Raw genomic sequence first — 92146 nt, 5'->3', positions numbered from 1 at the left:
CCGGCCTGGCGCAGGGCTTGGCAGGAAGTGATCCCGTTCTTTGCTTTTGATCCCGCCATCCGAAAGATCATCTACACCACCAACGCAATTGAAAGCTTGAACCGTGTAATCCGCAAATCGATTAAGACGCGGGGATCGTTCCCGACCGAAGACGCAGCCACGAAGCTGATCTACTTGGCGATCCGCAAGTTTGAGAAAGGCGGCCGAAATGTTCGAGAATGGTTTGCGGCCCGCAATCATTTCGCCATAATGTTTGAGGATCGCTTCAATGCGTGACTGTATCTAAAACCCGAATGGGCCAGACCAGATACACAAAGTTCATGACACTCCCCCCCGAAGGGACGCTTTAAATTCAACACATCAACCTACTAAGTTAGTTGGTGCCGTTTGTACCGTTCGTGCCGTTTGCATCATCATCGTTGCTTGCAATAACTGCAACTGCAACAATAACTGCTGCAACACCAGCGATAGCGGCAGGGCTCATACTTTCAAAGCCAACACCACCAGCGGCGCTCGGGTCAATGCAACGACGGGCAAGGATACCGTCGATTTCTGTCGGTGCTTGGCAAGCGTATGTAACGCCATTTGCACCAACAACCGTTGCTGGGTACTCGGCAACACCGGAGCTACCACCAACGGCGGCTTGGGTTGTTACCTGTGCGGAAGCCGCGCTTGCAGTCATCAAAATCGCAGCGGCGAATGCTGTAAAGCGTGTCATTATGTCTTCTCCAGTTTGCGAAGTTCACTAATCTTGGGCTTGGTATCGCATATTTCGGCTGCAATAGCAAACTCGATATCTCTCGAAACATTGGTTCGTTCCGGCGTTAATCAGGCTCTAGAACCCTTTTAAAGCAGAAACAACTATAGCGCATATAGCGCGCTAAACTTTTCGGTCAAATAGGAAAGCAGCGGGATCTCGCTTGGTTTTGCCCCCGTCGCTTGGGTGATCACTTCGCGCGGACTGTAAAGCCCACCATGGCGCTGCACCTTCTCGCGCAGCCAGCCAGTGGCAGCAACGGTATCCCCCTTGGCCAGTTGAACGTCCAAATTCGGCACATCACGGCGCAGCGCTGTGTTCAAACAGCCAGCATAGACGTTGCCCAGAGAATACGTCGGGAAATATCCGAACAGGCCCACCGACCAATGCACATCTTGCAATACACCGTTTGATGGCCGGTCAACGGCATACCCGAAGTCCGCCTTGAACCTGTCGTTCCATGCCGCTTCCAGATCGCCAACCAACAGATCGCCCGCCATCAACGCCCGTTCCAGATCGAACCGCAGCAGCACATGTAGGTTGTACTGCAACTCATCAGCCTCGGTCCGGATATACCCATCTGATACGCGATTTACGATCCGGTAGAATGTATTTTCATCCGGCACGCCAAAGTCACCAAAGGCATCGCGCATTTGCCTATAGAGCCAACCCGAAAATGCACGGCTCCTGCCAAGTTGGTTCTCGTAGATCCGGCTCTGGCTTTCGTGCACGCCCATAGAGACGCCCCCACCAAGAGGCGTCAAAAGATACTCTTTATCGATCCCTTGCTCATAACAGGCATGACCGACTTCGTGAATTGTTGAATAAAAACAATTGAAGGGATCGACCTCATTCGTGCGCGTCGTGATCCGCACATCCAGCCCTGACCCGCTTGAAAATGGGTGCACGGCTTTATCCACGTGGCCCATCGTCATATCGTAGCCAAACGTCGTGGCCAATGTTCGTGTCAGCTTCATCTGGGCATCGGTGTCAAATCGACCCTCCAACACAGGTGGTGCCTCGGCCTCGCGAACGGCTTCGCGCAAACGGGTCAGCTCGGGGCGCAAGGCGCCGAACATGGCCTCTAGCTCGGCAGCGGTCGCACCGGGTTCATAGTCATCCAGCATCGCGTCATAGACATCGCCTCCGCCAGCAAGCGCCTGGCCTTCTTCGCGCTTCAGCGCGATCACCTCGGCGAGGGTTGGGGCAAATGCCGCAACATCGTCGGCAGCACGCGCCTCGGCCCAAATGCCCTGCGCCTCCGAGGTGACCCGTGCAATCCGCGCGGCAAGCACTGCGGGTACCTTAGAAGCGCGCGCATGCCCGCGCTTGATGTGGCGTACCTGCGCCTGCCCCACCTCATCTAGCCCATCCGCATCGATCCGGTCCAACCATTCGGGAATACGCGGATCGACACGGCGGGCGTGCAAAACGCCCTCCATCGCGGCCATTTCCTCGCCCCGCTGCGGGGCAGCACCGCGTGGCATGACGGTTTCCTGATCCCAGCCCAACCGGCCTGCGACCTGCGCCAGCGCCTCGGTTTCACGCTGAAACGCCATCAACTCGTCAAAAACAGTCATCAAGATTTTCCTCGTACAGATGTCGGAATCGGGTAGGCGCTTAGGAACCGTGCGCGCAGGATCAAAACCCAAAGTATCACGGCCAACACTTGGTGGAAGATCGCGATGTGTACCGGTGCCGCGTTCAATACTGTTACGATCCCCAAAACAACCTGCCCTACCATCGCGACAATCATCAGGTTGAATGCCTTGCGCGTATTGGGATGCGCTGACTTACGGCCCCGCAGCCAAACGACGGCAGCGAAGGCGACCAACAGATAGCCCGCCATCCGGTGCATGAACTGCACCAGCCCGGGATTTTCAAAGAAGTTGCGCCAGACCGGCATAATGGTGAAAGCCTCGGGCGGAAAGAACTGGCCCTGCATTAACGGCCAATCGACAAAGAACCGGCCCGCATCAATTCCCGCAACCAAGGCCCCAAGCAGAATTTGCAGGAACGCAAAGTGCAGCAATCCGGTAGACATTCCAAAGAGCTTGGCCTCCTTCGCCCGCCGCGCCTGCATCAGATCACGCTCGGGCCGACCAAGCAGCAGCGCGTACCATGTGATGACCCCAAGAATAACGAAAGCCAGCCCCAAATGCGTGGCCAGACGGTAGCTGGCAACGTCTAGAACGGCTTCTCCGCTGGTGACGCCCGATGCAACCATCCACCAGCCGATCGCACCTTGCAAACCGCCAAGCCCGCCCAAAAACAAAAGACGCCCCGACCAGCCCACAGGGATCTGACGGCGCAGAAGAAACCACAAGAACCCGACAGCCCAAACCAGGCCGATCACTCGGCCCAACTGACGATGGCCCCATTCCCACCAATATATCGATTTAAAATCAGACAGTTCCATCCAGGAGTTCTGAACCTGAAACTCGTCAATCTCTTGATATTTGGCAAATTCAGACTGCCAGTCCGCCTCGTTCATCGGCGGCATGGCTCCGGTAAAGGGGCGCCACTCAGTGATGCTCAATCCACTGTCGGTCAGTCGGGTCAAACCGCCAACGGCGATCATCACAAAGACCAATGCGAATAGGATAAACAGCCAGATACGGATGCCGCGCCGTGCACCACCGCGCCCACGGTCAATGCCGCCTACCTGTGCCACAGGCCGCGCGGCTTGCGCTTCGCCTACGTCCTCGAACAGCTTTCGTTTCTCGGCCATTTGTGCCTCTTGTCTGCTACGTTTCACGCAGAAGTAGGACACAAGCGCACAAAGGTCTAGCCGCGCTCTTTCCAGCGTACCATCTGTCGCAGGGTGCCGTGCAAGGTCTGCACATCGGCACGGGTCAGCGGCAGGCGCGACCACATGTTGCGCAGATTGACCTTCATGCTGGCAGCCTTGTGGTCGGGATAAAAGAACCCTGCAGTGTCCAGACGTTCCTCGAAATGCCGCGCGAGATGTTCGATCTCGCTGTGATCTGCCCAGTTGGTCCCTGCCATCTCGACCTGTTCAGACACCACATCGCCCTGCGCCCGCATCCATTCGTATCCCATCAACAACACACATTGCGCCAGATTAAGGGATGCAAACGCAGGGTTCACCGGCACTGATACAATCGCATTCGCGCGTGAAATATCGTCGTTCTCAAGCCCTGCGCGTTCAGGCCCGAACAACACAGCCACGCGCCGGCCCTCGCTGATCATCTGGGCAGCTTTTGCCATTGCCGCCTCTGGGCTGTAAACCGGCTTGGTCAGATCACGATCACGCGCTGTGGTGGCAAAGACAAATGCTGCGTCGCCCACTGCACTGGCAAGATCGTCATACACCACGGCGTCGTCCAGCAATCGTCCTGCCCCAGACGCCATTGCTACCGCCGATGGGTTCGGCCAGCCATCGCGCGGCGCGACAATGCGCATGCGATCAAGGCCAAAGTTCCACATGGCACGGGCGGCGGCTCCAATGTTTTCGCCCATTTGCGGGCGCACCAGCACAAAGGCCGGGATCTGCGGGTGTTCTATTGTATCATTCATGGGCCTCTCATACGCTTGCCGCCATCGCCTCGCAAGAACGACGCGGCCCGTCTTTGACCTTCCAAATGGGAAAAAATCCTCGCCGAAGGCATAAAAGTTTTTCTTTCCCCGCGTGATCCGCTAATTGACGCGCAATAACGCAAAGGACAGCAAGCCATGGATACGCCCGAACAGCCGCAGCTTTACCTGATGACCCCGCCCGAGCTTGAGCTCTCCAGCTTTCCTGATGTGCTGGCCCGTGTGCTCGACGCGCATGATGTGGCCTGCGTGCGTCTGGCGCTTAGCACCCGCGACGAAGACCGCGTGATGCGCGCTGCCGATGCGCTGCGCGAAGTGACCGATGCGCGCGATATCGCATTGGTGATCGCGGATCACACCTTGCTTGCAGAACGGTTGGGGCTTGATGGTGTACACTTGACGGATGCGGCACGTTCCGTGCGGCACGCACGCAAGACCCTGGGCGATGACGCTATCGTCGGCAGCTTTTGCAACGGTTCGCGCCATGACGGGATGGCAGCGGGCGAAGCGGGGGCGGACTATGTCAGCTTTGGTCCGGTGAACGCATCCTTGCTGGACGATGGCACCCACGCCGAACAAGATCTGTTCAAGTGGTGGTCCGAAGTGATCGAAGTGCCGGTCGTCGCCGAAGGCGGGCTGACCACCGATCTGATCCGTGCGCTCACCCCCGTCACCGACTTTTTCGGCATCGGGGATGAAATCTGGACCAGCGAAACGCCCGAACAGGCGCTCGCTGATCTGATTGCCGCGATGAAGTAACCGCGCAGGGCGGGTGTTACAGGAACACCCGCTCAACGAACCAATAGGCCCCGATGACCGCAATCGCGACCGACGCCGGTATCGCAACGAAGCGGCGGTAAGGTGCCACAACCTGACGGAACTGCACCGACAGAAAGCACCCCGTAAAGATCAGCGCCAGCGGGATCATGAACACCGCAACTGGTGCCTCAAGCAGCCTTGCCACCGCAGGCATCGGAATGATGCACAGCGCCAGCGCAATCACAGCCAGCGCTACATACAATCCTTTGGCCGCACGCGGATCGCCCTGCCCGCGCATCACGCGCAGCGCTTGCCAGACACATAGGAACATAACGGCGATTACCGTCAGTTGACCGACCTCGACCCCGACGTTGAACCCGATCAAGGCGGGGATAAACTGGTCGTCCGGCAGGCCGAATTCACCCAGAACGGATGCAAATCCTAGGCCGTGCAGCAAACCAAAGCCAAAGATCACCAAGGGTCGCCAAGGGCTGAGCCCGGCCAGAAAGATATTTTCGACCGCGACATAGACAATCGACGCGGCGATCAACGGCTCTACGATACTGCCGGGCACGGACACCCAGCCAAGCGCGCCAAGCGCCAGCGTCACCGTATGCGCCGCTGTGAACGCGGTGACCTGCCAGATCAGCGGGCGCAGCTGTGTCGACAAAAAGAACAGGCCCAATACAAACAGGATATGGTCCAACCCTTTGGGCAAGATGTGGTCAAAACCTACCGGAATATAGGTGGCAAAGGCCTCCCATGCCGATTGCTGCCCGCCGCCCTCAAGCAGGATCTCGGGGCTTTCTACGCCGCCCTCAAGGTAGCCGGTATAGGGGGTCTCGACCCCTTGCTGGCGCAGCACGAAGGCACCCGCGCCATCAGGCCACGCAACAACCAATCCGCGCGTGTCTTGGGGCAGCGTCGCTTGCAACGACCATTCGGCAATACGGGGCAGCTCTTCGTTCACACCCTCGGGGATTGTCAGCGCCACAGTCTCGAGTGCCACCGGTTCACCATCGCCGCGTAGGATGGGCAAAGCGTTCCACTGCGCGAGAAGCTCGGGCGCGCGGGCAATAATCTTCTGCGGAGGTAAAGCGCGCAAGCTGTCGTAATTGCTGGCATTTTCGGCGTCATTCGTATCGGCCACCTCGTCCAGATCAATGCCGGACAACAGGGCCTCGAGGTTGATGCGCATATCCAAGGTTACTTGCCCGTCGGCGCTATTTAGATCGCCAATCGTCGGCAAGACTTCATGCGCCTGTGCAAAGCCTGTCAGCCCACTTGACAAAACCAGCGCATAGGCCAGCTTGAGTATTAGTTTAGATAAGGTTGTTTTCATGTTTCTGTCCCGTTTCGCACTCGTACTAACGTCATTATTACCAACTTCAGGTGCGTTTGCGCATGAATTCTGGTTAGATGCGCCCGCGTATCAAGTACAGCCCGGTGATGAAATAACAACCGACATCCGCAACGGGCAGTTGTTCGAGGGCACGCGGCTCGCGTATTTCCCGAATAATACCGAACGGTTCGATTTTACTTTTAACGGTACCACGAAAGCGATTAAGGCGCGGATGGGCGATATTCCCGCGCTCAAGATGGCGGCACCCGACATGGATGGGCTGGCAATTATCGCCCATGAGGCCAAAGCGACACTGCTTACCTATAGTGATTGGCAGACCTTCGTTGGCTTTACCGTCCACAAAGATTTCATGCAGGCCGTGGCTGACCATCGCGACAACGGCTACCCGCAAGACAAGGTGCGTGAACGCTACAGCCGGTATTCCAAGGCGCTGATTGCCGTGGGCGACGGGCATGGCGATGACAAAGCCTTGGGGCTGGAGACTGAGCTGGTCGCAGTAAACAACCCCTACACCTTGGGTGCGGATCAGCAGATGGAAGTCGCGTTGACCTACCAGCAAGAACCGCGCCGTGACGTTCAGGTCGAAGTGTATGAACGCACCGCGAGCAAAGACGTTACCGTGACCAAATACCGGACAGACGACGCAGGGCACGTGCAGTTTCCGGTCACCGCGGGCATGACCTATCTGGTCGACGCTGTGGTGCTGCGCCCTGCCCCGGACGTGGAAACCACCCCCACCAGCCCCCACTGGGAGAGCCTTTGGGCATCGCTGACATTTGCCGTGCCGGAATAGGTCTTTTCACGTCGCCGCGACTTGCGCCCGCCATATTGGTTGGGCCATACCGGCGGCATGACACATACACCTGACATTCTTTGCATCGGATCGGTGCTGTGGGACATCATCGGACGTGGCGATACGGTCATGCGGCAAGGGTCGGACATGCCGGGCCGCATCACGCGCCTGCCCGGTGGCGTTGCACTGAACATCGCGATGGCGCTGGCCCGCTTTGGGCTGTCCCCCGCCCTCATCAGCGCCGTCGGCCGCGACCCCGAAGGGGACGAGCTGATCGCCGCGTGCAAGCTGCGCGGGCTGCATACGGATCACGTGTACCGCTCGGATGATCTGCCCACGGACCGCTATATGGCGGTCGAGGGGACGAACGGTCTGATCGCCGCCATCGCCGATGCCCATTCGCTTGAGGCGGCAGGCGACAAGATTCTGCGCCCGTTCGAAGACGGATCACTGCCAACGCCCTATCGTGGTGCCGTAGCGCTGGATGGCAATCTTACACTCGACCTGTTGTCACAGATGGCGCGTAGCCCGCTATTGGAACACGCCGATCTGCGCGTCGCCCCGGCATCGCCCGGCAAGGCGCTGCGGCTGGCCCCTTTTTTGCAGGCCGAACGCGGCACGCTTTACGTCAACCTCGAAGAAGCGGGGCTGCTGTGCCAAGCGACGTTCGACAGCTCGCGCGATGCCGCGGCGGCGCTACTGGCGCGTGGTGCGGTACGCGCTGTGGTGACGGACGGCGGAAACCCTGCGACCGTGGGGGCTCCAAGCGGTCTGATCACCCAAGACCCGCCCCCCGTTTCCGTCACGCGCGTCACTGGTGCCGGTGACACATTTATGGCTGCGCATATCGCGGCCGAAATCAAAGGGGCAGCACCAGACGCAGCCCTGACCCAAGCGCTTAGTGCCGCTGCTCAATATGTTTCTGGAGAGACCAAAATATGATTCCCCTGCACCGCTCTGCCGAAGTCGCCAAAGCCCATTCGAATGGCACCCCCGTTGTTGCGCTTGAAAGCACGATCATCACCCACGGGATGCCTTATCCGCAAAACCTCGAGGTCGCGCGTCAGGTCGAAGCAGACGTACGCGAGGCTGGTGCTATTCCCGCGACAATAGCGGTGATTCACGGGCGGTTGCACATCGGTCTGGAAGACAGCGAGCTGACGGCATTGGCGCAAGCCAAGAATGTCGCGAAACTGTCGCGTGCCGATATGGCGGCTTGTATTGCCACGGGCGGTACTGGCGCCACCACCGTCGCCGCCACCATGATCGCCGCCCATCTGGCCGAGATCGCGGTTTTCGCAACTGGCGGGATCGGCGGCGTGCATAAGGGTGCGGAAGACAGCTTTGACATCTCTGCCGACCTGATGGAGCTGGCCCAAACGCCGGTGACTGTGGTGGCTGCGGGGGCCAAGGCCATTCTTGATGTGGCAAAAACGCTCGAAGTGCTGGAAACGCAGGGCGTGCCGGTGATCACCGTCGGCCAAGATAGCTTTCCCGCTTTCTGGAGCAGTACGTCCCCCTTGAAATCGCCTTTGCGTATGGACAATGCAGCTGACATCGCATCTGCCCATAAAATGCGCGGCAACATGGGTCTGCCCGGTGGGCAGCTGGTCGCCAACCCGATCCCAAAAGAGGATGAAATCGCCGCCGCTGATCTGGCACCGATCATCAAGGCCGCCCAAGCCGATGCCAATACCCACGGCATCAGCGGCAAGGCCGTTACCCCCTATCTGTTGCAGCGCATCTTTGAACTGACCGAAGGCCGGTCGCTGACCGCGAACATCGCATTGGTGCGCAACAACGCCCGTTTTGCGTCCAAAATTGCGGCTGCGCTTATGTCAAAAGACGCATAAAGCTTAATTATTATGCGTCCTCCATTGTAGCAACGCGTGAAACGCCCTAGCTCTAACGCATTGCTGCAGTGGGATAACCTTCATTCATGAACACACCGTTTACGCCGCCCCTTCCTCCCGCACCGCGCCGGACTTTGTTCGCGCGGATCAGGGCTTCGTTCCTGACGGGGCTGGTGGTGATTGCGCCGGTCGGCCTCACGATCTGGCTGATCTGGACCGTCATCGGCTGGATCGACGGCATCGTGTTGCCGATGGTGCCTCTGGCTTACCATCCTGACCGGCTGATTCAGACCTATTTCGGGCTCGACCCGTCTGCCCAGATCAACGTGCGCGGCATCGGTGTGATCATCTTTTTGCTGTTCACTGTGATAGTAGGCTGGCTGGCCAAGGGCATCATCGGACGGTCGTTCATACGCTTTGCCGAAAGCCTGGTGGAGCGCACACCCGTTGTCCGCACGATCTATTCCGGCATCAAGCAAATCTCCGAGACGATTTTTGCCCAGACAGAGCGTAGCTTTGAAACCGCCTGCATGATCGAATACCCACGTAAGGGCGTTTGGGCGCTTGGTTTTATTTCGATCCCCGCAAAGGGCGAAGTCGCCGCCGCGGGTGGTGAAGGGTCAAACCTCGTGGGGGTTTTCGTGCCGACAACGCCCAACCCCACCTCTGGATTTCTGCTTTTTGTACCGCAAGAGGATGTGACTGAGTTGGACATGTCGGTGGAGGATGCAGCCAAGCTGGTGATCTCTGCAGGGCTGGTCTATCCGCCGCAAAAGCCCGTTCCTGTGGACCAAGCCTTTGGTCCACGTGCGGATCGTATTTCACCAAGCTGACGTCCAAACGCAGATCACACGAACTGCGCTTGGACATCTTCCACTACCGCCCTCTTCGGTCGATCTGCGCCGTTACTGTTTTACAGCGCAGTCCAGCCACCATCGACGCTGATCGTCGTACCGGTGATCTGGTCGCCCGCCTCGGAGCACAGGAACGTCGCGGTGCCGCCCAGCTGTTCCACGGTTGCAAACGCCTTGGAGGGTTGGCGCTTGAGCATGACGTTCTTAATCACCTCTTCGCGCGTCATGCCGTATTCTTTCATCGTGTCGGGGATCTGCTTTTCAACGATATCGGTCAGCACGTAGCCGGGACAAATAGCATTGCAGGTGATGGGATCTTCGGCCGTTTCCAGCGCGGTCGTCTTGGACAGGCCAACGATTCCGTGCTTTGCAGCGATATAGGCTGATTTATAGGGTGACGCGGTCAGCCCGTGCGCGGAGGCCACGTTGATCACACGGCCCCAGCCCGCTTGGCGCATCATCGGCAAGGCAACGGCCGTGGTATGAAAGGCAGAGCTGAGGTTAATGGCGATGATGGCGTCCCATTTTTCGGTGGGAAAGCTCGGGATCGGTGCGACGTGCTGAATACCGGCATTGTTTACCAAGATATCGCAACGGCCCGCGTCAGTGATCAATTGGCGACATTCATTCGATTTCGACATATCCGCCTGTATATAGCGTGCCGTCACACCGGTTTCGGTGGCGATGTCTTTGGCGATGGCATGGTCTTCTTCGCGGTCGGTAAAGGAGTTCAGCACAACATCCGCCCCTGCCCGCGCCAAAGCCCAGGCGATGCCAAGGCCAATACCTGAATTGGATCCGGTGATGACGGCTGTTTTTCCTGAAAGGTCGATGCTGTAGGCCATGAAGTTCTCCTCGCGTTTCTGCAGTTGCATCATGGCGAGCGCGTAAACGAATGGAAACGGCTAATTGAAAGCGCCAGCAGAATGCCCCTGATGCGACCACTGCAGCCCAATCACGGGCAAAAAAAAAACGTCCGCACGAAGCGGACGTTAAGTTATTGAGGCAGGTTTCATACAGGCAAGAAACCTATCGAGCAGTGAGTTGGTTATACGCAATTCGCCGCCGTAATCCAAGCTTAAAGTTTGAACTGTAGTCCCCGTATCGCTAAGGAATACGCTAATAAAACAAGGGCAGAGCGGGATTGTTGCTAAAATGGCGTTTAATTTTTTCCAAAGCTGTCGGGCAGTTGCAGCCGTTTCTTCACTGATTCTTCTCAGTGGATTCGCCCGCGCCGAGCCCGCGCATGGTATATCTATGTATGGGGACCCCTCGCTCCCACCTGATTTTGTGTCTCTGCCTTATGCAAACCCAAATGCGCCCCAAGGCGGCTCAATTGTCTTGGGCAACACCGGCGGCTTTGACAGCCTCAATCCTTTCGTGCGCAAAGGCACATCGCCTTGGCAGTTGCCGTTCTTTACCCATGAAAGCCTGATGGGCCGTTCATGGGATGAACCCTTCGCCCTTTACGGTCTTTTGGCCGAATCGATCGAGGTGCCAGATGACCGTTCGTGGGTCGAATTCACCCTGCGCCCCGAAGCGCAGTTTGCCGATGGCACGCCGGTCACCCCCGAGGATGTGATTTTCAGTTACGAGCTTTTGGGCACCGAAGGGCACCCGCGCTATCACGGACTTTACGCCCAGATCGACAGCATCACCCAAACAGGCCCGCACAGTGTGAAGATGGTGTTCAATACCGACAATCGCGAGCTCGCCCTGCTCGCCGGCATGCGCCCGATCCTGAGCAAAGCCCAATGGGGCACCCGCGATTTCGCCAATGCCCCGCTGGCAGATATCCCGCTGGGCTCGGGCCCCTATGTGGTCAGCGATTATAAGGCGGGCAAACAGGTTACCCTGACGCGCAACCCAGACTACTGGGGCAAGGATGTACCGTTTCGCAAAGGCACCCATAACATCGACGAGATAAAGCTCGACTTTTATGGCGATGCGAATGTGCTGCTCGAAGCGTTCAAGGCCGGAGAGATTTCCGCCCTGCGCGAATTCAACGCCGAAAGCTGGGCGACGCAATATGATTTCCCCGCCGTGCAGCGCGGCGACGTGGTCAAATCGACTTTTGCCCATAGCAAGCCTTCGGGCATGACAGGGCTGGTGATGAACACCCGCCGTGCGCCCTTTGACGATATTCGTGTCCGCGAGGCGCTGATTGCGGCGTTCAACTTTGAATATATAAACGAGACGCTGACCGGCGGGGCGCAGCCGCGCATCACCTCGTATTTCTCGAACTCTCCGCTGGCGATGCAAGACGGCCCCGTCACGGGTCGCGTGGCCGAGTTATTGACCCCTTTCGCTGATGACCTTCCCGCCGGAGCGCTTGACGGCTATGCGCTCCCTGCGTCCGACGGATCGGCCCGCAACCGCGCGGGCATCCGCCGCGCCATGCGCGCTTTGGCCGACGCGGGGTTTAGCGCAGACGGCGGCACCATGCGTGGCCCCGACGGGCAGCCGTTGTCGTTCAGCATCCTGCTGTCCAAAGGCAGCAGCGAAAATATCGCCATTGCCGAGCTGTATATTCAAGCGCTGGCCCGCTTGGGGATCACTGCCCGTGTGGATGCCGTGGATGATGCGCAGTTCGTTGCCCGCAACGCGGCGTTCGACTTCGACATGGCTATCTTTCGCCGCGCCCTATCGTTGAGCCCGGGCAACGAGCAACGCTATTACTGGGGCTCCGAGGCGGCAGATCAGGAAGGCAGCCGCAACCTCATGGGCGTGAAATCACCCGCCATCGACGCAATGATCGATACGATGGTCGGGGCCAGCAGTGCAGAGGAGTTCACCGCCGCCACCCGTGCGCTGGACCGCGTGCTGACCGCCGGGCGTTATGTCATCCCGTTCTGGCAGTTCACCGAAGACCGCATCGCGCATGTCGCAGCGATGAAATACCCTGACCATGTGCCGCTGTATGGAGATGGGCCGAACTATATGCCGGAAGTCTGGTGGATTGATCCAACGCAGTAGGGCGCGCGTGTGAGGCCGCTAAGGGTTCGGCGCGGCGCAGACCGGCCCTTCGGGGAGAGTTTATTGGGCAAAATGAAGCGCGCTGGTGCGGTCGATCGGGTAAGGCCGGTACAGACGAGGCTCAATCATACGAGAGAGGTGACCCAAAGGATCGTGGCGTCTTCATCGCTGGTCGATACAACGTTGTGGCCCATCGTCGCGTCGTAATAGGCGCTGTCGCCTCGGCGCATTTCGACGGGTTCGTAGAACTCAGTGTATAGGGTAATAACGCCGGTCAGCACATAAAGAAACTCTTCCCCGTCGTGGCGCACCCAGCCGTCGAATTCATCCATTTTGCGCGCGCGAATACGGGCTCGGTAAGGCAGCATCTGCTTTTTGCGCAACGTGTCGGCCAGCATCATGTGTTCGTAGGTGGTGGTCGCTTTGGCGGCACCCTCGTCCGATTTGGTAATTGCCATCCGCCCGTTAATTTGCCCCACCGATGGCGGCGTAAAGAGCTGCGGCACCGAGATTTCCAGCCCGACGGCCAACTTTTTTAATGCCTCATAGGTGGGCGACATCTGACCGTTCTCGATCTTGCTGAGGGTCGATCGTGCCAGTCCTGCCTGATTGGCGGCCTGCTCCAGCGTCCAGTTACGCGCCTTGCGCAGCTCGCGCACGCGGGCCCCCAGATCAACCGGCGGCGTGGTTTCTGTCTCGCCGCTTTCGCGGGCGATCTGGATCATCGTTTTGGGGACATCCTGCGTCATGAACTGGCTATAGCGTCGGGTCGGCATGCTTGCAACGCCGCTGCGTGCGGGGTAGCGATTGGACATGAAATCACTCTCTGCTTCAACGGGGTTTACGCCCTGCCACGCTCCGTTCAATCTTGCTGCCCATGTGTTGGCGCGCGCGGCCGATTTGGGTGCCAAACCGGCGCTGTCGATACTTGGGCCTGACACTGACGAGACATGGAGCTTTGCCCATCTGGAATCTGCCGTGCGCGGCACAGCGACCGGATTGTTGCGGCGCGGTTTGGCACCGGGCGACATCGTCCTGATGCGCCTTGGGAATACGGTGGATTTTCCGTTGGCGTATCTGGGCGCCTTGGCCGCAGGGCTGGTGCCCGTGCCCACAGCCGCTGCGCTGACAGAGCCAGAAGTCGCTGCGATTATCGCAACCTTAGGGCCAAAAGCCATTTTGCGCGACCCCGCCGTGCCCTGCCCGCCTGCGGATACCATCATCGTTCTGGACGAGTTGCGGGACATGCGCGACCTGCCCCCTGCCGAGTGGCACATGGGCGACCCCGACCGGCTGGGCTATATCATTTATACCTCTGGCACATCCGGCAAACCAAGCGCTGTGATGCATGCACATCGTGCCATCTGGGCGCGTCAGATGATGGTGCGCGGCTGGTACGACTTGCGACCCGACGACCGCGTAATGCATGCAGGGGCGTTCAATTGGACCTATACGCTCGGAACCGGCTTGATGGACCCTTGGACCACGGGTGCAACCGCGCTGATCCCCGCGGCAGGCGTAGCGCCGGCTGATCTGCCGGAGCTTATGACTTGCCATGAGGCAAGTATCTTTGCAGCAGCACCGGGCGTTTACCGCCAGATCCTGAAACATCACGAGCGTATTGACGCCCCAAGCCTCCGCCATGGCCTGAGCGCGGGGGAAAAGCTGCCTGCCGCGGTTGCACGCGCATGGAAGGCCGCAAGTGGAACCGCGATTTTCGAGGCTTACGGCATGTCGGAGTGCTCGACCTTCCTCTCCGCCTCACCCGACCGGCCTGCGCGCATCGGCACGCTCGGCCAGCCGCAAGACGGACGACGTATCGCATTGATAGGGGCCGATGGTCCTGTCGCGGTCGGACAGGAAGGTACCATCGCGATCCACAAAAGTGACCCGGGGCTGATGCTGGGATACCTCGGCGCGGCCGAGCAAACGGCGCAGAAATATCAGGGCGACTGGTTCCTGACTGGCGATCAGGGGGTGATGGCCGAGGATGGGCAGATCACCTATCTGGGGCGCAATGACGATATGTTGAACGCAGGCGGGTTCCGTGTGTCGCCGATTGAGGTAGAACAAAGCCTTGCCAAGTTTCCCGGCATCCATGCCGTCGGCGTAGCGGAGGTCGAAGTGCGCCCCGACGTGACCGTGATCGCCGCCTTTTATACCGCAGACAGCCCGCTGGACGAAGCCGCGCTGGCGCTTTATGCACAAGACAACATGGCGCGCTACAAGCAGCCGCGCCTTTTCATCCACCTGCCAGAACTGCCCATGGGCGCGAATGGCAAACTGCTGCGCCGGTCCTTGCGCGCGGCCTATGAGGCGCAACGATGACCCAAACGATCAAGCTTGATATCATGTCCGATCCGATTTGCCCTTGGTGCTATATCGGCAAAGCGCATCTGGACCGTGCCTTGGAAAGCGAACCCGACCACCCGTTTGCGATTGAATGGCACCCCTTTCAGCTGAACCCCAATATGCCCGCCGACGGCATGGACCGACGCGCCTATCTGGAAGGGAAGTTCGGCGGCAAGGACGGCGCGGTTCGGGCTTATGCCCCCGTGGTGGAACATGCCGAGAAAGCCGGGCTGAAGATCAATTTTGAAGCGATGCAGCGCACACCCAATACGCTGAACGCCCACCGGTTGATCCATTGGGCGGGGATCGAGGGTCGCCAGACAGCTGCGGTATCGGCGTTGTTCAAAGCGTATTTTGTCGAGGCGCGTGATATTGGCGATGCAGAGGTGCTGGCCGACATCGCCGATGGAATCGAGATGGATGCCTCTGTTGTGACGCGTCTTTTGGCGACGGATGAGGATATGGACGACATCCGAAAACGCGACGCACACAGCCGCGAGATGGGGATTTCGTCGGTCCCGACCTTTATCGTCGGCGGACGTCATGCCGTGCCAGGTGCGCAACCACCCGAGCTTTGGAAAAAGGTTCTGACAGAGCTGCGCAACGAGGGCTGAGGCACCGTCGAACGAGATATACATTAAAACAGAAAGCCTTTGCCATCGTGACGAAACCCGCCTAGAATCAGTTGTATAAAGGGGCAAAGACCCCTCTTGGATACGAGCGGGCAGCATGAATTACGATATACCCTTTCCCTTTTTGGGACGCGGGCGGGCGGCGGTGGCGACACCAACTACGCCCCCTTCTTTAAGTGCGTTAAAGCGCCCTGTGGCGCGGACAATCCTGACCTATGGCGGGTTCGACGGGTTTCATACTGGCCATGGCGATTGGCTTCGTCAACTGTCCCAACTGGGCAGCGATTTGGTTGTCGGATGTCATAGCGACGCGTTTTGCACTCGGCTAGGCCAGCCTGCCCAGAAAGGCTTTGCGGCCCGTCGTGCGGTGCTGGAACGTTGCCGCTTTGTTTCGCGGGTCATTCCGCTTGAGACATGGGACCAGACCCGCAGCGATATTGTGAATTACAATGTCTCGGTGCTGGCGCTTCCGGAACATATTCGCCTGCCGATGTCAGGGCTAGACGAGATTGTCCAAGTGCTGCGTCTGCCGATGCGCCGCCGCCAGACAGCATCGCGTTTCAGCGCCTGAGACGGCCGGAGACACACCGCCGATTGCACTATCTGTAAGGCAGCCTTATGAACGGTCATGGCTGCGCGACGTGGCCCCGCCGACACGATGGAGCCCGTGGATGACCAACGACCGACCCGACATTAAGATGAGCCGCCCCGAGTTTGTGGCGCTGATTGCGATGATGTTTGCAATTATCGCGTTTTCAACCGACGCGATGCTGCCTGCCCTACCACAAATTGGGAACGACCTGTCCCCTATGGATGGGACCAAAGTGCCGCTGATCGTCACCGCTTTCATCCTGGGCATGGGAATGGGCACCTTTGTGACCGGCCCGCTATCGGATGCTTTCGGACGCAAGAATATCATTTATCTGGGGTCGGCGATCTATATCGCAGGGGCGGTCGTGGCGTGGATCAGTCAATCCCTAGAGCTGATGCTGGTGGCCCGTGTCGTTCAAGGGATCGGAGCAGCTGGCCCTCGTGTTGTCGCGCTTGCAATTATCCGCGACCTTTATTCGGGTCGGCAGATGGCCAAGATCATGTCGTTTGTGATGATGATCTTTGTGATTGTGCCTGCCTTTGCCCCAGCCATGGGGGCCGTGATTATCGCGCTGTCCGACTGGCGCGGCGTGTTCTTGTCTTTTATTGTCTTTTCAATGACCTGTGCCGTCTGGGCCATGCTCCGCCTGCCCGAAACCCTTCCCAAGCCCAAGCGCCGCCCGATGCAGATCGGTCTTTTGTGGCGCGCGGTGAAAGAGATTTTCAGCAATCCGATGGTGTGCCTGTCGATCACAGTACAAACCCTCGTGATGGGGTTCTTGTTCTCAACATTGATGCTGGTCCAGCCGATCTATGATCAGGTCTATGACCGCGCCGAGAGCTTTCCGTTTTGGTTCGGCGTTGCGGCGCTGATCTCTGGCACCTCGAGCTTGCTGAATGCGTTGCTGGTTGTGCGATTGGGGATGCAGCGGATCGTGACGCTGGCGCTGGGGCTGCAGATTGTGCTGTCAGGACTGATGCTGGGTCTTGGTCTGGGGGAACTGCCCGAGCCCTATGGTTTTGTGTTTTTCCTGATGTGGCAGGCGTCGCTGTTCTTTCAGGTGGGGCTGGTGATGGGCAACCTCAACGCTCTGGCGATGGAGCCACTGGGCCATATTGCGGGGATGGCCGCGTCGGTCATCGGGGCGGTGTCGACGGTCATGGCGGCGGTTCTTGCCTCGGCCATCGGGATGACGTTCAACGGGACGATCACACCGCTGATTGGCGCTGTGTTGGTGCTGGCAACGATTGCTTTTGCGCTGATGCTGCTTATCGGGCGGGTGGTCGACCGACAGCCGGTGACGGAACCTGCGGAATAGGCTAAGCGACTGCGCTGGCCTAAAGCGGGTAGGTTTCGCCCTGCGGGCGAGGATTTAAATCCATTTGGAAGTGCAGTGGCGGCTAAGGCATATGGCCCAAAGCAAAAGGGGCACCGCGGATAGCGGTGCCCCTTTTATCATTTCGTAACAGTTGGGCGACGTTAGGCTGCTTTTTGAGTGCTGGGTTTGCGACGGCGCCGAGCTGCGCCGGCGGGCTTGCCCGCGCCGCCACCATTGCCACCACCGCCATTACCACCGCCGCCGCCGCCACCCGGACGACCACCACGACCACGGCCGCCGCGGCCTTTCGGTTTGGCGGGTTCATCAATCGCTTCCCACGGACGACCAGAGGCCACTGGGATCGAGATCTTCATGGTCTTCTGGATGTCTTTCAACTCGCCCATCTCGTCGGGAGCGCAGAACGCGATGGCTGCGCCATCTTTGCCCGCCCGCGCCGTCCGGCCGATACGGTGGACATAGTTATCCGGCACGTTGGGCAGCTCGTAGTTATAGACGTGTTTGACGTCCGGGATATCCAAACCACGTGCGGCAACATCTGTTGCCACAAGCACAGTCACTTCGCCCTTTTTGAAGGCCTCGATCGCGCGGTCCCGTTGACCCTGGCTTTTGTTGCCGTGGATCGACGCGGCTTTGAAGCCCGATTTGACCAGATCTTTCATCAGCTTTTCACAGCCATGCTTGGTACGTCCGAAAACCAGCGCACGTTCTTCAGTGTGTTTGCCAAGCAGTTCGATCAACAAAGACTTTTTCTCGGCTTTGGCGATAAAGTGCACCTCTTGGGTGACCTTGTCCGCCGCCTTGCCCGGAGGCGATACTTCGATCCGGATCGGGCTGTTGAGGTAGCTGTTGGCGATCTCGTTCATCAGCTTGGGCATGGTGGCCGAGAACAGCATCGTCTGGCGTTCTTTGGGCAACACCGCCGCGATCTTGCGCAGATCGTGGATAAAGCCCATGTCGAGCATCTGGTCCGCTTCGTCCAGCACAAGGAAAGTGGTCTTGTGCAGCAGAACCGCACGGCGATCCATCAGGTCAAGCAGACGACCCGGCGTGGCCACCAAAAGGTCCACGCCGCGCTCCATCCGTTTGATTTGCGGGTTGATCGACTGGCCCCCTACGATCATCATTGTCTTCAGCTGGGTACCTTCGCAGAACCCCTTGAGGTTCTCCATGATCTGGTTGGCCAGTTCACGTGTCGGGGCCAGCACCAGCCCGCGCACAGTGCGCGGTTCGGGGCGGGCTTCGCGTTCCAGCATCTGGGCCACCAGCGGGATACCGAAAGCGGCGGTCTTGCCAGTGCCGGTCTGTGCCAGACCCATCACGTCGCGCCCGTTCATCCCGTGGGGGATCGCCTGTTTCTGGATCGGGGTCGGGTCGGTCATGCCCATGTTGGTCAATGCTTTGACCAGACGGCGCGGCAGGCCCATCATTTCAAAATCGCTCATAGTATTGTCGTCTTTCCGCGGGCAACAGGCATTGCGCCTTCCCGCCATAGCAGTCACGCGGGCCCTAACTCTCGAGAGAGGCCGCGAGGGACGCAAAGCAGATCACAGGGGGCGGCCTAGTGCCAACACCCTGTCTGTTGCGCTTGGCCCCACGCGTGATTTTGGGAACATCGGCGGCCTTTTGTTCAACACTCATAAGAACCGGCGACGAAAGATCGACGGGTCAAGGCTGGTCTGCTCACGCGGCAGAAGGCATCGCTTGCGCCCCAGATGGGCTGTTTGGCCGGCAAAGTCAACGGGGCTGTGAAAAATTGCCTAGCGCGGTGCGCTGCGTGCCAGCATCAACGGCAAAACGGCGCTTAGGATGAACAGGCGCATCATATGGCAGGCCGCAACAAACCCCGGGCTGATCCCCAGCACACTGCCCATGGCGATCATTGTCTCGAATCCGCCGGGGGCAAAGGCGACAAGGATATGCGCCAGCGGCATACCTAGCGCCAGCGCCACGGGGATCGCGCCGACCAACGCCAGCCCCACCGCAAGACAGGTCACCGAAAGCCCGGCGGCAAGCCCTTTCGTCAGATCATCAAGGCGCACACCCGAAAATCGCGTGCCGATCAGGGCACCAAGCACGATATAGGCCGGCATCACCAGCCACATCGGCAACACACCCGGTGCCACATCCGTTACATGCGCAAGGGACGACACCAGCATCGGTCCGATCAGCATCGGCGCAGGCACCCGTATGCGCCCCAGAAGCAGCCCTGCCCCGAGCGACAAGCCGGCCATCACCGCGAGCGTGGTGGCCCCCATTGCCGCACCATCGGGTGCAATGGTCCCGCCAAGGTCCACGCCCATAGCAAGCGCGACAAACGGCACAACCAGCGTCAGGGACAACAGCCGCACCGACTGCGTTGTGGAGATACGGGCAACGTTGTCGCCGCCTTCGGCCGCCATCGCTAAGACGAAACTGAGATGCCCCGGGGCCGATGCAAGCAGTGCTGCGCGTCGGTCAAAGCCGAAAAATCGCGACAACAGCCACCGGCTGAGCACAAGCATCGCCCAAACGAGCACCGCCATCACCACAAACGCCAAAGGCCATCGCAGCATAGCGTCGACCGCGTTGTGATCGAACCCGGCCCCGACCGACAGGCCAATAATCACAAAGCAGCCGTTGCGCAGCGATAGCGCAATTCCCATCCGCGCACCTGCCAGACCGGCAAGAGACACCAGCACGGCTGGCCCCAGCAACATGTAAATAGGGGCATTCAAAAGCCAACCCAACCCTGCGCCGCTGGCTCCGATAACGAGGGTCAGAATGGTGGTCAGTATATTGGACGGAGGGCGCGGCCATTTCATACGCTTGTTCTATCATTTGACCTGGCCCCCCGCCAGTCCCGACAACGTAAATCGACCGGGGCTTGCACATCTCCTGACAAAGGGACATGCATCCACCGAGTATATTTAGAACGATTGTATGAAGGGGTAGAATATGGACAATCTGCGCGGCGCTTTGATCATGGTGCTGTCGATGTTGGGCTTTGCCATTGAGGACATGTTCATCAAGCTGATCGGGACAGATATCCCGATTGGGCAGATTATCTTTTTGTTGGGGACCGGCGGGGCCATTTGTTATGGCGCGATGGTGTTGATCAAGGGGCAATCTTTGGCAGATCGTGCCATGATGACCCGCCCTATCCTGCTGCGGGCCTTGGGCGAGATTATCGGGACCTTGGGCTTCGTATCGGCTATCGTGCTAACGCCGATCTCTTCGGCCTCTGCTATCTTGCAAGCTACCCCGTTGGTGGTCACCCTCGGGGCGGCGTTGTTTCTGGGCGACCCTGTCGGTTGGCGCCGGTGGAGCGCTATTCTCGTGGGCATGTTCGGCGTCTTGCTGGTGATCCGCCCCGGCATGGAGAGCTTTCAAGCGCTGTCACTGCTTGCGGTTTTAGGCGTTCTGGGATTGTCCCTGCGGGATCTGGCGACGCGGCGCGTGCCCAGATCGACGTCGTCATTTCAATTGTCTTTCTTGGCGTTTCTGGCGCTGGTCCCTTCCAGCCTGCTGTACATGTTGGGCACTGGCACATCATTCGTATCCATGTCTGGGACACAATGGATCTTTATGGCAGCTGCGCTAATAACAGGGCTGGTGGCCTATTACGGCATCGTGGCGGCGATGCGCATTGGCGAAATCAGCTTTGTCACACCATTTCGCTATGCGCGGCTGCTGTTTGCTATGGTGGTCGGGATCACGATCTTTGGGGAACGCCCTGATCTGCTGACCTATGTTGGCGCAACCATCATTGTTGGCTCGGGCATCTATACGGTATGGCGTGAGCGAAAGGTCAAAGAACAGGCCTGAATACTTTCCATCCTCCCCACGGCGCGGTAAACCGCTGCGCAATTGTCATCTGCAAAAGGATAGCCCCTTATGAGCACGATCATCGACATCCACGCCCGCGAAATCATTGACAGCCGGGGCAACCCCACGGTCGAGGTCGACGTGACCCTTGAAGACGGCACCATGGGCCGCGCCGCAGTCCCGTCGGGGGCATCAACCGGTGCCTATGAAGCCGTCGAACGCCGCGATGGCGACAAATCCCGTTATATGGGTAAGGGCGTGCTGGAAGCCTGTGCATCGGTCAACGGCGAGATCGCGGACGCGCTGGTCGGCATTGACGCGACAGAGCAGGTCGAAATCGACGGCACCATGATCGAGCTTGACGGCACGGACAACAAGTCGCGTCTGGGTGCTAATGCCATTCTAGGCGTATCGTTGGCCGCTGCAAAAGCCGCCGCAGATTACTGCTCTCAACCGCTGTATCGATATGTCGGCGGCACCTCTGCGCGGATGCTGCCCGTGCCGATGATGAACATCATCAATGGCGGCGAACACGCTGATAATCCTATCGATATCCAAGAATTCATGATCATGCCCGTTGCGGCTGAAAACATCCGCGATGCGGTGCGCATGGGCTCCGAAGTCTTCCACACGCTGAAAAAAGAGCTTTCGGCGGCAGGTCTGTCCACCGGTATCGGTGACGAAGGCGGCTTCGCACCTAACATTAGCTCCACCCGTGATGCGCTTGATTTCATTTTGAAATCCATCGAAAAGGCAGGTTACAAACCGGGCGAGGAAATCTACCTCGCACTGGATTGCGCCGCGACAGAATACTTCAAGGACGGCAGCTATGTTCTTTCTGGCGAAGGGAAAACTCTGAGCAGCGCCGAGAATGTAGATTATCTGGCCGCGCTTTGCGCCGACTATCCGATCATCTCTATCGAAGATGGCATGTCCGAAGACGACTGGGATGGATGGAAACTGCTGACCGACCGTCTTGGCGACAAGATCCAGCTGGTGGGCGACGATCTGTTCGTGACCAATCCCGAACGTCTGGCCCAAGGCATCAAGCGCGGCTCTGCCAATTCAATGTTGGTTAAGGTCAACCAAATCGGCACGTTGTCCGAGACGCTGCAAGCGGTCGACATGGCACACCGTGCAGGTTTCACCAACGTGATGTCCCACCGGTCTGGTGAAACAGAGGACGCGACGATCGCGGATCTTGCAGTGGCGACCAACTGCGGTCAGATTAAAACCGGCTCGCTCGCGCGGTCCGACCGGTTGGCAAAGTACAACCAGCTGATCCGTATCGAAGAATCGTTGGGCGTAACGGCGGAATACGCTGGCCGTTCCATCCTCAAGGGCTGATCTCTGGCAACAGCTGTTGTCCTGTTAGCAAACGAAAGCGCGCCCTTACAAGGCGCGCTTTTTAATGGCTGGTCGGATAATCAGCTTTGAATCTGCCGCAGCAACCCTGACTTCGTGAACCCGAGCCGAATACTATCGGTGGCGCTCTTTGGGACCGGCATATTGATCTGAATGGTCCGCGGTCCCGCGCCAAATGCAACATTCATGCGGATGGTCGCCACGAATTTGCCCTGCGTCGCGGGGCGCACATCTTCGATCATGCCAACGACCTGCCGGTCTGATGTCATTACCGTTGCACCCAACGCGGCTTGGATTGGCACCGTTGATGCGGAAAGACCTGCGGAACCGCCCCCGGCGCTTTGCGATCCGGCAGAGGCCGTGGTGGAGCCCCCATTTGTACCTCCGGTCGCGCCGCCCGTCGTACCGCCGTTGCCTGCTGTCGCGCCGTCACCGGTAGAGCCGCCGCCAGTGGAGCCGCCGCCGCTTGAGCCGCCCGTATTACCGACACTTACACCCGCACCGACACCGGCGACGGAATCGCCACCGACAGAGGCACCTGCCCCTGCACCAACGCTGCCTACGCTAGCACCGACACCCGCGTCCGCCACTGAACCGTGGCCGACGCTGGCCCCCGCGCCGACACCGACGCCGCCTACACTCGCCCCGACGCCCACATCTAAGGCAAAGGCGGATGTCACGATGAATACCGTCGCAACCGAAGCTGCGGTGCTTTTCAAAAATATACTCGTCATGGTCACTCTCCTTTTTAATGAGGAGCGGCGCGAGCAAAGCCCTCACTTAATGCGCGACCGCTCTGGGATAGTACCCGTCAAGGTAGCACCACTCGAACCTCTGGTAAGGAAACAGACTGTTGTCCGAATCCGATTGTGCTTTTGCGCAACAGAGCGGCGCGCACAGATATGCCCGTCGGAGGCAGCTAACCTATTCGGGAAAAAAGGGGGATAATTGCTACCATAGCACGCAACACAGCATCGTGATTCGGCACTGCTTTGTAATCGTCAAGCAAAAAGTATGTGTCGTAAGGCCACACCAAGTACGGCGCCGCATCGCAGAATAAACGTTATTCCAAAGGGTATTTTGCCTCGTTTGGCATGCTCACCATACCGCCCCCGACCGCAGCCCGCACCCCCGTGGTGCCGGGGCAAGAGGTTGGCAGCCCTCGCGCCACCCGTACGGCGAGATAGCCGAACGCCTGCGCCTCGAGCATGTCCCCATCCAGCCCGATTTCCTCTATCGGAACGACAGGACAATCCAGACTGACGCTGAGCATCTGCATCAACACAGGGTTGTGCCGCCCGCCGCCGGTGACCAACACGCGGTCCGGCAAGCGCGGGCAATGCTGCATGGCCTCGGCGACACCGGCGGCGCACATCGCTGTCAGGGTTGCAGCTGCATCCGCATCAGACAGCTCGGTCACAAGCGCCACCATCTCATCGAAATCATTCCGATCCAGCGACTTTGGTGGCATGCGCGCAAAATAAGGTTCTGCCAGAAACAGTTCCAGCGCGCCCGTCTCTACCTGACCCCGCACAGCTATCCTGCCGCCCTCGTCAAAGGGTAGCCCAAGGCGCGTCTGCATCAGGTCATTGATGGGCGCGTTGGCGGGACCGGTGTCAAACGCCAGCAGGGCCCCATCGGTTTCGGGCAAAGGCAGCGCCGGATCTACCCACGTCAGGTTTCCCACCCCGCCAAGGTTCAGAAAGGCGACCGGTCCGGTCAGCCCCGCATAGCGGGCGCAGGCGTGATGAAAGAACGGCGCGAGCGGTGCGCCCTCTCCGCCCAATTGCACGTCGGCACTTCGAAAATCCCAAACTACGGGCAGTCCCAGATGATCGGCCAGCGCAGAACCATCGCCGACCTGCAACGTGCCCTGCATACGCGGCGCATGGGCCAGCGTCTGACCGTGAAAACCGATCAGATCAACGTCGGTGTAATGAGCCAATGCCTCGAGGTGCGCGGCTTCGACCACTTGCGTAGCGGCAGACACCTCCGGCCCCGACCATTTGCCGAAACCGGCCGCGATGGTGCGGCGCTCTGCCTCGGAATAGCTGCGATAGCTTGAGGAGCCGAACCCGATGATATCGCGCCCATCCGTCTCGATCACCGCGACATCCACCCCGTCCAGCGACGTGCCGCTCATCGCCCCTGCGGCGCGCAGCGGGCCTGTTTTTGCGATCCGTCTCGGGGTTCTTGCCCCTTGGGCCTTATTCATGGCCTTTTCCTTTGTCTGCTCAGCACCTATAGAGTGCACCACCACCCAAGCTGAGGGCAAGCACCATGACATACCACCCCAAATCCGATTTCATCCGCATCATGATGGAGCGCGGCTTTCTCGCCGATTGTACGGACTATCAGGGCCTTGATGACGCGCTGATGAAAGGGGCTGTGCCTGCCTATATCGGCTATGACGCGACAGCGAAATCCCTTCATGTGGGGCATCTGATGAATATCATGGTGCTGCGCTGGTTGCAGAAGTGCGGCGGCAAACCGATCACGCTGATGGGCGGCGGCACCACCAAAGTGGGCGACCCGTCCTTCCGGTCGGATGAACGCCCCCTGCTCGACAATGCCGCCATCGACGCCAACATTTCTGGCATGCAGCAGGTGTTCGAGAAATACCTGAGTTACGGTGACGGCGACAACGATGCAATCATGCTGAACAACGCCGAATGGCTTGATAATCTGAACTACCTCGAATTCCTGCGCGACATCGGGCGGCATTTCAGCGTGAACCGGATGCTGTCGTTCGAAAGTGTTAAATCCCGCCTAGATCGGGAACAGTCGCTGTCCTTCCTCGAGTTCAACTACATGATCCTGCAAGCCTATGATTTTCTTGAGCTGAACCGCCGCTATGGCTGCTTGCTGCAGATGGGCGGATCGGATCAATGGGGTAACATCGTCAACGGCATCGACCTGACCCGCCGTGTGCTGGACCAAGAGATCTACGGCCTGACCACGCCCCTGCTCTCCACCAGCGATGGCCGAAAAATGGGCAAATCCCAGGGCGGCGCAATCTGGCTGAACGGTGACATGCTGTCGCCGTATGAGTTCTGGCAGTTCTGGCGCAACACGACCGATGCGGACACGGGTAAGTTCCTCAAGATCTTTACCGAGCTACCGGTCGAGGAATGTAACCGTCTGGGCGCTTTGGAAGGGTCCGACATCAACGCGGCCAAGATCATCCTCGCCAACGAGGTTACAACCCTGCTGCATGGTGCCGAAGCGGCCAAAACCGCCGAAGCCACGGCGCGCGAAGTGTTCGAAAAAGGCGGTGTAGGCGACGACCTACCCACCCTGACGCTCAGTGCTGCGGACATTGGCGACGGTATCTCTATCGTGCAGCTGATCGTGAAATCAGGTCTGGCTGGTTCGGGTAAAGAGGCAAAGCGTCTGATCACCGAAAACGGTGCGCGCTATAATGACGAACCGCTGACGGATGCCGGCCTGATGGTCGACGCCGCCACGCTGGCCACACCGATCAAGCTCAGCGCGGGCAAGAAACGCCACGCGCTGGTGCAATTGGGGTAAACGCTTAGAAGTATGCGAGGGGGCCGGTCGCCCTGCCCCCTTAGCTTTCGGCTTTCTCTTCCAGCATCAGCCACTCGGCCTCTGCATCTTGCAGCTTTTCATTCCGTTCGACCAACGCATCGGTCGCTTTTTGGAACTTCACCGGATGCTCGGAATACAGCGTCGGGTCGCTCATCAATTCTTCGAGCTTTGCGATCTCGGCCTCGAGACGTTTCATCTCTGCCGGCAACGCCTCAAGCCGGTGCTTTTCTGTAAAGCTCAGCCCCGATTGCGCTGCGGCCTTGGGCTTGTCACCTTTGGCCGATGGCTTTGATTTGGCAACAACGCTTTGGTCAAAATCATCCTGCTGGCGCTGCGCCAGATAATCCGTCCAACCGCCCGCATAGACAGTCGCCTTGCCGTCACCTTCCATCGCGATGGTGGTCGCGGCAACGCGGTCAAGGAAGTCACGGTCGTGGCTGACCAGCAGCACGGTGCCATCATAGGTCGACAGCAGCTCCTGCATCAGATCAAGGGTTTCGACGTCCAGATCGTTGGTCGGTTCATCAAGAACCAAGAGGTTGCTAGACCGCGCCATGATCTTGGCCAGCAGCAACCGCGCCTTTTCACCCCCCGACAAGGACCGCACGGGCGCACGGGCCTGGCCTTCGTCGAACAGGAATTCCTTCAGGTAACCAACCACGTGTTTCGGCTGCCCGCGCACCAGAATCTGGTCCGCCTTACCCGATACACGCATTTCCGGATCGCCGGTCAGACTGTCCCACAGCGACATATCGCCATCAAGCTGCGCGCGCGCCTGGTCGAACAGCGCGATCTCAAGATTGGTACCCTGTTTGATCTCGCCCCCGTCAGGCTGTTCTTTTCCGATCAGCATGTTCAGCAACGTCGTCTTGCCCACACCATTGGGCCCGACCAAGGCGATGCGATCACCCCGCTGGATCGTGATGTCAAAGGGGCGCAGAATCGTCTTGTCGCCAAAGGCCTTGGTGATGCCCATAGCCTCGACCACCTTGCGGCCGGACTTCGGACCCGCTTCCAGCGCCATGGCGGCGGTGCCCTGACGTTTGATCTGGCTGGCGCGTTCGGCCCGCAGGTCTTGCAGGGCGCGCACGCGGCCCTGGTTACGCTTGCGCCGGGCTGAAATACCCTCGACAGCCCACCGCGCTTCCGCCTTGATCTTGCGGTTCAGCTTGTGGCGCTGCATGTCCTCTTCTTCCCACATCTGGTCGCGCCAGGCTTCGAACCCACCAAAACCGATGTCCTGACGACGGACAACGCCGCGATCGACCCAAAGCGTCGCACGGGTCAATTCGCGCAGGAACGCCCTATCGTGAGAGATGATGACAAATGCCGCACGGGTCGCCTTCAGCTCGTCTTCAAGCCAGCGGATCGCCTCGATATCCAGGTGGTTCGTCGGCTCGTCCAGCAACATCAACTCCGGCTCGGATGCCATCAGACGTGCAAGTGCCGCACGACGACGCTCCCCGCCAGAGGCGGTGCTCACGGGGCGTGCGGGGTCGAACTTCAACCCTTCGCCCGCGCGTTCGACTTTGTACATCTCGGATGCATCCAGTCCGTGCGCTGCGAAATCGCCCAAGGTCTCGAACCCGGTAAGATCCGGGTCCTGCTCCATATAGCCGACCGAAACGCCTGGTCCGACGATCACATCACCGCTATCGGCTTCGATCAATCCGGCCATGACCTTCATGAGGGTGGATTTACCAGATCCGTTCCGGCCCACCAGCGCCAAACGGTCGCCGGATTGAACCACAAGGGACATGTCTTCGAATACGGGATCGCCGCCGAAAGTCAGCGAGATCTCGTTTACTTGTAAAAGGGGTGCGCGTGCCATGACAGCCAGCTAGCGTCGTGCCGCGTCAGCGTCAATGACCCCTGTTCCAAATGGGCTAAAATCCTCGCCGAAGGCATGAAATCTCTTAGGCGGTACCGCGCAGCAAACGTTTGCGCCCTTCGGTGATCGCCGCGATCTCGAGCCCGGTGAACACATGCAGCGTTTTCATCGGTCGGTCGATCACCGCATGGTCGCTGACCCAGCCGCCCATCATCAGGTAACTGCGCAGCAAGGCCGGAAGCATCTGAAGTGCAGCCTTCTCGGCAGGTTTGTCCAGCTGCCCCTTTGCAAAAGCCACCGTCTCGGGGGCTTTGACCTGAGGCCGCCATTGCAACGGCGCAAGGTGGCGGTCCTGCAGCAAGCGCATCACATCACGATAAGGAGCGGGATCAGTGCCGCGGAAAGACGTGCACCCAAACAGCAGCGTTACCGCATGGGCGTCGACAACCTGCGCCAGCGCGGCCCAAGCCATACGCACCACGTCAGGATTCTGCACCTCCGGTGCCAGACAGAACCGACCCAGTTCCATCATCGGGCCATCAAAACCTGCAAGTTTGGTCAGATCATAAAACTGCGCCGCATAGCTTTGGTCCAGCGACGCACCATCCATCACCCCGATACGGTAGCAACACAGCAGTTCGCCGCTACCTTGATCACGTACGAGGATATGATGCTTTTTCGCGTCGAACCTGTCACTATCGTGTGTTTGATCCAGACCAAAGGCCCGTGCACGCAACGCCTGTGCGGCATCCATATCTTGTGGCGAGGTCGCACGGTAGGCACGGTACGGACCACGCAGCAGCGGCTTCAGTACAGCGCCGCGCAGCACCGTCAAATCCGCGCCCTAGCCGGCCAGCGCCGCGGGATTAAACCGCCCGATGTTGCCCAAAAGCTGACGGATGAAGGATTTGTCAGAAATCGGCGAACTGGTGACTCGGCGGTCAAGGGTGATGACATTGCCGCGCTCAAGCCCGAACCGTTCGACATTCTGCACCACACCGTTCCCGTCAAAGCTCACAGCCACAACTTCGCGCTCTGTTTCACGCGGCGCCATGAACCACATTGCCTGACGGCGCGACCGGACATAGTAATAGCCCGAATTGGTCAACAGGCCCGCCGATGCAGGCACACCTACGGTTTCGGCCACAGTGTCGCGCGTATCCTGACCGACGGTGATCTTCGATAGGTCTTCTTGCGGCGGGATATAGCCGTGGTTGCTATACTGAGGGGAGCAGGCCCCAAGCGTCAGACCAGCAGCGAGAACTGTGGCGGTCAGCAGTGTCTTTTTGACATGGCGGTCGATACGCATTCTTGGTGCCCTCTTGCCCTTGGGGATCATGGCTTTTATCTCGCATACACTAAGCACGCCCCATGGTTCAAGAAACGAAAGTACCCCTAACATGTCTCGCACGCCCCCAAGCCCCACAGCATTGCGCGTCGCAGAGCTGTCGCAGAATGCGCAAACCCCTTTCTCCCTGCGCCCTGACGCCGACAGCTTGCGCAAGATCGCAGAAGAACTTGATCTCTCAGCGCTTCGTAAACTCTCGTTCGAAGGGCGGCTCAAGGCGCTCGGGCGCAGCGACTGGCAGCTCGAAGCGCGTCTGGGGGCCACTGTGGTGCAGCCCTGCGTCGTGACGCTGGAGCCGGTGCAGACGCGGATCGACGTCGATGTCACGCGGCTTTTCGTACAGGACTACGAAGAGCCCGAGGAAACCGAGGTCGAGATGGCAGAGGATGACTGTACCGAACCTCTGGGTGCCTGGATCGATCCTGCCGTTGTCATGATAGAAGCGCTGGCGCTAGAAATCCCCGAATACCCCCGCGCCGACGGGGCGGAACTGGGGCAAGCCGTCTACACCAAGCCCGGCGAGGCCCCGATGACCGATGAAGACGCCCGCCCGTTCGCCGGTCTGGCTAATCTAAAGGACCAGCTAAAGGATAGTAACGGCGAATAACCCTGTCGGTTTGGGTGAATAAGGGTTGCTTCGGCAGGTTTTCGCAGTATTTTGCGCCCTTCACCCCAATTAAGGTTGGACATCGGATAGGCTTCGGCCTAAACGCACGTCACGCCCAAACCGGGAGTTGATCTGAAACACGGTCGTCTTTGGCAGGAAGCCGATGAACGACCCCGAAGGCAAAGGCACCAGACATGGCTGTCCAACAGAATAAAGTTTCCAAATCGCGTCGCAACAACCGCCGCGCGCACGATTCGCTGACTGCAGCGAACCCTAACGAATGCACCAACTGTGGTGAGCTCAAGCGCCCACACCACATCTGCGCTGCATGCGGTCACTATGACGACAACGAAGTTGTTTCTCTGAACGAAGAGATCGACCTCGACGAAGACGCAGCGTAAGTTCGTCACGTCAATCGCAGTTCATAAGAGGCATCGCACCAGATGACGGCCACGTCCGATCAGCCTAGCGCGAGTACTCAGCGCACCCTTATCTCAGTTGATGCGATGGGGGGCGATCAGGGCCCGGCAATCGTTGTTGCCGGGTGTTCTGCGTCCGCGCTCAAAAATCCCGATATCAGCTTTATCCTGCACGGCCCTGCCGACACGCTGGAACCGCTGGTGGCCAAACGTCCCGAACTTAAAGGGCGCTGCACTATTCGGGATGCTCAAGGGGTTGTCACGATGGATGACAAACCCAGCAACGTTGTACGCAATGGCAAGGACACCTCGATGTGGTCTGCCATAGAATCCGTGCGCGACAACGAGGCCTCTGTCGCCGTCAGCTGTGGCAATACCGGCGCGCTGATGGCGCTGTCGATGATCCGCCTGAAAAAGCTACCCGGCGTCAACCGCCCCGCAATCGCTGTGCTTTACCCGTCGACCAACCCGCAAGGGTTCAATGTGTTGCTGGACGTGGGTGCGGATGTGCGTGCGGATGCCGATGACCTATTGCGCTATGCGCTGATGGGCAAATCCTATGCCCGCAACGGCATGGACATCGAACGCCCGCGCATCGGCCTGCTGAATGTCGGGACCGAAGAACACAAAGGCCGGACGGAGCTGAAAGAAGCCCACGAATTGATTCGCGACGCCGCGGATGAAGCGGGCTTTGAATTCGTCGGCTTCGTCGAAGGCGGCGATATCGCGGGTAATGCCGCAGATGTGATCGTCACGGACGGATTTACTGGTAATATCGCGATCAAGACCGGCGAAGGTACCGCCACGTTGATCGGGTCAGGTCTACGTCAGGCGTTCAAAAATTCGATCTGGTCCCGCGCAGCTGCGTTTTTCGCCTACACTTCGCTGCGCCGCGTCAGCAAACGCTTTGACCCGAGCAACGTAAACGGCGGCGTGTTTCTGGGCTTGAACGGAACCGTCGTGAAATCCCACGGGGCAGCGGATGCCAGAGGGGTTTCATCGGCGATCAAGCTGGCCGCGCGATTAGCGGAAAGTGAATTCACACATCGGCTGGCCGCACGTGTGGCCTCAGCAAAGCCGACGAAAGAGACCGAAGAATGACAAAAAGAGCCGTCGTAATTGGTGCCGGACACTACCTCCCGGAGCGCATTGTCGAAAACGCAGAGTTTGAAGGCAAGATTGACACCACTGACGAATGGATCAGGTCACGCTCCGGCATTGAACGCCGCCACTTTGTTGGCGAAGGCGAAACCACATCGACGATGGCTACCGCCGCTGCCAAGGCCGCACTGGCTGATGCAGGCAAGACAGCTGCCGATGTCGATGCTGTCATCGTCGCCACCTCTACGCCCGATCTCACGTTCCCATCTGCCGCCACGATGGTGCAGGCACAGCTCGAGATGGAACGCGGCTTTGCCTTTGATGTGCAGGCCGTATGTGCGGGCTTTGTCTATGCCTTGGCCAACGCCAACGCACTGATCATATCGGGTCAGGCTGACCGCGTGCTTGTGATCGGGTCCGAGACCTTCTCGAAAATCATGGACTGGACTGACCGCAGCACCAGCGTCCTGTTTGGCGATGGGGCCGGCGCGATTCTGCTCGAGGCCCAGACCGGCGAAGGTACGTCGGATGACCGCGGTATCCTGTCGACCGACCTGAATTCTGACGGCCGGTACAAAGATCTGCTGTATGTCGACGGCGGCATCAGCACAGGCACCACCGGCTATCTGCGGATGCAGGGGAATCAGGTCTTCCGCCACGCGGTTGAAAAGCTCGCCGCTTCGGCAAATACCGCGATGGAGCGCGCAGGCGTGTCGCCGGATGAAGTTGACTGGATTGTCCCTCATCAGGCGAATATCCGTATTATTCAAGGCACTGCCAAGAAACTGAACCTGTCGATGGATAACGTCGTCGTAACGGTTCAAGACCACGGCAACACCTCAGCTGCATCGATTCCGCTGGCTCTTTCAGTCGGGCAAGAGCGCGGCCAGATCAAGAAAGGCGACCTGCTGGTCACCGAAGCGATCGGCGGCGGGCTTGCATGGGGCGCAGTTGTTCTGCGCTGGTAAGCGGCTTTTCTTCGCGCGAACAGCACGTTACGCCCCATAGTTGTTGACTTGCGGAAAAATGACAGCCTATGCTGCTTAAAACACATGGGGGAAGTTATGGCCGACAAGACGTTGACCCGAATGGATTTAAGCGAAGCCGTTTTTCGTGAAGTAGGTCTTTCCCGCAATGAAAGCGCACAGCTGGTCGAATCTGTGCTGGATCATATGTCCGACGCGCTGGTCGATGGCGAGCAGGTCAAAATTTCCTCTTTTGGTACTTTCTCTGTGCGGGATAAATCGGCCCGCGTGGGTCGGAACCCTAAAACCGGCGAAGAGGTCCCGATCAACCCGCGCCGCGTTCTGACATTCCGCCCGTCCCATCTGATGAAGGACCGGGTCGCAGACGGGAACAAGCGATAACCTGATGCCCAAGTCCCCGGATGCATTCCGAACCATCTCAGAAGTTGCAGAGTGGCTTGAAATTCAGGCCCATGTTCTGCGTTTCTGGGAGAGCAAGTTCACACAAGTCAAACCGATCAAACGTGCAGGCGGGCGGCGATATTATCGCCCCAATGATATGCTGCTGCTTGGCGGGATCAAACGTTTGTTACACGAAGACGGGCTGACGATCAAAGGCGTTCAGAAAGTCCTGCGCGAGGAAGGCATGGGCCATGTCGCCGCGCTTTCCGCCCCTCTTGAAGGCGTCACCCCAGAGGATCTGACCACGGCTGGCGACACCATCGACATGGCACCAATGCACGAAGATGCAGAGCAGACCCATGAAGGCGTTGTGCTTGCGTTCGAATCGCGCGCGGGCAAGGCTGCAAAAGGTTCAGACCGGCAACAACCCCCAGCTCCCGACGCGCCAGAGCCACCGACGGCGCAAACTGACACCCCATCTTCTACTCCGCCGGTTGAGGGCGAAGCCCCCACCGAAGCAGAGCCTACCCCATCCGCGCTGGATAAAGGTATCGACGAAGACCTGCCAAGTTTCTTGCGCCATCCGATGACCTCTGCACCCGTGCCGCCAAGCGACAACACGCCTGACGAAGCGCCTGCTGCACCGCAAGGCGCGACACCAGTCGAAGACGAAGTGACCAAGACACCTGCCGCATCTGCGCTACCGCCAGAGGCAGATATCGATCATACCGTCGACAACATCTTTGAGGATGACGAGGACCAAGAAGAACCACTTGAGGCTGGCCCAAAGCCACGCGTGATCGACCTGCCCCCGCTGCTGGCAGAAGACGCGTTCCCGGCAAAACCCTCTGTGCTGTCCGCGGCGCTGATGTGCCGCGATCTGTCACAGGAATCGGCTCAGGATATTGCGCCATTGCTTAACCGCTTGGCCGAATTACGTGATTCCATGCGCGCTGATGTGCTGCGTCGTACAAAAGTCTAAGCTGCCCGTGCGATTTGCAACAATTCCCCCTTGCGCGCCCGGTTTTATCAGGTATGAAACGCCTCATGTCGGGCTATGGCGCAGCCTGGTAGCGCGTCCGTCTGGGGGACGGAAGGTCGCAGGTTCGAGTCCTGCTAGCCCGACCAACCGACATACAACAAACGCCCGTACCCTGATGGGTGCGGGTGTTTGCATTTGAAAGGCCCGGATATGATCGGCGTAGTTCCCAACCAGCATATCACCGACATGATCGCATCGGGTCAGATCATCGGCACACCGCCCGTTGATGACGCTCAAATTCAACCGGCCAGCCTTGATCTGCGTTTGGGTACAGTGGCTTACCGCGTACGTGCGTCGTTCCTTGCAGGACATGGTGCCAAGGTGGCAGACCGTCTGACTGAGTTCGAGATGCACCGCGTGGATCTGACCGAGGGTGCTGTGCTGGAAAAGGGCTGTGTCTACGTCGTTCCGCTGATGGAGACCCTCGCCCTGCCCCAAGACACCTCTGCGGCGGCCAATGCCAAAAGCTCTACCGGGCGGTTGGATCTGCTCACACGGACAATCACTGACGGTGGCACGGAATTCGATCGCATCGCGCCAGGCTACACCGGCCCTCTATACGCCGAGATTTGCCCGCGCTCGTTTTCGGTGCTGGTACGCCCCGGTATGCGGCTGAACCAGATACGGTTCTCGACCGGGGATGCGACGTTAGATGATGACGCCCTGCGTGCCTTGCATGCGGATACACCGCTGGTCGATGGCGAGGCCGTGATCGACGATGGTTTGGGCTTTTCCGTCGATCTGCGGCTGCCTGATACGACGCTTGTTGGCTATCGCGCCAAGCCGCATACCGGTGTGATTGATCTGGACAAGCTCGGCTATTACGCGCGCGCCCAATACTGGGAAGAGGTCCACAGCGACAATGGCCAGATTATCCTCGATCCCGGCGCGTTCTATATTCTGGTAAGCCGCGAGGCCGTGACGATCCCCCCCGAATATGCCGCCGAAATGGCCCCCTACCTCGCGATGGTAGGTGAATTTCGGGTGCATTATGCAGGGTTCTTCGACCCCGGGTTCGGCCATGCTTCCGCAGGCGGAGCAGGGTCACGCGGCGTGCTCGAAGTACGCTGTCACGAAGCCCCCTTTGTGCTTGAGCACGGTCAAGTTGTCGGACGGCTCGTCTACGAGAAAATGACCCAAGTACCAACCCAGCTCTACGGCGCAGGCATCGCGTCGAACTATCAGGGGCAAGGGCTCAAGCTAAGCAAGCATTTCAGCCCACCGCGTTAAGGTCAGCGTCAGGGCGCGCTGCCGGTTGCTAGAACCGCGTCAGCTTGCGCATGTTTCGCACCATTTTGCGCGCCTGTTTTCCCTGTTGGTTACCGGCTTTATTCCGCCGTGCGTTTTCAGCAGGGCTTGGTGGCACGGCATCGCTATCGCGACCTTGCGCAGCTTTCCGGCCCTTCCCAAGTTTAGAGGCTTGGTCAAAGCCGATATTGATACCCTTATTGATCAATCGCCCCATAAAGCGACGCATGATCATGTTCACAATCTGGTTCATTTCGTGATTTCACTCCCGCATAGGTCTATATCCGGGCTTAATATAGCATCCTTTGCGGCGATTTTCAGGCCCGTGGGGGATTAATCCTCGAACAGCTCGCTCTGGCCCTCGGTGGCCTCTGGTTCTTCGTCGCTATCGACACCCGGAATTGCACTGAATGCGGGACGCCCCTCGAGCAGCCCGGCAGAGCGGAGCTCCTGTAGACCTGGCAGATCGCGCGGGCTTTCTAGCCCGAAATGTGCCAGAAACTCTTGGGTCACGACAAAGGTCACGGGCCGGCCGGGCGTCATCTTGCGGCGGCCAAAGCGGATCCAGTCAAGTTCAATAAGCTGGTCCAAAGTCCCGCGCGATACCGACACGCCGCGGATCTCTTCGATTTCGGCACGGGTGGTAGGCTGGTGATAGGCAATGATCGCCAGCGTCTCGATCGCGGCGCGGGACAGTTTACGGATCTCGACTGTCTCATGCTGCATCAAATACCCCAGATCGGCGGCCGTGCGCATGGCATAGGCATCCCCGATCCGGCATAGCTGCACCCCCCGCCCGGCATAGCGTTTACGCAGATGCACCAGCGCTTCGGCAGGATCACAGCCGTGGGGCAGACGGGCTGCAATCTCGCGCAGGGACATGGGATCTGCGGTGGCAAATAGGATCGCCTCGATCATGCGTTCTTGTTCGGCCAGAGGTGGCGCGTCAAACAGGCTTTCTTCAGTTTGTTGGGCGGGGTCGGCCACGTCAGTAATCCTTCTTGCGCAACTGGATCGGGGCAAACATCCCCTCTTGGCGGATTTCCAGGTGCCCTTCCTTTACCAATTCAAGCGACGCTGCAAACGTTGATGCCGTCGCCGAGCGGCGCATTGCCGGTTCTTCGCCCCAGCCTTCAGGCAGATAGCGGGTCAGGTCGGACCAATCGCCCTCGAACCCGATGAGACCCCGCATCCGTTCAAGCGCCTGCTCCATCGTAAAAACCTTTTCACGATCCATCACAAAGGGACGAAACTCGTCGCGCGTCCGTATGCGGGCATAACCTTGCATCAGGTCCAGCAAGGTCGCGGTATACGTCACGCGGCGGGTCTGCTGCATTTCCTGGGTCTGGCCGCGGGCAAAAAAATCACGTCCCAACTGATCACGTGCCATAAGCTGCGAGGCGACGTCTCGTATCGCTTGTAGACGTTCCAGCTGAAACGCCAGATGCGCGGCCAACTCTTCGCCCGAGGGGCCTTCGTCTTTGGGGTCAGGCGGCAGCAGCAAACGCGATTTCAAAAACGCCAGCCACGCCGCCATGACGAGATAGTCCGCCGCCAGTTCCAGCCGCAGGGCCTTGGCCTTATCGACGAACATCAGATATTGCCGCGCCAATTGCAGCACCGAAACCTTGCGCAGATCAACCTTCTGGGTCCGGCTAAGCGTCAGCAACAGGTCAAGAGGCCCCTCGAACCCGTCGACATCCACGATCAGCGCCTCGGCGGCGCGCCGTTCAGCAACTTTTGTCTGCCCGTCGTCCATGACCGTATCAGCCATTTACCGCCCCGCCCAAGAGCGTGTCGATCTTGGCGCTTAGGGCAGGAATGTCCACATCATCAGGCTCACGGCGCATCGCCAGCGCCCGTTCTGCACGAGTTTGCGCAGCGTCGGTCATTTCGCCTGCTGCCTCGGCCACACGGGCGCGGTCTGCCAATGTGGCGTTGCAATAAAGAACGACGTCACAGCCTGCCGACAACGCATCAGCCGCAATCTGGTTTACTTCACCCGCCAATGCTTTCATCGAGATGTCATCGGTCATAATCAGATTGTCAAAGCCGATGTCCTCGCGGATCAGGTTCATCATCACCGGTGACAGCGTGGCAGGACGTGGATCAATCGCGTCATAAACAAGATGCGCTGTCATTCCCATCGGCAGGTCGCACAATGCCTTGAAGGGCGCAAAATCATGGGTGTCCAACGCCTCGCGCGGAGCATCCACCAAGGGCAAGGCAAAATGACTGTCCATCGTGGCGCGCCCGTGTCCGGGCATATGTTTGACCACGGGCAAAACGCCCCCCGCCAACATGCCGTCTGCTGCCGCACGGCCCAAAGCCGCGACCACGTCCGGCGTCGTGCCATAGCATCGGTTGCGCAGAAACTCATGCGTTTGCGTGCCAGCGACATCGACCATCGGCGCGCAATTGCTGTCGATGCCGACGCGGTGCAGCTCATGCGCGATCAGACGAAAGCGCAGATACATTGCCTCTGCCGCATGGCTGCCCGCAGCCTGCACAAAATCAAGCGGAGCCGACCAATCGCGCCACTGCGGCGCACGCAGACGCTGCACCCGTCCGCCTTCCTGATCGACGGTAATCACTGCATCATGTCCCGCCGCGTCGCGCATTTCAGCGCAAAGGGCACGTACCTGATCAGGCGTGTCGATATTGCGTGCAAACAAAATGAACCCAAAGGGTTTTACGGCGCGAAACAACGCCTTTTCTTGCGCCGTCAGCCGCAGCCCCGACGCATCCAGTATTGTCGCCCCGCACCGCATCAACGTGTAACGACGGGAATGCAGTCAGTGTTTTCAGCAACCAGCGCCGAACAAAAACGCCGCGCGTCGGCAATATCCGAAAACCCATGCGCGCGCAGACGGTAGAACGTCCGACCGCCGCTGCTGGCCTCTTGGATGATGCGGTCTTTGCCTTCCATATAGGCGCCGAAACGTGCGTTTAAACGGACCCATTGCGCCCGTGCGATCTGCGGTGAATCGAATGCGCCCAGTTGCACCAGACGTGTGCCTGTGGGCAGGCTGTCGGGCGAAAGCTCTTTGACTTCTGCCGCAGCCACGGGTACGGGTTCAAAGGATGCTTTGGTCGCAACCATGCGGCCACCGGGCCGATTTTGTGGCCGCAAGGATGCACGTACGCCGGGCTCTTCACCCATGGCCACGGCCACCGCGTTCGACACCGCCATTTCGAGCGGATCCACATCCATCGTGGCACTCGCGTTCATCGGCTCTGGCAGCGCAGTCCCATCTTCCTGGTCTTCCAGTGGCTCCATCCCATCCGTAAGAGAGGCAACCAGACCGTCCACATCCCCGTTTTGCAACGCCGCTACAACGTCTACCGCTGGCGCAGCGGCGACAGGGGCCTGTTGCACAGGTGCAACCATCGCGACGGGGATGGGCTGGTCTTCTTCTTCCAGATCCAATGGTTTGGGGGCCAGTATCAACTGTTCAGCGAACTGGTTCGCCGTCCCTTCAGAGGCAACGGCGTTGACCGACAGCCCTTGGTTATCGGCCAGTTGCCCGCCCGGATTTTCAGGACGCACACGCATATCGCCTTGGGCCGCACGGACCACCGGAATACCCGTCACATCGCGCACCAGCAGCTTGTAGCCCCACACCCCGATCCCGATGATCAAGGTGATAGAAAGCGCAGCACCTGCGAAGTTTGCAAACTTTGTCAAAGGCTTAGCCGGTGTTTGCGGGCCTAGTCCGGTGTCATGCTCAAAGGAATACCCCCCACCCTGGGAGGAGGACGTGTAATCTGCCATTTCTGCCTCACTGACCGCGTCCGGCATCGCCTGCGCGGGTCTGTTTTTTGAACCTGCCTGACCAGCGTGTGTGCGTTAACGCATCTCTTCCGCTGGCTTAACCCCAAGAATACCAAGACCTGACGCAATTACAATCGTTGCGGCCTGCGCAAGGGCGATTTTCGACTGCGAGACCGCCGCATCATCTTGCAAGAAACGCAGCTCTGGTACGTCATTGCCACGGTTCCAAAGCCCGTGGAAATCACCCGCCAGTTCGTAAAGGTAGAACGCGATCCGGTGTGGTTCGTTGCTACGCGCCGCCGTCTCGACCATCCGCGGCCACTCTGCCAGCTTCTGCGCCAGTTTCAGCTCTGCCTCATGGTCCAGCTTGCTTAGATCGGCGCGTTGAAGCGTTTCAATATCTGTCGCGACGCCGGCCTCTGCCGCCTTGCGCAACACGGAATGCACGCGAGCGTTGGCGTATTGCACATAAAAAACGGGGTTTTCGCGCGATTGCTCAAGCACTTTGGCAAAGTCGAAGTCCAGCATCGCGTCATTTTTACGAGTCAACATAACGAAACGCGTCACATCCGCGCCCACTTGATCAACAACATCACGCAGGGTCACAAATGTCCCTGCCCGCTTGGACATTTTGAATTCCTTGCCGTCCTTGAACAGCTTGACCAGCTGCGTCAGCTTGATGTCGAGCGGCACAGCCCCTTCCGACAGTGCCGACACCGCGGCCTTCATCCGTTTGACATAGCCCCCATGATCCGCGCCGAACACGTCAATCAACATGTCAAAGCCGCGCTGCACCTTGTCGTAGTGGTACGCAATATCGGGCGCGAAATAGGTCCAGCCGCCGTCCGATTTCATCACCGGGCGGTCCACATCATCGCCATGCGCGGTGGATTTGAACAGCGTCTGCTCGCGCGGTTCCCAGTCTTCGGGCTTCTTGCCTTTTGGCGGCTCAAGCACGCCCTCATAGATCAGCCCTTTGGCTTTCAAGTCATCAATCGCGGATTCAATCCGGCCCGTGCCATAAAGCGACTTTTCGGAATAAAACACATCCATCTCCACCCCGAGCGAGGCGAGATCTTCGCGGATCAGCTTCATCATCTCGTCGGTGGCAAAATTGCGTACATCTTCAAGCCAGACGGATTCATCCTTATCGATATAAGCGTCGTCCACCTTGTCTTTCAGCGCCACGCCCACGTCGACCAGATAGTCGCCGGGGTATGTGCCTTCGGGGAAAGCAACCTCTTGGCCGTGTGCCTCAAGATACCGCAGATAGACAGAGCGCGCCAAAACATCGACCTGAGCCCCGCCATCATTGATGTAATATTCGCGCGTGACATCAAAGCCCGCAAAATCAAGCAACGACGCCAGCGCATCCCCAAAGACCGCCCCGCGGGTGTGGCCAACATGCAGCGGGCCGGTCGGGTTGGCGGAGACATATTCAACGTTCACGCGTCTGCCCTGCCCCAGATCGCCGCGGCCAAAATCAGTCCCTTGCCCCAGAACCGCGCCAACAACGCCCTGCCAGACCGCAGCGCTTAGCCGCAGGTTCAAAAAACCGGGCCCCGCCACATCAGCCGCAGTAATCCGCGCATCCTCACCCAGCTTTGCAGCCAGCTTGTCGGCGATATCACGCGGCTTCATACGGGCAGGCTTGGCCAGCACCATCGCGGCATTGGTTGCCATATCCCCATGAGACGCATCGCGCGGCGGCTCAACAGTGATGGCGTCAAAGCCCAGGCCGTCGGGCAGAAACCCGTCGGCAACCAGCGTATCAAGGGTGGACAGCACAAGGCTGCGGATATCGGCAAATAGGTTCATAACGGAGTTCCTTCGACTTGGCCCCGTGTATCACCTGAATATGCGCCCATAATCAAGGGCGGTTCAGCCTTTAGCGATCAACCGCTCGTGCTCTTGCAGGGCAAAGCGATCTGTCATCCCCGAGATATAGTCGCTCACGATCCGCGCGAGCGCCGTATCGCCGTCGGCGTCCTCGACGTCCTTGCGCCACTGTTTGGGCAATTGATCCGTATGCGCGCAAAAATAAGGAAACAAATCCTCGACCACCTGCGTCACCTGCTTGCGCATAAGAACCACCGACGGCGCGCGGTACATGCGGTCAAACAGAAATGCGCGGATCACCTTGAGGTCTTGGAACACCGGATCGGAAAACTGGATCAGCGTGCGCCCCGCCATGCGAATATCAGTGGCGGTTTCGGGCTTCATTTCAGCCAAACGGGTCCGCGCGACTGTAATGACATCCTCGACCAGCACACCAAAGAACCGGCGCAACGCCTCGTGGCGACGCCGGTAGTAGTTCAAACCGGGATAAAGCCGGTCCACCTCGGCAAAGTTGTCCTTGAGGATCGGAAGCTCGGCCAGTTCATCCGTCGAAAACAGCTCCGCGCGCAGCCCGTCATGCAGATCGTGGTGGTTGTAGGCCACGTCGTCGGCAATCGCCGCCACCTGTGCTTCGGCACTGGCAAATGTATCCAGCTCAAGATCATGCTGCCGCCCATAAGCCGCTAGAGCCCACGGCAGGACTCCTGTCACCGGCCCGTTGTGTTTCGCCAGCCCCTCCAGTGTTTCCCACGTCAGGTTCAACCCGTCGAATTCCGCATAGTGCCGTTCAAGATGGGTGACGATTCGAATGGCCTGTGCGTTGTGATCAAACCCGCCAAAGGGGGCCATCAACGTCTCCAGCGCATCTTCGCCGGTGTGACCAAAAGGCGGATGCCCCAGATCATGCGCCAGCGCGACAGCCTCCGTCAGCTCTGCGTTCAGACCCAAGGCACCGGCAATCGTGCGCGCCACCTGCGCCACCTCGATCGAATGGGTCAGCCGTGTGCGGTAATAATCGCCTTCATGTTCGATGAACACTTGGGTCTTATGCTTGAGCCGCCGAAAGGCGCTGGCGTGAATAATCCGGTCGCGGTCCCGCTGAAAGCAGGAACGAAAGGTGCTTTCCTCTTCCGGTATTAACCGTCCCCGGGTCAGTGCCGGATCAGAAGCAAAAGAAGCGCGCATAGTCGGTGGTCCTTGTGGCCTGTCCTGAGGGTTTCTATATTGTATGACAAGACAGATGGAAACCGATCACCCCGGAGCCCGAAAAATGAACCTGCCCCCCCAAGTCACCCCGCGCGCCTTTGACCGCCTTGCCGAAATCGGTGCCGCAGCCGAGGGCAAAGCCCTGCGCGTCGCCGTAGAAGGCGGCGGTTGCTCCGGCTTTCAGTACGACATCGCGCTCGATGCCCCCAAGGACGACGACCTGATCCTGGAAGGTGCCGGCCAAAAAGTCGTGGTCGACAGCATTTCGCTGCCCTTCCTTGCCAATGCTGTCATCGACTTCTCCGAAGAACTGATCGGCGCGCGTTTCGTGATTGAAAACCCTAACGCGACCAGCGCTTGCGGCTGCGGCACGTCCTTCTCAATTTAACACTCAGCCCGTTTCATTTTGCCCAATAAACTCCCGCCGGAGGCTGGCCTCATGCCAGCATGCGGCCGCTTTAAAGCTGCACGCGTGCCGAACCTTCCCCCATTTTGACAGGTGCCCGGGCGAAGCGGGCGAAGAACGCGTCGAACTGCGGGCAGGACGCCTCTGCCTGTGCCAAGATATTTTGTGCCGAGGGGGCAAGCGACGCCATTATCCTCCCACGCATACGCGCCCAATCTGATTGCCGCGTGTCTCCCATTTTGAAAAGAGCTTCGGATAGCCCCAATAGCGCACCCTCTGGTGGCGCGTAGCGGATGGAGACCGGACCCTGTGGCACCGCTTGGCTGAACGCCGGTGCCCCTGCCATCTGCGACAGCCAGCCGGCCATCAAATAAATATGATACCCGTCGCCCGCCCCCTCCCCGTGGTGCGGCACGATCTGGCAGGCGTTTGCGGCAGTACGGACAGCGTCTTCCCATAATACGGGTGCAGGCGAGCCGGCCAATCTTAAAGCAGCACAGAGCTCTGCCAACAAATCCATATCCTGATCCAGATAGGCCAAAATGCTGGCGAAGGTCAGGCTTTCAATTGCCGCCAGAGGCAGCGCCGGATCGCGTTGCCCATAATCGGACAGGTAGAAAACAATATGCGCGAGATCGTAAGATGCCTTTTTATTCGGCAACACAAAGTTTTCTGATCTCAGAAAAAAGCCGCGCAATCGCGCGTGCAGGGTTTCGTCTCGGGTGACGGGCATCCGCCGTGCGATCAACCGCTCTGCCTCGGCGCGTTGCAGATCGGATAGTTCCCCATCGACCAAGCGCATACGCGAGACCCAGTGCGACAATCGCAGCCCTGTCTCTCCGGGCATGCCAAGATCCTCGAGATCGAGGGCCAGCGACAGGAAAAAACGGTAATACTGCGGGAAAAAGCGGATCGTTTCCTCCAGTTGATCGTAAAAGGATGCGTAGGGCATCAAGGCACCCGACGACGCTGGCATATTCGAGCTTGCCAACACCCCAAGCCATTCGGCGTTTTCCTTTAGCCAGAACACATCGCCAGCACGACGGCGCTGCTGTGCAAACATGCGGCTGATCGCTGCTATATCGGCGTGTTTCGCAGCAATACCGCGGGCGCGAACGGACGAAAGTGTCACAACGTTAGACATAGAACTCCCTTTTCGTTGGTTACCCCTGCGCCGTTTCTGGCGCAGGGTGACACGGGAGTATCAGCCAGCGGTAAACAGACCGCTAATCCCCCTGGTCGCCATGGGGTCTGCCTGTAGCTCTGACTGCAATCCGGTGGTGAACAATCCGGTCCCGTGACCACAATGCGGGTCGCGTCCGGTACGAATTAAGCCGGTGGTATAGAGGCCGGTGCCTCCCCCCAGCTGCATCGATGCATCAGCAGCACGACTGGAGGGAAGGGTGTTTTCGGCGTAGGCAATTGCGGTCATATTTTCTTCCTTTTAGGTGGTTTTTGAAATCGGTAGCTAAACCTGAGGCTGCACGTCCCTCATCAATCACCACAGCGCAGCGTGAACCTAGCCGTCAAAAAGATCGAATTTTAATGATGTAATTCATTCACATGCGGCACGTTGTTGATCCCATTGAAATTGCGAACCGACGTGGGCTTCTCCACATTAGAGACAACTTTAAAGACCTATCCTGCACGCCCCTGCCACGACGCTACCCCCTTTGGATAAACGCGTGCTCTACACCCGAATCGCGTGCGGAAACCGGCCAAGCCGGCGCAGCCCCCTTGCCCCATATCGCGGTATGCGCGATAGCTGCGCGAACCAATAAAGGGGGGCTGTCATGAAAATCGCCACGTTCAACATCAACGGAATCAAAGCGCGGATCGATGCCCTGCCCCAATGGCTGGACGAAGCGCAGCCTGATGTCGCCATCCTGCAAGAAATAAAATCCGTCGATGAAGGTTTCCCGCGCGAACTTTTTGAGGACCGCGGCTATAACGTCGAAACCCACGGTCAGAAATCGTTTAACGGCGTCGCAATCCTGTCAAAGCTGGCGCTTGAGGATGTGACCCGTGGCCTTCCCGGTGACGACAGCGACGACCAGGCCCGCTATATCGAGGCGACCGTTGTGGGGGATCATTCATCTGTCCGGCTGTGCGGGCTGTATCTGCCCAATGGCAACCCTGCGCCGGGCCCGAAATATGATTATAAACTGGCCTGGATGCAGCGCCTAGAAGACCGTGCCCGTGCGCTGCTGGCCGAAGAAACCCCGTTTTTGCTGACCGGCGATTTCAACATTATTCCGCAGGCCGAAGATGCGGCCACGCCGGACGCATGGCGCGAAGATGCGTTGTTTCGCCCGGAATCCCGTGCCGCATGGCGACGCTTGCTGGCGCTTGGCCTGACAGAGGCCTTTCGTGCGCGGACCCAAGGGCCGGGGCACTACAGCTTTTGGGATTATCAAGCAGGTGCGTGGAACCGCAACAACGGCATCCGCATTGATCATTTCTTGCTGAGCCCCGCCATCGCCGACAGTCTGCGCGATTGCCAGATCGACAAGGATGTGCGCGGACGTGAGAAACCGTCAGATCACGTGCCGGTGTGGGTCGACCTCGATCTTTGAGGCCTGTCAGGTTGAACCCGTCCATCTTGGTTGTCGGCCGATGTATAGGTGTTCATCGCGGCGACAGCCCCCTCTGCCCATATCAATGAAAGCCAATCGGAAAACGCAGCGCTAAAGTCCTCGGCCTGCGCCAGATCACCGTAGGGACGCGCTTGCTCCAGCCACGCCGCAGGGCGCGTACGCGCAGCTTCGGCAACAGGGCGCAATGCGTCCCAAATCGGATCGTTTGGCACGATCTCGCTGCCGTCTTCCCGCGTGCCTGCGCACATTCGGGCCCAGAATGCTTCGACCAAGGCCAGACCGGCAACCGACCGACCTGCGGCCAATTGATCGCGTAGGATCGGAAGAACGAAACCTGCGTGCCGCGCCGATCCGTCGAAAGCGACGCGGCGGGTGGTGTCGACAATGCGCGGATTAGAGAAGCGCTGCTCAATCAACTCCAGATATGTCAGCGGCATCATGCCGGGCACAGGGGCAACTGTCTGTGTGATCTCGTCAGCCTGCACACGGTGGAACATCGCGCGGATCGCTGGATGTGTCATACAGCCAGAGATCGTCTCGATCCCCAGTACTTCACCAACATTCGCCAAAATCTGATGGCCCGCGTTGAGAATGCGGATCTTCATTTTCTCATAAGCATGGACGTCGTCCGAAAAGGTTGCGCCCACCTTGTCCCAATCGGGGCGGCCTGCGCAAAAATCGTCTTCGATCACCCATTGGCGGAAAGCTTCATGCGTCACCGGAGCCGCGTCGTTCACGCCGAACTCCCGCGCCTGCGCAATCTCGGCAGGGCCGGTGGCCGGGGCGATGCAATCGACCATGGAGTTGGGGAAACTGGCGTTCGCGTCAATCCAATCAGCCAGCGACGGGTCCGACATCCGTGCAAGGGACACGACGGTTTGTCGTAGGATATCGCCGTTGCCTTGCAGGTTGTCGCAACTCAGCCCCGTGAACGGCCCCTGCCCCGCACCGCGCCGCAGACAGAGTGCGGCGACAATGGCCCCAAAGGCCGTGCGCGGGGTTTCAGGGTTCGCAGCGTCATGGACGATATCGGTATGGGACGCGTCGAACCCCTTGCTCACCGGATCAATGTAATAGCCGCTTTCGGTCACCGTCAGTCCGACGATGCGAATAGCCGGATCGGCCATAGCCCGGATAAGCGCACCGTTGCCGTCCTCGATCGGGAGGTAATCGATCATCGATCCTACAACCTCTGCCGAGGTTTGCGCAGGGTCGAGTTCAATCAGCGTTGTCAGGCAATCCTGCGCCAGAAGCTTTTCACGCATGGCCGCATCATAGGGACGCACGCCCGCACCAAGGATCGCCCAATCATGCGCCTGACCGATCTGCATCAACCTGTGTAGATACCACGCCTGATGGGCACGGTGGAAGTTGCCGACGCCGATATGGACAATGCCAGGCGTCAGCGCGCTGCGATCATAGGTGGGCCGGACGATATCAAGATCGCCGAGCGTCGCATTTGAGAGGTCTACCAACTTATCCATGATCCACATCCTTGTCGGATCGCGCGCCAGAAACACGGCGCGGGGTCCAACCTGTCATTCCTGCTGATTGCATCACTCGACCCTTAGGCCCTGCGCATCGAAACGGTGCAGCTTGTCAGCCTGTGGTGTCAGGTAAATCCGGTCCCCGTGTTTCACCGGCAACTCGCCGTCGACGCGCACAGTCATCGGTTCCGAGCCCGCGGCCCCGTGGACGTGCAAGAAGGTGTCAGAGCCCAAATGCTCGGCCACTCCGATGGTGCCTTCCCAAGCGCCTGCGGTGGTGGATACGTCAAGATGTTCGGGCCGGATGCCGATGGTGGGCGCGCCGCGCGCTTCGGCTTCGGCACCTTTGATGAGGTTCATTTTAGGCGATCCGATGAAGCCCGCGACGAATTCATTGCGCGGCTTATAGTACAGCTCAAGCGGGCTGCCGACCTGTTCGATATAGCCTGCGCGCAGCACGACGATCTTGTCGGCCATTGTCATCGCTTCGACCTGATCGTGGGTGACGTAGATCATCGTCGTGGCCAGCCGCTTGTGCAGCTCGCTGATTTCCAGACGCATCCCCACCCGCAGCGCGGCGTCGAGGTTCGACAGCGGCTCGTCAAATAGGAAGGCCGAAGGTTCGCGCACGATGGCACGCCCAATGGCGACACGCTGGCGCTGCCCGCCCGAAAGCTGCCCCGGCCGACGGTCCAGATAGTCGGTCAGATTAAGCGCATTGGCAGCGGCTTCGATCCGGCGCTTCTGCTCATCCGCAGGCAGACCGGCCATCTTCATCGGAAAGGCGATGTTCTTGCGCACCGACATATGCGGATAAAGTGCGTAGGATTGGAACACCATCGCCAGTCCGCGCTTGGCGGGCGGCACATGGGTCGCATCCATGCCGTCGATATCGATATGGCCGGATGTGATATCCTCTAGCCCTGCAATGAGCCGCAGCAACGTCGATTTCCCGCAGCCCGAAGGGCCGACAAAGACGGTAAATTCGCCGTCTTCGATGGTTAGATCCAGAGGCGGAATAACCCGCACGTCGCCGAAACTTTTGGAAACCTGATTAAGTCTGATTTGTCCCATGTGACTGTCCCTTACTTACTTGACCGCGCCGAATGTCAGGCCGCTGACAAGCTGCTTTTGGCTGAACCAGCCGAGGATGAGGATTGGCGCAATTGCCATCGTGGAGGCCGCGCTGAGTTTGGCATAGAAAAGGCCTTCGGGGCTGGAGTAGCTCGCGATGAAGGCGGTGAGCGGAGCGGCCTTGGCCGCGGTGAGGTTAAGCGTCCAGAAGGCTTCGTTCCACGCGAGGATAAAGTTCAACAGCAAGGTGGAGGCAATGCCCGGGATCGCCATCGGCGTGAGCACATAAAGCACCTCTTCGCGCAAGCTCGCCCCATCCATCCGTGCGGCTTCTAGGATCTCGCCGGGGATTTCGCGGAAGTAAGTGTAAAGCATCCAGACGATAATCGGCAGGTTGATAAGCATCAGAATGATGACCAGTGCGATCTTGCTGTCGAGCACGCCGAACTCGATGCAAAGCAGATAGATCGGATAAAGCACACCTACCGCAGGCAGCATCTTGGTCGACAGCATCCAAAGCAGAATGTCTTTGGTGCGCTTGCCAGGCACAAAGGCCATCGACCATGCGGCAGGTACAGCGATCAAGATACCAAGGACGGTAGAGCCGCCCGCAATGATGATAGAGTTCCACAAGAAGCGCCCGTAGTTGGACCGCTCCAGAACCGCTTGGTAGTTGGCCAGTGTCCAATCAAAGCCGAGAAAGATCGGCGGATCGGCAATCGCCTGCGCCTCGGTCTTGAAGCTGGTGAGGATGGTCCAAAGGATGGGAAAGAAGATCAGGAAACCGATGCCCCAAGCGAGGGCGGTGTTGAAGATCTTGCGGTTCTGGGTGATTGCGCGTGCCATGATATCTCCTCCTCAGGCGTCCAGGTTCTTGCCGACGATGCGCATCAAGAAGATGGCAACGATATTGGCAAGAATGATTGCATAGACACCGCCCGCAGATCCGAGGCCGATGTTTTGGCTTTCCAGCACCCGCTGGTAGATGAGATAGGTCAGCGTTTTGGTCCCAAAGGCACCGCCCGTGGTCACAAAGATTTCCGCAAAGATCGACAGTAAAAAGATCGTCTGGATCAGGATCACCACGGTGGTCGCGCGGCCCAGATGCGGGAGTGTAATATAAGCGAAACGCTTGGTCGCGGGGGCGCCGTCCATCTCGGCGGCGTCCAACTGCTCGCGGTCGAGCGATTGAATTGCCGTCAGCAGAATCAGCGTCGCAAAAGGCAGCCATTGCCAAGACACGATGATGACAATCGAGGTCAGCGAGGCTTGGCTCATCCATTGCACCGGTGTCGCACCGAAGAATTCCCAAAGGTAGGCAAAGAGCCCGTAGTTCGGGTCCATGAACATGTTCTTCCACACCAGAGCCGAGACGGTCGGCATGACGAAAAAGGGTGCGATCACAAGGATGCGGACAAAACCCTGCCCCCACATCGGCTGGTTCAGAAGGATGGCGAGCAAAATACCCAAGCCCACAGTAATCGCCAAAACACTGCAGACAATAATGAGCGTGGTCACCACCGAGGGCCAGAAGGCGCTGGATGTGATGAAGCGCACATAGTTGTCGAACCCTACCCAGCCCAGATCACCGCCGCGCATGGGCAGGTATTTCTTGAACGAAAAGTAAAGCGTCATGGTCAGCGGAATAAGCATCCATCCAAGGAGCAAGACCACCGCAGGGGCCATCATCAGACGTGCCGCTGATCGGGAATGTTGGGTCGCCATCTGGCACATCTCCTCTGCTGGCGGCGGATGCCGCGTTTAGGTGAAGGGTATCATATGAGGTGGTGGGGTGGAAAAGGGCGGCGGGGTCCGCCGCCCTTAATACCGGTGAAGCGGCGGCTTAGCGGTAGCCGGCGGCTTCCATTGCGTCGTTGGTCAGCGCTTGCGCCTTCTCGAGCGCCTCTTCGACGGTCTGCTGACCGGCATAGGCGGCAGAGAACTCTTGACTTACGTCGGTCGCGATGCCTGCAAATTCGGGGATCGCGGCGAACTGAACACCGACGTAAGGCGTCGGATCAACCGTGGAGTTCTGCGGATCAGCCGACAGGATCGAGTCGAGCGTCATCTGAGCAAAAGGCACTTTTTGATACTCTGGGTTCTCATAAAGCGACTTGCGTGCGCCGGGAGGAACGTTTGCCCAGCCTTCGTTCTCGGCAACCAGATCGATGTAGTCTTTGGAGGTGGCCCATTCGATGAACTCTTTCGCGGCATCTTCTTTTTGAGTGCCCGCCGGGATCGCCAGCGCCCATGCCCAGAGCCAGTTGGAGCGTTTGCCAAGGCCCGTGTCCGGTGCCAGCGCAAAACCAACCTTGTCGGCCACGGTGGAATCTTCACCGTTGGTCACGAAGGACGCCGCCACTGTGGCGTCGATCCACATGCCGCATTTGCCTTGCTGGAACATCGAAAGGTTTTCGTTAAAGCCGTTGGAGGCATAGCCCGCAGGGCCGCTCTCATCCATCAGGTCTTTGTAGAAGTTGATCGTGTTGGCCCATGCCTCGGTATCGAACTGGGCGTTCCAGTCCTCGTCGAACCAGCGCGCACCAAAGGAATTCGACATCGCTGTGATAAACGCGCCGCCCTCGCCCCAACCGGCTTTGCCGCGCAGGCAGATGCCGTTGATGTCGTTTTCGCGGTCGGTCATCGCAGCCGCGGCTTCGCGGATGAATTCCCAAGTGGGGTCTTTCGGCATTTCCATGCCGGCTTTCTCCATCAGGTCCGTGCGGTACATGATCATGGAGCTTTCGCCATAGAAAGGTGCAGCGTAAAGCGTGCCCTCGTGGCTCAGGCCACCTGCCATAGCAGGAAGGATATCGTCTGCGTCATAGTCTTCGCTGAGGTCATCCAGCGGTACAAGCCAGCCGTTCGCACCCCAGATCGGCGTTTCATACATGCCGATGGTCATGATGTCGAAAGAGCCGCCCTTGGTCGAGATGTCAGTGGTGACGCGCTGGCGCAGCACGTTCTCTTCCAAGGTGACCCATTCCACTTCGTGGCCGGTCTCTTCGGTGAATTTGTCGGTGTAGCCTTGCATACGGATCATGTCGCCATTGTTCACGGTGGCGATGGTGATCGTTTCAGCAAACGCACCCCCGCCCATGATCAGGGACAAGGCCGTAGCAGCATACAGTGAGTTCTTGCAGACCATCAATAGTTCCTCCCTCTATAGATGATGAAGCGAGAGTAGCCAGTGATACAACGCGCAGTCAACTTAAATTTTACGCGCGTTAATTATTTTTCAGGCAACCTGAGAACACAACGACTTACGCCGACGCCCGCATGACCAGCGTTCCCTCAAACAACGTCTCTTCGCGTTCGGTCAGCCGGGTTTCGTTTTCGATGATACCGAACAAGGTGCTGGCTGCACGATTCGCGATGGCGCCATAATCCTGTGCGATGGTGGTGAGCGGCGGGCATGTGTATCGCGAAAACGGGTGGTCATCCTGCCCTGCGATCCGCAGGACACAGCCCTTGCCGTGACCAACCTGCATCCCCAGTTCGTAGGCTGCCGACAGCATCCCTATGGCCAGTCGGTCGTTCGAGCATAGCACCGTATCCGTCTCGAACGCCCCCGCGGCCATCAGTTTACCGCCTTCGGTGGCGCCAATTTCCTCAAACTTCCATCCCTCGCCAGGCACCTGATGGATATGTGGCGCAAACCCGTGACGCGCCATTGCCTCCAGATAGGCCTGACGACGTTTGTTGGCGTTGGGATTGCTTGGGGTCTTCATCTCGAAAAAACACGGTGGCTCGCCGCTGCGACACAGGTATTCAACCATCAGATCGACACATTGAAAATTGTCGGTTCCGACGAACGCCTCGCAGACCCCTTCGATATTTGCATCAAAGGTCACAACGGGGACGTCTTTGCTAAAGCGTTCAATATCGGCCCTGTCAGAGGCTTTGCCAAACGGTGCCAGCAAAACGCCCGCCGGTTTAAGGGCCCTCAGGGATTCAAGATTAACCCGCTCCTGTGCGGGGTTGCCGTGCGAGCTGAGCAATATGGGGCTATAGCCCGCTGCCATACAGGCAAGTTCCACCTCGCGCCCGATCTCGGAAAAGAAAGGGTCAGCGAGGTTGGGCACGACAATGCCGATGTTGCGCGTCTTGCGGCGATTTTGGTTTACCGCATAGACATTCGGCCGGTAGTCATACTGGCTAAGCGCCGCTTCGATCCGTTCGCGGGTGGTGCGCCTTACACTGTCAGGGTCGTTGAAATACTTTGACAGCGTGGGCCGGGAAATCCCACTGACGGCGGCAAATTCCTCCATGTTACGGATTCTTTTCTCACCCATCTTGACCCTCGCTTAACAAAACGCTGCGCGCGTAAACTCTAGTCAATATAGGGAAAGGTTCGCCCGGACCGCAAGAGCGCTGAGCCTTGGCGCAGAAACGCCGCGATAGTGGGATTGCCGACACCGCCCCTACGGCGATGCGCGGTTAAACTGTTTAATCGCGACGCCTGATACCTGAGCGGGCGCGAGAGGTCATTGCGGCCCCTGTCTCATCTCTTCGATCCACGGCGGATTGGCACCGGCACGCGAAACAGTCACCGCGGCGACCTGCGCGCCATAGGCCAATGCCTCTGCCAGCACCTCGGGCGTGATGCGTCTGAGGGCGTCTTTGTGCAGCTGCCCAAGCTCTGACATTTTCGCCAGAACGCCTGCGTTGAACGTATCCCCGGCCCCGACCGTATCGACAACTTCTGTTTTCAAAGCGGGCACTTGCACTTCTGCGCCATCCGCCAAATAGCCTGTGGCCCCCTCGCTTCCGCGTGTAAGAATGACGACCGACGGTCCGTTATTCAGAAGATCTGCCACCTTATCTCGGAGCGCGAGCGGCGCGGGGTTGATCCAGTTAAGATCCTCGTCCGAGACTTTCACAATGTCCGCCAGCGCCAGCATATGATCGAGCCGCGCGCGGTAACGCGCTATATCCTTGATGAAACCGGGGCGGATATTGGGGTCGATCATCACCCCACGCCCGTCGGCATTGCGCGCCAGCAGCGCGGCGTAGGTATCTGCCCCCGGCTCGCACGCCAAGCTGATCCCGCCGAAATAGAGCGCCGAAACCTCATCCGAAAGCGCGGGAAGGTCGTCCGCCGTGATCATGCGCCCGGCAGAGTTTTCATCATAGAAATCATAGGTCGCGTGGCCGCCGATCAGCCGTACAAACGCAAGCGTCGTCGGGCGGTCAGAGACAATAAGATGCGACACATCTACATGGCTCTCCTTAAGGCCATTGACCAATTGCTGCCCGAACCTATCGGAAGATAGACCCGAGAGCATCCCCACCTGCGCCCCGAGCCGCCCCAAAGCGATGGCTGTATTAAAGACCGCCCCGCCCGCATGCGGCACGAAACCGTCAGGACCAGCATTGGTTGGTGTCGGGATCATATCGATCAGAGCTTCTCCGCAGCAAAGGATCATCTGTTAACCTTTCAAAAATGCGTCGCGGTCGACGAGGAAACGGTCCGAGAGCGGTAGGCTCGCCGCACCAAGCGCACGCGCGTCAGCACCGATGGTACCTTCGCGCACTTCGGGGATATTCACACCGGGCAACGGCTGGAGCTCGAGCGCGCGCCGGGTCCGCATAACCAGGTCGGCGCGGGTATCTTCGGGCAGCGAGCCATCGATCATCACGGTGTCGAAATCGATCAGACAGGTCGCGGCACGGATCGCCTGTGCCAATGCCTTGGCGGCCGCATCCAGCCAACTATCCCGAATGTCTCGTGGGAACTGCCACGCCGCCGGATCGTTCCAGCCATGGCTGTGGCTCTGGCCAGCATCATGCAGCATCGCCTCCAGCGTGGAAAGAGACGCGACATCAACGAGCTGCTGTCCGGATGTACCCGAACCCGCGAGCGGCATGGAGCCAAGCGCCCCTGCGTCACCGCTTTTGCCGATATAAAGCTTGTTGTCGAGCACCAGTCCACCGCCGACAAAATAACCGATATAAAAGTAAAGGAACTCGCGCGGTTTATCGTGAGCACCGAATACCAGCTCCGCCCCGCAGGCCGCCGAAGCGTCGTTGCATAGGTAGATTGGGCCCTCAACAAACTTTGCCAACGCCGCCACGATATCGAAGTCGCGCCACGCATCGAGGCTTTGGTTCGCGACGTCCCATGCCCACATGTTGAACGGCAGCGCGACGCCCAATCCCGCCGTCCGCATGCGCTGCGGGGCGGATAGAGTGGCGCGCATTTTTTTTAACGCCCGCTCAGTGAATTCCATAACCGCGCTCGGGGTCGGATGGGCATAAACCTCGCTGCTGTGGCGCAGCACCTTCCCCGCGAAATCGATGAGGATTAGCTCTACGCTACGCCGCCCGACCTTCAGTCCAAGGAAGAACGCACCGTTGGGGGCTAGCCCGATTGGAACAGATGGCTGCCCTACCCTGCCTTTTACCCGCACACCCTTTTTCAGCATACCATCGGCTTCGAGCGCGCGCATGATGACCGAGACAGTTTGCGCAGAGAGCCCCGTCGCGCGGGCGACTTCGACCTTGGGTGTTGGTCCGTTACGGCGCAGCAAAGACAGAACCAGCCTTTCGTTATAGGCCCGCATCCCGCTTTGGTTTGACCCGCGCGTCGGTCGGTCGGCGTGCGATTGATTGTCCTGCAAACCGACCTCCCCCTTTGGTATCTGCGTAGCTTTATCCGCAGAATTCCCAAACAAGCGACAGCAAGTCAATAATTAAATCACTCTTATTTATTAATTAGAGCATTTGTCAGATAGCTCCATCCGCCCCCCCTACGGACGCGTTCAAATCTTGATAGTCGTGAAGACCGAGGTTTCTACGCCTCAGGCTTGGAGCTCAGCGTCCCAATACAGAAAATCCATCCAGCTTTCGTGCAGGTGATTAGGCGGGAATTTACGGCCCATATTCCGGAGGTCTTCGGCCTGCGGCTGGCGCGGTGGTTTGCGCAGCTGGAACCCGGTCTGATGCAGCGCTCTGGACCCTTTTTTCAGATTACAGGGGCTACAGGCCGCCACGACATTTTGCCAGCTGGTGATCCCGCCTGCCGCGCGTGGCACCACGTGATCAAAGGTCAGATCCCCGCGCGCGCCGCAGTACTGGCAGCAAAATTCATCCCTCAGAAATAAATTAAAGCGCGTGAAGGCCACGCGCTTTTGAGGTTTGACATAATCTTTGAGAACGACCACCGACGGGATGCGAATTTGCATCGACGGGCTGTGAACATAATCGTCATACTCGGCGACGATATCCACCCGGTCTAGCCATTTGGCTTTGACGGCTTCTTGCCAAGGCCAAAGCGACAGCGGGTAATAAGACAAAGGTCTATAATCCGCATTCAGCACAAGGGCCGGTTTATTTTTCAGCCCTGCCGGGCTTCGCGTAAATTCAGTTCTAAAGTCGCCGTCCATTGTTCGATCGCCCCTTGCCGTTCCGCGTCCGGTCCAGCGAGACAGCCCCGCTGATGCTTTCGACTATATCTCGTGGTTTGCGTCTGACAAGTCGCAAACGGCTACAAGATGTCGCAGAAGGATTAGGGCGATTACGTAACAGGCATGTGACGGCAAGGGGCTTGCGTCGCGGGGGTCCCCCTGCGCACAGCCAAGGCCGCCGCAGGGGACAGGTCAAAGACCCAGTTTGTCGCGCATAAAGGCAAGCGCCACGCTCAGCCCATCGGGGGCGATCCCGTGGCCTGTGCCCTTCATGATATGGGCAAAGACATCGGTCCAGCCGGCTTCTTGCAGCGTCTCTGCGGCTTGGGGCAAGGACTGCGGCGGGACGACATCATCGGCATCCCCATGCACCAGAAGCACAGGAGGGCGTACGACGATTTCATCTTTCAGGCTTTCTGGTGACAGCAAGCGGCCCGAGAACGCCACAACACCGGCCACCGCGTCTTCGCGCCGCGGTGCGACATGAAGCGCCATCATCGTCCCTTGGGAAAAGCCAAACAGCACAACCTGTTCCGGCAGCAGGTCTTCGTCCACCATCAGCGCGTCGAGAAAGGCATTCAGGTCATCGACTGCCTGCGTCATGCCGCGCTCGGCTTCTTCCTCCGACGAATTGTCGATCCACGGGATCGGGAACCACTGGAACCCCATGGGCGCACCGGCGCAGGCTTCGGGCGCATCGGGGGCCACGAACAGTGTATCGGGCAGATGTTCACCCAACGGGTCGGCAAGCCCCAGTAGATCGGCGCCATTCGCACCATAACCGTGCAGGAACACGACGGCAGACCGCGTTTCCCCCGAGACCGGTTCGCGGCGCTCTGCGTTTAGTACTCGTGTCATGAAATCCCTTCCCGTTGTTTTGCCACGCGGTAGTACGAAAACAGGATGCGGGCTGCAACCGATCGCCATGGCGACCAGTCCTGCGCCATCGATGCAAGCTGTTTCGGCTTTGGTCGCTGAGGCAGATCAAACAGGATTTTCGCCGCCTCTTGCAAGGCCAGATCGCCCTGCGGCAGGATATCGGCGCGGCCCAGTGAAAACATCGCATAGATCTGCGCCGTCCACAGTCCGACACCGGGCACCGCCGTCAGCGTGTCAATCACCACGGCATCGGGTGCGTCCCGTAAAGCAGTATAGTCGATCCCGGCCTCGGCCAACGCCAACGCATATCGGATTTTCTGGCGGCTCAGCCCCGCCGCGCGCAAGCCCTCCTCACCCGCGGCGATAATCGCCGCCTCATGGGTCAACCCCGCCGCGTCCATCTTGGCACGCATTGCATTTGCCGACGCGACAGAGACTTGCTGGCTGATGATCGCCCCGATCAGCGCGTCAAACCCGTCCGCCCGCAACCGCAACGGCAAGGGGCCGGTCGCGTCCAATGCGATGGCAAACTGCGACACATGGGCTGCCAGCCACGCGGCACCTTCGACGACATCAGCGTCGCAGGTAATAATCGGGCCAGTACTCATAGGCCCACCCCCTTTCGTGGCAAGGTTTCAATCCACCGCAACCCCGCCTCTGCCCCATCCAGCGTTTGAGCGCCTGCGGGCGGTGGCGGGCGATCAATGGCGATCACCCGCATCCCAAGGTCAAGCGCCGCATCCAGTTTAGGGCGGCTTGGCGCGCCTCCGACATTGCGCAAGACCAGCGTGTCGATCTGCAATCGGCGAAACAATTCTGCTTCGGCTGCCCGCGTAAACGGCGGCTGACCAAAGACGGCTTCGGCAAAGGGTGGCAGCGCGGATCGCGCCTGTGCGTTGGTTTGACGCAGATACAGCCGCGCACCTGAGAAAGGGTGATACTGGTCTAACGTCCCCCGCCCGGTCGCGGCAAAGACGCGCGCCTTGGATCGGATCATCAGCGCGGCCTCGGCCACTGACGCAGCCCGCTCCGCTGGCGCGGTGATATCCCACATGGGCCGCACTATTCGCACATAGGGCAGGTTCAGCTGTGCCGCTGCGCCGAAAGCGATCTGGGATATATCAGCGTCAAACCCGTGCCCCGCGTCCAGAACGGCGGTAAATTTATGCACGCGAAGATAGGCCTCAACCTCATCGACATCGCGCGGTGACCAGATTTCAGAAGGTACGGCCAGCGGGCCAAAGCTCCGCTCCGCCCGTCGCAATACCGCCCGTGCAGACACGCCCGCCGCCGCCATGGCAGTAGCAATCTCATGCGCCTCAGCGCTGCCTGCGATCAGCAGGATATTCGGGCTCTGGTTCATGGCGCGACCATCGACGAGCCCGCCGTCGGACGCAAGGCCCTTGCAGCACCCCAAAGCCCGGTCTACGCATTCACCATGACAGTGATTGATGACACCCGCGCCAAGCGCAACGTTGCCGTGCTGGTGACCGCGCAGGCCTTTCTTGGCAGCCAGATGCCGATGTATTTTGTCGTTGGCGGATTGGCGGGGCAGCAGCTGTCGCCCAATGTCTGCCTTGCCACGCTGCCGATCTCGATGATCGTGTTCGGGTCGATGACCACGGCACCTTGGCTGTCCACTGTGATGCAGCGCTTTGGCCGCCGTGCAGGATTCGTTACGGGCGCGGTTGGCGGTATGACGGGGGCCGCACTTTGCGCATATGCGCTGACGGTGCAAAGCTTCATGATCTTCCTGCTGGGCAGTTATCTGATCGGCATCTACATGAGCTCCCAAGGCTTTTTCCGCTTCGCCGCCACGGACACCGCCTCTGACGCGTACCGGCCCAAAGCGATTTCCTATGTCATGGCGGGCGGGTTGATCTCGGCCATCATCGGGCCGCAGCTGGTGGGCTTTCTGACCGGCGCGAACGGTGACGCGACCGTCATGCGCTTTTATCCGGTCTATCTGGCCGCGATTGCGCTGAACGCTGTGGGCATGGTGCTTTTCGCCTTTCTCAACATCCCCAAACCACCCGTGCCTGCCGTGGATGCCCCCAAGGGCCGCAGCCGGATGGAGCTTTTGAAAACCCCGCGCATCGCCGTCGCAGTGATCTGCGGGATGGTGTCCTATGCGCTGATGAACCTCGTGATGACATCGACCCCGCTGGCGGTTGTGGGCTGCGGCTATGACATCGTCGATGCATCCCACGTGGTGACCGGCCACGTGCTTGCCATGTATGCGCCGTCATTTTTCACCGGCCACCTGATCGCGAAATTCGGGGTCGAGAAGATCCTTGGCCTTGGCATCGCGATCCTTGCGGGGGCCGGTGTGGTCGCGCTGCAAGGGGTTGATCTGAACAACTTCTACATCGCGCTGATCCTGCTTGGCATCGGTTGGAATTTTGGTTTTATCGGCGCGACATCCATGCTGGCCGGTGCGCACGAGCCCCACGAACGTGGGCGGATGCAGGGGCTGAACGATCTGCTGGTGTTTGGCGGGGTGACCTTTGCGTCGCTGTCAAGCGGCGGGCTGATGAACTGCTCCGGCGGCAACCCTGTCGAAGGCTGGGCCGCCGTCAACATCGCGATGATCCCGTTTCTGGTGCTGGCAGGCGGGTCGCTGATCTGGCTGATGCTGCGGCAACGTAGCGCGCGGGTCTAGCCTACCAGCGCCCCGACAGCGCACGCCATGACAGCGGGAAATCATTCATCGGCGGCAATTCCCCCGCGCTAACGCGTGCGGGAGAGGCCATCGCCGCGCTGAGCACTTTGTCCGCCGCGCCGAGGCTATACATCGCCGCTCGCGCTGCTTTCGATATCTTGCCACGGTTGGCCCGCGCCTGTCGCAACCGGGCCCGCGCCTTTTCCGCTAGCGCCACGACGCCCGCGTCGGTGCCGTCCAACAGCGGCACGCGCCCCTGCTCGACGAGCTGCGGGATCGCGTGCAGCCAGGCCGCCACCCCAGCACCATAGGCCGCATCCCGCACCGTCGCCTCCTCTGCCGGTCCCAAAGACCGCGCAGCCACCCACATCAGATTGCCGGTGGTCTGGTCGATATAAGCGTCGAAATGCGCGGTATCCTCAAAGGCGTCGCGGTAGATGTCCCACCGCCGAGCCGCAGCGAGCGTGTCCAGCAGCACCGCATCCTCGGGCGCGATGGCAAGTGCAAGGGGTGTCGCAACCTCGTGCCGCCGTACGACACCACGGTTCGCGATCTCGTCACAGACATCGCGCCACCATTGCAGCCGCATCTCTGCGATCATGGTTTCCTGCGTCACCCATGGGGCCCGCGCCACTTCGATGTTGAATGCATAAAGCGGGAAAAGCACGCGCCGCGCCGCAACAGGTGCGGCCATGCTGGCACGAAAGCGCAGCGGATCGGCGCGCTCGACGATTCCCGCGCAGGCGTTCAGATCGGCATCAAACTCCATCATGTCTTACCCTTTACGGTCCCGGATCAGCTTCCAGCGGATCGCGTCCAGCAGCGCCTCGAATGACGCATCAACGATGTTTGCCGACACGCCCACCGTGGACCAGCGTCGCCCCTGCCCGTCTTCGCTATCGATGATAACACGTGTCACCGCTTCGGTGCCGCCTTGGGTGATCCGCACCTTGAAATCGACCAGATGCATGTCTTCGAGCAAGGCGGAATACTGCCCCAGATCTTTGACCAACGCCTTGCTCAGCGCATTGACGGGTCCGCGATCACAGCCCTCTGTGTCCATACTTTCGCTCACCGACAGACGTTTTTCGCCGTCGACCTTCACGACGACAACCGCCTCTGACAGGCTGACCATCTGGTCATATTTGTTTTTGCGCCGCTCGACGGTGACGCGGTAGCGTTTTACCTCAAAGAGATCCGGCATCTGCCCTAAGGCCTTGCGCGCCAACAGCTCAAAGCTCGCCTGCGCGGTGTCATAGCTATAGCCTTCGGCCTCGCGCGCTTTCACCTCGTCCAGGATCTGCCCCAAGGCGGGGTCTCCCTTGGCGATGGTCAACCCTGCGCTTTCAAGTCGGCGGCGCAGGTTCGACTGGCCGGCTTGGTTCGACATGGGAATGATGCGCGTATTGCCGACCAGCGCGGGGTCAATATGTTCGTAGGTGGACGGGTCTTTCAGGATCGCGCTGGCGTGCAGCCCGGCCTTATGCGCAAAGGCCGACGACCCGACAAAGGCTGCTTGCTTGGTCGGCACGCGGTTCAATATCTCGTCCAGCGCGCGGCTGATCTGCGTCAGGTTGGCCAAGCTGTCCAAGGGGATTCCCGTGTCAAAGCGGCTGATATAAGGTTCTTTCAGCAGTAGGATCGGGATCAGCGTGGTCAGGTTGGCGTTGCCGCAGCGTTCACCCAGACCGTTCAACGTCCCCTGTATCTGCCGCGCGCCTGCGTCAATGGCGGCCAGCGAACAGGCGACCGCATTTTCGGTGTCATTGTGGGTGTGGATGCCCAGACGATCGCCGGGAATGCCTGCGGCGATGACCTCGCCCGTGATGCGCCCGACCTCGGCTGGCATGGTGCCGCCATTGGTGTCGCACAGCACAATCCAGCGCGCGCCCGCGTCATAAGCCGCCTTGATAGCGGTCAGTGCGTAATCGGGGTTGGCGCGGTAGCCGTCAAAGAAATGCTCTGCATCAAACAACGCCTCGCGTCCTTGGGCCACCAGATGCGCGATCGACTTTGCGATATTGTCGGTGTTTTCTTCCAGCGTGATGCCAAGGGCCGCCGAGACGTGGAAATCATGGGTTTTGCCCACCAGACAGACCGTATCCGTCCCTGCGTTCATCACCGCCGCAAGTACATCATCATTTTGCGCCGACATGCCGTTGCGCTTGGTCATGCCAAAGGCCGTCATCTTCGCCCGCGTCGTGGGTGCGGCATCGAAAAAAGCACTGTCCGTCGGGTTCGCGCCCGGCCAGCCGCCTTCGATATAATCAACGCCCAAAGTGTCGAGCGCAGTGGCGATGGTGACCTTTTCAGCGGTCGAAAACTGCACCCCTTGGGTCTGCTGCCCGTCGCGCAGCGTGGTGTCGTAAAGGTAAAGGCGTTCGCGGGTCATCGCAGCGATCCCTCCTTCATTTTGCCAGATAAACTTCGGGGAGCGTGAGGGGCTGGCCCCTCACTCCCGCACGTTGCAAAAGCACCAGCGCTGGACGCGAAGCAAATCACTTCAAAGCATCCAGTTTGGCGGGGTCGAAATTGGGGCCTGGTTGCAAAAGAACACCGTCCTTTGACATTTGAACATTTACACCAGCCTCACCTAAACCGGATTTGAGTTGATCAAGTTTTGTGAAATCTTTTGTTGTTGAGGCCTCAGCCCTAAGTAACTCGAAATCATTGGCAATTTTGCTCAGGGTTTCAGGCAGCTTGGCATCAACCTCACCCCATGTTCTTGTGACGGTGCCCTCTACAATTGAACTTTCCGATACTTCACTGGAGGAAGAAATAAAATCGAAAGAATGAAACTTACGCACCAATTCATCAGGGTCGAACCCCAACATAATAAGCGACGATGCCAGTCGATGAGCATCTGATTTCTTAAAGTAACCGTTCAAAAGCGTGAGCGCGAGGGACGTATTCAAATCACTTGAGAGCGCATCTACGAATTCAGAGGGGGGCGGAATCTCTAGTCCTCCAACCGCCGCACGCATAAAATTTAGATTAATATCAGAAAGTAACTCGGCCATCTTCCGCAGCGTCTTTTCCGCTTCGTCGCGCTTCTTCTCCGTCCAGTCCATCGGCTTGCGATAGTGGGTGCTGAGCATGACGAAACGGATCACTTCGCCCGGCACGCCCTGATCCAACAAGTCCCGTACCGTAAAGAAGTTACCAAGGGACTTCGACATCTTCTTGCCCTCGACCTGCAACATCTCGTTGTGCAGCCAGTAGCGGGCCATTTCGTCGGTGCCATTGGCGCAGCAGCTTTGGGCGATTTCGTCCTCGTGGTGCGGGAACTGCAGGTCCAGCCCGCCGCCGTGAATGTCAAAAACGTGCGGTTGGCTCTTTGCCTCTTCAGACAGACGGTCCTGACGAAGGGGCTCTTTCCACAGCAGCTCGTCCGCCATGGCCGAACATTCGATATGCCAGCCCGGACGGCCCCGACCCCACGGGCTGTCCCACCCCGGCGTCGCGTCGTCCGACGGCTTCCACAGTACGAAATCCATGGGGTTACGCTTGTATGGCGCAACCTCGACCCGCGCGCCGGCAATCATATCGTCGATCGACCGGCCCGACAGCGCGCCATAGGCTTTGTAGCTTTCGACAGAGAACAGCACATGTCCCTCGGCGGCATAGGCGTGTCCCTTGGCGATCAGATCTTCGATCATCGCGACCATCTGCGGAATATAGGCGGTGGCGCGTGGCATGTGGTCGGGCTCTAGCGCGCCAACGGCGGCCATGTCCTCCAGAAACCACTGGGTTGTTTCAGCGGTGATCTCGCCAATGGACCGCCCGCTTTCGGCCGCCCGTGCGTTGATCTTATCGTCTACATCCGTGAAGTTGCGCACATAGGTCACATGATCCTCGCCATAGACATGGCGCAGCAGACGGTTGAGCACGTCAAACACGATGACGGGGCGCGCGTTGCCCAAGTGGGCGCGGTCGTACACCGTCGGCCCACAGACATACATCCGCACGTTGTTATCATCGATTGGGATGAAATCCTCGCGCTTGCGGGTTTTCGTATTGTGCAGCTTGATTGTGGTCATGGCGCGTCCTTACGCAAGGATTGCGCGGGCATGGCACTGAAATCTCGGGAAGAAAACGATGTGAGCAAGCCCGCCGGAAGGTCTTAGCAGGGAATACAGCAAATAAGGGGTGGCATCATCCTCATAGGGTCTGCGTAGCCCGACCCGCCCGTGGCGGTCAAGCCTGATTGACAAATCAACCCTGCTCTGCGCCCCTGCGTCTTCACGTTACGAGGGAGAGACGGCATGCAACTATCATCGCGTATTACAGGACTGCTTGGCGGCGGATCAGACGGTTGGGGCGTTTTCCTGCGCGCGCGCCAGATGATCGCAGATGGTGCCGATGTAACCGAACTTACCATTGGTGAACATGACATCCGTACTGCCGCGCCGATCTTGCAAGATATGCACCGTGCAGCGCTGGCCGGTCACACGGGCTATGCTGCCATTCCCGGCACCACCGACCTGCGCGATGCCGTGGCCGCGCGGCTGCAAGAACGCACCGGTGTCCCCACAACGCGCGATAACGTGCTGATCACACCCGGTGGGCAAAGTGCGCTGTTTGCGGCGCATATGGCGACCTGCAACCCCGGCGATACCGCGCTTTATATCGATCCGTACTATGCCACATACCCCGGCACGATCCGCGGTGTCAGCGCCCTGCCCCATGCCGTTTTGGCCAGTGCCGATGATGCATTTCAGCCCCGACCCGCCGCGATAGCCGCCGCAGCCAAGCAGACCGGAGCAACATCGCTGCTGGTCAATTCCCCCAACAACCCAACGGGCGTTGTCTATTCTCGCGAGACGCTTGAAGGCATCGCGCAAGTCTGCCGGGATCACAACATGTGGCTGATCTCGGACGAGGTGTATGACACGCAGGTCTGGGAAGGCGAACATCTGTCGCCGCGCGCGCTGGACGGTATGGCAGATCACACGCTGGTCGTGGGGTCGATGTCGAAAAGCCACGCCATGACCGGTTCCCGTTGTGGCTGGATCGTCGGGCCGGTTGACGCGATTGAACATCTGACCAATCTTGCGACGCACACGACCTATGGCGTGCCGGGATACATTCAGGACGCCGCCTTGTTCGCGCTGAACCAAGGCACCGCGTTCGAGACCGAAATCTCGGCCCCCTTCCAACGTCGCCGGTTGTTGGCTCAGGATATTCTGGCACGGCAAAACGCCGTCAGCCTCGTGCCCGCCCAAGGCGCAATGTACGTGATGCTCGATATTCGCAGCACCGGCATGACGGGCGAGGACTTTGCCTATGCCCTGCTCGAGAAACACCACATCGCGGTCATGCCTGGCGAAAGTTTTGGCGAGGCCGCGGCGGGACATATCCGTGTCGCAATGACGATCGAGGACACGCGCTTTGCCCAAGCGCTGGCGACAGTGTGCGATTTCGCCGAGGCGCTCGCGGCCTGACACCGGCATCCCGGCAAGAACCGATATGAAAGAATCTAAAAAGGCCGGAGGATAATCCTCCGGCCTTTTTGACTGGCACTTTTTATATATCATCTGCCGAAGAAATCGCGTTGCGACGCCCTCGGCAGATACACCGCCAGTTGTCAGCTTATCAGCTTAGAAACGGTAAGAACCACGAACGTTGAATGTGGTTACATCTGCATCCACATCGGAGTTTCCGCCTACGTCATCAAATTTGTGCTCGAGAAGCTCGGCACCAACGCTGTATTGCTCGGTGATTTTGTAGTCCATGCCGATACCGTAGAAGGCACCGTCTTCGTCACCCATGGAGGTGTCGGCACGAGCGTAACCACCGGTTGCGTAGATCAGAGTGTTGCCCAGATCGTAGCCGCCTTTGATTTTAGCACGAGCAACGGAGTCAACAGTCCCGATCGTGGTGCCTGCAGCGTTGTCCAGATCGATGTCTGTTTTATCATAGTCCAGCTCGCCGCCCAGGACAAAACGACCGAAGTCATAGTTGTAACCTGCGTGGAAACCGTAGGAACCGTTGTCGCCATCCAGATCAGCAACACCGCCATCGGTCTCAGCGTCGGCATAGCCCAACTGCAGACCTGTGTAGAAGCCTGTCCAGTCGCCGCCCAGGTTTGGTGCAGGAACGGGCGCGGTCATTACGGGCTCGATCACTGGCTCCGACAGGCTACCAGCGAATGCTGCGCCAGCGAATGCTGTGGATGCCAAAAAGGCTGCGGATGCAAGTTTCATAGTGCGTTTCATAATCGTAACTCCTCGATCAGTTTACATCGGAGCGGGCGCTTCCCGCTTCATCGACACAACACGGCAGCTAAGCTCTGGTTGCAGGATTTCCCAATCACGGGTTGGTGATCGGTAATATGTTGCTCAAATGCACATTCCTTCGGCAGGGCATTGCTGCCGTAGCCCCTTAAAAATAACGCCACACAGGCGGTTTCACCGCACCCTGACACAACACTCGAAAATAAATTTTCCTAAAGTTGGAACCATACCCACGCGCACTGAAGTCAAAATTGGGCAAAAATGCTGCAAAATGTGGCGTCTAGACCGCTATGTGCTAGGTAGCTGAGCAGCCCGGATGGCGGGATTTTCTTCGACTCAGGGGCAAAACGACCATGATCGCATTTCTCACCACCCATATAGAGGTTGTTGGCGTTATCTTGCTGACGCTTGGTGTGGCCTTTATTCTCTTGCAACAGCGCCGCAGCCCGCAATCAACGGCCGCGTGGATCCTGTTTTTGGTGGTCATGCCTTATGTTGCCGCTCCGCTGTTTCTGGCACTGGGGTTCCGCAAACAAGGGAAACGCTACGAGCCCATCCACTTTACTCAAAAAGAAGATCCCCAAACGCCGGTGCATGCGCTTGACCAGATGTTCCAGAACTTCGGCCTGCCCCCCGCGCTAGAGGCGCAGCGGTTCAACTTGTACGAGACCCCGCAAACCGCCTACACCGCCGCGATGGAGCTGATTGCCAGCGCAACGCAGACCATCGACGTGCTGTTTTATATCGTCTCAGATGACGATACCGGTAATCATGTCGTCACTGCGCTGACCGAGAAAGCCCGCAACGGCGTTAAAGTCCGCTTGCTGATGGACCGGTTGGGCACGTTGCGCGGCCCCTCCAAGGCAGTCAAGGCGCTGCGCAAGGCCGGCGGGGAGGTGCTGTTCTTTTCCCCGATCCTGCAACTGCCCAGCAGTGGCCACCTGAACCTGCGCAATCACCGCAAGATGATCATCGCCGATCACGCCCGCGTTTTTTCGGGCGGGATGAATATTGGCGAACACTATATGTCTGACCATCCCCACGCGGATCACTGGGTTGATCTGGCCTTTACCCTAGAAGGTCAGTCGGTACAGACATTTTGCGATGTGTTCCGCTCAGACTGGGAAGTCGCCTGTGGCGAAGATGTAGACCATATTACTACGCCCGCCCCCACAACGGCGGGCAATGCCACGGTACAGCTCATCCCGTCGGGCCCTGATATCGTCGAAGACCCGCTGCACGACGGGATCATTCGTGCGCTGCATCTGGCACAAACCCGTATCTGGATCGCCACGCCGTACTTTGTCCCGACAGAGCCGCTGGCGAATGCGTTGCGCATCGCCGCGTTGCGCGGGGTCGATGTGCGTATTTTGGTACCGCATAAATCAAACCAGCATATCGCCGACTTTGCACGTGGCGGATACTTGCGCGATGCCCATACGGCGGGTGCTAAAGTCAAATATTTTGAACCCGCCATGATCCACGCCAAAGCCGCGTTGATTGATGATGTGGGCCTCGTGGGTACGGCAAACTTTGACGTTCGCAGTATGCTTTTGAACTTTGAGGCGATGTTGTTCGTTTATGATGCAAGCAGCGTGGCAATCCTGTCGGACTGGTTCAACGCCCGAGAGGCAGAGTGCCACGAGAACATGCCAAGCCCACACCTACCCCGCCGCCTGGCCGAGGGCGTCTTTCGCATAGGAGCACCGATCTTGTGACCCAGACCACCCTTCGCATCGCCAGCTATAATATGCGCAAGGCCATGGGCACGGACCGCAAACGCGATCCCGACCGCATTATGCGGGTGATACAGACGCTCAATGCCGACATTGTCGTGCTACAAGAGGCCGACATGCGGCTTGGGCCCCGCCCCTCGGCGCTGCCGGTGGATCAGGTGACCGCCCAAACCGGTTTGATCGCGGTGCCCGTCCCCAGCGAAGTCAGCATCGGGTGGCATGGCAACGCCGTCCTACTAAGCCCTGATGCAAAGCTGGTTGATGTAAAACACCTGAACCTGCCGGGAATTGAACCCCGGGGTGCAATGGTGGTCGATTTCGACCTCTATGATATCCCCATGCGCATCATCGCTACTCACCTCGGTCTCATGCGCCGATCGCGTCGCGCGCAACTTTCAGCGTTAATCGCGCATCTGGATGAACAGTCTCAACGTCCGACGCTTATCGCGGGAGACATGAATGAGTGGTCGCTGAACGTCGGTCTTGGACGGCTGGCGCATCATTTTGAGATTTATGCTCCGGGCAAAAGCTATCACGCACGCCTGCCGCTGGCAGCACTGGACCGCATCGCGGTAGACGCCGCGCTGAATGTCACAGACGGCGGCGTATGCGAGACGGACGACGCCCGCCGCGCCTCGGATCACCTGCCGATCTGGCTTGATTTTACGCAGTCAGCGGGTCAGTGAATTCCGACACTTAGCGCTGAAGCATAACATTACAAAACCACCGTATCCCACTGATATTATTTGATTTAGATCCAAAGTTAAACTGAAATATTAAGTTCTATTCTAGCGCCGCTCTCAACTGTAGCTCTTGCACACGCGCGGCTTCGACAGCGGCGTGTTTTACCGGTCCGAAACCGCGTATATCCAACGGCAACGCCAGCAGCTTATGCACGACCTCACTGCGTGCATCGTCAACCTTGGCCGGCAGCTCCTCCATCAAACCTTCGTACCAGCGGATCAGGGCAACCTCTTCGCGGCGCTCTTGCGTGTAGCCAAACACATCCAGCGTCGTACCACGCAGCAGGCTGAGCTTCGCAAGGCCGGACAGCACAGGCCTGAGCCACGCACCAAAAGCACGCTTAACCGGGCGCCCGCGTGCATCCTTGCGCAAGGATACGATCGGCGGGGCCATGTGGTAGTTGATCTTGAACCCCGGCTCGAACTCTTCCTCCAGCTGCGCAGCAAAGGCGGGGTCACTGTGCAGACGCGCAACCTCGTATTCATCTTTGAACGCCATCAGCTTGTACAAAGCTTTGGCGGCAACCTGCGTCAGATCTTCGGCGTGAGCATCTGGAATTGCGCGGCGGAATTGCGCTAGGCGATCGACATAGCGCTGCGCATATCCATCGTTTTGATACGCACGTAGCCGTTCAGCTCGGTCGGCAATAATCGCATGACTGTCCGCTGAGGGCTTTGTCTTTTGCGGCAGGGCAAGCGCATCGGGCGTTGCTGCCATAATGCGCCCCAAATCAAAGGCGCGGTGGTTTTTGTCTATCGCTACGCCATTCAATACAATCGCCTGTTGCAATGCCCCATGAGAAACCGGCACGAGCCCTTTTTGCCACGCAAAGCCCAGCATCATCATATTGGCAAAAACCGTATCACCCAAAAACCGTTCGGCCATGGCATTGGCGTCAAAACCTATAAGGTTGCCAGCCCCCACCGTCGCGCGGATAGCCTCCTCACGCAGATCGGTGTGCAGCTGCGCATCACGGTGCAACACCAGATCACCCGTCGGCATTTCCGCAAGGTTCAGCACAACCTTGGTGTCGGCCCCGTAGTAGACCGAGGCCTGCGCGGCTGAAGACACAACGATATCGCATCCAATCACGGCATCCGCCGCCCCGTGATCAATACGCACCTGATGGATCGCATCCGGCGACATCCCGATCCTGATAAAGCTCAGCACGGTCCCAAATTTCTGCGCAAAGCCGGTGAAATCCAGCACGCTTGACCCTTTGCCTTCCAGATGCGCCGCCATCGTGATCAACGCGCCCACGGTAATGCCCCCCGTGCCGCCAACCCCTGTGACCAGTAGGTCAAACGGCTTCTGTAACTTTGGCAAAGCGGGCGGGGTAATGTCAGACAGCAGCGCGTCGATATCCACCTCGGCACCGGTTTTCTTGCGCCGCACAGCCCCTTCAAGGGTCACAAAGCTCGGGCAGAAACCGTTCAGACAGGAAAAATCCTTGTTGCAGCTCGACAGGTTGATCTTGCGCTTGCGGCCCAGTTCAGTCTCCAGCGGCTCGATGCTCAGACAGTTGCTTTCGAGCGAGCAATCGCCGCAGCCTTCGCAGACGGCCGGGTTGATAAAGGCAAAGCGTTTCGGGTCTTCCATCTGGCCGCGTTTGCGGCGGCGGCGCTTTTCGGTGGCGCAGGTTTGCTCGTAGATCAGCACCGACACGCCTTTGACCTCGCGCAGTTCGCGCTGCACGGTGTCCATCTCTTCACGCGGATGAAAGCTGGTGCCTTGCGGGAAATCAGCACGGGCGAATTTGTCGATGACATCCGACACCAGCGCGATCCGCGCCACCCCTTCGGCACGACATGTTTGTGCGATACCAGCCACACTGATCGGCCCGTCGACGGGTTGCCCGCCGGTCATCGCAACCGCATCGTTATAAAGGATTTTATAAGTTATATTTGTCTGAGCCGCGACCGCCTGACGAATCGCAAGCGAGCCCGAGTGGTACCACGTGCCCTCGCCCAGGTTCTGGAATAAATGCTTGCCACCGTTAAACTTGGACGCCACCACATGCGGCACGCCCTCGCCGCCCATTTGCGCATAGCCGCCGGTTTCACGGTCCATCCACCCCGCCATGACATGACAGCCAATGCCCGATGCAGCCTGCGAGCCTTCGGGCAGTTTTGTCGATGTATTATGCGGACACCCCGAACAGAAATAGGGCGTGCGCTTGGCCCCTGGCACGTTCAACAAAACAGGCGGCTTTTCAGTCAGCGCACGCGCTTTTCGTGGCAGGTTTTCATCCGGAAAGAAGGCATCTAACCGTTCAGCCACGACCGGCACCAAGGCCAGCGGGCTTAGCTCTCCGGTCCATGGCAGCAGAGGGTCGCCTGCCGCCCGGTGTTTGCCGACCATGCGACCGGGCTTGTGCCCCGGCCAATCGTAAAAATATTCTTTAAGCTGGCTTTCGATGATGCCGCGTTTTTCCTCGATCACCAGGACCTCTTTGGTGTCGGACACAAATGCCAGCGCATCCCGTCGCGCCAAGGGCCAGACCATGCCGACCTTGTAGATATCGATGCCAAGACGCCGACACGCCGCCTCGTCCAGACCCAGCAGGCGCAGCGCCTCCATCAGGTCCAGATGGCCCTTGCCGGTGGTGACGATGCCAAAGATCGCGTCTTCCAGATCATAGATGCGCTTGTCGATCGGGTTGGCTTCGACAAAGGCTTCGACGGCTCGCAGCTTATGTTCCAGACGTGTCTCGATCTCGGGGCTCGGCATATCAGAGCGGCGTACATGCAGACCGCCGAGCGGTGGGGTGAATTGCGGCAGCGTGAATGTGCGGTCAGGTTGCAACGCCACGGATTGTCCGCTTTCAACCGTTTCAGAGATCGCCTTGAAGCCGACCCATGTGCCGGAAAAACGGCTCAGCGCGAGCCCGTAGGCCCCGAATTCAAGAAACTCCCCCACGTTTGCGGGGTTAAGCGTGGGCATCATCCACGTCATGAACGCCACATCGGACTGATGCGGCATCGACGACGACACGCACCCGTGGTCGTCCCCCGCAACAACCAGAACGCCGCCCTTGGGCGACGACCCGTAGGCGTTGCCGTGGCGCAGTGCATCGCCCGACCGGTCCACTCCCGGCCCCTTGCCATACCACATGGAGAACACGCCCTCCACCTCACAATGCGGATCAAGCACGGCCTGCTGCGCCCCTAGAACCGCCGTGGCCCCAAGGTCTTCGTTCACCGCAGGCATGAAGGTGATGTGGTTGTCCTTGGTCACATCGCGCGCGCGCCAGAGCTCAAGATCGACCGCGCCCAAAGGCGACCCGCGATACCCCGAGATAAACCCCGCGGTGTTTAGCCCCTGCTGCTTATCGCGCCGCGCCTGATCAAGCATGATCCGCACCAGCGCTTGCGTACCAGTCAAAAACACAGTTCCTTCGGTCCGCGTATAGCGGTCCGACAGGGCGTAGGGGTAAAAGTCGTGGGTCTCTTTGGTCATGATGGCGATCCTTGGCTGTTATGACCATCAAACCACATCTCCGTGAAATATCTGTCCTCACTTGCGCCTGATTGCGGATTGATCGAAAATTCTATCCGCATGGAATAAGGAAACCGAAATGTCTGACCAGATGATCTTTGACGACCGCGACCGTCGGCTGCTTGAGCTTTTGCAGCGCGATTGCCGTATCTCGAACGCCGAATTAGCCGACAAGGCAGGCATGTCGGCTTCTGCCTGCTGGCGACGGGTCAAGGCCTTTGAAGACGCGGGCGTCATCGAGCGGTATCGGGCGGACGTATCCCCGACCAAGGCGGGCAATAGCTTTCAGGCCTTGGTACAGGTGCAATTGGCCCGCCATAACCAAGAGAAACTAGCCGAGTTCATCAACGCGATCGCGCATCGCGCGGAGGTGCTGGAATGTTATGCCACGACCGGGCAAGCTGATTACCAGATGCGAGTCCTATGTCGTGACATCGCCGCCTACAATCGTTTCCTAGAAGATTTTCTGTTCCGTCTGCCTGCGGTCGAAAGCGCCCAGACCAACGTTGTGCTGCGCGAGATCAAGAGGAACACCAGCATCCCGATGTGAGCGGATGCGGCGGAAGTGAACGCCGATATCTCGCTCAGTTGCATCCTCGCTTGAGCGCTGCCGACGCGAGGTCCCGATGCAACCAAAGAGATGCAACCCTGAGCAGAATAACAACCCCCCATTAATCCAATAAAAAAATAGAAGTTTAAGAACTTTCGCTATTTAATGTGCAATATATTTAATTCCTAATCGAAATACAAAACGAAGGAGCGTTCAAAACGAAATAGATTTTACATCCACCCCGAACAGCACACTGTTCTCATCATAAAACGCGACGTTCGAGTTATTCCAAGAATAGCCAATACTCACAGCCACATTCTTGTGTACCTGACTTTTTAAATTGACATTGTATTGATTATCTTCTCTCGGTTCTCCGAAGTGTGAACCTCCCCCAAAATTCCCATATGAAATGGACAATGTTGTCTTACGTTTGAACACGGGTCGTGTGATTGACGCTGTAGCCCCCCATCGTGATGTGTGTTTTCCCGCGATTTCCTCGCCCCAGTTTACACCCGTATAGAGTGCACCCACATCTGGCACGGCGCTTAGTAAACCAAGGTTAATATAGCTCTTTGGATAGTCATCCCGAAACGATCTCTTGAACGCCCATTTTGCCTCGTGGTGCCCCCAGCCAGTCGCGAAGGCCTGCGATCCGCCAAGCGACGCGTACACTTCTTCGACGCTGGCGTTCTTCTTTTCGGCAATGCGTACGCCCGCGCAACTGTCGATCCAGGTATAAGACGCGACATGGCTGCCAAGACACGCCGACGCCCCGACAGCGTGTTTTGACAGACTGTGTTCGGGGGCGAATTCGTATGAGCCGTAGGCAGAAAACTTGAGAACATGCGCCGGTGCAACGCTGTACAACAGCGTACCTGTCGCCCTCGCGCCCACGGTCATCCCCGCCTTGGCCTGATCTTCCTCATCGGTGCGGAAGGTAAATTTTCCGATATTGAATTCGTCGCCTGGCAGTCCGTTGTTGATGTTGGAATCGTAGCCGATCAACGGCTTGAGCCCCACGTAAGACAGCAGCTTCTGCGGCCCCTGTCCGGGGCGGTGCATCAGACCATCATACCGCATAAGCCGCTTCAGGTAAGCCTCGTGCCCAGGCGGCTTTGTCTTGAGCATGCTAAAAAAGCTCAGACGCTGAGATCCCGATATTATCGCGGATTTCCACACTGGCAGAGGGTCAGCCAATGGCGCGGTCGCCAAGCCGCACAATAGAATAGCGGTGCCAGCTCTGAAAAGGTTAAACAATTTAATACTCAACATTTTTATTAGGTTAAGGGGCGACATATGCCGCCCCTGCTGAAGCTCTTTGAAGGAATTTAGTCTTGTACTACTGCTTCCCATTCGCCAGCGACGAAGGTTCCATCAGAGAGAGAGCCTTCGATACCACCAACTACGGCCTCAGCGCCGTCACCAAGGAAAGTACCGTCCATAGTTCCTGTGAAGGTGTGCTCTTCCTCTTGGCCATCGACGTTTCCGTTGAGGTTCCCAGACAGGTCCGCCAAAAGGTTACCCCCTGAAATTGAGCCGTCCGAAACATCAATGGTACCGTTCACGGAATTACCTTCTTCGGAAATTTGGAAGTTGGTCATGGAGCCAGAGATTTTAGACGTTGCGAAGTCGGCAACCAAATTCAACTCCGCCGCAAGTACGGGCGTGTCGTTTTCCGCCATGTCTGTGCGAACCTGCTGCTGATCATCGTTAAGCCAAAAGCCCGCGAACCCTGCGTAGCTGGCCGTTCCCTCAGTAGGCATCTCTTGGGCTTCTGTCTTGTTTGTATAAATACCGCTTTCAGGATCGTACCCGCCGATTTCGTCAACACGTTTGGTTACCGCGTCCGCTTTGTTGCCCAGATCTTCAAAGCCAGAAATGCTGCTGCTGCCGCATGCGCTCAAGGCTACTGCGATGACAGGGGTAGCCAAGGCAAGTTTGAATGTTGAGAAGTTCATGAAATATCCACTTTCTATACTTACGTTTATACACGCCCAAATTGAACACCTCTTGTTTTCCCCAGAGGCGTGGAGCACGCAACCCACAGTTCACAATATTTTGAACGCACGTATGTATTTATTGTAGAAATAACACTCATCGTAAGTTTACTGTGTTAAATCATAAATTGAGGGCACCGCAAAATACGGCACCCCCAGTTGATAATGAAATATATTTTTGCACCCATGCTCTAGCGTCGTCGCAATACAAACGACGTGGAAAGCATAAACTCAAGAAATATAGATTCCGCAAACTACATGACACCCAATCATTTACCTATTCAAATACAATACGCAATTGATTCGATAACAAAATAATTTGCCAAATACCTCTTTTAAAATCTCACGCGGGGCTGACCCGCGATCGATAGAAAAGTGTTACGATACCCCTTTCGACTCGTCTACCCCTGAGGGTATTTTTTATCGCAAAAGTAGAATAAAGAACTGCTGAGGGTCCCTGAAATTCACCTCAGTGCGAACCGTAGGGGAATCTTACAGACACACGCGCGGCTTCAGCAAAGGACGCTCTCCCGTATTTGCGGCAGCCGACCGGATATTATCACTCTTACCAGTTTCGCGACTTTCACTTTGTTGGCAAGGTGTTTGCAGTAACCTCCGATGGATCTGATCCCATGACACTTGACCCCGATCTTCTTGTCGCAATCGAAACCTATTTCGACGCGATCCATGACTGTGATATCCAAAAGCTGAGCGCCGTGTTCCACCCGCAATCCAGCTTGTTCGATGCCGACAACGGATCGATCTTTGTAGAGCCCATAGACAGCTTTAGCCGCGACGTTGCAGGGCGTGTGTCACCGGCGTCCAAGGGCCAACCGCGTGAAGCCGAGATATTGATGATCGACCACCTGTCGCCGATCAGTGCAACAGTCAAAATCCGTATTCGCGCGCATCAAAGCATCTTTGTCGACCATCTTGGATTTGTGAAGGGCGAGGATGGGTGGCAGATCGTTTCCAAAATCTGGCACCTTGAAAGCACACTAAATACGGATGATGAAGGCACCTAACCCTCGGTCGATGTTGCTTTGGTCAAGCAATGGATCAACGCCTCCGGACCCACGCGACTAAATGTTCGACCCAGACGATATACAACGCGCAGGCCCAAGTAAGAACCTTGAAACATGATGGCGCAGAGTTTCCTCTGTGCTTCGGTTTGGTTTCGGGATATCGAACGGTTCTATGAATGACACACTTCCGCCATGCCCCGAATGCGCCTCTATCTATGTCTATCAGGTTGATGCCCTATTGAATTGCCCTGAGTGTGGACACGAATGGGTCGCGCAAGACGCAGACGACATCGCGCCGGCCACCCGCGACAGTGTCGGGAACGTGCTAGAGAATGGTGACACCGTGACTGTCATCAAGGACCTGAAGATCAAGGGGTCTTCGTCTGTGGTTAAGGTCGGAACCAAGGTTCGCGGCATTCGGTTGGTCGACGGCGATCACGACATTGACTGCAAGGTTCCGGGTGTCGGCCAAATGGGCCTGAAATCGCAGTTCGTGAAAAAAGTGCTTGGCTAGGCGACACCCAGCGAGGGTGCAGCCAAACAGCTAATACAGTTCACGCGGATACCCATATCTGGCAAAAGCGATATTCACCTGCTCAGTCGCGGACCTGTGGCGGGATGTCGCCACAAATCGCCAAAGCTTCCAGGGCTGGACGCGTTGACAGCTTGCTTTGTGTAGGGCACAGATTTGCCCATGCGTTGTCTTAAATCCCTATCAAACCTCTTTCGCCTCGTTTTGGGGGCGGTATTGATATGCGGCTTTTTGTTACTGCCCCCCTCGTCGGCGCACGCGAACAGCGGGATGCACGAGGGTGCACACGCGGCGCATCACACTGCGGATGCTTCTGCGATGGCCTTGCATCACGCGCCGCAAAATGCGGTCGCCCAGACTGCGCCCGACGACACAGCTGACAGCTTTGAGGGTGACGCATGCTGCGGTGGCATATGCCTGACTGCAGCGCTTTGCGCATCGCAGCACGCTGAAGTGACTGCCGTTCAAGCCGCCCGTTTCGCGCTCAGCTACCGGACCATGGCGTCGGCCGAAGCAACCAGCCAGCTGCGCCCCCCACGAGCCTGACCTGATCGCCGCGGTATAGCGGCCTTTGCGCCTGCGATCCTTTTGCGTTCGCGGGCAAGATCACCTAAATTTCAGGTCAAATATCCATGAAAACAGTATTGATTGCAGGGGCGATGTCCTGACCCTTGGGGCTTGCGCAACCACGCTACCGCCCTTTCCCGATGTTACGACTGCCTATGTGCAGCTGCCCACCCCCCTGCCCGACGTCGCCGCGATGACCGCTGCTGACAGCAGCGCGCGTGGCAGCGCTACAACCGCCGCTGAACAGCCCTTTGCAGGCTACCGCCGACGTGGCGTGGTGGAACCGCTCGACTGGCGACGGCTGAACACTGAGCAGGCGCCTAAGCAAGGAATGACGATGCAGGGGATGAACCACTGATGCGTTGGACATTGAAAACAGCTGCCGTCATCACACCGCTTATTCTTGGTGCCTGCACAGCCCCGACCTTGCCCATCAGCTATTCCGCACGCGATGCGGGCTTTGCCGCCGTCGAGACGCGTACCTCCAAAGCGATTGGCAAGCGCACCGTTTGGGCGCAGTCACAGTCCGAAACGGTGGCCACTTCGAAACAGGTCCGCGCCATGGTGCAGGGCAAGACGATCAATGCGGAAACTGCCGTGCAAGTCGCTTTGCTGAATAACAAGGGACTGCAGGCGTCTTACGCGCAGATCGGTCTGTCAGCGGCAGAAGCATGGCAACAGTCCACGCCTGAAAACCCTGTCGTCTCGGTCGGTCTGTTGGGCATCGGCGCGCCTGAGTTGGGGTTGTACCGTGCACTGGAAAGCATGATCGCCGTCAACTTGCTGGACGCGCGCACGCGCAAACAGCGCATCGCCGCTGCCGAAGCGCAGTTTCAACAGGCGCAAATGCAGGCTGTGAGTGACACATTGGCACTGGCGAACGAGACCCGCGAAGCTTGGGTCAACGCCGTCGCGGCGTTCGAGACGGTGAGCTATCTGAAACGCGCCGCCATCACCACCGATGCGGCAGCAGAACTGGCGCAACAGCTTGGCAAGACCGGTGCCCTCAACAAAGCCGCACAAGCGCGCGAGCAGGCGTTTAACGCTGAGATGGCCGGTCAGGTGGCGCGGGCGCGGCTTGATGCGGAACTGGCCAAGGAACAGCTGACCCGTTTGATGGGGCTCTGGGGGCAAGACGTGGCGTATTATGTGCCCGATGCCCTACCCCGCGTGCCCAACACAGTGAACGGCCACAGCGGGATCGAACGGCTGGCGCTTGCTAATCGGGTCGATCTGGAAGTGGCGCGGCTGGGGCTCGCGGCTACTGCCAAGGCTTACGGCCTGACCGACGCCACCCGCACCCTCACCGACCTTGAAGTGATCGCCGGCGCAGAGATGGAACGCGAGGTAGAAGACGGCGAGATCGAGACCAGCATCACCCCGCAGGTCGAGTTCGAATTCGTCATTCCGATCTTCGACAGCGGTAAGGCGCGGATGCGCAAGGCCGAGCTGAGCTACCTGCAGGCTGCGAATGTGTTGGCTGAACAGGCGGTGAATGTGCGGTCCGAAGCACGCGCAGCGGCCACGGCCTATCGCTCAAGCCACCAGATCGCGCGGCACTATTCGGACGTGGTGATGCCCCTGCGGCGCACAATCAACGAAGAGGCGCTGCTGAGCAACAACGGCATGATCACCAGCACCTTCGACCTGCTCAATGACGCGCGCGAGAAGCTGTCGAGCGAGTTGGAAGCGGCTAACGCCAAACGCGACTTCTGGCTGGCCTCGGCTGGTCTGACCGCCGCGATCTATGGCGGTGGCAGCGGTGGTGGCGGTGCAGGTGCAGAGACGCAAATCGCCGCCGGTGGCGGTGCAGGACATTGAGACAGGAAAACAATCACATGATGAACAGACGTCAACTGCTAGGGGCCGGCGCGGCTGGGGCCACGCTTGTTTCCTCCAAAGCATGGGGCCAGACCATGAACATGGGCCTGCCTGAAGCCGCCGTCATGGACAGCGCGCTGACCCAATCGCCAACCCGCCCCACCATTGAGGCGGTCGAAGGCGACCGGGTGCGCATCTATGTCACCAACCGCCTGCCCGAGCATACGACGGTGCATTGGCACGGGCTGATCCTGCCCTCGGGCATGGACGGTGTCGGCGGCCTCAGCCACCCCGGCATCCCGCCGGGCAAGACTTTTGTCTATGAGTTCGATCTGACCAAATCCGGCACCTTCATGTATCACCCCCATGGGGATGAGATGGTGCAGATGGCAATGGGCATGATGGGCATGTTCGTGGTCCACCCAAAGGATCCCGATTTCATGCGCGTCGATCGGGACTTCCTGATCATGTTGAACGCTTTTGATATTGATCCGGGCACCTACATACCCCGCATCATGACGATGACGGATTTCAACCTGTGGACCTGGAACAGCCGGATTTTCCCCGACATTGATCCGCTTGTCGTCAATCAAGGGGACAAGGTGCGCGTACGCGTCGGCAACCTGACGATGACAAACCACCCGATCCACATGCACGGCTATGACTTTAAGGTCACCTGCACCGATGGCGGCTGGGTGCCGGAATCGGCGCAATGGCCCGAGGTCTCCATCGACATTCCCGTGGGCGCCATGCGGGCCTATGAGTTCACCGCCGATCATCTGGGGGATTGGGCAATCCATTGCCACAAGTCGCACCACACGATGAACGCAATGGGCCATGACGTGCCGACGCTCATTGGCACCAGCAGTTCCAACATGACACGTCAGGTTCGCCGCGTGCAGCCCGAGTTCATGCCCATGGGTACAGCGGGCATGGCGGATATGGGCGAAATGTCGATGCCCCTGCCCGACAATACCGTGCCGATGATGGCCGGTTGGGGGCCGCATGGCCCGCTGGAAATGGGCGGCATGTTTTCGGTCGTAAAGGTGCGCGAAGGCATCGATGCGGACGATTACGAAGATCCCGGCTGGTACGAAAACCCTCCGGGCACCGAGGCGTATGAATGGACGGGAGAGCTGCCAGACTTTGCGCAGAACCACAGTCCTAAAACACAAATCACGCCGAAACCAACCTCAAAGGGCTAAGCGGCCCTTAGACCATAATCACCTCTAAAAACCATACAGGAAACACAATGAACAAACTTCTTATCTCGACCGCCCTTTCCCTGCTTCTCTCGGCCCCTGCGTTTGCTGCAGGTGCCCATGACGGGGGCCACGGCGATGACGGCCACGGCGACATGCATAAAGAAATGGCGGTCGGCATGCCCGGCAAGGCAGATGCCGTTGACCGCACCATCGAAGTCAGCATGCGCGAGACTGACGACGGCGAAATGATCTTTGAACCCGCCGAGTTCGACATCAAGAAGGGCGAGACCATCCGTTTTGCCGTCACGAACAAAGGCGAGATCGAGCATGAGTTCGTGATCGACACAATGGAAGGCAACGCCGAGCACAAAGAAGCCATGGCCAAGATGGACATGGAGCACGACGACCCGAATTCTGTGCGTCTGGATCCCGGCATGGAGGGCGAGGTGATCTGGAAATTCGCCAATGAGGGCAACTTTGAGTTTGCCTGCCTGATCCCCGGTCACTACGAATCCGGCATGCATGGCCCGATCACCGTGGCGCAGTCTGATGAGGCACCCGCGGCACCGGCTGTCTACTCAACCGGCAAGATCAAGAAAGTCGACGCCAAAGGCAAAAAGGTCACCATCATCCACGGGCCGCTTGAAAACCTAGACATGCCGTCCATGACCATGGTGTTTAAAGCTGACGAAGCGCTGATCGCCAAGATGAAAGAAGGTCAAGACATCGAATTCGTCGCTGACCGCGTCAAAGGCAAGCTCACTGTCACACAGATGAAGTAAATCCGACTTCGGGGCCGGTCACATTGATCGGCCCCGAACGCGCTCATTTTTCCTAGCTAGCGCCACCTTTGAACTATTTTCGGTAAGGCACGATATGAACAGACGACAGTTTCTCGCGAGCGTTTCAGCCACAGCAATCCTCCCCTTGCGGGGCTTGGCCGCTGCGGCCCCGTTCACGCTTAGGGCCGAACCCGTCACGCGGCAGATCCTACCCGAAGGCGAAGGCAGCACCGCGATGCTGGGCTTCAACGGGTCGATGCCCGGGCCGGAGATCAGGGTCAAACGTGGCGCACGCACGACGGTGGAGGTCGAAAACGGTCTGGACGAAGGCACCGCAGTCCATTGGCATGGCATCCGGCTTGAAAACCGGATGGACGGAGTGCCGATGATGACACAGGATCTGATCAACCCCGGCGACAACAAGACCTATAGCTTCGTGCCACCGGACGCGGGAACCTACTGGTATCATTCGCACTACATCTCGCAAGAACAGGTCGCACGCGGCATGATGGGGCCATTGATCGTCGAGGATGATCTACCCCCCGATGTGGACCATGACATCACGGTACTCCTGTCTGATTGGATCATCGCCGAAGATGGCAGCCTCATCGACGAATTCTCGGATATGCACAGCGTCGCCCACGCAGGCTATATGGGCAATTTCGCGCGGGGCTTCCTCTCGCAGGATGCGGTGAAAAATGCTGACCGCGTCCGGCTCCGCATGATCAACGCGGCCACAAACCGCATCTTTTCGCTGGCGGTTACCGGCGTCACAGGGTCGGTCGTTGCACTAGACGGCATGGCACTTGAAACGCCGCGCAGCTTGGCTGACCTCGTGCTGGCCCCTGCGCAGCGGGCGGATCTGATCGTTGATATCACCGGTCCCGTGGGCTTTGATATGCAGTCGCGTCAGGGGTCCTACCGTCTGGCTGAGTTGGCAATCTCTGGTACAAACACGGACCGAATTCCCAAGCCAATTGCCCCGCTTGTAGCGCCGAACCTGCCAACGCCGGGCGACCCCAGCCAGCATCTGACGCTGACCATGATGGGCGGTGCTATGGGCGGGCGACACGGGGGGGCTAATATCTGGTCCTTCAACAATATCTCTGACCTGCATGACGACCCGTTTGGAGCGTTTGAGCGCGGCGAGACGGTGCGGATCACCCTTGCGAACGATACCGCATTCCCGCACGGCATTCACCTGCACGGCCACCATTTTTACGAAGTTGCCCCTGATGGTAGCCTCGGTGACCTGCGCGATACGTCACTGGTAGCCGCGGGCGAAAGCCGAGATGTCATCTGCGTCTTCGACAATCCGGGACGCTGGTTGATCCATTGCCACATGTTAAGCCACGCCGTCGGCGGGATGCGGACATGGGTCAAGGTCTCTGATTAGGGTCAGCTGTGATCCGGCTTGGGGCCACCCGCCTTGGGTGGCTCCTCGTGACCAAACAGCGATGCGCCTTCATGCGCGCTGTCAGAGGTTTCAAATTCAAGGCTCGAATGGGAAATACCGAAATCCACCGCGAGCATTCGTTTGATCTCGCGTTTTACGGCGTCAAGTTCGCTCCAATCCTGCCCCACCAACACCACATGACAATCAAGCGCCACCTCATGTTCTTGCATTTGCCATAGGTGGACGTGGTGCACGTCACGCACGCCATCCAGTTTGGCCAGCGCCCCGACGACTGCGGTGGCATCCATATCAGGTGGGCTGCCCAGCATAAGCATGCGGATCGGCCCGCCGATTTCGGTCAGCGCGAGATAGAGGATATAAACAGCGATACCGATTGTAATCGCAGGATCGACCCAACGCAGGTCATACAGAATAATAAGCGTACCGCCGAAAATCACCGCAACCGAGGCCAACGCATCTGACAGGTTATGTAAGAACAGCGCCCTGATGTTCACACTGTCCTTTTGCATAGTATAGGTCAGCAGCGCCGTCAGCGTATCTATCACAAGGGCAACACAACCCAGAATGACCACGGTCCAGCCCGCCACCTGAGGCGGGTCGATCAGGCGCATTCCGCCCTCGTATATTAGGTAAAAGCCGACCAAAATCAGCGTGGTATAGTTAATAAGGGCGGCCACGATTTCGATCCGGCCGTAGCCGAATGTCATACGCGCGTCCGCCGGCCGTCGCGCAATTTTGCGGGCGACAAACGCAATGACCAAAGAGGCCATATCAGAAAAGTTGTGAAGCGCATCGGCGACGAGCGCGAGCGATCCCGATAACACCCCGCCCACAATCTGCGCGACCGTGAGCAGCGCATTCGCCCAAATCGCGACCGACACTCTTCGATCACCGCTTTGCGGGTCAATATGAACGTGATCATGGGCCATGGGAGCTACCTTTTCATTTGAGAAAGAAAGTGCCGTGCGCTACGCGGCTTCGTAGCTCGAGAACACTTCGGTGCTGCCATCGCGGGCAATCAGATAGACATCATACGCTTCGCGCTTTGTCTCGGGGCCCATGCCCGGCGAACCATAGGGCATCCCCGGTACGGCGAGGCCAATGGCGTCTGGACGCTCGGCCAGCAGTTTGCGGATGTCAGCGGGCGGCACGTGGCCTTCGATCATATAGCCGTCAATCTTTCCAGTGTGACAAGACGCCATGTTCTGCGGGATGCCGTTGTCTTGCTTGTACCGGATCAGGAGCGTTCCCAGGCTGCGTTCGGTCGTGACGGCAAAGCCCTCTTTTTCTAGGATATCGATCCAAGCTGAACAGCACCCGCAGTTGGGGTCTTTCATCACGTGGATCGCAGGTTTCTCTTTGGCCCATGCTGCAAGGGGTGCGGCGGCGGCCAAGCTCGCAGTAAAAGCCAAAAAGCTGCGTCGTGTGAGGGTCATATCGTGTCCTTCCGAGGGTTCAGACTATGGTTGCTATAGGTTGTAGGGCGGCTGGCAGGTTCGGCCAGCCCATCAGCAGTGTTTGGCCGGAAGAACAACAAACGCAGGGCGTTCAACGTCACCAGAACGGTTGCCCCAGTATCAGCCAGGATCGCGATCCAAAGGCCCGTCACGCCGAGCATCGTCGTAACCAGAAACGCACCCTTAAGTCCAAGTGCGATGGCAATGTTCTGCCGGATATTACCCATCGTCGCGCGGGCAAGCCGAATTTGGCCGGGTACATCTGTCACCCGGTCGCGCAAGATCGCAGCATCAGCTGTCTCGAGCGCCACATCGGTGCCGGACCCCATCGCAACCCCCACATGCGCTGCGGCCAATGCAGGCGCGTCGTTGATGCCGTCGCCGATCATCATGACCTTGGCTTCAGCCGCGAGGCTTTGAATGGCCGCGACCTTATCCTCAGGCATCAGCTCTGACTTGTGGTCGATGCCAAGGCCTTCTGCGATAACAAAGGCTGTGCGGCTGCTGTCCCCTGTAAGCATGACCGATGAAATTCCCAAGGCGTTCAATTGGGCCACCGCCTCTGCCGCATCGGCGCGGGGTTCATCGCGCAGGGCGATAAGACCTTGGGCCACACTGTCGAGAAGCACGATCACCACGGTTTTGCCCTGCGCTTCAAGCGTCTCGACCTCGGCGCGCAATGTCTCTGACAGGGCCCCGCGTTCTGCCGCCAAACGCGGTGAGCCCACGCAGATGGTTGCGCCTGCGATCACCGCTTCGGCCCCTTTTCCGGGCAAGGCGCGTGACTGTGTCGCAGTGGCGGGGTCGATCCCTCGCGCCTCTACCGCGCGGCAAATGGCTTGGCCCAGCGGGTGGCTGGCGCCACTCTCTACTCCGGCGGCAAGGGCCAAAAGACCGGTTTCGTCTCCGACGATGGTTTGCACATCGGTCACTTGCGGCTTGCCGTGGGTCAACGTTCCGGTCTTGTCAAAGGCCACATGCGTGACCCGCGCGGCCGCTTCAATCACCGCGCCGCCCTTCATTAACAACCCGTTGCGCGCCCCGGTGGACAGGGCCGAGGTGATCGACGCGGGCACCGAGATCACCAGTGCACAGGGGCAGCCGATCAGCAGCAAGGCCAGCGCACGATAGACCCATTCGTCCCACGCGCCTCCGAAGGCAAGCGGGGGCACGACGGCGACCAATACAGCCAAGCCCACCACGGCGGGCATATAGATGCGGCTGAACCGGTCGATGAACCGCTCGGTCGGCGCTCGGGCGCTTTCTGCCTCTTCGACCAGCCGCACAATGCGGGCGATGGTGTTGTCTGCCGCGGCTTTGATGACGCGCACGCGCAGCAGGGCTTCGGTATTGATCGATCCGGCAAACACCTCCGCGTCCGGCTCTTTGAGGCGCGGCACGCTTTCGCCGGTGACAGGGCTTTCATCGACGCCCGAGGTGCCGCTGACCACTTTGCCGTCACAGGGCACCCGATCACCGGGGCGCACCTGCACAATTTGGCCGACCCTAAGGGTCTCTGCCGCCACCTCGCGTGTCCTCCTGCCCACTTCAAGGCGCGCCGTTTTCGGTACCAGCTTGGTCAGTGCACGAATGCTATTTCGCGCCTTCCCGGCAGAGACACCCTCCAGCAATTCGCCCACGGCAAAGAGAAAGACCACCAGCGCGGCCTCTTCCGGCTCTCCGATCACAAGCGCACCACTTGCAGCGATGGTCATCAGCATTTCGATGGTAAACGGCATCCCCACCCGCGCCATTGCGACCGCACGGCGGGCCACGGGAATGAGCCCAATCAATGTGGCCAGAACGAACACCCAGTGTGAAACCTCGGCTGGCAGGACCAACCGGGACGCCCATGCCGTAGCAAGCAAGGCACCGCTGCCAAGCACCAAACGCGCTTTCGCAGTCTGATACCAATTAGGTTCTGGTGGCGCATCGGTGGCGCTGCGTGGCTCAGGCCCCGCCCCGTCATCGTCAGGCATCGCGTCGTCAGGCAGAACGAAACCGACCTTCGGCTTTTCTGCCTTCGCCCCCTTCGCAGAAATGCCAAAACCGATACCGCGCACGGCTTTCTCGATCCGCTCGGGCGAGGTTTCACCCTCGTTCAGCGTCAGGCGCAGCCGTTCAGACATCAGCGCGACATCGACCTCCGCGACCCCCGGCAAGCGCTCCACCGCGCCGCGCACCTTGGCCGCGCAGGCGCCGCAGTCCATCCCCGTAACCCGCCATTCGCGGCGTGCCGCCTTGCCGTCCGCCATCTTATCTTCCTATCTGATTCACTGTCAGAAACAGACATACGACCTACAGCAACTGTAGCTTCAAGCGTTGATTAAGATTTTTTTATCAGGCCCCAGTATAGGAATACTGGGGACATAAGGCCATTCAGCGACGCCCACCTTGTGCCCAGCTGACGGGCCACTTTGAACCACCGGCTTGCGCGGAGCGCCTCCAAAACCTACAACGACTGTAGGATAAAGGAGAACAGACATGCTCGCCATCGGAACATTGGCAAAGCGCACCGGCACCAAGGTGCAAACGATCCGCTACTACGAACAGATTGGTCTTATGCCTGAACCCGATCGCACCGATGGCGGGCAGCGGCGGTACGGAATTACCCAGCTAGACCGCCTCGCCTTCATCCGCCATTCCCGCCAGCTTGGCTTTTCGCTTGAAGCGATCCGCGAGCTCTTGGCCTGTCAGACTCGCCCGAACGTTCTTGCGCTGAGGTCGATGCTATCGCCCAAAGGCAGCTCCGCGAAGTCGAGGCAAGGCTTGTGCGGCTCCAGGCACTCCGCGTTGAATTGCAGCGGATGATCGGAGCGTGCAATGCGGATCGGGTCGCCGACTGTCGCATTCTCGAGGTGCTGCGCGATCACGAGGAATGCCTTGCTGACCACGGAGCCGCCGCATGATGCCCGCCGCCCTGCTCTATCCGCTTGCGGCCTTGGCCGAGATCGCGGGGTGTTTTGCGGTCTGGGCGTGGTGGCGTGGTGCGTCGCCGCTATGGCTGATGCCGGGGCTGCTATGTCTGGTGGTATTTGCGGGCTTGCTAGCGATGATAGAGGCCGGTTTCGCCGGCCGGGCGTTTGCAGCCTATGGCGGTATCTATATCGCGGCATCACTTGTGTGGATGTGGGTCGTGGAAGAGCAGCGGCCGGATCTTTGGGACGTTGCTGGCGCGGGCTTGTGCGTTCTTGGTGCAGGATTAATCCTTTTCGCACCCCGCACGGGATAGATCGCATGGTCAAAGGCTCTGACGGCAGGACCGTAAAGTCACCGCCGTCAGAGCAGCTATCTCGCTTCTTACATGAGAAGTCGGGCTTCAAACTTTTTGACAACCGTCCGCGCTGATTGGAATTGTTGCAGCCCTTCGGCAGAGTGCAGCTCGGGGAACAGTGTAAAGATTTCATTTCTCTGGGCGTCGTGCAGCCCTTCTAATGAATAATCTCCGGGCTGGAAGCTTTCAGTCCACGCGCCATCGGCCAGGATCACTTGGTGTTGTTCGCACATGATGTGAATGTAATGCACGCCAGTATACGACTCGACCGTCGTGATGCCGGCCTTTCCAGCCATATGTTTCGCAGCGATCAGAACTTCGGTTTCCGACATGATCATCTGTACGGAGCTGCCAGTCATGAGCATTCTGTGGTTCGGCGACACCAACATATCGACTTCTGGGATGTTGGGCGCAATCGACCCAGCCTGAATTAGAACAGGGCGCAGCTCGGGGTGGGCTTGCAGGTGCTGCGCAGTAAGGGATTTCGATCCGACCCAACAAACGGGTTGCAAGCCGCTGTCACGGGTAATCAGACGATCGCCTTCGCGAATGTCTTCTACGCGCACCTGACCACGGTCCGTTGCGATCAACGTGCCGGGGGTAAAGCAGATGACTTTAGGGGGCGGGCTGGCATCCTCAACGGAAGCAATTTTACCGATGTCGTCAAATACTACGCGCGTGCCATCATCCAAGAGAACAACGCCGCCATCCTGAAGATCATCGTCGATGTCGTCATGCTTGTTTACGATCTGGCGCATTTGACCGGGCGTCAAAGTGAAGGTCTCTCCGCTTTGGAGCGTGACCGTCACGGGACCCTCGACATAAAGGATGTCGTTTATGTCTTGTCCGCTCGCAGACCCGTACGGAGGGTTCTTGCTTCCGCCGCTGCCGCCTGTACCACCGCTTAAATACTTGCTCCCAGGGGCACCACCATAGACGGTGTCGGTACCACCGCCCTGCCGACTGACGTAAAAGGAGTCGCCCCCGCCACCGGAGCCATAACCGGAACCAGAGCCGCCTTTCCCGCCAAACATGAGATCCTCTCCGGCACCGCCGTACAGGCTGTCGGCACCAGAGCCGCCGAAGATAACATCGTCACCGTCATCGCCGCAAATAATGTCGTCGCCGGATCCACCGCTAATGGTGTCATCGCCATCGTTTCCGCGGATGACATCATCGCCCGATCCGCCGTAGATCAGGTCATCGCCTTTACCGCCAGAAATGCTGTCGTCGCCCTTTTGACCGTAGAGCGTGTCGTTCCCATTACCCCCCAGAACAACATCATCTCCGGAACCGGCCTTGATGTAATCGTCACCATCACCGCCTGCTAGACGGTCATCACCCTTGCTGCCGTAAAGGGTATCATCGCCCGCTTCGCCATAGAGTTTATCGCCAGCACCGCTGCCGGATCCGCTACCAGATCCATGCCCAGACCCGCTACCGGATCCTCCGGTTATCTCATCGTTGCCAGCGCCGCCGTAAACAGTGTCTTGCCCCTTGCCGCCGTCGATGGTGTCATCGCCATCACCGCCGTAGATAACGTCATTGCCATCATCACCATCGATATCGTCATTTCCCGCCATACCAAAGACGGTATCATCACCGTCTTTGGCGTTGATGGTGTCACCATTAGAAGTGCCGTTGATGACGTTGTCTTGGTTATTACCTTCGATATCGGACATTTGAGGAGCATCCTTTGAACCTAAAAAACACTAGGTGTGACTGTGCAGCATGACTGCGGAATTAAAAAACTAGGGTGTAGAGAGTTAAACTAATCTATAGCGTGCCAATGAAAGCACGCAAGAGCGTTCAAATGAGCAGACCAGGTCTAACGAGGCGAAAAAAGTATCTTAAATTATAAGGCACTGATACTAAATCAAAAAAAACGCCCATGCCGAATTATGATACTTTTAAGGCACCAAGAGGAGCGTTTCCATTTTACACACAATAGCATCGAAATGCATCTGCAGCAACCAAAAAGGGATAAATGCCGCCAACCGATACTTTCTGTCCCAAGCTAAATACATTACATCCTGCCACCTGTATAGGTTGAAAATTACGTGAATACGCCAGACCATCCGAGCAAAAATCCCAAACCGAAACGTCCGTCTGCAGATCACGCCGCACTGGCCGCAGAGGCGTTTTTTGGCAAACCCATAGAAAAAATAACGGCCCCCGGAGGGCGGGAACGGGCGAGCGTCCGGATACATTTTCAAGACCAGCAGATCATCGCGTCATGGCGCGCTGACCCAAAACGCCGGCTTAGAGAAATTCGTATTCTAGAATATCTATCACAGGCCGAGGCAGACGTTCCAACTTTGCTCGGTGTGCACGATGGCTGGACATTTCAAAGCGATGTGGGCAGCAGACGTTTGACAAGCGCATTGTTGCGCCGGTCGGGCGCTCACAGAGATGACCTTGCCGTTGCGGCGATCGAAAGTCTGGTGCGTATAAAGCAGACTATTCAAAAGGATTTTTTGCGCGACACCCCCTCAATTGCGACCAGCCCGGCGTGGGCACTGCGTTTCGCATCCGGGCCGCGGCACCTTGGACACGCCTTAGATGCCCCTGCTCCCGAAATCGATGAAAACGCGCTTGCACATAGCATTCTAGACTTGCCCGTAGAATTTGTGAAATGGGACGCCAGACCAGGAAACGCAGCCGTTTCAGACGACGGTAGGATCATATGGTTCGACTGGGAGGATTACGGCCGCAGAATTGGGATGGAGGATACTGCATTCCTTGTCGCCGACGAATTCTGGCCGTTCACCGCGGATAAATCGGTCGAACTTCTGGAGCAAACCGGCGTATTGAAGCAGCAAAATAGATCCGTTTTCTTCAGGTTCGCAGCGCTTCAGGCCATACAGCGATGTCTGCTCATCATAGACCAGCAACAAAAGTTCGGGTGGTACGATGCAGAACGCGCCAGACGGTATGATCGCATCGGTGTAAGCCAAGAGCTGCTTGCGAACTGCATGAAGAATGCAGAATTTTTCGCAGCTCAGGATCAAAGCACCCAATCTTTGACACCCTGGCTTGCAAGGCTGAGCACGTCATCAAAGATGCTCTGAGGTAGAGGTGCCGATGACGCGTAGCGATTATGCGCATCGGCACGCTCGGGCCTGCGGCCGCGTCATGTCATTGCGCTGTCCCTTGCGCAGCTTGGCAGAGCGTCTAGCCCTCTAGCTGCGGCCAAAGTTCAAGACGTTCGGTGCCCGGGCGCAGCATGACCGCCCCCATCGCCAATTGCCGCATATATCGCCTGACCCGATGACGGGTGCCGCCCTGCACAGGTCGCGTCACGCTAGAAATTGCGCTGCTCACCGGAATAGGAGGCGTGAGCCCATACCGTGACGCCATATCGATTTGGATGGCTTGTGCAGGGGCGGCCTGCCAGCGCTTGAGCTGGGGGGTTTCTACGATCACGGCGTCTGCGAGCGCCGGCACTTTCGCCGACCGTTCGAGTAGCTTACGCGCCCCTTCGGGCCAAAGGACATACGCGGCGGCCCCGCTTCGGTCGAGCCACAGCCGCCGCAAGTCTGACATCTGCGGATGCGTCGCCCCCAGCAGCTTTTTACGGCCGCGTGTTTCGAGGCTCAGGTGTTCTATGTCCTTAATCTGCATGGCTTGGGCAAGAAACGGGGCGACAGAAGGCATAAGCCACGCGTCATCTTCCAGTATGAGGATCGGCTCGCCCACTGCGACAACCCGCTGCCACGCAGACCGATGCGACAAAAGGCACGCTTTTTCGACATCTCGTAAAGGTCTTTGCCAGCGGCTCCAGTCCAGATCATTCGCAAGGCTTGGCAGCTGCGCCACGCCTATCGCGGGCACCACATCCAGCCCTAAACCCAGCCGTTCAGCCTGGCCGCGCTGAAATGCCAACCGTTGCGTTTCACGGACAAGATTGATGACAAGCGCGCGCATCAGCCTAACCGCTGAAGTCGCCAGAGAAGACTTTTAGATAGGCATCCACAATCGCTGATTTGCTAAAGTACTGGTCCAGACGCGCGCGCGCGCCAGCCACAAAGGACGCCGCGAGCGTTTTATCATCGCGGATGCGCGCCAAACCTGCCGCAATCGCATCATGATCATCGATTTCGGTTACAATACCGTCGATGCCATCCCGCATATACCAATCCGGCCCTTCAGACCGGGTGGCGACGGTCGGCACGCCGACTTTCCACGCCTCTAACAGAGTGTTGCCAAGCGGTTCATGGCGCGAGGGCATAACGAATGCATCGGCGGCCGCCACGACGTGAAAGGGCTCGGATACCCAGCCGGTAAAATGAACCCGCTCTGCCATGCCAAGTTCGCGTGCTAACGCCTCGAGGTTGCCGCGTTCCCGACCATCGCCCAACAACCACAGATGAGCCCCAGGCAGCTTTGCCACAGCACGTATCAGCACATCAAACCCCTTGCGTGGCACAAAGCGCCCGCTTGCGGCCACGACAAAAGCGTCCTCGGGCGTGTTCAGGCTGGCGCGGTCAATCGCGACTGGCGTGATGTCCCGCGCAAAGTTAGAGATTGTCAGCACAGGCTTGGTCCAGCCAAGATCCCGACACCGCGTTGCGATGCCGGGCAGATTGCCCACCAGCAGGTCGCACTTGCCAAAATGCTTGAGGTTTTGCGGAAAGTCCCCCATCCGGGCGAGCTTTACCGTATCAGGCCAGCTGTGCAAAAGCCGGCCCGCCCGTGGCATCCATGCCATCACGGCGTCTGGCTTCCAGCTTTTCACCCAACGGTCAGCTTGATAATGCGCGACAAGAGACATCGGCGAGATGCGGCTGAAATTATTGCGTATCACCGGACCAAGCGGGGATATCTCGGGCTCTCAACTGCGGTTAGGCCGGATAATGAAACGCTGCTCGACACCTCGCTCGGCAAAGGCCTGGGCAAGGTTCACAAAGAACCGTTCGGCACCACCTTCTTTACCAAAGTGAATATGGAGGACCCGTGGCTCCCTGGTCTTGGCCGCGGTCACGTGCGCCATCCTTCGCGCCGTCTATGCCGCGCCAAAGCAAGGCGATACCTCAGCGCGTAACGTGCGCGGTGCAGAAATTGAACGAAACCGCCGCGCCGCGCTGTGCGCCGCGCCCGTCCGACTGTTCCGGTAACGGTCTGCTGATCCCCAAGAACCACAGGCGGCGGCAAAACCAAAGCAACCCGCAGCCCGGTTTCCCAGACAAATTTTTGGTCTTCATCTACGGGACGGAAAAACGGCAAGGCCTGTGCAACCAAACGCGCAGCCGCGCTTTTGGTGAGCGCATACTCTATCAGGCAGGTTGGCACACGGTAGGGCGTGCCGATCTGGACATCATCAAGCAATGACCGTGCGTTGCAAAGCTCTACGTCTGTATCCAAAGTGAACAGTTTAGTCATGTCCCACTCGCCGGCTGCGTCGGCGCTCAGCGCCCTTAAAACGGGGCCAAGCTGCGCTGTTGCGTCGAAATCATCTTCAAAGATAAATCCCCCTGCAGCGTCACCGTCTGCAATGCGCTGCCACGCGGCGATATGCGACAGGTAACACCCGATTTCAGCCGGTACCAACGGGTGGCGTCCCTCTTTGGCGTTGCGCTTGGCGTCGTAGGTTCGGGCAATCTCGGCCTCGGTTAAGGCCCAGCCATTCACGCCTTCGACCCGCTCGAAGGCAATATCCTGTGCGGTCATAATTTTGGTAACCGCGTCAAGACGGGCGGTGTTGTCAGCAAGGTTAATCACATAGGACGGCCACATCTTATGCGTTCCCGCTTGACTGGAGGTTCTCGTGGATGCGTGCCGCATCGGTGCATGCGCGGGCGCGACTATCCGCAACCATCGCCTGCTCTGCGGATTTAGTCATATCAACCATTACTGTGCTCCAATCCTCATCCATACCGTCGATGCGACGCAAATATTATCAACGCTGTGCCACAAACAATTCCGATCGCGCATCAGCGGCTTTGCCGTCAAGATATCAAGCAACTTTGCTATATGTAACCACATCAATCGCAAGGGTCCATACGTGTCCGATTGAGGGTGGAAAGGTGACAGCGGCGACGCAGAGAATGCTTTTGGAGATGCGAAGGTGTTCCATTGGATATCGAAACAGTTTACGACGTCAGCTGTTTGGCGCCTAAGACTTTCATTGTGCAGTAGCTATCCCTGCAAATTGTTATATTGGGTGCCTTTTAGGGAATGAGGCGGGAGTGTCATGAACTTTGTGTATCTGGTCTGGCCCATGCGGGTTTTAGATACAGTCACGCATTGAAGCGATCCTCAAACATTATGGCGAAATGATTGCGGGCCGCAAACCATTCTCGAACATTTCGGCCGCCTTTCTCAAACTTGCGGATCGCCAAGTAGATCAGCTTCGTGGCTGCGTCTTCGGTCGGGAACGATCCCCGCGTCTTAATCGATTTGCGGATTACACGGTTCAAGCTTTCAATTGCGTTGGTGGTGTAGATGATCTTTCGGATG

Annotated in this window: 88 protein-coding genes, 1 tRNA gene and 1 pseudogene; 39 read left to right on the top strand and 51 right to left on the bottom strand. The window is 58.5% G+C overall.

The window, feature by feature from the left end:
- Positions 1-276, top strand: a 276-nt coding sequence (locus tag BLQ98_RS12665; RefSeq protein WP_141135332.1) for a transposase, incomplete at its 5' end; no start/stop codon positions are given.
- A 97-nt stretch (positions 277-373) separates the two neighbouring features.
- On the opposite strand, the gene BLQ98_RS12660 is transcribed toward BLQ98_RS12665, so the two are convergent.
- The 4 genes from BLQ98_RS12660 to BLQ98_RS12645 all read right to left on the bottom strand — a co-directional run bounded on the left by BLQ98_RS12660 (position 374) and on the right by BLQ98_RS12645 (position 4297).
- A complete protein-coding gene (locus BLQ98_RS12660; protein ID WP_093733672.1) occupies positions 374-718 on the bottom strand; it encodes a hypothetical protein in 345 nt (114 codons plus the stop codon).
- A gap of 143 nt (positions 719-861) precedes the next feature.
- On the bottom strand, positions 862-2337 hold the full coding sequence (locus BLQ98_RS12655) for a carboxypeptidase M32 (protein ID WP_093733671.1): 1476 nt from the start codon (positions 2335-2337) through the stop codon (positions 862-864).
- On the bottom strand, positions 2337-3488 hold the full coding sequence (gene ctaA, locus BLQ98_RS12650; RefSeq protein WP_093733670.1) for a heme A synthase: 1152 nt from the start codon (positions 3486-3488) through the stop codon (positions 2337-2339). Before ctaA ends, BLQ98_RS12655 begins: the two co-directional genes overlap by 1 nt.
- Positions 3489-3544: 56 nt before the next feature.
- Entirely contained in the window at positions 3545-4297 is a 753-nt protein-coding gene (locus BLQ98_RS12645) for an RNA methyltransferase (protein ID WP_093733669.1), read from the bottom strand.
- 156 nt (positions 4298-4453) lie between these two features.
- Here BLQ98_RS12645 and BLQ98_RS12640 point away from each other — a divergent pair, with 156 nt between their 5' ends.
- Positions 4454-5074 carry a thiamine phosphate synthase gene (locus tag BLQ98_RS12640; protein WP_093733668.1) on the top strand — a complete coding sequence of 207 codons (621 nt, stop codon included), beginning with the start codon at positions 4454-4456 and terminating at the stop codon, positions 5072-5074.
- Positions 5075-5090: 16 nt separating this feature from the next.
- Here BLQ98_RS12640 and BLQ98_RS12635 read toward each other — a convergent pair whose 3' ends face one another.
- The gene (locus BLQ98_RS12635) at positions 5091-6416 is read right to left on the bottom strand and encodes a HupE/UreJ family protein (RefSeq protein WP_093733667.1); all 1326 of its coding nucleotides are present in this window, start codon (positions 6414-6416) and stop codon (positions 5091-5093) included.
- On the opposite strand from BLQ98_RS12635, the gene BLQ98_RS12630 reads away from it, so the two are divergent.
- The 4 genes from BLQ98_RS12630 (at position 6415) to BLQ98_RS12615 (ending at position 9916) form a co-directional block, all read left to right on the top strand.
- On the top strand, positions 6415-7230 hold the full coding sequence (locus BLQ98_RS12630; protein WP_093733666.1) for a DUF4198 domain-containing protein: 816 nt from the start codon (positions 6415-6417) through the stop codon (positions 7228-7230). The genes BLQ98_RS12635 and BLQ98_RS12630 overlap by 2 nt on opposite strands.
- Before the next feature lie 57 nt (positions 7231-7287).
- Positions 7288-8172, top strand: coding sequence for a PfkB family carbohydrate kinase (locus BLQ98_RS12625; protein ID WP_208596063.1), 885 nt, complete (start codon positions 7288-7290; stop codon positions 8170-8172).
- Complete coding sequence (locus BLQ98_RS12620) at positions 8169-9083, top strand: pseudouridine-5'-phosphate glycosidase (RefSeq protein WP_093733665.1); 915 nt, start codon at positions 8169-8171, stop codon at positions 9081-9083. The genes BLQ98_RS12625 and BLQ98_RS12620 overlap by 4 nt, the downstream gene beginning before the upstream one ends.
- Before the next feature lie 86 nt (positions 9084-9169).
- Positions 9170-9916, top strand: a complete 747-nt coding sequence (locus BLQ98_RS12615; protein ID WP_093733664.1) for a DUF502 domain-containing protein — start codon at positions 9170-9172, stop codon at positions 9914-9916.
- Between the two features lie 80 nt (positions 9917-9996).
- Here BLQ98_RS12615 and BLQ98_RS12610 read toward each other — a convergent pair whose 3' ends face one another.
- Positions 9997-10770: a 3-hydroxybutyrate dehydrogenase gene (locus BLQ98_RS12610; protein ID WP_206338739.1), complete on the bottom strand. Its 774-nt coding sequence runs from the start codon at positions 10768-10770 to the stop codon at positions 9997-9999.
- Between the two features lie 424 nt (positions 10771-11194).
- On the opposite strand from BLQ98_RS12610, the gene BLQ98_RS12605 reads away from it, so the two are divergent.
- On the top strand, positions 11195-12913 hold the full coding sequence (locus BLQ98_RS12605) for an extracellular solute-binding protein (RefSeq protein ID WP_093733662.1): 1719 nt from the start codon (positions 11195-11197) through the stop codon (positions 12911-12913).
- Between the two features lie 125 nt (positions 12914-13038).
- Here BLQ98_RS12605 and BLQ98_RS12600 read toward each other — a convergent pair whose 3' ends face one another.
- The gene (locus tag BLQ98_RS12600) at positions 13039-13662 is read right to left on the bottom strand and encodes a helix-turn-helix domain-containing protein (protein WP_093733683.1); all 624 of its coding nucleotides are present in this window, start codon (positions 13660-13662) and stop codon (positions 13039-13041) included.
- A gap of 64 nt (positions 13663-13726) precedes the next feature.
- Here BLQ98_RS12600 and BLQ98_RS12595 point away from each other — a divergent pair, with 64 nt between their 5' ends.
- The 4 genes from BLQ98_RS12595 (at position 13727) to BLQ98_RS12580 (ending at position 17807) form a co-directional block, all read left to right on the top strand.
- On the top strand, positions 13727-15241 hold the full coding sequence (locus BLQ98_RS12595) for a class I adenylate-forming enzyme family protein (RefSeq protein WP_093733661.1): 1515 nt from the start codon (positions 13727-13729) through the stop codon (positions 15239-15241).
- Complete coding sequence (locus BLQ98_RS12590) at positions 15238-15879, top strand: DsbA family oxidoreductase (protein WP_093733660.1); 642 nt, start codon at positions 15238-15240, stop codon at positions 15877-15879. Before BLQ98_RS12595 ends, BLQ98_RS12590 begins: the two co-directional genes overlap by 4 nt.
- A 211-nt stretch (positions 15880-16090) precedes the next feature.
- Positions 16091-16468 (top strand): adenylyltransferase/cytidyltransferase family protein, encoded by a 378-nt coding sequence (locus BLQ98_RS12585; protein WP_237271566.1) that lies wholly within the window; start codon positions 16091-16093, stop codon positions 16466-16468.
- 100 nt (positions 16469-16568) lie between these two features.
- The gene (locus BLQ98_RS12580; protein WP_093733658.1) at positions 16569-17807 is read left to right on the top strand and encodes a multidrug effflux MFS transporter; all 1239 of its coding nucleotides are present in this window, start codon (positions 16569-16571) and stop codon (positions 17805-17807) included.
- Positions 17808-17968: 161 nt separating this feature from the next.
- On the opposite strand, the gene BLQ98_RS12575 is transcribed toward BLQ98_RS12580, so the two are convergent.
- Both BLQ98_RS12575 and BLQ98_RS12570 read right to left on the bottom strand, forming a co-directional pair.
- Positions 17969-19270 (bottom strand): DEAD/DEAH box helicase, encoded by a 1302-nt coding sequence (locus BLQ98_RS12575; protein WP_093733657.1) that lies wholly within the window; start codon positions 19268-19270, stop codon positions 17969-17971.
- Positions 19271-19585: 315 nt separating this feature from the next.
- Positions 19586-20629: an AbrB family transcriptional regulator gene (locus BLQ98_RS12570; RefSeq protein ID WP_093733656.1), complete on the bottom strand. Its 1044-nt coding sequence runs from the start codon at positions 20627-20629 to the stop codon at positions 19586-19588.
- 133 nt (positions 20630-20762) lie between these two features.
- On the opposite strand from BLQ98_RS12570, the gene BLQ98_RS12565 reads away from it, so the two are divergent.
- Both BLQ98_RS12565 and eno read left to right on the top strand, forming a co-directional pair.
- Positions 20763-21632, top strand: a complete 870-nt coding sequence (locus BLQ98_RS12565; protein WP_093733655.1) for a DMT family transporter — start codon at positions 20763-20765, stop codon at positions 21630-21632.
- Positions 21633-21701: 69 nt separating this feature from the next.
- Positions 21702-22979 (top strand): phosphopyruvate hydratase, encoded by a 1278-nt coding sequence (gene eno / locus BLQ98_RS12560; RefSeq protein WP_093733654.1) that lies wholly within the window; start codon positions 21702-21704, stop codon positions 22977-22979.
- An 80-nt stretch (positions 22980-23059) separates the two neighbouring features.
- On the opposite strand, the gene BLQ98_RS18290 is transcribed toward eno, so the two are convergent.
- A complete protein-coding gene (locus BLQ98_RS18290) occupies positions 23060-23731 on the bottom strand; it encodes a hypothetical protein (RefSeq protein WP_167354546.1) in 672 nt (223 codons plus the stop codon).
- 329 nt (positions 23732-24060) lie between these two features.
- Positions 24061-25212 (bottom strand): anhydro-N-acetylmuramic acid kinase, encoded by a 1152-nt coding sequence (locus BLQ98_RS12545; protein ID WP_093733651.1) that lies wholly within the window; start codon positions 25210-25212, stop codon positions 24061-24063.
- A gap of 65 nt (positions 25213-25277) precedes the next feature.
- On the opposite strand from BLQ98_RS12545, the gene tyrS reads away from it, so the two are divergent.
- A complete protein-coding gene (gene tyrS / locus BLQ98_RS12540; RefSeq protein ID WP_093733650.1) occupies positions 25278-26528 on the top strand; it encodes a tyrosine--tRNA ligase in 1251 nt (416 codons plus the stop codon).
- A 40-nt stretch (positions 26529-26568) separates the two neighbouring features.
- Here the strand turns inward: tyrS and BLQ98_RS12535 are convergent, their stop codons facing one another.
- The 3 genes from BLQ98_RS12535 to BLQ98_RS12525 all read right to left on the bottom strand — a co-directional run bounded on the left by BLQ98_RS12535 (position 26569) and on the right by BLQ98_RS12525 (position 29689).
- Positions 26569-28380, bottom strand: coding sequence for an ABC-F family ATP-binding cassette domain-containing protein (locus BLQ98_RS12535; RefSeq protein ID WP_093733649.1), 1812 nt, complete (start codon positions 28378-28380; stop codon positions 26569-26571).
- Positions 28381-28465: 85 nt separating this feature from the next.
- The gene (locus BLQ98_RS12530) at positions 28466-29215 is read right to left on the bottom strand and encodes a GNAT family N-acetyltransferase (protein WP_237271558.1); all 750 of its coding nucleotides are present in this window, start codon (positions 29213-29215) and stop codon (positions 28466-28468) included.
- A gap of 9 nt (positions 29216-29224) precedes the next feature.
- Positions 29225-29689 (bottom strand): outer membrane protein assembly factor BamE, encoded by a 465-nt coding sequence (locus BLQ98_RS12525; RefSeq protein ID WP_093733648.1) that lies wholly within the window; start codon positions 29687-29689, stop codon positions 29225-29227.
- Positions 29690-29780: 91 nt separating this feature from the next.
- Between BLQ98_RS12525 and BLQ98_RS12520 the strand changes: the two genes are divergently transcribed.
- The 8 genes from BLQ98_RS12520 (at position 29781) to BLQ98_RS12485 (ending at position 35494) form a co-directional block, all read left to right on the top strand.
- Entirely contained in the window at positions 29781-30335 is a 555-nt protein-coding gene (locus BLQ98_RS12520; protein ID WP_208596062.1) for a YceD family protein, read from the top strand.
- A 194-nt stretch (positions 30336-30529) separates the two neighbouring features.
- Positions 30530-30736: a 50S ribosomal protein L32 gene (gene rpmF / locus BLQ98_RS12515; protein WP_093733647.1), complete on the top strand. Its 207-nt coding sequence runs from the start codon at positions 30530-30532 to the stop codon at positions 30734-30736.
- Between the two features lie 42 nt (positions 30737-30778).
- Positions 30779-31855 (top strand): phosphate acyltransferase PlsX, encoded by a 1077-nt coding sequence (gene plsX / locus BLQ98_RS12510; RefSeq protein WP_093733646.1) that lies wholly within the window; start codon positions 30779-30781, stop codon positions 31853-31855.
- On the top strand, positions 31852-32823 hold the full coding sequence (locus tag BLQ98_RS12505) for a beta-ketoacyl-ACP synthase III (RefSeq protein ID WP_093733645.1): 972 nt from the start codon (positions 31852-31854) through the stop codon (positions 32821-32823). Before plsX ends, BLQ98_RS12505 begins: the two co-directional genes overlap by 4 nt.
- Positions 32824-32919: 96 nt before the next feature.
- On the top strand, positions 32920-33222 hold the full coding sequence (gene ihfA / locus BLQ98_RS12500; protein ID WP_093733680.1) for an integration host factor subunit alpha: 303 nt from the start codon (positions 32920-32922) through the stop codon (positions 33220-33222).
- Between the two features lie 4 nt (positions 33223-33226).
- Complete coding sequence (locus BLQ98_RS12495; RefSeq protein WP_093733644.1) at positions 33227-34204, top strand: MerR family transcriptional regulator; 978 nt, start codon at positions 33227-33229, stop codon at positions 34202-34204.
- 69 nt (positions 34205-34273) lie between these two features.
- Positions 34274-34350: transfer RNA gene (locus BLQ98_RS12490), tRNA-Pro, on the top strand.
- Positions 34351-34414: 64 nt separating this feature from the next.
- Entirely contained in the window at positions 34415-35494 is a 1080-nt protein-coding gene (locus BLQ98_RS12485) for a 2'-deoxycytidine 5'-triphosphate deaminase (protein ID WP_093733643.1), read from the top strand.
- A gap of 28 nt (positions 35495-35522) precedes the next feature.
- Here the strand turns inward: BLQ98_RS12485 and BLQ98_RS12480 are convergent, their stop codons facing one another.
- The 7 genes from BLQ98_RS12480 to BLQ98_RS12450 all read right to left on the bottom strand — a co-directional run bounded on the left by BLQ98_RS12480 (position 35523) and on the right by BLQ98_RS12450 (position 42311).
- Entirely contained in the window at positions 35523-35765 is a 243-nt protein-coding gene (locus BLQ98_RS12480; RefSeq protein ID WP_093733642.1) for a hypothetical protein, read from the bottom strand.
- An 80-nt stretch (positions 35766-35845) separates the two neighbouring features.
- Complete coding sequence (gene scpB / locus BLQ98_RS12475) at positions 35846-36499, bottom strand: SMC-Scp complex subunit ScpB (RefSeq protein ID WP_093733641.1); 654 nt, start codon at positions 36497-36499, stop codon at positions 35846-35848.
- A 1-nt stretch (position 36500) separates the two neighbouring features.
- On the bottom strand, positions 36501-37286 hold the full coding sequence (locus tag BLQ98_RS12470; protein WP_093733640.1) for a segregation and condensation protein A: 786 nt from the start codon (positions 37284-37286) through the stop codon (positions 36501-36503).
- On the bottom strand, positions 37279-38283 hold the full coding sequence (gene nagZ / locus BLQ98_RS12465; protein ID WP_093733639.1) for a beta-N-acetylhexosaminidase: 1005 nt from the start codon (positions 38281-38283) through the stop codon (positions 37279-37281). The genes BLQ98_RS12470 and nagZ overlap by 8 nt, the downstream gene beginning before the upstream one ends.
- Entirely contained in the window at positions 38283-39200 is a 918-nt protein-coding gene (locus BLQ98_RS12460) for an SPOR domain-containing protein (RefSeq protein WP_093733679.1), read from the bottom strand. The genes nagZ and BLQ98_RS12460 overlap by 1 nt, the downstream gene beginning before the upstream one ends.
- Before the next feature lie 162 nt (positions 39201-39362).
- Positions 39363-41105 carry an arginine--tRNA ligase gene (argS, locus tag BLQ98_RS12455; protein WP_093733638.1) on the bottom strand — a complete coding sequence of 581 codons (1743 nt, stop codon included), beginning with the start codon at positions 41103-41105 and terminating at the stop codon, positions 39363-39365.
- A gap of 63 nt (positions 41106-41168) precedes the next feature.
- A complete protein-coding gene (locus tag BLQ98_RS12450; RefSeq protein WP_093733637.1) occupies positions 41169-42311 on the bottom strand; it encodes a deoxyguanosinetriphosphate triphosphohydrolase in 1143 nt (380 codons plus the stop codon).
- A gap of 85 nt (positions 42312-42396) precedes the next feature.
- Between BLQ98_RS12450 and BLQ98_RS12445 the strand changes: the two genes are divergently transcribed.
- Positions 42397-42720, top strand: a complete 324-nt coding sequence (locus tag BLQ98_RS12445; RefSeq protein WP_093733678.1) for a HesB/IscA family protein — start codon at positions 42397-42399, stop codon at positions 42718-42720.
- A gap of 70 nt (positions 42721-42790) precedes the next feature.
- On the opposite strand, the gene BLQ98_RS12440 is transcribed toward BLQ98_RS12445, so the two are convergent.
- Together BLQ98_RS12440 and BLQ98_RS12435 are read right to left on the bottom strand one after the other, a co-directional pair.
- The gene (locus tag BLQ98_RS12440; protein WP_093733636.1) at positions 42791-43882 is read right to left on the bottom strand and encodes a DUF6902 family protein; all 1092 of its coding nucleotides are present in this window, start codon (positions 43880-43882) and stop codon (positions 42791-42793) included.
- A 60-nt stretch (positions 43883-43942) separates the two neighbouring features.
- Entirely contained in the window at positions 43943-44170 is a 228-nt protein-coding gene (locus tag BLQ98_RS12435) for a hypothetical protein (protein ID WP_093733635.1), read from the bottom strand.
- A 361-nt stretch (positions 44171-44531) separates the two neighbouring features.
- Between BLQ98_RS12435 and xth the strand changes: the two genes are divergently transcribed.
- Complete coding sequence (xth, locus tag BLQ98_RS12430) at positions 44532-45314, top strand: exodeoxyribonuclease III (RefSeq protein WP_093733634.1); 783 nt, start codon at positions 44532-44534, stop codon at positions 45312-45314.
- Here xth and BLQ98_RS12425 read toward each other — a convergent pair.
- The 12 genes from BLQ98_RS12425 to BLQ98_RS12370 all read right to left on the bottom strand — a co-directional run bounded on the left by BLQ98_RS12425 (position 45281) and on the right by BLQ98_RS12370 (position 57547).
- Positions 45281-46819 carry a mannitol dehydrogenase family protein gene (locus BLQ98_RS12425; protein WP_237271547.1) on the bottom strand — a complete coding sequence of 513 codons (1539 nt, stop codon included), beginning with the start codon at positions 46817-46819 and terminating at the stop codon, positions 45281-45283. The genes xth and BLQ98_RS12425 overlap by 34 nt on opposite strands.
- 72 nt (positions 46820-46891) lie before the next feature.
- Positions 46892-47896, bottom strand: coding sequence for an ABC transporter ATP-binding protein (locus BLQ98_RS12420; protein WP_093733633.1), 1005 nt, complete (start codon positions 47894-47896; stop codon positions 46892-46894).
- A gap of 15 nt (positions 47897-47911) precedes the next feature.
- Entirely contained in the window at positions 47912-48742 is an 831-nt protein-coding gene (locus BLQ98_RS12415; RefSeq protein ID WP_093733632.1) for a carbohydrate ABC transporter permease, read from the bottom strand.
- 12 nt (positions 48743-48754) lie between these two features.
- Entirely contained in the window at positions 48755-49621 is an 867-nt protein-coding gene (locus tag BLQ98_RS12410; protein ID WP_093733631.1) for a carbohydrate ABC transporter permease, read from the bottom strand.
- A gap of 118 nt (positions 49622-49739) precedes the next feature.
- On the bottom strand, positions 49740-51044 hold the full coding sequence (locus tag BLQ98_RS12405; protein WP_093733630.1) for an ABC transporter substrate-binding protein: 1305 nt from the start codon (positions 51042-51044) through the stop codon (positions 49740-49742).
- 115 nt (positions 51045-51159) lie between these two features.
- On the bottom strand, positions 51160-52191 hold the full coding sequence (locus tag BLQ98_RS12400) for a LacI family DNA-binding transcriptional regulator (protein WP_093733629.1): 1032 nt from the start codon (positions 52189-52191) through the stop codon (positions 51160-51162).
- Between the two features lie 192 nt (positions 52192-52383).
- On the bottom strand, positions 52384-53325 hold the full coding sequence (locus tag BLQ98_RS12395) for a carbohydrate kinase family protein (protein WP_093733628.1): 942 nt from the start codon (positions 53323-53325) through the stop codon (positions 52384-52386).
- Positions 53326-53328: 3 nt separating this feature from the next.
- Positions 53329-54519, bottom strand: a complete 1191-nt coding sequence (locus BLQ98_RS12390; protein ID WP_335754876.1) for an ROK family transcriptional regulator — start codon at positions 54517-54519, stop codon at positions 53329-53331.
- 180 nt (positions 54520-54699) lie between these two features.
- The gene (locus BLQ98_RS12385; protein WP_093733627.1) at positions 54700-55284 is read right to left on the bottom strand and encodes an HNH endonuclease; all 585 of its coding nucleotides are present in this window, start codon (positions 55282-55284) and stop codon (positions 54700-54702) included.
- A 213-nt stretch (positions 55285-55497) separates the two neighbouring features.
- A complete protein-coding gene (locus BLQ98_RS12380; protein WP_093733626.1) occupies positions 55498-56163 on the bottom strand; it encodes an alpha/beta hydrolase in 666 nt (221 codons plus the stop codon).
- Complete coding sequence (locus tag BLQ98_RS12375) at positions 56160-56792, bottom strand: DNA-3-methyladenine glycosylase family protein (RefSeq protein ID WP_093733625.1); 633 nt, start codon at positions 56790-56792, stop codon at positions 56160-56162. The genes BLQ98_RS12380 and BLQ98_RS12375 overlap by 4 nt, the downstream gene beginning before the upstream one ends.
- The gene (locus BLQ98_RS12370; RefSeq protein ID WP_093733624.1) at positions 56789-57547 is read right to left on the bottom strand and encodes a precorrin-6A/cobalt-precorrin-6A reductase; all 759 of its coding nucleotides are present in this window, start codon (positions 57545-57547) and stop codon (positions 56789-56791) included. Before BLQ98_RS12370 ends, BLQ98_RS12375 begins: the two co-directional genes overlap by 4 nt.
- A gap of 75 nt (positions 57548-57622) precedes the next feature.
- On the opposite strand from BLQ98_RS12370, the gene BLQ98_RS12365 reads away from it, so the two are divergent.
- Positions 57623-58846 carry an MFS transporter gene (locus tag BLQ98_RS12365; protein ID WP_093733623.1) on the top strand — a complete coding sequence of 408 codons (1224 nt, stop codon included), beginning with the start codon at positions 57623-57625 and terminating at the stop codon, positions 58844-58846.
- A 1-nt stretch (position 58847) separates the two neighbouring features.
- On the opposite strand, the gene BLQ98_RS12360 is transcribed toward BLQ98_RS12365, so the two are convergent.
- The 3 genes from BLQ98_RS12360 to cysS all read right to left on the bottom strand — a co-directional run bounded on the left by BLQ98_RS12360 (position 58848) and on the right by cysS (position 62886).
- Positions 58848-59615 (bottom strand): squalene/phytoene synthase family protein, encoded by a 768-nt coding sequence (locus BLQ98_RS12360; RefSeq protein ID WP_093733676.1) that lies wholly within the window; start codon positions 59613-59615, stop codon positions 58848-58850.
- 6 nt (positions 59616-59621) lie between these two features.
- Entirely contained in the window at positions 59622-61238 is a 1617-nt protein-coding gene (cimA, locus tag BLQ98_RS12355; protein ID WP_093733622.1) for a citramalate synthase, read from the bottom strand.
- 106 nt (positions 61239-61344) lie between these two features.
- Positions 61345-62886 carry a cysteine--tRNA ligase gene (gene cysS, locus BLQ98_RS12350; protein WP_093733621.1) on the bottom strand — a complete coding sequence of 514 codons (1542 nt, stop codon included), beginning with the start codon at positions 62884-62886 and terminating at the stop codon, positions 61345-61347.
- A 225-nt stretch (positions 62887-63111) separates the two neighbouring features.
- On the opposite strand from cysS, the gene BLQ98_RS12345 reads away from it, so the two are divergent.
- Positions 63112-64290 (top strand): pyridoxal phosphate-dependent aminotransferase, encoded by a 1179-nt coding sequence (locus BLQ98_RS12345; RefSeq protein ID WP_093733620.1) that lies wholly within the window; start codon positions 63112-63114, stop codon positions 64288-64290.
- A gap of 156 nt (positions 64291-64446) precedes the next feature.
- Here the strand turns inward: BLQ98_RS12345 and BLQ98_RS12340 are convergent, their stop codons facing one another.
- Entirely contained in the window at positions 64447-65064 is a 618-nt protein-coding gene (locus BLQ98_RS12340) for an outer membrane protein (RefSeq protein ID WP_093733619.1), read from the bottom strand.
- Positions 65065-65435: 371 nt separating this feature from the next.
- On the opposite strand from BLQ98_RS12340, the gene BLQ98_RS12335 reads away from it, so the two are divergent.
- Together BLQ98_RS12335 and BLQ98_RS12330 are read left to right on the top strand one after the other, a co-directional pair.
- On the top strand, positions 65436-66800 hold the full coding sequence (locus BLQ98_RS12335; protein ID WP_093733618.1) for a phospholipase D-like domain-containing protein: 1365 nt from the start codon (positions 65436-65438) through the stop codon (positions 66798-66800).
- Positions 66797-67504 (top strand): endonuclease/exonuclease/phosphatase family protein, encoded by a 708-nt coding sequence (locus tag BLQ98_RS12330; RefSeq protein ID WP_093733617.1) that lies wholly within the window; start codon positions 66797-66799, stop codon positions 67502-67504. Before BLQ98_RS12335 ends, BLQ98_RS12330 begins: the two co-directional genes overlap by 4 nt.
- Before the next feature lie 97 nt (positions 67505-67601).
- On the opposite strand, the gene BLQ98_RS12325 is transcribed toward BLQ98_RS12330, so the two are convergent.
- Positions 67602-71021, bottom strand: coding sequence for an indolepyruvate ferredoxin oxidoreductase family protein (locus tag BLQ98_RS12325; RefSeq protein WP_093733616.1), 3420 nt, complete (start codon positions 71019-71021; stop codon positions 67602-67604).
- Positions 71022-71139: 118 nt separating this feature from the next.
- Between BLQ98_RS12325 and BLQ98_RS12320 the strand changes: the two genes are divergently transcribed.
- Positions 71140-71610, top strand: coding sequence for an Lrp/AsnC family transcriptional regulator (locus tag BLQ98_RS12320; protein ID WP_093733615.1), 471 nt, complete (start codon positions 71140-71142; stop codon positions 71608-71610).
- A gap of 213 nt (positions 71611-71823) precedes the next feature.
- Here BLQ98_RS12320 and BLQ98_RS12315 read toward each other — a convergent pair whose 3' ends face one another.
- The gene (locus tag BLQ98_RS12315; RefSeq protein WP_093733614.1) at positions 71824-72906 is read right to left on the bottom strand and encodes a hypothetical protein; all 1083 of its coding nucleotides are present in this window, start codon (positions 72904-72906) and stop codon (positions 71824-71826) included.
- Between the two features lie 32 nt (positions 72907-72938).
- Positions 72939-73568: a transferrin-binding protein-like solute binding protein gene (locus tag BLQ98_RS12310; RefSeq protein ID WP_093733613.1), complete on the bottom strand. Its 630-nt coding sequence runs from the start codon at positions 73566-73568 to the stop codon at positions 72939-72941.
- Positions 73569-74239: 671 nt separating this feature from the next.
- Between BLQ98_RS12310 and BLQ98_RS12305 the strand changes: the two genes are divergently transcribed.
- The 7 genes from BLQ98_RS12305 (at position 74240) to BLQ98_RS12270 (ending at position 80935) form a co-directional block, all read left to right on the top strand.
- Positions 74240-74632 carry a nuclear transport factor 2 family protein gene (locus BLQ98_RS12305; protein WP_093733675.1) on the top strand — a complete coding sequence of 131 codons (393 nt, stop codon included), beginning with the start codon at positions 74240-74242 and terminating at the stop codon, positions 74630-74632.
- 172 nt (positions 74633-74804) lie between these two features.
- The gene (locus BLQ98_RS12300; protein ID WP_093733612.1) at positions 74805-75146 is read left to right on the top strand and encodes a zinc ribbon domain-containing protein YjdM; all 342 of its coding nucleotides are present in this window, start codon (positions 74805-74807) and stop codon (positions 75144-75146) included.
- Between the two features lie 249 nt (positions 75147-75395).
- Positions 75396-75710, top strand: a complete 315-nt coding sequence (locus BLQ98_RS12295) for a hypothetical protein (RefSeq protein WP_141135330.1) — start codon at positions 75396-75398, stop codon at positions 75708-75710.
- Between the two features lie 378 nt (positions 75711-76088).
- Entirely contained in the window at positions 76089-77552 is a 1464-nt protein-coding gene (locus BLQ98_RS12285) for a TolC family protein (protein WP_093733609.1), read from the top strand.
- A gap of 17 nt (positions 77553-77569) precedes the next feature.
- On the top strand, positions 77570-78757 hold the full coding sequence (locus tag BLQ98_RS12280) for a multicopper oxidase family protein (RefSeq protein WP_141135329.1): 1188 nt from the start codon (positions 77570-77572) through the stop codon (positions 78755-78757).
- 47 nt (positions 78758-78804) lie between these two features.
- Positions 78805-79539 carry a copper-binding protein gene (locus BLQ98_RS12275; RefSeq protein WP_093733608.1) on the top strand — a complete coding sequence of 245 codons (735 nt, stop codon included), beginning with the start codon at positions 78805-78807 and terminating at the stop codon, positions 79537-79539.
- Positions 79540-79633: 94 nt separating this feature from the next.
- The gene (locus tag BLQ98_RS12270; protein WP_093733607.1) at positions 79634-80935 is read left to right on the top strand and encodes a multicopper oxidase family protein; all 1302 of its coding nucleotides are present in this window, start codon (positions 79634-79636) and stop codon (positions 80933-80935) included.
- A gap of 2 nt (positions 80936-80937) precedes the next feature.
- On the opposite strand, the gene BLQ98_RS12265 is transcribed toward BLQ98_RS12270, so the two are convergent.
- Genes BLQ98_RS12265 through BLQ98_RS12255 form a run of 3 tightly spaced genes read right to left on the bottom strand, consistent with a single transcriptional unit; the run spans position 80938 to position 84668 of the window.
- The gene (locus BLQ98_RS12265) at positions 80938-81885 is read right to left on the bottom strand and encodes a cation diffusion facilitator family transporter (RefSeq protein WP_093733606.1); all 948 of its coding nucleotides are present in this window, start codon (positions 81883-81885) and stop codon (positions 80938-80940) included.
- 39 nt (positions 81886-81924) lie between these two features.
- The gene (locus BLQ98_RS12260; RefSeq protein WP_093733605.1) at positions 81925-82392 is read right to left on the bottom strand and encodes a DUF411 domain-containing protein; all 468 of its coding nucleotides are present in this window, start codon (positions 82390-82392) and stop codon (positions 81925-81927) included.
- Positions 82389-84668, bottom strand: coding sequence for a heavy metal translocating P-type ATPase (locus BLQ98_RS12255; RefSeq protein WP_093733604.1), 2280 nt, complete (start codon positions 84666-84668; stop codon positions 82389-82391). The genes BLQ98_RS12260 and BLQ98_RS12255 overlap by 4 nt, the downstream gene beginning before the upstream one ends.
- 229 nt (positions 84669-84897) lie before the next feature.
- On the opposite strand from BLQ98_RS12255, the pseudogene BLQ98_RS12250 reads away from it, so the two are divergent.
- Positions 84898-85322 (top strand): annotated as a pseudogene (locus BLQ98_RS12250) (MerR family transcriptional regulator).
- A complete protein-coding gene (locus BLQ98_RS12245; RefSeq protein WP_093733673.1) occupies positions 85322-85645 on the top strand; it encodes a YnfA family protein in 324 nt (107 codons plus the stop codon). Before BLQ98_RS12250 ends, BLQ98_RS12245 begins: the two are co-directional and overlap by 1 nt.
- A gap of 68 nt (positions 85646-85713) precedes the next feature.
- Here the strand turns inward: BLQ98_RS12245 and BLQ98_RS12240 are convergent, their stop codons facing one another.
- Positions 85714-87369, bottom strand: coding sequence for a Hint domain-containing protein (locus tag BLQ98_RS12240; protein ID WP_093733603.1), 1656 nt, complete (start codon positions 87367-87369; stop codon positions 85714-85716).
- Positions 87370-87747: 378 nt separating this feature from the next.
- On the opposite strand from BLQ98_RS12240, the gene BLQ98_RS12235 reads away from it, so the two are divergent.
- Entirely contained in the window at positions 87748-88758 is a 1011-nt protein-coding gene (locus BLQ98_RS12235) for a phosphotransferase (RefSeq protein WP_141135328.1), read from the top strand.
- 103 nt (positions 88759-88861) lie between these two features.
- Here the strand turns inward: BLQ98_RS12235 and BLQ98_RS12230 are convergent, their stop codons facing one another.
- The 5 genes from BLQ98_RS12230 to BLQ98_RS12215 form a co-directional block, all read right to left on the bottom strand.
- Positions 88862-89614, bottom strand: coding sequence for a glycosyltransferase family 25 protein (locus BLQ98_RS12230; protein WP_093733601.1), 753 nt, complete (start codon positions 89612-89614; stop codon positions 88862-88864).
- 4 nt (positions 89615-89618) lie between these two features.
- Positions 89619-90494 carry a glycosyltransferase gene (locus tag BLQ98_RS12225; protein WP_141135327.1) on the bottom strand — a complete coding sequence of 292 codons (876 nt, stop codon included), beginning with the start codon at positions 90492-90494 and terminating at the stop codon, positions 89619-89621.
- Between the two features lie 27 nt (positions 90495-90521).
- Positions 90522-90671, bottom strand: a complete 150-nt coding sequence (locus BLQ98_RS18100) for a glycosyltransferase (protein ID WP_141135326.1) — start codon at positions 90669-90671, stop codon at positions 90522-90524.
- On the bottom strand, positions 90668-91423 hold the full coding sequence (locus BLQ98_RS12220) for a glycosyltransferase family 25 protein (RefSeq protein ID WP_093733599.1): 756 nt from the start codon (positions 91421-91423) through the stop codon (positions 90668-90670). Before BLQ98_RS12220 ends, BLQ98_RS18100 begins: the two co-directional genes overlap by 4 nt.
- A 503-nt stretch (positions 91424-91926) precedes the next feature.
- Positions 91927-92146: transposase (locus BLQ98_RS12215; protein WP_141135325.1), on the bottom strand; the 220-nt coding region annotated here is incomplete at its 5' end.

This window comes from Sulfitobacter litoralis, assembly GCF_900103185.1.
GTDB classification, from domain to species: domain Bacteria; phylum Pseudomonadota; class Alphaproteobacteria; order Rhodobacterales; family Rhodobacteraceae; genus Sulfitobacter; species Sulfitobacter litoralis.
The sequence above is the reverse complement of the archived record's forward strand: the minus strand, read 5'-3'. Positions and strand labels throughout refer to the sequence as shown.

What these genes read in the sequence shown, in the direction of transcription:
- BLQ98_RS12320 (WP_093733615.1), top strand. Translation starts at nt 71,140, where the DNA reads ATGTCTGACCAGATGATCTTTGACGACCGCGACCGTCGGCTGCTTGAG.
- BLQ98_RS12305 (WP_093733675.1), top strand. Translation starts at nt 74,240, where the DNA reads ATGACACTTGACCCCGATCTTCTTGTCGCAATCGAAACCTATTTCGAC.
- BLQ98_RS12315 (WP_093733614.1), bottom strand. Translation starts at nt 72,906, where the DNA reads ATGTCGCCCCTTAACCTAATAAAAATGTTGAGTATTAAATTGTTTAAC.
- rpmF (WP_093733647.1), top strand. Translation starts at nt 30,530, where the DNA reads ATGGCTGTCCAACAGAATAAAGTTTCCAAATCGCGTCGCAACAACCGC.
- BLQ98_RS12570 (WP_093733656.1), bottom strand. Translation starts at nt 20,629, where the DNA reads ATGAAATGGCCGCGCCCTCCGTCCAATATACTGACCACCATTCTGACC.
- ihfA (WP_093733680.1), top strand. Translation starts at nt 32,920, where the DNA reads ATGGCCGACAAGACGTTGACCCGAATGGATTTAAGCGAAGCCGTTTTT.
- BLQ98_RS18290 (WP_167354546.1), bottom strand. Translation starts at nt 23,731, where the DNA reads ATGACGAGTATATTTTTGAAAAGCACCGCAGCTTCGGTTGCGACGGTA.
- BLQ98_RS12325 (WP_093733616.1), bottom strand. Translation starts at nt 71,021, where the DNA reads ATGACCAAAGAGACCCACGACTTTTACCCCTACGCCCTGTCGGACCGC.
- BLQ98_RS12545 (WP_093733651.1), bottom strand. Translation starts at nt 25,212, where the DNA reads ATGAATAAGGCCCAAGGGGCAAGAACCCCGAGACGGATCGCAAAAACA.
- BLQ98_RS12630 (WP_093733666.1), top strand. Translation starts at nt 6,415, where the DNA reads ATGTTTCTGTCCCGTTTCGCACTCGTACTAACGTCATTATTACCAACT.
- tyrS (WP_093733650.1), top strand. Translation starts at nt 25,278, where the DNA reads ATGACATACCACCCCAAATCCGATTTCATCCGCATCATGATGGAGCGC.
- BLQ98_RS12605 (WP_093733662.1), top strand. Translation starts at nt 11,195, where the DNA reads ATGTATGGGGACCCCTCGCTCCCACCTGATTTTGTGTCTCTGCCTTAT.
- BLQ98_RS12360 (WP_093733676.1), bottom strand. Translation starts at nt 59,615, where the DNA reads ATGGAGTTTGATGCCGATCTGAACGCCTGCGCGGGAATCGTCGAGCGC.
- BLQ98_RS12345 (WP_093733620.1), top strand. Translation starts at nt 63,112, where the DNA reads ATGCAACTATCATCGCGTATTACAGGACTGCTTGGCGGCGGATCAGAC.
- BLQ98_RS12565 (WP_093733655.1), top strand. Translation starts at nt 20,763, where the DNA reads ATGGACAATCTGCGCGGCGCTTTGATCATGGTGCTGTCGATGTTGGGC.
- BLQ98_RS12590 (WP_093733660.1), top strand. Translation starts at nt 15,238, where the DNA reads ATGACCCAAACGATCAAGCTTGATATCATGTCCGATCCGATTTGCCCT.
- BLQ98_RS12525 (WP_093733648.1), bottom strand. Translation starts at nt 29,689, where the DNA reads ATGCGTATCGACCGCCATGTCAAAAAGACACTGCTGACCGCCACAGTT.
- BLQ98_RS12445 (WP_093733678.1), top strand. Translation starts at nt 42,397, where the DNA reads ATGAACCTGCCCCCCCAAGTCACCCCGCGCGCCTTTGACCGCCTTGCC.
- plsX (WP_093733646.1), top strand. Translation starts at nt 30,779, where the DNA reads ATGACGGCCACGTCCGATCAGCCTAGCGCGAGTACTCAGCGCACCCTT.
- BLQ98_RS12220 (WP_093733599.1), bottom strand. Translation starts at nt 91,423, where the DNA reads ATGTGGCCGTCCTATGTGATTAACCTTGCTGACAACACCGCCCGTCTT.
- BLQ98_RS12425 (WP_237271547.1), bottom strand. Translation starts at nt 46,819, where the DNA reads ATGGATAAGTTGGTAGACCTCTCAAATGCGACGCTCGGCGATCTTGAT.
- BLQ98_RS12620 (WP_093733665.1), top strand. Translation starts at nt 8,169, where the DNA reads ATGATTCCCCTGCACCGCTCTGCCGAAGTCGCCAAAGCCCATTCGAAT.
- BLQ98_RS12480 (WP_093733642.1), bottom strand. Translation starts at nt 35,765, where the DNA reads ATGAACCAGATTGTGAACATGATCATGCGTCGCTTTATGGGGCGATTG.
- BLQ98_RS12625 (WP_208596063.1), top strand. Translation starts at nt 7,288, where the DNA reads ATGACACATACACCTGACATTCTTTGCATCGGATCGGTGCTGTGGGAC.
- BLQ98_RS12405 (WP_093733630.1), bottom strand. Translation starts at nt 51,044, where the DNA reads ATGGTCTGCAAGAACTCACTGTATGCTGCTACGGCCTTGTCCCTGATC.
- BLQ98_RS12265 (WP_093733606.1), bottom strand. Translation starts at nt 81,885, where the DNA reads ATGGCCCATGATCACGTTCATATTGACCCGCAAAGCGGTGATCGAAGA.
- BLQ98_RS12310 (WP_093733613.1), bottom strand. Translation starts at nt 73,568, where the DNA reads ATGAACTTCTCAACATTCAAACTTGCCTTGGCTACCCCTGTCATCGCA.
- BLQ98_RS12450 (WP_093733637.1), bottom strand. Translation starts at nt 42,311, where the DNA reads ATGCGCGCTTCTTTTGCTTCTGATCCGGCACTGACCCGGGGACGGTTA.
- BLQ98_RS12245 (WP_093733673.1), top strand. Translation starts at nt 85,322, where the DNA reads ATGCCCGCCGCCCTGCTCTATCCGCTTGCGGCCTTGGCCGAGATCGCG.
- BLQ98_RS12375 (WP_093733625.1), bottom strand. Translation starts at nt 56,792, where the DNA reads ATGAGTACTGGCCCGATTATTACCTGCGACGCTGATGTCGTCGAAGGT.
- BLQ98_RS12415 (WP_093733632.1), bottom strand. Translation starts at nt 48,742, where the DNA reads ATGGCACGCGCAATCACCCAGAACCGCAAGATCTTCAACACCGCCCTC.
- BLQ98_RS12595 (WP_093733661.1), top strand. Translation starts at nt 13,727, where the DNA reads ATGAAATCACTCTCTGCTTCAACGGGGTTTACGCCCTGCCACGCTCCG.
- BLQ98_RS12615 (WP_093733664.1), top strand. Translation starts at nt 9,170, where the DNA reads ATGAACACACCGTTTACGCCGCCCCTTCCTCCCGCACCGCGCCGGACT.
- BLQ98_RS12655 (WP_093733671.1), bottom strand. Translation starts at nt 2,337, where the DNA reads ATGACTGTTTTTGACGAGTTGATGGCGTTTCAGCGTGAAACCGAGGCG.
- BLQ98_RS12470 (WP_093733640.1), bottom strand. Translation starts at nt 37,286, where the DNA reads ATGGCTGATACGGTCATGGACGACGGGCAGACAAAAGTTGCTGAACGG.
- BLQ98_RS12240 (WP_093733603.1), bottom strand. Translation starts at nt 87,369, where the DNA reads ATGTCCGATATCGAAGGTAATAACCAAGACAACGTCATCAACGGCACT.
- BLQ98_RS12520 (WP_208596062.1), top strand. Translation starts at nt 29,781, where the DNA reads ATGTCTCGCACGCCCCCAAGCCCCACAGCATTGCGCGTCGCAGAGCTG.
- BLQ98_RS12600 (WP_093733683.1), bottom strand. Translation starts at nt 13,662, where the DNA reads ATGACGCAGGATGTCCCCAAAACGATGATCCAGATCGCCCGCGAAAGC.
- BLQ98_RS12645 (WP_093733669.1), bottom strand. Translation starts at nt 4,297, where the DNA reads ATGAATGATACAATAGAACACCCGCAGATCCCGGCCTTTGTGCTGGTG.
- BLQ98_RS12335 (WP_093733618.1), top strand. Translation starts at nt 65,436, where the DNA reads ATGATCGCATTTCTCACCACCCATATAGAGGTTGTTGGCGTTATCTTG.
- cimA (WP_093733622.1), bottom strand. Translation starts at nt 61,238, where the DNA reads ATGACCCGCGAACGCCTTTACCTTTACGACACCACGCTGCGCGACGGG.
- BLQ98_RS12635 (WP_093733667.1), bottom strand. Translation starts at nt 6,416, where the DNA reads ATGAAAACAACCTTATCTAAACTAATACTCAAGCTGGCCTATGCGCTG.
- BLQ98_RS12505 (WP_093733645.1), top strand. Translation starts at nt 31,852, where the DNA reads ATGACAAAAAGAGCCGTCGTAATTGGTGCCGGACACTACCTCCCGGAG.
- ctaA (WP_093733670.1), bottom strand. Translation starts at nt 3,488, where the DNA reads ATGGCCGAGAAACGAAAGCTGTTCGAGGACGTAGGCGAAGCGCAAGCC.
- BLQ98_RS12410 (WP_093733631.1), bottom strand. Translation starts at nt 49,621, where the DNA reads ATGGCGACCCAACATTCCCGATCAGCGGCACGTCTGATGATGGCCCCT.
- BLQ98_RS12260 (WP_093733605.1), bottom strand. Translation starts at nt 82,392, where the DNA reads ATGACCCTCACACGACGCAGCTTTTTGGCTTTTACTGCGAGCTTGGCC.
- BLQ98_RS12380 (WP_093733626.1), bottom strand. Translation starts at nt 56,163, where the DNA reads ATGACACGAGTACTAAACGCAGAGCGCCGCGAACCGGTCTCGGGGGAA.
- BLQ98_RS12420 (WP_093733633.1), bottom strand. Translation starts at nt 47,896, where the DNA reads ATGGGACAAATCAGACTTAATCAGGTTTCCAAAAGTTTCGGCGACGTG.
- BLQ98_RS12255 (WP_093733604.1), bottom strand. Translation starts at nt 84,668, where the DNA reads ATGGCGGACGGCAAGGCGGCACGCCGCGAATGGCGGGTTACGGGGATG.
- nagZ (WP_093733639.1), bottom strand. Translation starts at nt 38,283, where the DNA reads ATGCGGTGCGGGGCGACAATACTGGATGCGTCGGGGCTGCGGCTGACG.
- BLQ98_RS12275 (WP_093733608.1), top strand. Translation starts at nt 78,805, where the DNA reads ATGAACAAACTTCTTATCTCGACCGCCCTTTCCCTGCTTCTCTCGGCC.
- BLQ98_RS12300 (WP_093733612.1), top strand. Translation starts at nt 74,805, where the DNA reads ATGAATGACACACTTCCGCCATGCCCCGAATGCGCCTCTATCTATGTC.
- BLQ98_RS12340 (WP_093733619.1), bottom strand. Translation starts at nt 65,064, where the DNA reads ATGAAACGCACTATGAAACTTGCATCCGCAGCCTTTTTGGCATCCACA.
- BLQ98_RS12495 (WP_093733644.1), top strand. Translation starts at nt 33,227, where the DNA reads ATGCCCAAGTCCCCGGATGCATTCCGAACCATCTCAGAAGTTGCAGAG.
- argS (WP_093733638.1), bottom strand. Translation starts at nt 41,105, where the DNA reads ATGAACCTATTTGCCGATATCCGCAGCCTTGTGCTGTCCACCCTTGAT.
- BLQ98_RS12580 (WP_093733658.1), top strand. Translation starts at nt 16,569, where the DNA reads ATGACCAACGACCGACCCGACATTAAGATGAGCCGCCCCGAGTTTGTG.
- BLQ98_RS12435 (WP_093733635.1), bottom strand. Translation starts at nt 44,170, where the DNA reads ATGACCGCAATTGCCTACGCCGAAAACACCCTTCCCTCCAGTCGTGCT.
- BLQ98_RS12285 (WP_093733609.1), top strand. Translation starts at nt 76,089, where the DNA reads ATGCGTTGGACATTGAAAACAGCTGCCGTCATCACACCGCTTATTCTT.
- eno (WP_093733654.1), top strand. Translation starts at nt 21,702, where the DNA reads ATGAGCACGATCATCGACATCCACGCCCGCGAAATCATTGACAGCCGG.
- BLQ98_RS12365 (WP_093733623.1), top strand. Translation starts at nt 57,623, where the DNA reads ATGACAGTGATTGATGACACCCGCGCCAAGCGCAACGTTGCCGTGCTG.
- xth (WP_093733634.1), top strand. Translation starts at nt 44,532, where the DNA reads ATGAAAATCGCCACGTTCAACATCAACGGAATCAAAGCGCGGATCGAT.
- BLQ98_RS12440 (WP_093733636.1), bottom strand. Translation starts at nt 43,882, where the DNA reads ATGTCTAACGTTGTGACACTTTCGTCCGTTCGCGCCCGCGGTATTGCT.
- BLQ98_RS12485 (WP_093733643.1), top strand. Translation starts at nt 34,415, where the DNA reads ATGATCGGCGTAGTTCCCAACCAGCATATCACCGACATGATCGCATCG.
- BLQ98_RS12640 (WP_093733668.1), top strand. Translation starts at nt 4,454, where the DNA reads ATGGATACGCCCGAACAGCCGCAGCTTTACCTGATGACCCCGCCCGAG.
- BLQ98_RS12280 (WP_141135329.1), top strand. Translation starts at nt 77,570, where the DNA reads ATGATGAACAGACGTCAACTGCTAGGGGCCGGCGCGGCTGGGGCCACG.
- BLQ98_RS12660 (WP_093733672.1), bottom strand. Translation starts at nt 718, where the DNA reads ATGACACGCTTTACAGCATTCGCCGCTGCGATTTTGATGACTGCAAGC.
- BLQ98_RS12575 (WP_093733657.1), bottom strand. Translation starts at nt 19,270, where the DNA reads ATGAGCGATTTTGAAATGATGGGCCTGCCGCGCCGTCTGGTCAAAGCA.
- BLQ98_RS12370 (WP_093733624.1), bottom strand. Translation starts at nt 57,547, where the DNA reads ATGAACCAGAGCCCGAATATCCTGCTGATCGCAGGCAGCGCTGAGGCG.
- BLQ98_RS12395 (WP_093733628.1), bottom strand. Translation starts at nt 53,325, where the DNA reads ATGATCCTTTGCTGCGGAGAAGCTCTGATCGATATGATCCCGACACCA.
- BLQ98_RS12385 (WP_093733627.1), bottom strand. Translation starts at nt 55,284, where the DNA reads ATGGACGGCGACTTTAGAACTGAATTTACGCGAAGCCCGGCAGGGCTG.
- cysS (WP_093733621.1), bottom strand. Translation starts at nt 62,886, where the DNA reads ATGACCACAATCAAGCTGCACAATACGAAAACCCGCAAGCGCGAGGAT.
- BLQ98_RS12270 (WP_093733607.1), top strand. Translation starts at nt 79,634, where the DNA reads ATGAACAGACGACAGTTTCTCGCGAGCGTTTCAGCCACAGCAATCCTC.
- BLQ98_RS12535 (WP_093733649.1), bottom strand. Translation starts at nt 28,380, where the DNA reads ATGGCACGCGCACCCCTTTTACAAGTAAACGAGATCTCGCTGACTTTC.
- BLQ98_RS12230 (WP_093733601.1), bottom strand. Translation starts at nt 89,614, where the DNA reads ATGCGCGCGCTTGTCATCAATCTTGTCCGTGAAACGCAACGGTTGGCA.
- BLQ98_RS12400 (WP_093733629.1), bottom strand. Translation starts at nt 52,191, where the DNA reads ATGGGTGAGAAAAGAATCCGTAACATGGAGGAATTTGCCGCCGTCAGT.